This window comes from Nonomuraea sp. NPDC052116 (assembly GCF_040680035.1).
Lineage (GTDB): Bacteria > Actinomycetota > Actinomycetes > Streptosporangiales > Streptosporangiaceae > Nonomuraea > Nonomuraea angiospora_A.
In genome coordinates, this window is sequence record NZ_JBFAWA010000023.1 from 56,097 (window position 1) to 166,580 (window position 110,484).

General features: G+C 71.6%; 112 protein-coding genes, 1 tRNA gene and 2 pseudogenes (2 of these 115 running past the window's edge). 58 read left to right on the forward strand and 57 right to left on the reverse strand.

Annotation, left to right across the window (positions count from 1 at the left end; translation table 11 throughout):
- From AB0L65_RS37285 to AB0L65_RS37295, 3 genes are all read right to left on the reverse strand, one after another.
- Positions 1 to 102 carry the 5' end (the start) of a GNAT family N-acetyltransferase gene (locus AB0L65_RS37285; RefSeq protein WP_364255438.1) on the reverse strand. Its footprint begins 444 nt before the window's first position, so 102 of the gene's 546 nt are visible here — the first part of the coding sequence; the start codon lies at positions 100 to 102; its stop codon lies beyond the left edge, outside the window.
- Positions 99 to 395 carry a hypothetical protein gene (locus AB0L65_RS37290; protein ID WP_364255441.1) on the reverse strand — a complete coding sequence of 99 codons (297 nt, stop codon included), beginning with the start codon at positions 393 to 395 and terminating at the stop codon, positions 99 to 101. The genes AB0L65_RS37285 and AB0L65_RS37290 overlap by 4 nt, the downstream gene beginning before the upstream one ends.
- A gap of 155 nt (positions 396 to 550) precedes the next feature.
- Positions 551 to 624 (reverse strand) — tRNA-Ile (locus tag AB0L65_RS37295).
- A gap of 405 nt (positions 625 to 1,029) precedes the next feature.
- On the opposite strand from AB0L65_RS37295, the gene AB0L65_RS37300 reads away from it, so the two are divergent.
- Entirely contained in the window at positions 1,030 to 1,371 is a 342-nt protein-coding gene (locus tag AB0L65_RS37300) for a histidine phosphatase family protein (RefSeq protein ID WP_364255854.1), read from the forward strand.
- 126 nt (positions 1,372 to 1,497) lie between these two features.
- Here AB0L65_RS37300 and AB0L65_RS37305 read toward each other — a convergent pair whose 3' ends face one another.
- The gene (locus AB0L65_RS37305; RefSeq protein WP_364255444.1) at positions 1,498 to 2,430 is read right to left on the reverse strand and encodes a LysR family transcriptional regulator; all 933 of its coding nucleotides are present in this window, start codon (positions 2,428 to 2,430) and stop codon (positions 1,498 to 1,500) included.
- A gap of 95 nt (positions 2,431 to 2,525) precedes the next feature.
- Here AB0L65_RS37305 and AB0L65_RS37310 point away from each other — a divergent pair, with 95 nt between their 5' ends.
- Entirely contained in the window at positions 2,526 to 2,753 is a 228-nt protein-coding gene (locus AB0L65_RS37310; protein WP_364255447.1) for a DUF6158 family protein, read from the forward strand.
- Positions 2,750 to 2,986 (forward strand): hypothetical protein, encoded by a 237-nt coding sequence (locus tag AB0L65_RS37315; protein WP_364255450.1) that lies wholly within the window; start codon positions 2,750 to 2,752, stop codon positions 2,984 to 2,986. Before AB0L65_RS37310 ends, AB0L65_RS37315 begins: the two co-directional genes overlap by 4 nt.
- A 340-nt stretch (positions 2,987 to 3,326) precedes the next feature.
- Here AB0L65_RS37315 and AB0L65_RS37320 read toward each other — a convergent pair whose 3' ends face one another.
- Genes AB0L65_RS37320 through AB0L65_RS37335 form a run of 4 tightly spaced genes read right to left on the reverse strand, consistent with a single transcriptional unit; the run spans position 3,327 to position 4,994 of the window.
- A complete protein-coding gene (locus tag AB0L65_RS37320; RefSeq protein WP_363963164.1) occupies positions 3,327 to 3,488 on the reverse strand; it encodes a hypothetical protein in 162 nt (53 codons plus the stop codon).
- Entirely contained in the window at positions 3,485 to 4,243 is a 759-nt protein-coding gene (locus AB0L65_RS37325) for a hypothetical protein (protein ID WP_364255453.1), read from the reverse strand. Before AB0L65_RS37325 ends, AB0L65_RS37320 begins: the two co-directional genes overlap by 4 nt.
- Positions 4,222 to 4,398: a hypothetical protein gene (locus AB0L65_RS37330; RefSeq protein WP_364255456.1), complete on the reverse strand. Its 177-nt coding sequence runs from the start codon at positions 4,396 to 4,398 to the stop codon at positions 4,222 to 4,224. The genes AB0L65_RS37325 and AB0L65_RS37330 overlap by 22 nt, the downstream gene beginning before the upstream one ends.
- The gene (locus AB0L65_RS37335) at positions 4,380 to 4,994 is read right to left on the reverse strand and encodes a hypothetical protein (protein ID WP_364255459.1); all 615 of its coding nucleotides are present in this window, start codon (positions 4,992 to 4,994) and stop codon (positions 4,380 to 4,382) included. Before AB0L65_RS37335 ends, AB0L65_RS37330 begins: the two co-directional genes overlap by 19 nt.
- 67 nt (positions 4,995 to 5,061) lie before the next feature.
- On the opposite strand from AB0L65_RS37335, the gene AB0L65_RS37340 reads away from it, so the two are divergent.
- Positions 5,062 to 5,844, forward strand: coding sequence for a putative hydro-lyase (locus AB0L65_RS37340; protein WP_364255462.1), 783 nt, complete (start codon positions 5,062 to 5,064; stop codon positions 5,842 to 5,844).
- 83 nt (positions 5,845 to 5,927) lie between these two features.
- Entirely contained in the window at positions 5,928 to 7,217 is a 1,290-nt protein-coding gene (gene secY, locus AB0L65_RS37345; RefSeq protein ID WP_364255465.1) for a preprotein translocase subunit SecY, read from the forward strand.
- 1 nt (position 7,218) lies between these two features.
- Here the strand turns inward: secY and AB0L65_RS37350 are convergent, their stop codons facing one another.
- The 4 genes from AB0L65_RS37350 to AB0L65_RS37365 all read right to left on the reverse strand — a co-directional run bounded on the left by AB0L65_RS37350 (position 7,219) and on the right by AB0L65_RS37365 (position 10,274).
- A complete protein-coding gene (locus AB0L65_RS37350) occupies positions 7,219 to 7,863 on the reverse strand; it encodes a response regulator transcription factor (RefSeq protein ID WP_364255857.1) in 645 nt (214 codons plus the stop codon).
- Positions 7,864 to 7,967: 104 nt separating this feature from the next.
- The gene (locus AB0L65_RS37355) at positions 7,968 to 8,897 is read right to left on the reverse strand and encodes a histidine kinase (RefSeq protein WP_364255860.1); all 930 of its coding nucleotides are present in this window, start codon (positions 8,895 to 8,897) and stop codon (positions 7,968 to 7,970) included.
- A gap of 44 nt (positions 8,898 to 8,941) precedes the next feature.
- Entirely contained in the window at positions 8,942 to 9,331 is a 390-nt protein-coding gene (locus tag AB0L65_RS37360; protein ID WP_364255468.1) for a PPOX class F420-dependent oxidoreductase, read from the reverse strand.
- Positions 9,332 to 9,365: 34 nt separating this feature from the next.
- The gene (locus AB0L65_RS37365) at positions 9,366 to 10,274 is read right to left on the reverse strand and encodes an aryldialkylphosphatase (RefSeq protein WP_364255471.1); all 909 of its coding nucleotides are present in this window, start codon (positions 10,272 to 10,274) and stop codon (positions 9,366 to 9,368) included.
- Positions 10,275 to 10,424: 150 nt separating this feature from the next.
- Here AB0L65_RS37365 and AB0L65_RS37370 point away from each other — a divergent pair, with 150 nt between their 5' ends.
- On the forward strand, positions 10,425 to 10,880 hold the full coding sequence (locus AB0L65_RS37370) for a TIGR02611 family protein (protein ID WP_364255474.1): 456 nt from the start codon (positions 10,425 to 10,427) through the stop codon (positions 10,878 to 10,880).
- A gap of 54 nt (positions 10,881 to 10,934) precedes the next feature.
- On the forward strand, positions 10,935 to 11,879 hold the full coding sequence (locus tag AB0L65_RS37375) for a hypothetical protein (protein ID WP_364255477.1): 945 nt from the start codon (positions 10,935 to 10,937) through the stop codon (positions 11,877 to 11,879).
- On the opposite strand, the gene AB0L65_RS37380 is transcribed toward AB0L65_RS37375, so the two are convergent.
- Positions 11,874 to 12,194, reverse strand: a complete 321-nt coding sequence (locus AB0L65_RS37380; RefSeq protein ID WP_363963178.1) for a co-chaperone GroES — start codon at positions 12,192 to 12,194, stop codon at positions 11,874 to 11,876. The genes AB0L65_RS37375 and AB0L65_RS37380 overlap by 6 nt on opposite strands.
- A 47-nt stretch (positions 12,195 to 12,241) precedes the next feature.
- On the reverse strand, positions 12,242 to 13,174 hold the full coding sequence (locus tag AB0L65_RS37385) for an endonuclease/exonuclease/phosphatase family protein (protein ID WP_364255480.1): 933 nt from the start codon (positions 13,172 to 13,174) through the stop codon (positions 12,242 to 12,244).
- A gap of 51 nt (positions 13,175 to 13,225) precedes the next feature.
- Between AB0L65_RS37385 and AB0L65_RS37390 the strand changes: the two genes are divergently transcribed.
- A complete protein-coding gene (locus AB0L65_RS37390; RefSeq protein ID WP_364255483.1) occupies positions 13,226 to 14,509 on the forward strand; it encodes an ArgE/DapE family deacylase in 1,284 nt (427 codons plus the stop codon).
- Positions 14,510 to 14,570: 61 nt separating this feature from the next.
- The gene (locus tag AB0L65_RS37395; RefSeq protein ID WP_364255486.1) at positions 14,571 to 15,170 is read left to right on the forward strand and encodes a helix-turn-helix domain-containing protein; all 600 of its coding nucleotides are present in this window, start codon (positions 14,571 to 14,573) and stop codon (positions 15,168 to 15,170) included.
- Between the two features lie 38 nt (positions 15,171 to 15,208).
- On the opposite strand, the gene AB0L65_RS37400 is transcribed toward AB0L65_RS37395, so the two are convergent.
- Genes AB0L65_RS37400 through AB0L65_RS37410 form a run of 3 tightly spaced genes read right to left on the reverse strand, consistent with a single transcriptional unit; the run spans position 15,209 to position 18,092 of the window.
- Positions 15,209 to 16,006, reverse strand: coding sequence for an ABC transporter ATP-binding protein (locus tag AB0L65_RS37400; RefSeq protein ID WP_355206402.1), 798 nt, complete (start codon positions 16,004 to 16,006; stop codon positions 15,209 to 15,211).
- Positions 16,006 to 17,013 (reverse strand): iron chelate uptake ABC transporter family permease subunit, encoded by a 1,008-nt coding sequence (locus AB0L65_RS37405; RefSeq protein WP_364255489.1) that lies wholly within the window; start codon positions 17,011 to 17,013, stop codon positions 16,006 to 16,008. The genes AB0L65_RS37400 and AB0L65_RS37405 overlap by 1 nt, the downstream gene beginning before the upstream one ends.
- Positions 17,010 to 18,092, reverse strand: a complete 1,083-nt coding sequence (locus tag AB0L65_RS37410; RefSeq protein WP_364255492.1) for an iron ABC transporter permease — start codon at positions 18,090 to 18,092, stop codon at positions 17,010 to 17,012. The genes AB0L65_RS37405 and AB0L65_RS37410 overlap by 4 nt, the downstream gene beginning before the upstream one ends.
- Before the next feature lie 85 nt (positions 18,093 to 18,177).
- Between AB0L65_RS37410 and AB0L65_RS37415 the strand changes: the two genes are divergently transcribed.
- Positions 18,178 to 19,191, forward strand: a complete 1,014-nt coding sequence (locus AB0L65_RS37415; RefSeq protein WP_364255495.1) for an ABC transporter substrate-binding protein — start codon at positions 18,178 to 18,180, stop codon at positions 19,189 to 19,191.
- Here AB0L65_RS37415 and AB0L65_RS37420 read toward each other — a convergent pair.
- Entirely contained in the window at positions 19,175 to 21,592 is a 2,418-nt protein-coding gene (locus AB0L65_RS37420; RefSeq protein ID WP_364255498.1) for a helicase-associated domain-containing protein, read from the reverse strand. The genes AB0L65_RS37415 and AB0L65_RS37420 overlap by 17 nt on opposite strands.
- Before the next feature lie 80 nt (positions 21,593 to 21,672).
- A complete protein-coding gene (locus tag AB0L65_RS37425; protein WP_364255501.1) occupies positions 21,673 to 22,167 on the reverse strand; it encodes an ATP-binding protein in 495 nt (164 codons plus the stop codon).
- A gap of 377 nt (positions 22,168 to 22,544) precedes the next feature.
- Here AB0L65_RS37425 and AB0L65_RS37430 point away from each other — a divergent pair, with 377 nt between their 5' ends.
- From AB0L65_RS37430 to AB0L65_RS37455, 6 genes are all read left to right on the forward strand, one after another.
- Complete coding sequence (locus AB0L65_RS37430) at positions 22,545 to 23,366, forward strand: helix-turn-helix transcriptional regulator (protein ID WP_350741585.1); 822 nt, start codon at positions 22,545 to 22,547, stop codon at positions 23,364 to 23,366.
- Entirely contained in the window at positions 23,367 to 23,603 is a 237-nt protein-coding gene (locus AB0L65_RS37435; RefSeq protein ID WP_185072716.1) for a DUF397 domain-containing protein, read from the forward strand.
- A gap of 88 nt (positions 23,604 to 23,691) precedes the next feature.
- A complete protein-coding gene (locus tag AB0L65_RS37440; RefSeq protein ID WP_350741570.1) occupies positions 23,692 to 23,949 on the forward strand; it encodes a hypothetical protein in 258 nt (85 codons plus the stop codon).
- A gap of 43 nt (positions 23,950 to 23,992) precedes the next feature.
- On the forward strand, positions 23,993 to 24,751 hold the full coding sequence (locus AB0L65_RS37445) for a hypothetical protein (RefSeq protein ID WP_350741572.1): 759 nt from the start codon (positions 23,993 to 23,995) through the stop codon (positions 24,749 to 24,751).
- Positions 24,752 to 24,771: 20 nt separating this feature from the next.
- Positions 24,772 to 25,653 (forward strand): maleylpyruvate isomerase family mycothiol-dependent enzyme, encoded by an 882-nt coding sequence (locus tag AB0L65_RS37450; RefSeq protein ID WP_364255504.1) that lies wholly within the window; start codon positions 24,772 to 24,774, stop codon positions 25,651 to 25,653.
- A 106-nt stretch (positions 25,654 to 25,759) separates the two neighbouring features.
- Entirely contained in the window at positions 25,760 to 26,026 is a 267-nt protein-coding gene (locus AB0L65_RS37455) for a sigma factor (protein WP_364255507.1), read from the forward strand.
- 4 nt (positions 26,027 to 26,030) lie between these two features.
- Here the strand turns inward: AB0L65_RS37455 and AB0L65_RS37460 are convergent, their stop codons facing one another.
- The 3 genes from AB0L65_RS37460 to AB0L65_RS37470 are packed head-to-tail and all read right to left on the reverse strand — an operon-like array spanning position 26,031 to position 28,270.
- A complete protein-coding gene (locus tag AB0L65_RS37460) occupies positions 26,031 to 26,615 on the reverse strand; it encodes a histidine phosphatase family protein (RefSeq protein WP_364255510.1) in 585 nt (194 codons plus the stop codon).
- A gap of 38 nt (positions 26,616 to 26,653) precedes the next feature.
- A complete protein-coding gene (locus tag AB0L65_RS37465; protein WP_364255513.1) occupies positions 26,654 to 27,574 on the reverse strand; it encodes a TIGR03621 family F420-dependent LLM class oxidoreductase in 921 nt (306 codons plus the stop codon).
- Positions 27,575 to 27,625: 51 nt separating this feature from the next.
- Entirely contained in the window at positions 27,626 to 28,270 is a 645-nt protein-coding gene (locus AB0L65_RS37470) for a hypothetical protein (RefSeq protein WP_364255515.1), read from the reverse strand.
- A 97-nt stretch (positions 28,271 to 28,367) separates the two neighbouring features.
- On the opposite strand from AB0L65_RS37470, the gene AB0L65_RS37475 reads away from it, so the two are divergent.
- The 10 genes from AB0L65_RS37475 to AB0L65_RS37520 all read left to right on the forward strand — a co-directional run bounded on the left by AB0L65_RS37475 (position 28,368) and on the right by AB0L65_RS37520 (position 37,351).
- Positions 28,368 to 29,150: a phytanoyl-CoA dioxygenase family protein gene (locus tag AB0L65_RS37475; protein ID WP_357729585.1), complete on the forward strand. Its 783-nt coding sequence runs from the start codon at positions 28,368 to 28,370 to the stop codon at positions 29,148 to 29,150.
- Positions 29,143 to 30,099, forward strand: a complete 957-nt coding sequence (locus tag AB0L65_RS37480; protein ID WP_364255518.1) for a phosphotriesterase-related protein — start codon at positions 29,143 to 29,145, stop codon at positions 30,097 to 30,099. Before AB0L65_RS37475 ends, AB0L65_RS37480 begins: the two co-directional genes overlap by 8 nt.
- Positions 30,096 to 31,298: a cytochrome P450 gene (locus AB0L65_RS37485; RefSeq protein ID WP_364255521.1), complete on the forward strand. Its 1,203-nt coding sequence runs from the start codon at positions 30,096 to 30,098 to the stop codon at positions 31,296 to 31,298. The genes AB0L65_RS37480 and AB0L65_RS37485 overlap by 4 nt, the downstream gene beginning before the upstream one ends.
- Positions 31,295 to 32,140, forward strand: a complete 846-nt coding sequence (locus tag AB0L65_RS37490) for an SDR family oxidoreductase (protein WP_364255524.1) — start codon at positions 31,295 to 31,297, stop codon at positions 32,138 to 32,140. Before AB0L65_RS37485 ends, AB0L65_RS37490 begins: the two co-directional genes overlap by 4 nt.
- A 108-nt stretch (positions 32,141 to 32,248) precedes the next feature.
- Complete coding sequence (locus tag AB0L65_RS37495) at positions 32,249 to 33,106, forward strand: Gfo/Idh/MocA family oxidoreductase (RefSeq protein ID WP_364255527.1); 858 nt, start codon at positions 32,249 to 32,251, stop codon at positions 33,104 to 33,106.
- Positions 33,107 to 33,304: 198 nt separating this feature from the next.
- Complete coding sequence (locus AB0L65_RS37500) at positions 33,305 to 34,261, forward strand: ABC transporter substrate-binding protein (protein WP_364255530.1); 957 nt, start codon at positions 33,305 to 33,307, stop codon at positions 34,259 to 34,261.
- Positions 34,262 to 34,263: 2 nt separating this feature from the next.
- Positions 34,264 to 35,298: an iron ABC transporter permease gene (locus AB0L65_RS37505; RefSeq protein ID WP_355206361.1), complete on the forward strand. Its 1,035-nt coding sequence runs from the start codon at positions 34,264 to 34,266 to the stop codon at positions 35,296 to 35,298.
- Entirely contained in the window at positions 35,295 to 36,068 is a 774-nt protein-coding gene (locus AB0L65_RS37510) for an ABC transporter ATP-binding protein (protein WP_364255533.1), read from the forward strand. The genes AB0L65_RS37505 and AB0L65_RS37510 overlap by 4 nt, the downstream gene beginning before the upstream one ends.
- The gene (locus AB0L65_RS37515; RefSeq protein ID WP_364255536.1) at positions 36,065 to 36,703 is read left to right on the forward strand and encodes an adenosylcobinamide amidohydrolase; all 639 of its coding nucleotides are present in this window, start codon (positions 36,065 to 36,067) and stop codon (positions 36,701 to 36,703) included. Before AB0L65_RS37510 ends, AB0L65_RS37515 begins: the two co-directional genes overlap by 4 nt.
- 63 nt (positions 36,704 to 36,766) lie before the next feature.
- The gene (locus tag AB0L65_RS37520) at positions 36,767 to 37,351 is read left to right on the forward strand and encodes a Uma2 family endonuclease (RefSeq protein WP_350728677.1); all 585 of its coding nucleotides are present in this window, start codon (positions 36,767 to 36,769) and stop codon (positions 37,349 to 37,351) included.
- Here AB0L65_RS37520 and AB0L65_RS37525 read toward each other — a convergent pair.
- Positions 37,294 to 38,994 (reverse strand): hydantoinase B/oxoprolinase family protein, encoded by a 1,701-nt coding sequence (locus AB0L65_RS37525; RefSeq protein ID WP_364255539.1) that lies wholly within the window; start codon positions 38,992 to 38,994, stop codon positions 37,294 to 37,296. The genes AB0L65_RS37520 and AB0L65_RS37525 overlap by 58 nt on opposite strands.
- Complete coding sequence (locus AB0L65_RS37530; RefSeq protein ID WP_364255542.1) at positions 38,979 to 41,021, reverse strand: hydantoinase/oxoprolinase family protein; 2,043 nt, start codon at positions 41,019 to 41,021, stop codon at positions 38,979 to 38,981. Before AB0L65_RS37530 ends, AB0L65_RS37525 begins: the two co-directional genes overlap by 16 nt.
- A 103-nt stretch (positions 41,022 to 41,124) precedes the next feature.
- On the opposite strand from AB0L65_RS37530, the gene AB0L65_RS37535 reads away from it, so the two are divergent.
- The 6 genes from AB0L65_RS37535 (at position 41,125) to AB0L65_RS37560 (ending at position 48,901) form a co-directional block, all read left to right on the forward strand.
- A complete protein-coding gene (locus tag AB0L65_RS37535) occupies positions 41,125 to 42,603 on the forward strand; it encodes a zinc ribbon domain-containing protein (protein WP_364255545.1) in 1,479 nt (492 codons plus the stop codon).
- A complete protein-coding gene (locus AB0L65_RS37540; RefSeq protein WP_364255548.1) occupies positions 42,603 to 44,342 on the forward strand; it encodes a serine/threonine-protein kinase in 1,740 nt (579 codons plus the stop codon). Before AB0L65_RS37535 ends, AB0L65_RS37540 begins: the two co-directional genes overlap by 1 nt.
- An 81-nt stretch (positions 44,343 to 44,423) precedes the next feature.
- Entirely contained in the window at positions 44,424 to 45,080 is a 657-nt protein-coding gene (locus tag AB0L65_RS37545; RefSeq protein WP_185072735.1) for a response regulator transcription factor, read from the forward strand.
- A 70-nt stretch (positions 45,081 to 45,150) separates the two neighbouring features.
- The gene (locus AB0L65_RS37550; protein ID WP_364255550.1) at positions 45,151 to 47,229 is read left to right on the forward strand and encodes a DUF6421 family protein; all 2,079 of its coding nucleotides are present in this window, start codon (positions 45,151 to 45,153) and stop codon (positions 47,227 to 47,229) included.
- On the forward strand, positions 47,226 to 47,855 hold the full coding sequence (locus AB0L65_RS37555) for an SDR family NAD(P)-dependent oxidoreductase (protein ID WP_364255553.1): 630 nt from the start codon (positions 47,226 to 47,228) through the stop codon (positions 47,853 to 47,855). Before AB0L65_RS37550 ends, AB0L65_RS37555 begins: the two co-directional genes overlap by 4 nt.
- Positions 47,852 to 48,901, forward strand: coding sequence for a low specificity L-threonine aldolase (locus AB0L65_RS37560; protein ID WP_364255556.1), 1,050 nt, complete (start codon positions 47,852 to 47,854; stop codon positions 48,899 to 48,901). The genes AB0L65_RS37555 and AB0L65_RS37560 overlap by 4 nt, the downstream gene beginning before the upstream one ends.
- A gap of 21 nt (positions 48,902 to 48,922) precedes the next feature.
- On the opposite strand, the gene AB0L65_RS37565 is transcribed toward AB0L65_RS37560, so the two are convergent.
- Together AB0L65_RS37565 and AB0L65_RS37570 are read right to left on the reverse strand one after the other, a co-directional pair.
- On the reverse strand, positions 48,923 to 50,344 hold the full coding sequence (locus AB0L65_RS37565) for an NAD(P)/FAD-dependent oxidoreductase (protein WP_364255559.1): 1,422 nt from the start codon (positions 50,342 to 50,344) through the stop codon (positions 48,923 to 48,925).
- A gap of 8 nt (positions 50,345 to 50,352) precedes the next feature.
- Entirely contained in the window at positions 50,353 to 50,988 is a 636-nt protein-coding gene (locus tag AB0L65_RS37570; protein ID WP_364255562.1) for a DUF305 domain-containing protein, read from the reverse strand.
- Positions 50,989 to 51,116: 128 nt separating this feature from the next.
- Between AB0L65_RS37570 and AB0L65_RS37575 the strand changes: the two genes are divergently transcribed.
- Positions 51,117 to 51,830: a DUF3105 domain-containing protein gene (locus tag AB0L65_RS37575; RefSeq protein ID WP_364255565.1), complete on the forward strand. Its 714-nt coding sequence runs from the start codon at positions 51,117 to 51,119 to the stop codon at positions 51,828 to 51,830.
- A 135-nt stretch (positions 51,831 to 51,965) separates the two neighbouring features.
- On the opposite strand, the gene AB0L65_RS37580 is transcribed toward AB0L65_RS37575, so the two are convergent.
- Both AB0L65_RS37580 and ald read right to left on the reverse strand, forming a co-directional pair.
- A complete protein-coding gene (locus AB0L65_RS37580) occupies positions 51,966 to 52,469 on the reverse strand; it encodes an EF-hand domain-containing protein (RefSeq protein ID WP_350728689.1) in 504 nt (167 codons plus the stop codon).
- Between the two features lie 73 nt (positions 52,470 to 52,542).
- Positions 52,543 to 53,658, reverse strand: coding sequence for an alanine dehydrogenase (ald, locus tag AB0L65_RS37585; protein ID WP_364255568.1), 1,116 nt, complete (start codon positions 53,656 to 53,658; stop codon positions 52,543 to 52,545).
- A gap of 148 nt (positions 53,659 to 53,806) precedes the next feature.
- Between ald and AB0L65_RS37590 the strand changes: the two genes are divergently transcribed.
- Positions 53,807 to 54,778, forward strand: coding sequence for an excalibur calcium-binding domain-containing protein (locus AB0L65_RS37590; protein WP_364255571.1), 972 nt, complete (start codon positions 53,807 to 53,809; stop codon positions 54,776 to 54,778).
- On the opposite strand, the gene AB0L65_RS37595 is transcribed toward AB0L65_RS37590, so the two are convergent.
- The 3 genes from AB0L65_RS37595 to AB0L65_RS37605 form a co-directional block, all read right to left on the reverse strand.
- Entirely contained in the window at positions 54,775 to 56,154 is a 1,380-nt protein-coding gene (locus tag AB0L65_RS37595) for an NCS2 family permease (protein ID WP_364255574.1), read from the reverse strand. The two genes, AB0L65_RS37590 and AB0L65_RS37595, sit on opposite strands and share 4 nt — an antisense overlap.
- A gap of 61 nt (positions 56,155 to 56,215) precedes the next feature.
- Positions 56,216 to 56,449 (reverse strand): EF-hand domain-containing protein, encoded by a 234-nt coding sequence (locus AB0L65_RS37600; protein ID WP_357729518.1) that lies wholly within the window; start codon positions 56,447 to 56,449, stop codon positions 56,216 to 56,218.
- Positions 56,433 to 58,637, reverse strand: coding sequence for a molybdopterin cofactor-binding domain-containing protein (locus tag AB0L65_RS37605; protein WP_364255577.1), 2,205 nt, complete (start codon positions 58,635 to 58,637; stop codon positions 56,433 to 56,435). Before AB0L65_RS37605 ends, AB0L65_RS37600 begins: the two co-directional genes overlap by 17 nt.
- A gap of 95 nt (positions 58,638 to 58,732) precedes the next feature.
- Here AB0L65_RS37605 and AB0L65_RS37610 point away from each other — a divergent pair, with 95 nt between their 5' ends.
- Entirely contained in the window at positions 58,733 to 60,226 is a 1,494-nt protein-coding gene (locus AB0L65_RS37610; protein WP_364255580.1) for a helix-turn-helix domain-containing protein, read from the forward strand.
- On the opposite strand, the gene AB0L65_RS37615 is transcribed toward AB0L65_RS37610, so the two are convergent.
- Positions 60,201 to 63,032 carry a BTAD domain-containing putative transcriptional regulator gene (locus AB0L65_RS37615; RefSeq protein ID WP_364255583.1) on the reverse strand — a complete coding sequence of 944 codons (2,832 nt, stop codon included), beginning with the start codon at positions 63,030 to 63,032 and terminating at the stop codon, positions 60,201 to 60,203. The two genes, AB0L65_RS37610 and AB0L65_RS37615, sit on opposite strands and share 26 nt — an antisense overlap.
- A gap of 496 nt (positions 63,033 to 63,528) precedes the next feature.
- Between AB0L65_RS37615 and AB0L65_RS37620 the strand changes: the two genes are divergently transcribed.
- The 4 genes from AB0L65_RS37620 to AB0L65_RS37635 all read left to right on the forward strand — a co-directional run bounded on the left by AB0L65_RS37620 (position 63,529) and on the right by AB0L65_RS37635 (position 68,054).
- A complete protein-coding gene (locus tag AB0L65_RS37620; RefSeq protein ID WP_364255585.1) occupies positions 63,529 to 64,812 on the forward strand; it encodes a helix-turn-helix transcriptional regulator in 1,284 nt (427 codons plus the stop codon).
- Between the two features lie 44 nt (positions 64,813 to 64,856).
- Positions 64,857 to 65,462, forward strand: coding sequence for a copper resistance CopC family protein (locus AB0L65_RS37625; protein ID WP_364255587.1), 606 nt, complete (start codon positions 64,857 to 64,859; stop codon positions 65,460 to 65,462).
- Positions 65,459 to 67,438 carry a cytochrome c oxidase assembly protein gene (locus AB0L65_RS37630; protein ID WP_364255590.1) on the forward strand — a complete coding sequence of 660 codons (1,980 nt, stop codon included), beginning with the start codon at positions 65,459 to 65,461 and terminating at the stop codon, positions 67,436 to 67,438. Before AB0L65_RS37625 ends, AB0L65_RS37630 begins: the two co-directional genes overlap by 4 nt.
- 226 nt (positions 67,439 to 67,664) lie before the next feature.
- A complete protein-coding gene (locus AB0L65_RS37635; RefSeq protein WP_364255593.1) occupies positions 67,665 to 68,054 on the forward strand; it encodes an ATP-binding protein in 390 nt (129 codons plus the stop codon).
- Positions 68,055 to 68,060: 6 nt separating this feature from the next.
- On the opposite strand, the gene map is transcribed toward AB0L65_RS37635, so the two are convergent.
- On the reverse strand, positions 68,061 to 68,909 hold the full coding sequence (gene map / locus AB0L65_RS37640) for a type I methionyl aminopeptidase (RefSeq protein WP_364255596.1): 849 nt from the start codon (positions 68,907 to 68,909) through the stop codon (positions 68,061 to 68,063).
- Positions 68,910 to 68,914: 5 nt separating this feature from the next.
- Between map and AB0L65_RS37645 the strand changes: the two genes are divergently transcribed.
- Positions 68,915 to 69,118: a hypothetical protein gene (locus AB0L65_RS37645; protein ID WP_350728709.1), complete on the forward strand. Its 204-nt coding sequence runs from the start codon at positions 68,915 to 68,917 to the stop codon at positions 69,116 to 69,118.
- On the opposite strand, the gene AB0L65_RS37650 is transcribed toward AB0L65_RS37645, so the two are convergent.
- Both AB0L65_RS37650 and AB0L65_RS37655 read right to left on the reverse strand, forming a co-directional pair.
- Positions 69,115 to 69,771: a cyclase family protein gene (locus AB0L65_RS37650; protein ID WP_364255599.1), complete on the reverse strand. Its 657-nt coding sequence runs from the start codon at positions 69,769 to 69,771 to the stop codon at positions 69,115 to 69,117. The genes AB0L65_RS37645 and AB0L65_RS37650 overlap by 4 nt on opposite strands.
- Positions 69,768 to 70,019, reverse strand: coding sequence for a hypothetical protein (locus AB0L65_RS37655; RefSeq protein WP_364255602.1), 252 nt, complete (start codon positions 70,017 to 70,019; stop codon positions 69,768 to 69,770). The genes AB0L65_RS37650 and AB0L65_RS37655 overlap by 4 nt, the downstream gene beginning before the upstream one ends.
- Positions 70,020 to 70,092: 73 nt before the next feature.
- Here AB0L65_RS37655 and AB0L65_RS37660 point away from each other — a divergent pair, with 73 nt between their 5' ends.
- Positions 70,093 to 71,073: a LysR family transcriptional regulator gene (locus tag AB0L65_RS37660; RefSeq protein ID WP_364255605.1), complete on the forward strand. Its 981-nt coding sequence runs from the start codon at positions 70,093 to 70,095 to the stop codon at positions 71,071 to 71,073.
- Here the strand turns inward: AB0L65_RS37660 and AB0L65_RS37665 are convergent.
- A complete protein-coding gene (locus AB0L65_RS37665) occupies positions 71,070 to 71,648 on the reverse strand; it encodes a hypothetical protein (protein ID WP_364255608.1) in 579 nt (192 codons plus the stop codon). The two genes, AB0L65_RS37660 and AB0L65_RS37665, sit on opposite strands and share 4 nt — an antisense overlap.
- Before the next feature lie 173 nt (positions 71,649 to 71,821).
- Between AB0L65_RS37665 and AB0L65_RS37670 the strand changes: the two genes are divergently transcribed.
- Both AB0L65_RS37670 and npdG read left to right on the forward strand, forming a co-directional pair.
- The gene (locus tag AB0L65_RS37670) at positions 71,822 to 72,964 is read left to right on the forward strand and encodes a lipase family protein (protein WP_364255611.1); all 1,143 of its coding nucleotides are present in this window, start codon (positions 71,822 to 71,824) and stop codon (positions 72,962 to 72,964) included.
- A gap of 84 nt (positions 72,965 to 73,048) precedes the next feature.
- Complete coding sequence (gene npdG / locus AB0L65_RS37675) at positions 73,049 to 73,702, forward strand: NADPH-dependent F420 reductase (RefSeq protein WP_185072761.1); 654 nt, start codon at positions 73,049 to 73,051, stop codon at positions 73,700 to 73,702.
- A gap of 81 nt (positions 73,703 to 73,783) precedes the next feature.
- Here the strand turns inward: npdG and AB0L65_RS37680 are convergent, their stop codons facing one another.
- From AB0L65_RS37680 to AB0L65_RS37705, 6 genes are read right to left on the reverse strand one after another with little or no spacing between them, the layout of a single operon-like run.
- Positions 73,784 to 74,389 carry a response regulator transcription factor gene (locus AB0L65_RS37680; RefSeq protein ID WP_185072762.1) on the reverse strand — a complete coding sequence of 202 codons (606 nt, stop codon included), beginning with the start codon at positions 74,387 to 74,389 and terminating at the stop codon, positions 73,784 to 73,786.
- Positions 74,386 to 75,471: a sensor histidine kinase gene (locus tag AB0L65_RS37685; protein WP_364255615.1), complete on the reverse strand. Its 1,086-nt coding sequence runs from the start codon at positions 75,469 to 75,471 to the stop codon at positions 74,386 to 74,388. Before AB0L65_RS37685 ends, AB0L65_RS37680 begins: the two co-directional genes overlap by 4 nt.
- A gap of 13 nt (positions 75,472 to 75,484) precedes the next feature.
- Positions 75,485 to 76,198 carry an ABC transporter permease gene (locus AB0L65_RS37690; RefSeq protein ID WP_364255617.1) on the reverse strand — a complete coding sequence of 238 codons (714 nt, stop codon included), beginning with the start codon at positions 76,196 to 76,198 and terminating at the stop codon, positions 75,485 to 75,487.
- Positions 76,195 to 77,073 carry an ABC transporter ATP-binding protein gene (locus AB0L65_RS37695; protein ID WP_364255620.1) on the reverse strand — a complete coding sequence of 293 codons (879 nt, stop codon included), beginning with the start codon at positions 77,071 to 77,073 and terminating at the stop codon, positions 76,195 to 76,197. Before AB0L65_RS37695 ends, AB0L65_RS37690 begins: the two co-directional genes overlap by 4 nt.
- Positions 77,074 to 77,118: 45 nt before the next feature.
- Positions 77,119 to 77,805 carry an alpha/beta hydrolase gene (locus tag AB0L65_RS37700; RefSeq protein ID WP_364255623.1) on the reverse strand — a complete coding sequence of 229 codons (687 nt, stop codon included), beginning with the start codon at positions 77,803 to 77,805 and terminating at the stop codon, positions 77,119 to 77,121.
- A gap of 12 nt (positions 77,806 to 77,817) precedes the next feature.
- Complete coding sequence (locus tag AB0L65_RS37705) at positions 77,818 to 79,242, reverse strand: PLP-dependent aminotransferase family protein (RefSeq protein WP_364255626.1); 1,425 nt, start codon at positions 79,240 to 79,242, stop codon at positions 77,818 to 77,820.
- A gap of 59 nt (positions 79,243 to 79,301) precedes the next feature.
- On the opposite strand from AB0L65_RS37705, the gene AB0L65_RS37710 reads away from it, so the two are divergent.
- Complete coding sequence (locus AB0L65_RS37710; protein WP_364255629.1) at positions 79,302 to 80,489, forward strand: aminotransferase class I/II-fold pyridoxal phosphate-dependent enzyme; 1,188 nt, start codon at positions 79,302 to 79,304, stop codon at positions 80,487 to 80,489.
- A gap of 8 nt (positions 80,490 to 80,497) precedes the next feature.
- Complete coding sequence (locus AB0L65_RS37715; protein ID WP_364255632.1) at positions 80,498 to 81,535, forward strand: pyridoxal-phosphate dependent enzyme; 1,038 nt, start codon at positions 80,498 to 80,500, stop codon at positions 81,533 to 81,535.
- Positions 81,536 to 82,043: 508 nt separating this feature from the next.
- On the opposite strand, the gene panB is transcribed toward AB0L65_RS37715, so the two are convergent.
- Entirely contained in the window at positions 82,044 to 82,874 is an 831-nt protein-coding gene (gene panB / locus AB0L65_RS37720) for a 3-methyl-2-oxobutanoate hydroxymethyltransferase (RefSeq protein WP_364255635.1), read from the reverse strand.
- A gap of 145 nt (positions 82,875 to 83,019) precedes the next feature.
- Between panB and AB0L65_RS37725 the strand changes: the two genes are divergently transcribed.
- The 7 genes and pseudogenes from AB0L65_RS37725 to AB0L65_RS37755 all read left to right on the forward strand — a co-directional run.
- Positions 83,020 to 84,270 (forward strand): MFS transporter, encoded by a 1,251-nt coding sequence (locus AB0L65_RS37725; protein ID WP_364255638.1) that lies wholly within the window; start codon positions 83,020 to 83,022, stop codon positions 84,268 to 84,270.
- 465 nt (positions 84,271 to 84,735) lie between these two features.
- The gene (locus tag AB0L65_RS37730; protein WP_364255641.1) at positions 84,736 to 86,301 is read left to right on the forward strand and encodes an MFS transporter; all 1,566 of its coding nucleotides are present in this window, start codon (positions 84,736 to 84,738) and stop codon (positions 86,299 to 86,301) included.
- A 7-nt stretch (positions 86,302 to 86,308) separates the two neighbouring features.
- Positions 86,309 to 86,911, forward strand: a complete 603-nt coding sequence (locus AB0L65_RS37735; protein ID WP_355206266.1) for a TetR/AcrR family transcriptional regulator — start codon at positions 86,309 to 86,311, stop codon at positions 86,909 to 86,911.
- 533 nt (positions 86,912 to 87,444) lie between these two features.
- The gene (locus AB0L65_RS37740) at positions 87,445 to 89,244 is read left to right on the forward strand and encodes a hypothetical protein (RefSeq protein WP_364255644.1); all 1,800 of its coding nucleotides are present in this window, start codon (positions 87,445 to 87,447) and stop codon (positions 89,242 to 89,244) included.
- Positions 89,241 to 89,630 carry a hypothetical protein gene (locus AB0L65_RS37745; RefSeq protein ID WP_364255647.1) on the forward strand — a complete coding sequence of 130 codons (390 nt, stop codon included), beginning with the start codon at positions 89,241 to 89,243 and terminating at the stop codon, positions 89,628 to 89,630. Before AB0L65_RS37740 ends, AB0L65_RS37745 begins: the two co-directional genes overlap by 4 nt.
- Positions 89,627 to 90,844: a hypothetical protein gene (locus AB0L65_RS37750; RefSeq protein WP_364255650.1), complete on the forward strand. Its 1,218-nt coding sequence runs from the start codon at positions 89,627 to 89,629 to the stop codon at positions 90,842 to 90,844. The genes AB0L65_RS37745 and AB0L65_RS37750 overlap by 4 nt, the downstream gene beginning before the upstream one ends.
- 27 nt (positions 90,845 to 90,871) lie before the next feature.
- Positions 90,872 to 91,468, forward strand: a pseudogene (locus AB0L65_RS37755) (response regulator transcription factor); the annotation flags it as partial.
- Between the two features lie 8 nt (positions 91,469 to 91,476).
- On the opposite strand, the gene AB0L65_RS37760 reads toward AB0L65_RS37755, so the two are convergent.
- Complete coding sequence (locus tag AB0L65_RS37760; RefSeq protein WP_364255653.1) at positions 91,477 to 92,247, reverse strand: protein phosphatase 2C domain-containing protein; 771 nt, start codon at positions 92,245 to 92,247, stop codon at positions 91,477 to 91,479.
- A 72-nt stretch (positions 92,248 to 92,319) separates the two neighbouring features.
- Between AB0L65_RS37760 and AB0L65_RS37765 the strand changes: the two genes are divergently transcribed.
- Positions 92,320 to 93,306: a sigma-70 family RNA polymerase sigma factor gene (locus AB0L65_RS37765; RefSeq protein WP_364255655.1), complete on the forward strand. Its 987-nt coding sequence runs from the start codon at positions 92,320 to 92,322 to the stop codon at positions 93,304 to 93,306.
- A gap of 61 nt (positions 93,307 to 93,367) precedes the next feature.
- Positions 93,368 to 94,168: a nuclear transport factor 2 family protein gene (locus AB0L65_RS37770; protein ID WP_364255658.1), complete on the forward strand. Its 801-nt coding sequence runs from the start codon at positions 93,368 to 93,370 to the stop codon at positions 94,166 to 94,168.
- Here AB0L65_RS37770 and AB0L65_RS37775 read toward each other — a convergent pair.
- Positions 94,165 to 94,527 (reverse strand): MerR family transcriptional regulator, encoded by a 363-nt coding sequence (locus AB0L65_RS37775; protein WP_364255661.1) that lies wholly within the window; start codon positions 94,525 to 94,527, stop codon positions 94,165 to 94,167. The two genes, AB0L65_RS37770 and AB0L65_RS37775, sit on opposite strands and share 4 nt — an antisense overlap.
- A gap of 65 nt (positions 94,528 to 94,592) precedes the next feature.
- Here AB0L65_RS37775 and AB0L65_RS37780 point away from each other — a divergent pair, with 65 nt between their 5' ends.
- Positions 94,593 to 95,234 (forward strand): SDR family NAD(P)-dependent oxidoreductase, encoded by a 642-nt coding sequence (locus AB0L65_RS37780; RefSeq protein ID WP_364255664.1) that lies wholly within the window; start codon positions 94,593 to 94,595, stop codon positions 95,232 to 95,234.
- Here the strand turns inward: AB0L65_RS37780 and AB0L65_RS37785 are convergent.
- The 5 genes from AB0L65_RS37785 to AB0L65_RS37805 form a co-directional block, all read right to left on the reverse strand.
- Positions 95,223 to 95,933, reverse strand: coding sequence for a GNAT family N-acetyltransferase (locus tag AB0L65_RS37785; protein WP_364255666.1), 711 nt, complete (start codon positions 95,931 to 95,933; stop codon positions 95,223 to 95,225). The two genes, AB0L65_RS37780 and AB0L65_RS37785, sit on opposite strands and share 12 nt — an antisense overlap.
- Positions 95,934 to 96,000: 67 nt before the next feature.
- Positions 96,001 to 97,071 (reverse strand): hypothetical protein, encoded by a 1,071-nt coding sequence (locus AB0L65_RS37790; protein WP_364255669.1) that lies wholly within the window; start codon positions 97,069 to 97,071, stop codon positions 96,001 to 96,003.
- Between the two features lie 57 nt (positions 97,072 to 97,128).
- On the reverse strand, positions 97,129 to 97,629 hold the full coding sequence (locus AB0L65_RS37795) for an SRPBCC family protein (RefSeq protein ID WP_364255672.1): 501 nt from the start codon (positions 97,627 to 97,629) through the stop codon (positions 97,129 to 97,131).
- A complete protein-coding gene (locus AB0L65_RS37800) occupies positions 97,626 to 97,991 on the reverse strand; it encodes a metalloregulator ArsR/SmtB family transcription factor (protein WP_364255675.1) in 366 nt (121 codons plus the stop codon). Before AB0L65_RS37800 ends, AB0L65_RS37795 begins: the two co-directional genes overlap by 4 nt.
- Before the next feature lie 21 nt (positions 97,992 to 98,012).
- Positions 98,013 to 99,251 (reverse strand): acyltransferase, encoded by a 1,239-nt coding sequence (locus AB0L65_RS37805; protein WP_364255678.1) that lies wholly within the window; start codon positions 99,249 to 99,251, stop codon positions 98,013 to 98,015.
- Positions 99,252 to 99,280: 29 nt separating this feature from the next.
- Here AB0L65_RS37805 and AB0L65_RS37810 point away from each other — a divergent pair.
- A pseudogene (locus tag AB0L65_RS37810) lies at positions 99,281 to 99,493 on the forward strand (LuxR C-terminal-related transcriptional regulator); the annotation flags it as partial.
- Positions 99,494 to 100,063: 570 nt separating this feature from the next.
- On the opposite strand, the gene AB0L65_RS37815 reads toward AB0L65_RS37810, so the two are convergent.
- From AB0L65_RS37815 to AB0L65_RS37830, 4 genes are all read right to left on the reverse strand, one after another.
- A complete protein-coding gene (locus AB0L65_RS37815; protein ID WP_364255681.1) occupies positions 100,064 to 100,879 on the reverse strand; it encodes a pentapeptide repeat-containing protein in 816 nt (271 codons plus the stop codon).
- A gap of 120 nt (positions 100,880 to 100,999) precedes the next feature.
- Positions 101,000 to 102,772, reverse strand: coding sequence for an NAD+ synthase (locus tag AB0L65_RS37820; protein ID WP_364255684.1), 1,773 nt, complete (start codon positions 102,770 to 102,772; stop codon positions 101,000 to 101,002).
- Between the two features lie 33 nt (positions 102,773 to 102,805).
- A complete protein-coding gene (locus tag AB0L65_RS37825) occupies positions 102,806 to 104,344 on the reverse strand; it encodes a BTAD domain-containing putative transcriptional regulator (protein WP_364255687.1) in 1,539 nt (512 codons plus the stop codon).
- Positions 104,345 to 104,429: 85 nt separating this feature from the next.
- Positions 104,430 to 105,623: an MFS transporter gene (locus AB0L65_RS37830; RefSeq protein ID WP_364255689.1), complete on the reverse strand. Its 1,194-nt coding sequence runs from the start codon at positions 105,621 to 105,623 to the stop codon at positions 104,430 to 104,432.
- A gap of 59 nt (positions 105,624 to 105,682) precedes the next feature.
- On the opposite strand from AB0L65_RS37830, the gene AB0L65_RS37835 reads away from it, so the two are divergent.
- Positions 105,683 to 106,648: a DUF5937 family protein gene (locus AB0L65_RS37835; protein ID WP_364255692.1), complete on the forward strand. Its 966-nt coding sequence runs from the start codon at positions 105,683 to 105,685 to the stop codon at positions 106,646 to 106,648.
- Here the strand turns inward: AB0L65_RS37835 and AB0L65_RS37840 are convergent.
- Entirely contained in the window at positions 106,639 to 107,625 is a 987-nt protein-coding gene (locus AB0L65_RS37840; RefSeq protein WP_364255695.1) for a terpene synthase family protein, read from the reverse strand. The genes AB0L65_RS37835 and AB0L65_RS37840 overlap by 10 nt on opposite strands.
- A 56-nt stretch (positions 107,626 to 107,681) precedes the next feature.
- Complete coding sequence (locus AB0L65_RS37845) at positions 107,682 to 108,227, reverse strand: EF-hand domain-containing protein (RefSeq protein ID WP_364255698.1); 546 nt, start codon at positions 108,225 to 108,227, stop codon at positions 107,682 to 107,684.
- Positions 108,228 to 108,381: 154 nt separating this feature from the next.
- On the opposite strand from AB0L65_RS37845, the gene glnA reads away from it, so the two are divergent.
- Positions 108,382 to 109,743 (forward strand): type I glutamate--ammonia ligase, encoded by a 1,362-nt coding sequence (gene glnA / locus AB0L65_RS37850; RefSeq protein ID WP_350728779.1) that lies wholly within the window; start codon positions 108,382 to 108,384, stop codon positions 109,741 to 109,743.
- Between the two features lie 29 nt (positions 109,744 to 109,772).
- Here the strand turns inward: glnA and AB0L65_RS37855 are convergent, their stop codons facing one another.
- On the reverse strand, positions 109,773 to 110,484 hold the 3' portion of the coding sequence (locus AB0L65_RS37855) for an IS982 family transposase (protein ID WP_364255701.1). 89 nt of this gene lie beyond the right edge of the window; the window shows 712 of its 801 coding nt (coding positions 90-801); its start codon lies beyond the right edge, outside the window; its stop codon occupies positions 109,773 to 109,775.

Genomic DNA, 110,484 nt, shown 5'->3' on the forward strand with positions numbered 1-110,484 from the left:
AAGCCACAACCCGCGGTACTCTTCGGCATCCGACGGCACCCACCGCCGCAATCGCAGCCGCTCGGTCACTAGCTCCGCGGGTAGATCCTCATAGGTACTCATCCGACAAACCTAACCTGGTGCTGGCCAAGGCCGGATGCCGACTGCATGGGGCGGACGTAGAGCTGCTCAACTGCGTCCGCCTTGGTCGATCGTCTATCGAGCCGATCGATCTCTAGCCTGCGCGGAGAACGGGCCGAGAAGAGCGCCGCGAGAAGCAGCGGATCTTTTATCTGCTGGTCACCAGCGGCCTGGCCAGCAAGACGAGCCGACTTGGACAAGGCTTGACCGCCCATCAAAGCAACGCTGACCAGCGACGCCGTCCAGTCCTTCTGGCTTGATCTTCTGATGGTCATCTCTGGGGTCTGAGCTGACGGTGGCGGCCTAAATGATCTACCGCGGTACACGGTCTGTACACAAGAGCAACCACCGAGCAACCAACCATGATCAACAACGAGGTTGGAGGCCGGCGGAAACCGAGAAACCCCAGGTCGAACGCGGTATTGAAGAGTAGGGCGGGTGGGACTTGAACCCACGACCCACGGATTATGAGTCCGATGCTCTGACCGGCTGAGCTACCGCCCCTGGATTAAGTTGTGTGACGTGCGGTGGGACGTCGGAAGACCGCGCCGAGCCCCTGCGCATGCTAAGGCTAGAGCATCGGATGCGGTCGTGGCGTCCGGTCGAACGGGAGACGGGTCTCCGCGGATATCATTCCATGCCCGGCAGTGTTGTTGGAGCCTCGGTCGATCATATTCGGGGTCTTCGCTACCAGCGGAGTCGTAAGGGATTGATGGGGCGGTAGCGTCTGGGCGTGGCCGTGACGCTGGGTTACGAGACTCACTCCATCGCCGTGGACAACGAAACGGGCCTTGCCACCGGGTGGTTGCTGGGTGAGTTGTCTGCGCGGGGCTGGAGCTGGGGGAGTGGCGGACGGCGGTGGATGTCGTTTGCGCCTCCGAGCTGGGGCGGGGCGTGTAGACGGCGGGGATCGCTTTTGCGGGCAGCGGCAAGGAGGTCAGGCTCGATCGGTGGCTCAGGGAGTGCGATTACGGGATCTACAACGGGCGGCCGGTCGATGAGGTGGCGGCGTTGCGGAGTAGGCACATCGATATGCCGTGGCCTGGCGGGCAGAGCTATCGGCAGGTTGTGGCGGAGATGGCGGGGTTTCTGCGGGAGTTGATGGACGAGTGGCAAGGGGGTCTGGTGCTCGTGGTGTCGCATCCCGTCAATCGGTGGGCGCTGCTGAATTTGCTGGATGGGGCTCCGTTGGAGGAGTTGGTTGACGCGCCGTTCGGGTGGCGGTCGGGGTGGGAGTACAGCATCGCCTGAGGTGGGGTGGTGTGCGGGGGAGGGTGGGGTGCCCTCCCCGGGGTGGTGTTTTGGGTTCAAGGGGTGGGGGTGGAGTCCGGGGTGGATGGTCGTCTTCGGGGCGGGGCGCGACTTGCGGAGTGGGGCTTATGGGGCGGTGCCGTAGCTGGGGTTGCGGACCAGCCAGTCGTGGTAGATCGGGCTGCGGCGTACGGCGTCCATGTGGGCCTGTTTGGCCTGTGCCACCACCCAGTCGGCCTTGGGGGCGGTGGGGTGGTGGCCGAGGAGTTGGCGCCAGCGCAGTGGCGCGCCGGCGAACGGCACCATGGTCAGGCCCTGGGCGGCCTGGTGGGTGGCCTGGCAGAGCACGACCGCGCGGCCGACCTGGGCGAGGTGGGTGCAGGTTGACACGTCGGTCTCGTAGATCGTGCCCGGGGTGAACCCCGCCCGCGCGCACGCCGTGGCGAAGCAGTCGGCGAAGCAGCCGTCGCCGGGCGTCACCGCCCACTGTTCGCCGGCGAGGTCGGCGAGCTCCACCTCCTTTTCCTTGGCGGCCGGATGGTCCTCGCCGACCAGGCAGAACACGGGGTCGAGGCTGATCGTCTCCCACATGAGCGCGCCGGTCGGGGTGCCGGAGTCGCCGCAGGCGCCGGTCAGCACGTAGTCGAGGCGGCCGAGTTCGACCATGCTGGTCAGCTCGTGGGCCGACCAGGAGGTGTACGTGCTGACCGCCCCTTCCGCGGCGAGCCGATCGACCAGGCCGCCCAGTATGGGGCCGTTGGTGGCGCCGATGCGGAATCCGGGGGAGGGGGCGGCGGCGAAACGTACGGCTTCCTCCTGCAGTTCCTGCGCCGCGGGAAGCAGTACTCGTGCCCTGGAGAGCACGAGCTCGCCCAGCCTGGTGGGTCGCGCGCCATGCCTGTCGCGCTCGAACAGCGTGCCGCCGAGCACCCGCTCGATGCGCTTGAGCTGGGCGGTCAGGGCCGGCTGGGCCAGCCCGAGCTGGGATGCGGCCTTGCTCACACTTCCCGCGTCCGCGACCGCACGGACGATCCTGAGGTGCCTGAGCTCGAGGTCCATAAGGGGACGGTAAGGCGGCGATCTCTTACAAACAATGCCCATATGTCAGGAAATGTGACAGATATTGTCGAGGGTCTCTGGGGTAGGGGGAGCCCATGACGACGATGGGAATAGATCCGGCGCAGCTCAGCGACGACGATCTGGTCCGCGAGCTGCGGCAACTGCACGTCACCCGGAGCGACACCTTCTTCCACGGGTCGGACGACGCTCTGGCGGTGCACACGTCCCGGATGAACGAACTGGAATCCGAGTACCTTCGCCGCAACCCGGACCGTGAGGTCGACCCGAACCGGCTGAGGGAGGGGGCGAGACAGCGATCATGATCGAGGTCCACGATGTGCAGGCTCTGTCGGACGTCGACGTCTACGTCTACGAGGCGGTGGCGTCCCTGGCGGTGGAGCACGGCATGGCGGTACCGGCCGCGTTGGTGCGGGCGTCCGGGCTGACCGAGGAGCAGGTGCGCGAGAGCCTCAAGCACCTGATCGAGCATGGGTACGTGGTGCCCAGGCAGGGCGGGTACGTCCTTGGGGCTCATACGTTCGAGGTCGAGTACTGAGGGTCTGACGGTCTGAGGGTGCTGAGGCATCGTCGGCCGTCCCCGGCGCGCGTATGAGCGGTCCACCCGGTCCGCCCGTCCACCCGGTGTGCTGATCGCGCGCTGCCTGGACGAGATCTCGGCGATGTGATCGCGGCGCGTAGGGCCTGCGACGAACGGGCGAACCGAGCTGGTCAGAGCCGTCTGGCCCGGACCGGTGCCATGAAAGGTGCCGGTCAGGGCCGACGGGCGGGGCCGCGAAAGGTGCCGGTCAGAGCTGCCGGGCCGGGGCCATGAAAGGTGGCTGCCGGGCCGGGGTCATGAAAGGTGCCGGTCAGGGCCGGGGCCCCGGAGAGGGCGGTCAGAGGCGTCTGGCTCGGGCCCAGGCCACGAACGCGCCGCCGAAGACGGCCATGGCGAGGCCGGTCCACAGGTTGATCGCGCTCCCGAGCGCCCCTGCGACGACGAGGATCACCCCGTACACCAGGAACAACCCGCCGATCACCATCCGGATGTCACTCACAGGATCACCCCGTACATCACAACGGCCAGGACGAGGGCGCCCGTGCCGAGCAGCACCGGCGAGCGGTACCAGCGCGCGTCGCCCGCGAGCGCGTCGTCCTCCAGGTCGGTGGCGTTGAGCCCGTACACGAGCCCGCGCAGCTCCTCGGCGGGCTTGGGCGTGGTGACCAGCGTGACCGCCACGGACACGATCACGTCCACGACGAACGCCAGGCCCGCGCCCCAGAAGCTGGCGTTCAGCTCGGTGCCGAAGTCCACGATCCCGGCCTTGAACGCGATGTACGACGCGAAGGCTGCCAGCGTGCCGGCGAGCAGCCCCCAGAAGCCGGCCCACGGCGTCATCCGCCGCCAGAAGAGCCCGACGATGAACGTCGCGAAGAGCGGCGCGTTGAAGAACGAGAAGAGGGCCTGCAGGTAGTTCATGATGTTGGAGTAGCCGGCCGCGATGAACGCCGTCCCGACGCCCAGCGCCACGCCCGCCACGGTCGCGATCCGGCCCACCCGCACGTAGGAGCCGTCGTCGCGGTCCGGCCGCAGGTGCGACTGCCAGATGTCGTTGGTGAACACCGTGTTGAACCCGCTGATGTTGGCCGCCATCCCCGCCATGAACGAGGCCAGCAGCCCGGTCACCGCGACCCCGAGCACGCCGTTCGGCAGCAGGTCCCGCATGAGCATCGGGATCGCGTTGTTGTACGGCTGCCCCTGCCCCCAGCCGCTGAACAGCACCAGCGCGATCATCCCCGGCAGCACCGCCACCAGCGGGATGAACAGCTTCGGGTACGCGGCAGGCCGCCCTCGCCGAGCGGGCTCTGCCGTACCTTGTCCGCCAGCCCCGAGAAGCCGCCCACCTTGATCAGCCCGAGCACGGTCAGCGGGATCAGCCCGGCGAGGATCACGAAGAACTGCAGCACCTCGTTATAGGCGCGGAGCCCCGCTGCCTCTCGTGGACCGCTGAACGCGGCCCACGATAGATCGCCGAGGAGAGCCCGCCGAGCGTGATGTACGCCAGCACGATCACCGCCGAGACCACCACCGAGACCGGCAGCGGCCAGCCCAGCAGCGCCTCCATGACCAGGGCGAGCGCGTAGAGGTTCACGCCCGCGATGAGGATCTGCGCGACCGCGAACGTGATCGCGTTCAGCAGCTGCGTGGCGCCGTTGAAGCGCTTGCGCAGGAACTCGGGGACGCTGCGGACCTTGGAACGGTAGTAGAAGGGCATCATCACGATGCCGAGGAACACCATGGCGGGCACGGCGCCGATCCAGTAGTAGTGCACGGCCATGGCGCCGTACTGCACGCCGTTGGCCACCATGCCGAGGATCTCGATCGCGCCCAGGTTGGCCGAGACGAACGCGAGCCCGGTGATCCACGCGGGCAGGCCGCGCCCGGCGAGGAAGAAGTCGAGACTGGAGCTGATCCGTTTGCGGGCGGCCAACCCGATGACGAGCACGGTGGCGAAGTAGATGGCGATGAGGACGTAGTCGAGGAGGTTCACGTCGAGACGCACGGCAAGCCCGCTGCCCCGGAAACGCCCGGCATCACGCGGAGCTGTCACGCGGGCGTACTGTCGAGGTGTGGACGTCGCCGATCTCAGCCCGGCGCAGGCGCGGGAGCGCTTCCGCGCCGGTGAGCGCGTGCCCACGGCGGGATGGTGCCTGGGGTGGACGCAGGCCAACCTGATCGCCGTGCCCCGGCGGCTGCGGTACGAGCTGCTGCTGTTCGCCCAGCTCAACCCGCAGGCGTGCCCCATCCTGGACGTGGGGGAGCCGGGCGCCTGGTCCACGCCGTTGTTCCCCGGCGACCTCCGTACCGACCTGCCCGGATACCGGCTCTACCGCGACGGCGAGCCGGTCGCGGACCTCGGTGACGTGGTGGAGCGGTGGCGGGACGACCTGGTGCCGTTCCTCATCGGGTGCAGCTTCACCTTCGAGCGGGCGTTGCTCGCGGCCGGGGTGCCGGTGCGGCACCTGGAGCTGGGGACGAACGTGCCGATGTACGTCACGGACGTCGCCTGCACGGCGGCCGGGAGCCTGTCGGGGCCGCTGGTCGTGTCGATGCGGCCGGTGCCGGACGAGCTGGTGAAGACCGCGATCGAGGTGAGCGGGCAGTATCCGCTGGTGCACGGGGCGCCGGTGCACGTCGGGGACCCCGCGGGGATCGGGATCCACGATCTGGCCCGGCCGGACTTCGGCGATCCGGTCGAGGTGCGGGAGGGGGAGGTGCCGCTGTTCTGGGCGTGCGGGGTGACGCCGCAGGCGGCGGTCATGGCCAGCGGCGTCGAGTACGCGATCGGGCACCTGCCGGGGCACATGGCGATCCTGGACGCCCGCGACGACGACTACCACGTATCTTCCTGACACCCGCGTACGCGGATTTGCGTACGCGGGTGCCTCGTCTCGGCGGACGACCCCGGGCACTGCCCAGGTCAGACTTCTTGACCATGCTGACCGTCTTGACCAGGGCGTTCCGGGTGCCGGAGCTGCGTAAGAAGCTGCTGTTCACGCTGGGACTGATCGCGTTGTTCCGCCTCGGGCAGCTCATGCCCTCCCCGGGGGTGGACGTGGTGGCCGTACGGGAGTGCGTGGGGTCGGCCAGGGGCGGGCTGTTCGACATGGTGCAGATGCTCAGCGGGGGCGCGATGCTGCAGCTGTCGGTGTTCGCGCTGGGCGTCATGCCGTACATCACGGCTAGCATCATCATGCAGCTCTTCGCCGTGACGGTGCCCAGGCTGGAGGCCCTCAGGAAGGAAGGGCAGCGGGGCCAGGCGAAGATCACCCAGTACACGCGGTACCTGACCGTCGGGCTCGCCGTGCTGAACGCCGGGACGATCGTCGCGCTCGCCCGCTCCCGGCAGCTGCTGCCCGGGTGCGCGAAGCCGCTGCTGCGCGACGAGGGACTGCTGCCCGTGGCCGTGATCGTGCTGACCATGGTGGCCGGGGCCTGCGTGGTCATGTGGCTCGGCGAGCTGGTCACGGACCGGGGCATCGGGAACGGCATGTCCATCCTGATGTTCACGCAGGTCGTGGCCGTCTTCCCGGGGTACATGGCGAAGATCTTCGTGATGAGCCCGGTGAGCTTCGTGGTGATGACGGCGGCCGGGCTGTGCCTGGTGGCGGCCGTGGTGTTCGTGGAGCAGGCGCAGCGGCGGATCCCGGTGCAGTACGCGAAGCGGATGGTGGGGCGGCGGATGTACGGCGGCACCAACACCTACATCCCGCTGAAGGTGAACCAGGCGGGGATCGTGCCGGTGATCTTCACCTCCTCGCTGCTGTACCTGCCGACGCTGGTGGCGCCGCTGCTGGGGGACTCGGCGCGGACGTGGGTGGAGCTCAACCTGACCTCGGGGACGCATCCCCTCTACATGAGCGTGTACGTGCTGCTCATCGTCGCCTTCGCCTACTTCTACGTGTCGATCACCTTCAACCCCGTGGAGGTGGCGGACAACATGCGGCGCTACGGGGGATTCGTTCCCGGAATCCGGCCGGGCGGGCCCACGGCGCGATACCTGGAGTACGTGCTCTCCCGGCTGACCGCGCCCGGGGCGCTCTACCTGGGGGTGCTGGCGCTGCTGCCGCTGGTGGCGTTCGCGATCCTCCGGGATCCGGGTACGCAGCAGAACTTCCCGTTCGGCGGGACGAGCGTGCTGATCATGGTCGGGGTCGGGCTGGACACCGTCAAGCAGATCGAGTCCCAGCTCCAGCAGCGCAACTACGAAGGGTTCCTGCGCTGAGTCACACGCTGAGCCCGGCTCGCATGGCGAAGACCACGAGCTGGGCCCGGTCCCTGGCATGCAGCTTGAGCATGGCGCGGCTGACGTGGGTGCGGACGGTGTCGGGGCTGATCACCAGCTCCTTGGCGATCTCCTCGTTCGACCGGCCGGTGGCCACCCACGCCACCAGCTCCCGTTCGCGGGGAGTGAGCGTCTCCAGCCCTTCGACCGGCTCGGTGCCGTGCCGCCCGAACATCCCGATGACCTTCTTCGTGATCGCCGGTGACAGCAGCGCCTCCCCGGCGGCCACCACGCGTACGGCGTTGACCAGCTCCTCCGGGGCGCTGTCCTTGAGCAGGAAGCCGCTGGCGCCGGCCTGGAGGGCGGCGAAGACGTATTCGTCGACGGCGAAGGTCGTCACCACGACGATCCTGGTGGCGCGCAGCTCGGGGTCGTCGGCGATGGCCCGCAGCACGGCCAGGCCGTCCATGCCGGGCATGCGGATGTCGAGCAGCAGGACGTCGGGGCGGGTGCGGCGGATCAGCGCGAGCGCGGCGGCGCCGTCGGCGGCCTCGCCCACGCACTCCATCCCGGGCGCGCGCTCCAGCAGGGCCCGCAGCCCCATCCGCACAACCGCCTGATCGTCGGCGACGGCCACCCTGACCATGCTCTCAGGGGAGGTGGCGCCGTCCGGGACGGTCGCGCCGTCCAAGGGGATCGCGCCGTCCGGGGAGGGCGCCCGGTTTGGGGTGGGTGCGTCGTCCGGGGTGGTCACGCGGAGGTCCGGGGGAACCGGGCGGTCACCTGGAAGCCGCCGCCCTCGCGCGGTCCCGCGGCGAGATGGCCGCCCGCGTCGGTGACCTTGGCGCGCATCCCGGCCAGCCCACGCCCCTCGCCCGCGCCCGTGCGGCCCACGCCCCGATCGGCCACCTCCACCACGAACTCGCCCGGACCCCCGCCCACCCGCACGAGCGCCCTGGTGGGCCCCGCGTGCCGCAGGACGTTGGTCAGCGACTCGCGCACCACCCCGTAGACGGCGGCCTGGAGATGGGCGGGCACGGCGAGGTCCGCGGGCTCGACGTCCACCGGCACGCCCGCCGCCCGCACGCCGTCGATCAGCCCGGCGAGGTCGGCCCCCGGCGGGTCGATGCCGTCGAGCGCCGCCCGCAGCTGGGCGAGCGCCGTCGTGCTGGTCTCCCTGATCGCCCGCAGCGAGGCGCGCGCCTGCTCGGGGTCGTCGTCCAGGGTGACGAGCGCGATCCCGGCCTGCATGGCGATGGCCGCCAGCCCGTGCCCGGCCGCGTCGTGCACCTCGCCGGCGATCCTGGCCCGCTCCGCCGCCAGCAGGTCGGGCCCGGCGCCGTCGGTGGAACGCACCGTGGTGAGCCGGTGGGGCTGGGCGGCGGGGATGCCCCACGCCGCCGGCTCGACGCCGGCGGACGCGGCGGAAAGGGCCGATCCAGTGAAAAGTGGCTCGGCGCGTACGGACTCCGTGGAGAACGGCGGCGGCTCGGCCTCCGCCGCGGCGGCCGCGGCCGCGGCGCGGGCCTGGGCGAGGCCGCTGAACGACCACGGGACGGCCAGCCAGCCCGCCCACGCCAGCATGATCACAACGGGGACGTCGCCGGCCCGGGTCAGGCGTGACAGGGCGGCGAGCGGCCGGCGCAGGCGGCCGGCCCTGTGCGTCTGCTCCGTCACCATCCCCACCCGGCCAAGGTTCGTGTCGCCCCGATCCTAGCGAGCTTTCACAGGTTCCGGGTCTGGCGCGGGCCGTCCAGCCCCCACGAGGTGATCTTCCTCGGGGTGATCCTGATGATCTCTCTCGAGAAGTACGGCACGGGCGGGTCCACGTCGCTCAGCGCCTCCGCCGTGCCCCTGATCTCGATGCCGCGCACCACCCACGGATCGACCGAGGCCAGGTCGTCCACGACGAGGGCGACAGTGCTGCCCTTCCCGACGTTCCTGAACTTCTTGGACGCGCCCATGGCGTGTCCGCCGATGGTGATCGTGCCGGTCCCGGCGTCGACGAAGAAGCCGACCGGGTTGTTCTGCACCTGCCCGTCGGGCGACACCGAGGCCAGCCGGCCGAGGTGCTGCGAGGACAGGTAGTCAAGTTCCGCTGGTGTGAAGGTCATGCAGGCGAGTCTGCAACCTTGACATAGGTTGGGGTCAAGCCATTCCGGCTGTGAGCCAGCGCACCGGGTTCGCGGTGGTGATGAGGCCGATCGTGTCCTCGCCGACGCCCGCCTCGCGCAGGCGCGGCAGCAGCGCGTGGAAGAGGTGCGCGTAGCCCGGCCCGTCGTACTTGCGCAGCTGCGCCACCCGGCTCAGTCCCGTGCTGATCAGCAGGCGTTCCGCGTGGCCGTCCTCGATGAGGCCGAGCGCGATCCTGGCCGCCTGGTCGGGGCCCAGGCCGAGCACGCCCAGGCTCACGTACGCGCCGGCCTCGGCGATCTTCCTGGCCGCGCCCAGGTCGGTGCCCGCGTAGCCGACGGCCACCCGGGAGCCCGGCAGGCCCTGGCCGAGCAGGATCTCCAGGAGCGCGGGGGCGTGCGCGCCGTGCGTGGCGACGGGCAGGCGCGACTTCAGCGAGGCGCGGGCGGCGGCGACCAGGCAGCGCTCCTCGCGCGGCGTCGGCTCGGCGCCCCAGGTGCCGACCTCGCCGATCACGCCGGGGAAGACGCCCATGTCGTCCACGCCGCTGAGGATCTCGTCCATGAGGCGGGCGGTGAGCGTGTCCACGTCCGCGTCGCCGACGTCCGTGAACGGTTCGGCGAACAGGCCGGTCGAGGCGATCACCGGCACCCGGCTGCCGGCCGCCATGCGGGCCAGGGCGGCGGCGTCGCGGCCCATCCCCATGCAGGTCAGGTCGACCACCAGGCCGAGGCCGTCGGCCTGGCGCAGCTCGCGGAGCTCGGCGGTGACGGCCTGCTCCTCGTCGAGCCACCGGTGCGGGTCCGAGTCGATGCCCACGGCCCAGCGCATGTCGGTACGCAGGTGCTCGTGGGGGAGTACGGGGCCGGTGACGGCCGCGGCTCGTACAGGGCCGGTGACGGTGCGAAGCAAGACCTCGGGCATAGCAGACATTAACCGATGTTTGCCGGAAGTAGCCTCTTCTGGCGGTAAATTTTGCCATTCGGAGGGTTTCAGGCCTTGCTAGTCGCCTGCAAGTCGGCACCTAGTGAGGGCCCGTATCCTGGATGGCACACCGACTGCCGGGGGGGAATTGTGCAGGTTCAGAACTCCGACACCGGCGACGCCGACATGCTCAAGGGCGAGGCCGCCGAGCATTCCAGCATGCCCGAGCGCCGTACGGGCCTTCACGGGTGGCTGGACGGGATCAGGTCCACGCGCACGGGCGCGCTCACGCTGAAGATCGTGTTCGGCGTGATCGGGACCGTCATGGTGGTGGCCGGGCTGATCATGGTGCCCTTCCCCGGGCCGGGGTGGGCGGTCGTGTTCGCAGGGCTGGCGGTGCTGGCCGTGGAGTTCCACTGGGCACGCAGGGTGCTGGAGTTCGGCAAGCGCACGCTGCACGCCTGGATGGAGTGGTACAAGCGGCAGGGCTGGCTGGTGCGCGTCGTCGTGCTCGTCGTGACGGTGGCCGCGGCCGCGGTGATCGTCTACTTCGGCCTGCTCACGCTCGGCTTCGACGCGATCGCGTTCGCCCGGGGTCACATATAGATCGGTCCGGTATACCGGCCCGATATTCCGCGCTTTCCTGCCTATTCTGCGGGCGTGATCGCCAAAATCGCCGTCGTGCTGTCCTTAACGCTTTCCGGCCACGCGTCCGCGGGGTTTACGGGTCCCGCCGCCCGGGCGGACCTCGTCCTTCCCGGGACCGCGGGCGTGAAATATCGCGAAACAACGGGTGATCCGGTACGCCTGACCGCCTACGGCCTCGGCACCAAGCGCACCTACCTCAGGTCCACGACCGGGAGCACGTTCACCTGGCAACAGGCGTTGTCCGAAGTGTCCGTCGCGCCCGGCGGCCGGCTGACGGCAGGCGTGCCCAGGGCGTACCGGTCGGGCTACGACTCCCTGATCGTCACCGACCGCACCACGGGCGCCGCCGGCCGGATCCGTACGGTCAAGAAGCCCCTGACGGCTTCCTACGCCTCCTGGTCCCGCGACGGGAAGCGGGTCGCGCTCACGGTCGAGCAGAAGACCGGCGGCACGTGGCGCGTGATCGGCTACACCGTCGTGGACGTGGCCGCCAAGACCGCCCGCACGATCAGGGTCACCGGCCTGAGCGCGAAAGCGGGCTTCTGGTGGAGCCCCGACGGCGACCTCGTCTCCATGTACGGCACCGGCCTGCGCGTCTACCGGGCCCTGGACGGCGCGGTCCTGCGCACCTACGCCGGCGTCGGCCTGCCGACCGGCCCCGAGGACTCGTTCTCGCCGTCGGGCACCCGCCTGACGACCTGGTGCCCGGCACGCTTCAAGGAACAGCTCTGCCTGGTCGACCCGGCCACCGGCAAGATCGCCCAGCGGGTGAACGCCCGGCCGGAGGCGCTGTTCGGCTGGTGGGACGACAGCCACGTCATCGCCGTCGTGGCGCGCGGCACCGCCTACCGGCTGGTGGTGCTGGACCTGACCGGCAAGACGACGCGCGTGCTCGCGGAACTGCCCCGTACGACGTGGGCCGCGGAACTCTGGCTCTCCTTCACCCGAGGGTCATAGATAGAGGCCGGTGCCGTGGTCGGTCTCCTGGGTGGCCACCGCGTGCAGGTCGCGCTCGCGCATCACCAGATAGACCTGCGCGTGCACCTCGACCTCGGACTGGTCTTCCGGGTTGAAGAGCACCTTGTCGCCCACCTTGACCGAGCGCACGTTCGTACCGACGCCGCACACCTCGCCCCAGGCCAGCCGGTTGGCCAGTTTGACCGTCGCGGGGATGACGATCCCGGAGCCGCTGCGCCGCTCCTGTGCCTCCGGCTCCAGCCTGATCATGACCCGGTCGTGCAGCATCTGAATTTCGAACTTGGGCTCAACCACAGCCCAAGTTTACGAGTCAGGACACCCCCGAGACTCCGGAAGCGCGATCACGGCAGCCTGAGCTCGGCGAACACGGGCCGGTGGTCGGTGCCCGGCAGCGGCAGCACCTGGAACTCCCGCACCGCCATCCGCGAGTCCGCCAGCACGTGGTCGATCGCCACGCCCGGCAGGTCCACCCGCGAGCCCTCCTGCGGCCAGGTCGCCACGAATCCCCGCCCCATGACGTCGGCCGCGTCCCGGTAACCGCTCGCCAGCAGGGCGCGTACCGGCAGGTGGTCGAGCGTGGCGTTGAAGTCGCCCGCCAGCACCCGCAGCTCCTTGCCCGCGGGCGGCAGCGCCTCCAGGCCGGACTGCCAGCACGGCTGCCGCCCGATCCGCTTGGGCGCGCACGGGTGCACCGACACGATCTCCACGCGGGCCCCGCCGGGATGCCTGAGCCAGGCCCTGGCCTGCCCGAAGCCGCCGAAGTTGATGGCCTGCCCGGCCGTGAGCGGGTGCCGCGCGTACACGGCCGACCCGCCGACCCCCTCCCGCGGGCGCGTGACGGCGTACGGCAACAGCGCGCGCACCCCCGCCCGGTCCAGCCGCCGCATGGCGTCCGGCGTGAACTCCTGCAACGTCAGCACGTCCGGCCGCAACCTGCTGATCAGCGCCATCAGCTCAGCCGTGTGGGCCCGCCCCACCAGCAGGTTCGCCGCGAGCACCCGCAGCACCGGCCCGTCGGCGTCGGGGTTGCCGTCGGGCAGGGCCCGGGGGAGCACGGCCGGTACCAACGCCAGCACCGTGACGAGCGCGACCGTGCCCGCCGCCCACCGGCGCAGCACGCAGGCCAGCGCCAGGCTCACCACTGCCGCGCACACCGCGTACGGCGTGTACGCCACCACCGGCACCCACGGCCAGTCCGGCTCGAACCCGCTCAACCGCACCGCCGCCCACCCCGCGAACGGCACCACCACGATCCAGCTCACCCATGTCCGCACGCCTTGTATCGCCACAAAGCGCGATTCGGGTTCATGAGTAAGGTGTGCTCCATGCGCGACGTGGAGGCCGGCGTCCTGAACGCCATCGACGAGGTCGAGACCGTGAGCCTGCTGGCCGAGACCGTCGGCGTCCCCAGCGTGACCGGCACCGACGCCGAGTCGGAGCTGCAGCACCGCTTCGCCCGCCTGCTCACCGAGGCCGGCATGGACGTGGACGTCTGGAAACTCGACCTCGCCGGCCTGGCCGCCCGCCCCGGCTTCCCCGGCACCGAGGCGCCCAGGAGCGAGGGCTACGGCGTCGTGGCCGTCACCGAGGGCGAGGGATCGCCGGCGCTGGCTCTCCAGGGCCACGTGGACGTCGTCCCGACCGGTGACCTGGCCAAGTGGGAGGGGCACGACCCGTTCGCCGCCCGGATCGCCGGCGACGTGCTGCACGGCAGGGGCGCCTGCGACATGAAGGCGGGCCTGGTCGCGAACCTGGCCGTCGCGCGGGCGATCAAGAAGGCCGGGATCAGGCTGGCCAGGCCATTGGCCGTGCACTGCGTGATCAGCGAGGAGGACGGCGGGCTCGGCGCGTTCGCCACGCTCGCCCGGGGGCACACGGCGCAGGCCGCGGTCATCACCGAGCCCACCAGCGGCGCGGTCATCACGGCCAACGCGGGCGCGCTGACGTTCCGGCTGGAGATCGCCGGGCGGGCCGCCCACGGGGCCACGCGGCACGAGGGGGTCAGCGCGGTCGAGGCGTTCTGGCCGGTGTTCGAGGCGATCAGGCGGCTGGAGACCGAGCGCAACCGGGACGTTTCCGATCTCTCTCGGCCCGATCTCTCTCGGCCCGGCCTCTTCCGTGGCGACGGAGCGCCGTACCCGATCGAGGTCGGCACCGTGCGCGCGGGCGACTGGGCCAGCACCGTGCCCGACCTGCTGGTCGCCGAGGGCCGGCTCGGGGTGCGGCTGGACGAGGACCCGGCGGCGGCGCGGGCCGCGTTCGAGGAGGCGGTCGCCGACGTCGCCGATCCCTGGCTGCGCGCGAACCCGCCGGTCGTGACGTGGCCCGGCGGCCAGTTCGCCAGCGGCCGGCTGCCCGCCGGGCACGCGCTGCTGGACGAGGTCGGCCGGGCCGTCGCCGACGTCACGGGCGCGCGGCCCGCCGAGGCGGCGGCGCCGTACGGGAGCGACCTGCGGCTGTACGCGGCCGGCGGGATCCCGACCCTGCACTACGGCCCCGGGGACGTGCGGTACGCGCACGCCCCCAGGGAACAGGTCGAGCTGAGGGAGCTGCGCGAGGTCACGCGGGCACTGGCACTGCTCGTTGTGCGCCGCTGCGGAGCACTCTGAGCAGGGTCCCCGGGCTCATCAGCGACGGCGGCGGGCACTGAAATGGACTAGAGTCCGAATCATGTCGGAGTCCCTGGAGCTTCTGGTCGGCCAGCCGGTGAAAGAGCGGGCGGACGCGGCGCGCAACCGGGAGAAGGTGCTGGCCGCGGCCGCCCGGTTGTTCGCTGAGAAGGGGGTGGAGGCGGTCTCGATGGACGCCGTCGCCGCGGAGGCCGGGGTGGGCAAGGGCACGCTCTTCCGGCGCTTCGGTGACAAGTCGGGGCTCGCCGTGGCGCTCCTGGACGATCGCGAACGCGACCTGCAGCAGCGCGTCCTGTCCGGCCCGCCGCCCCTCGGGCCCGGCGCTCCCGCGTCCGAGCGGCTGACCGCCTTCGTGGCCGCCTACCTCGACTATCTCTTCGCCCACCTGGACCTGGTCCGCATGTCGGAGACCGCCAGCCCGGGGGCCCGCTACCGGATCGGGGCCTACCGCTTCTGGCACCGGCACGTGGCGATCCTGCTGGCCGAGTGCCGCCCGGGTTGCGACGCCGACCCGCTGTCCCACACGCTGCTGGCCGCGATGGGCGCGGAGGCGGCCGCGGCCCTGAAGGACGCCTACGGCCCCGCCCGTGCGGCCACGGCCATCACCGCCCTCGCCACCGCCCTCACCACCACCCCCTGACCCCACCGCGCGGCCCGGTCGTCGCAGGGGTGGTGAGGTCAGGCGGAGGTGGAGATACGGCGGCGGGATTCGGGGACGATGAGCGGGGTGCCGGACTGCGGGTCCGGGATGATCTCGCAGCGCAGGTCGAACACCCGATGCACCAGCTCAGGCGTGACGATCTCCGTCGGATCCCCCTCCGCGACGATCTCGCCGGCCCGCATGACGATCAGGTGGGTCGCGTACCGGCAGGCCTGGTTCAGGTCGTGCAGGACGGCCACCATGGTGCGCCCGGCCTCGTGCAGGTCGGCGCAGAGGTCCAGCACCTCGATCTGGTGGGAGATGTCCAGGAACGTGGTCGGCTCGTCCAGCAGCAGGATCGGCGTCTCCTGGGCCAGCGCCATGGCCAGCCACACCCGTTGCCGCTGCCCGCCCGACAGCTCGTCCACGATCCGGTCGGCCAGCTCCGCCACGTCGGTGGCGCGCATGGCCTCGGACACGGCCGCCTCGTCGGCGCGCGACCACTGGCGCATGAGCCGCTGGTGCGGGTAGCGGCCGCGGGCCACCAGGTCGGCCACGGTGATCCCGTCGGGCACGACCGAGCTCTGCGGGAGCAGGCCCAGCCGCCGCGCCACCTCCTTCGACGGCAGCGACGTGATCACGCTCCCGTCCAGGTGGACGGCGCCGGACTTCGGCTTGAGCATCCGGGCCAGGGCGCGCAGCAGGGTGGACTTGCCGCAGGCGTTCGGGCCGATGATCACGGTGAAGGACTCGTCGGGGATCGCCACGCTCAGGTCGGCCGCCACGACCCGCTGGTCGTAGGCGAGCGTGAGATCGGTGCCTGACAGACGGGCCATCAGTGGCGGTCCTTTCGCAGGAGGAATGCGAGGTACGTGCCGCCGATGGCGGCGGTCAGCACGCCGACGGGCAGCTGGGTGGGGGCGAGGACGCGCTGGGCGGCCAGGTCGGCGACGGTCAGCAGGACGGCGCCCATGAGCGCCGAGGCCCCCATCGTCACCCCGGCCGAACGCGTGAGCCGCCGGGCGAGCTGCGGCGCGGCGAGCGCGACGAAGACGACGGGCCCCGCGGCGGCCGTGGCCACCCCGGACAGCAGCACGCCCGCCGTGATCGCCGCCGCGCGCACGACCTCCACCCGGATCCCCATGGCCTTGGCGGCGTCGTCGCCCATCTCGATCATCCGCATCGGGCGCGCCACGAACGCGCACACCGGCAGCAGCACGGCCAGCGCCAGCGCCACGGGGATCGCGTGATCCCAGCCGCGCCCGCTCAGGCTGCCGGTGAGCCAGGCGCCCGCGGTGGCCGCGTCGTTGATGTTCGCCCTGGTCAGCAGGTACGAGTTGACCGCCAGCAGCAGCGCGTTCGCCCCGATGCCGACCAGGACCAGCCGGTAGCCCTGCACGCCGCCGTGGAAGGCCAGCGCGTACACGAGCACGGCCGTGAGCACGCACCCGGCCAGCGCGCCACCGGCGATCGCCATCGCCGAGCCGCCCGCCACGACGGCGACGATGCCGCCCGTCGAGGCGCCGGCGGTGAAGCCGATGAAGTCGGGGCTGCCCAGGGGGTTCCTGGTGAGGCTCTGGAAGATCGCGCCGCTCACCCCGAACGCCGCGCCGACCAGCAGCCCGGTCACCACGCGAGGGGCGCGCAGCTTGTTGACGATCAGCTCGGCGACCGGCGTGCCCTGGCCGAAGAGGGCGGAGACGATGTCGGGCACGGGCACCGTGAACTCGCCCGTCGAGATGGCCGCCACGGTCACCGCGCAGGCGACCACGACGAGGACCGCGCCGACGAGCAGGGCGCGGGGCGCGAGCCGTACGGACCAGGGGCCGACGCGGATGGTCACAGCGCCGCCACCCGCCGGCGCCTGGCCAGCATGATGAAGATCGGCGCGCCGATCACCGCCCACACGATCCCCACCTGCACCTCTCCGGGCCGGGCGATGACCCGGCCCACCACGTCGGCCGCCAGCAGCAGCACCGGCGCGGCCAGCGCCGAGTAAGGGAGCACCCACCGCTGGTCGGGCCCCACCACCGCGCGCACGACGTGCGGCACGATGAGCCCCACGAACCACAGCGGCCCCGCGGCGGCGGTGGCCGCGCCGCACAGCAGCGTGACGGCCACCCCGGTGAGGACCCTGGTACGGTTCACGGCCACGCCGAGCGCCCTGCCCGCGTCGTCGCCGAGGGCGAGCAGGTTGAGCGGCCTGGCCAGCAGCAGCCCGAGCACCAGCCCGGCCACCATGAACGGCGCCAGCCGCACCAGCGTGTCGGCCGTCTGCCCGGCCAGCGACCCGGTCAGCCAGAACCGCATCCGGTCGAACGTCTGCGCGTCCATGCGCAGGATGGCCGAGGCCACCGCCGTGCACACCATGCCGAAGGCCACGCCGGCGAGCGCGAGGCGTACCGGGCTGGAGCCCGAGCGGCCCGCGGAGGCCAGGGCGTAGACGACGGCGGAGGCCAGCGCGGCGCCGCCGAACGCGAACCAGACGTAGACCGCCGGATCGGACAGCCCGAACAGGCCGAGCGCCAGCGTCACGCCGAGCGCGGCCCCCTCGTTGATGCCCAGCAGGCCGGGGTCGGCCAGCGGGTTGCGGGTCAGGCTCTGCATGAGCGCCCCCGCCAGGCCGAGCGTCGCGCCGACGCCGAGGCCCAGCAGCGTACGCGGGACGCGCAGCTCGCGGATGACCGTGTGGTCGTTGGAGCCGTTCGGGGCGAGGAAGGCGTCGATCATCGTCGTGAACGACACGGACCGCGCCCCCAGCGCCACGCTCGCCATCGCCACGAGCGCCAGCACGCCCACCGTGACGACGAGCCCGGTGACGAGCACGAAGGCCCTTGCGGCGGGAGCGGGGCGGCCGGTGGCGGGTGGATCGCCCGTCGTGGCCCCACAGCGCGGCGGGGCCGTGTCTTCAGCCGGGCGCACCCGACCCCCTCTCGTAGCGGTCAAACTTAGGTAAGGCTAATCTAAACGCCCAGTAATCAGGCAAGCCTAACCTTAGGAGATGTACATGTCGGGACCGGTTCTGCCTCGCAGGGGTTTTCTGGCGTCCGCCGCGGGCCTCGCGGCAGCCCTGACACTGGCGGCGTGCGGCGGCGAGCCGGCGGCCCCCGGCGGGTCAGCCGCTCCCACCGCCTCGTCCTCCACCGCACAGAGCTGGACGTTCACCGACGACCGCGGCAAGAAGGCCGAGCAGCCCAAGACCCCGTCCAGGATCGTCGCCCAGGTCGGCGCCGCCGCCGCCCTGTGGGACTTCGGCGTGCGCCCCGTCGCCGTCTTCGGCCCGCACAAGCTCAAGGACGGCTCCAAGGACCCGCAGGTCGGCAACGTCGACATCACCAAGGTCCAGGGCCTGGGCAACGTGTGGGACGAGTTCAACGTCGAGCAGTACATCGCGCTCCAGCCCGACCTCCTGGTCAGCAGCATGTACATCAAGGGCACCCTCTGGTACGTGCCCGAGAAGTCGAAGGACACCATCGAGCAGGTCGCCCCGACCGCGGGCATCATGCTGACCGGCCGCAGCGCCACCCAGGTGATCGGCAAGTACGAGGAGCTGGCCAGGTCACTCGGCGCCGACATGCAGGGCGTGCCCGAGGCCAAGGCCCGCATGGAGGCCGCCACCAAGGAGCTCGCGCAGTTCAAGAACCTCAAGATCCTCATGATGTCCGGCGGCCCCGACGCGATGTGGGTGGTCAACCCGCCGGAGTACCCGGACATCGTGCACCTGATGGACGCGGGCCTCGATGTCGTCAAGCCCGCGAAGGTGGACGAGGGCGGCTTCTTCCAGACGCTGAGCTGGGAGAACGCCGACGAGTACGACGCCGACGTGATCCTCTACGACACCCGCACCCAGTCGCTCAAGCCCGAGGAGATGATGAAGAAGCCCACCTTCGCCAAGCTCCCCGCGGTCAAGGCCGGCCAGCTCTACCCGTGGAACGCCGAGGCGCCCTACAGCTATCAGGGCTACGCGGCCTTCCTCGAAGGGCTGGTGGCCAACCTGAAGAAGGCTAAAGAGCTCCCCTGACCTCGACGATCTCGGCGAGGGGGAACTCAAGGTAGTCGCCCGCCTCCTCGCACCACGCGTCCAGCGCGCCGCCCTTGAGCTCGCCGTGGCTGATCGTGGCGGTCAGCCCGTCGGTGAGCGTGATGCCGGCGCGCACGCCCCGGTCGACCACGAACCCGAGCAGCGACTGCTGGGCCGTCGGCAGCCTGGTGGCCATCCTGCCGATGATCGCCCACGTGCGGCCGTTCCTGTCGTCCGCGGTCCGGCCGGCGGTGACCAGGCGGCGGGCATGCTCGTACGGGTCGGGCGTCGGCTCGGCGAGCATGTAGGGCACCTCCAGCTCCGCGAGGCCGGGGAACTCCGACAGCTCGGCCACCTGGCCGCCCGGCAGCAGGATCAGCTTGCCGTTCGGCGGCTCCTCGGGCCTGGCGCGGTGGATGGTGATCTGGCCGGTGTCGGCGACGGGCACGGGGGAGTAGCCGACCTCGCGCAGCGCGGCCAGCGTGCGGTCGGCCGGCGCGGCGCTCACCAGCACCGTGGGCGCGAGCAGCCGCAGGCCCAGCCGGCCCAGCCGCCGGTGCGCGGCGATCTCGGCCAGCAGCGCGGGGTCGCCGGCCTGGACGACACATCCGACGGTGGTGACGGTGACCTCGCCGTGCCTGCGCGCGGTGTCGCGTACGAGGTATTCGAGCGGCTGCGGGATCGTGCCGACCCCGGCCAGTTCGTCGAGCAGGGCGTCGGCGTCGTAGCCGTGGTCGAGCGCCCGGCGCACGCTCTCGGTCGTGAACCGCCACACCGAGGCCGCGCCCCGCGACTCGCGGTCGGCGGCCCGGTCGAGCAGCGCCGCCAGCTCCGCCGACGGCGGCCCGGTCACGACCGCGGTCAGGTCGGGGCCGAACAGCGCGCTCCTGCGCACGCTGGCCAGCGCCCTGGTGGCCGCCTCGGCCAGCACGGGGTCGTGCTCGACCATGGGCACGGCGTCGTCGTTCTCGTCGCCCGGTCCGGCGATGAGCCCGGCCATCGCCCGGCCGAGGTCGGTGATCGCGTTGTTGGCCAGCAGGCCCAGCAGCGTGGCCTCGTCGAGCACGGCGGGCGCGCAGACCAGCAGCAGCTCCAGGTCGAGCAGCGGCGCGTGCCAGTGGACGTTGGCCACGAGGCTGTCACGGTCGGCGAACGCCGTGCCCGCGGGCAGACCGGACAGGACCGGCAGCACGGCCCTGCGGATCCTGGCGACCGCGCTGCCCGAGGGGTCGTCGCCGAGCACGGTGCCGTACTTGCCGTCGACCTTGCGCAGCGACGAGCGCTCCATGCGCCACCAGGCCGCCAGCAGCACCCGCAGTCGCGCCGAGCCCTCGTCGAGCCGCCACCGGTCGAAGCGCTCGGTGGGGATCATGCCGCCCGACTGCTCGTCCCAGGCCAGCAGCCTGGCCACCGCGCAGACCTCCAGGAGCAGCCGCGTCTCGTCCTCGTCGCAGCCGGTCTCCTTGGCCACCCTGCGCACCTCGCGCACGCCCACGCCGCCGGTCTTGAGCAGGGGCAGCGGGGTCTTGGCGGTGTTGTCGAGCAGGGCCGCGCACCGCTCGACCACGTGCGGCGCGGCCAGCGTCATCAGGTGGTCGACCTCCTCGGGGTCGACCGGGATCGTGGCCACCTCGGGCGCCTCGGGCCGGAAGGCCGGGTGGTAGCCGGGGCCGCGCAGGCAGATCGCCACCTCGCGGGGGATCTCCGCGACGTGCCAGCTCGGGCGGAAGAGCAGGCCGTGGTCGGCGCACCACTTCTCCGGCGTGCCGGGGGTGACGAACCGGCCGCCGTCGACGTTGAGCGCCGGGCCCTGCCAGGCGACCCGGTCGAGCAACGGGATCGTGCCGTCGGGGGCGCCACGCAGCAGCGCGTTGAGGCGTTCGCGGTCGGCGAGCGCCTCGGTGACGCGGGTGATGACGCGGCGCTTGTGGCCGTGGGAGGACAGGCCGAGGTTGCGGGCCAGCGCGTGCAGTGCGTCGTTGCCGATCGACCAGGAGTTGAGGTAGTGGTCCAGCGGCTCGCCCAGGCTGAGCGGGGCGGACCACCAGCGGGCGACGCCCTCCGCGAGATGGATGACGCCGTCCTCGCCCGGCCAGGCCAGCGCGTGGTCGTACAGGTGCTCCAGCCAGGGGGTCACCTCGTCGACCGGCGCGTCCACGAAGCCGGCCAGCCGCTCGGCGGTGGGGCGGGTCATGGCCAGGGCGGCCTCGGCGAGCTGCAGGCAGGGCAGCGGCAGGGCCCGTAGGGTCTCCATCACGGCGAAGCCGTTGCTCAGCCGCTGGGCCAGGGTGTCGAGCCGCCGCGGCCAGGGAGCGGCGATGGCGTCGGGCCTGTTGGCCAGGACACGGCCCAGCCTGTCTTCGTTCAGTTTTCGCAGCCAGCCGAGCAGGTGATCTTCCATCTGTGAGCAACTCTCATGGGGTCGCACGCGGGGACTCACCGTGAGCCATGAGCATCCACGGTAATGCAGATCACCCCCGGTCAGGAGAGGACTGCCCAGACGATCTTCCCGTGAGGTGCAAGTGCGGACCAGCCCCAGCGGAGGCTGAGTGATTCGACGATGTGGAGTCCGAGGCCGCCGGTGTCAAGGGGGCCAGGGTATCGCAGCACCGGCACCGATGAGCCTGGATCGGTGAATGCGCCGGTCACGAGGGGTCCCCGGCGGACGAGGGACATGTGGACGGGGCGCCGGCAGTGGGGCTCGTCCAGATGCAGGCCGTGGCGCAGCGCGTTGGTGGCGAGCTCGGAGACCACCAGCTCCATGTTCTCGATCAGCTCGGTGAGCCCCCATCCCGACAACGTGCCGGTGGTGAAACTGCGGGCCGAGTGGACCGAGGCGGGGCTGGGCGGGAGCACGAACGTGGCGCTCGCGGACGGGCCGGGGACCAGCAGATCGCGGGCCGCCTCCGGCCACCAGCCGACCGGAGGCCACCAATCGAACGTGGTCCACTGGCCGGACGCCGTGGTGGATTGCACGTGATCATTCTGCGACAAACTCTCGTGCAGGTGCAAGAGCGAATGCACGTGCAGACAACCTGTGCAAGCGCTACCGTTGCCCTCAAATGGTCAATATGGGGGAAAGGGGATCTTGTCCGCGGCCCATGATCTTTCGGCCGTGAAGTGACAGACTGTACGTGCATACCCCGCAACATGCGGTGGGCCGCCGACCGCAGCTCACCGTAAGTGCAGACTCCGCTACTCATGGCGGTCCGCTGGGCGCGGCTCACCATGGGTGCATACTCCGCTACTTGCGGTGGACCGCCGAACGCGGCCCACCGCGTCGCAAGGAAACGAACAAGGAGCAGCACGTGTCCATTGATCCGCCCGGTTCTGCTTCGACCGTTCGGCGCATCATGCTGGGGGCGAGTCTCAGGCGCCTGCGTGAGGCCAGCGGGCTCGACCGCGGACAGGCCGGATTCCACATCCGGGCGTCCGAGTCCAAGATCAGCCGGATGGAGCTCGGGCGGGTCGGCTTCAAGACACGTGACGTGGAAGACCTGCTCACCCTGTACGGCGTCGTCGACGATGCCGAGCGCCGTGCCCTGCTGGAGATGGTTCGCGAGGCCAACACCCCCGGGTGGTGGCACAAGTACTCGGCCGAGCTGCCTTCATGGTTCACCACCTACGTGGGCCTGGAGGAGGCCGCCGAGATGATCCGCACCTACGAGGTGCAGTTCGTGCCCGGTTTGTTGCAGACTGCCTCGTATGCGCGATCGGTATTCCAGCTTGGCAACCCCGGTCTGAGTCCGGACAAAATCGAACGCCGCGTGCATATGCGCATGCAGCGTCAGGAGCGCTTCACCCAGAAGGACGGACCCCGCCTGTGGGCCGTCATCGACGAGGCGGCGCTCAAGAGGACCATCGGCGGGCGGGAGGTCATGGCGGAGCAGCTCCAGCATCTGCTGGAAGTGGCTGCCCTTCCCAACATCACCATTCAGGTGATGCCCTTCAGGTTCGGCAAGCACGCCGCTGAAGGGGGCGCGTTCAGCATCTTGCGGTTTCCCGAGTCCGACTTGTCGGACGTTGTCTACGTCGAGCAGCTATGGGGTGCCCTGTACCTGGACAAACGCGAGGACATCGACCCGTACCTCACGGCCATGGAGCAGTTGTGCGTGGAGAGCACCACGCCAGGGGGCACCGTCGAGCTCATCGGCGGTCTTCTCAGAAAGATGTAGATGAACCAGACCTACAACGGCATGCCCGCGGCGAACCTGACGCAGGTCGCCTGGCGCAAGAGCCGCTACAGCAACTCGCAGGGCAACTGCGTGGAGCTCGCCGAGCTTCCTGACGGGGGGATCGCGGTCCGCAACTCGCGCTTCCCCGACGGCCCTGCCCTCATCTATACCCGCGACGAGATCCGGGCCCTGGTGCTCGGGGTTAAGGACGGAGAGTTCGACGGCCTGCTCGTTTAACAGCCTTGTAACCTCCGGCGCGCCCGCTTAACGGGGGCGCGCCGGAGGCTTAACAGCCCGGCCTTCTGTTGCCGCGAGGATCAGGGTCATGCTCGACCAGATGACCCTGTATCCGATCGCCGACGACGTGCTGTTCGCACCGGGCGGCAAGGTCGTGATCCGTACGTATGGAGTGGCGCCCGCCACCACGGGGGCCTCCGTCTCTTACCGGACCTGGGTGACCGGCATCCGCGACCAGCCGCGGTACTGGCACTGGGGCCACTTCGAGGACGCCGCCTCCGGGCACCGCAGGGTCCTGGAGTGGCTCACGGGGCGGGGGCCGCAACCTTCCCAAGCGCTGACCTGATCGCTATCCTCGTGCCAAGCAACCGCTTGGTAGAGGAGGCGTGGTGCGGCGCGCGATCCACCTGATCGAGGAGGTCGACTTCCGGCCGATGAACTCCAGGCGGCCCCTGGAGTACCTCACCTGGCTGACCCGCTACAAGCGCGAGGACGAGAGCCGTGCCGCGCCCTCGCTCACCTCCGGCATGTCCATCAGGTCCCGCGAGATCGACCTGGTGGGCGCCTTCTACGCCGTCGGCATCACCGGCCATCCGCAGTTCAAGGCCGTCACGCTGTGGGACTGCCACGGCGGGTGGGACGGCGGCTGGCGGCAGATGATGGAGATCTACCAGGGCGTCGACGAGCGGCTCTTCCTGTCCGACATCGACGACCTGCGCTTCTCCGCCTTCTCCCGGCCCCTCGGCGCCGTGCCCGGCTGCCCGCCGCTGTCCGAGGCGCCCGCCGCCGAGCTCTACCTCTTCGAGAGCGCCCGGGTGCGCCCGGGGGCCGCGCTCGACTACCTGCACGCCGTGCGCACCGAGCGGGCGCCGCTGCTCGCCGAGCACGGCCACACCCTGGTCGGGCTGTACGAGGTGCTGTTCTGCGACACCGAGGCCGTCACCGTCTGGGCCGTCTCCCTCGACGACCACCTGGCCACCCAGCGCGCCCGCGACGCCGCCCTGGGCCTCGACGACGAGGTCGCGCCCGATTCCCGGCTTCTGGACTGGAGCAAACGGGCTCGCGACTATCTGGAAGGCCCCTGGCGTGAGACGCTTCTGGCACCGTTCCCCGGTTGCCGCCTGGCGCCGGAGGTCCCGCCGGGTTAGCGTCGGCTGCGGAGGTGGCCATGACGGACTCCTACCTCTCCAACGGGCAGAGCCCCGACGAGCACGTCGCCGCGTGCCCCGACTGCCGTGCCGCCATCGCGCTGCTCGACCATCCCGATCCGGCGGCGGAGCCGCCGCCCACGCTGCGCGAGGCGGTGCTGTCCAAGGCGCGCCGCCGCCGCAGCCCGGCCGTGCTGGGCGTGTCGTCCGTGGTGGTCCCGTACGCGGAGCAGGTCGCGCTCATGGACGACCTGCTCGGCGAGCTGAGCGGGCCCCAGTGGGAGGCCCCGATCGCCAGGCACGGCACGGTCAGGGGGCTGGTGGAGCACCTGGCGGCCAACGACGCGACCGTGGCCCGGTTCATGGGCGTGCGCGGCATGAGCGGCCTGCCCGTGCACCGGCGCTGGCGCGAGCAGGCCGGCAGCCTGCTCGAACGGGTCTCCGCCGGCAGCGAGGTGCTGCTCGGCGTCGAGGTCGCGCTGGCGGGGGTCCGGCCGGCCCGCGCGCCGCTGCGCCAGGCCCTGATCCAGCGCACGTTCGAGACGTGGACGCACGCCGACGACATCAGGGCCGCCACCGACCGCTCCCAGGAGCCGCCGCGTCCCGAGCACGTGCACATGATCGCCGAGTTCGGGCTGGCGCTGCTGCCCCGGGCGATGCGGGAGCCGCGCCGCGACGTCTCGGCCACCGTCGTGCTGACCGGGCCGGGCGGCGGCACCTGGACGATCCCGCTGTCGCCCACCTCCGACCACGTCGCCGTGCTGCTGTCGGCCGGCGCGGTGGACTTCTGCCGGCTGCTGGCCAACCGCCGGCCGTCCGACTCCTTCCCGTACGCCGCCGAGGGCGACTCCGCCCTCGCCCGCGACATGATCAGCGCCGCCGCCACGTTGGGGTGTGACTGATGGCGAGGGAGCGCCGTCGCCTGGAGGAGCGGCGGGAGCGAAGCGACCAGAGCGGGGGAAGGCGACGGCATCGAGGGCGACCGAGTTCGCCTCACGGAGTGAGGCCATGAACACAGACATGGAGCTGTGCACGCGGCTGACCGCCGGTGACCTCGACGCGCTGGCCGACGCCTACGACCAGCACGGATCGTACGTGTACGGGGTCGCGGTCAGGGTCACCGGCAGCCAGGCGCACGCCGAGGAGATCACCCAGAACGTGTTCACGGCCCTGTGGGAGCAGCCGCTCTCCTACGACCCCGCGCTGGGGTCGTTACGCGGCTGGCTCGTCAGCCGGGCCCTGCACGAGTCGGCCGTGCGCTCGAAGGTCGGCTGACCCGTCAGCTGATCGGGGCGTTCCAGGTCAGGAGCACGGGCTCGGCGTGCTCGAAGCCGAGCCGCGAGTACGTGCCCGTGTCCAGCTTCAGCAGCCTGCCCTCCTCGGGCCCGAGGCCCAGCCAGCGGGCGGCCAGCACGCGCAGGAAGTGCCCGTGCGCCACCAGCGCCACCTGCCCCCCGGCCTTCCTGGCCCGCTCGATCACCCGGTCGGCGCGGGCGGCGACCTGCTCGGCGCTCTCCCCGGGGTGCTCGGCGTCGCCGGGGATCACGCCGTCCCGCCACAGGTACCAGCCGGGGTGGCTCTCGCGGATCTTCGGCGTGGTGATCCCCTCGTAGCCGCCGTAGTCCCACTCCCACAGGTCCGGGTCCACCTCGTAGCCGGTCAGGCCGGCCAGCTCCGCCGTACGCCGTGCGCGCTGGGCGGGGGAGACCAGCACCAGGTCGAACGACTGCCCCTTGACCAGCGGCGCCAACGCCCTGGCCTGGTCCTCGCCGTGCTCCGTCAAAGGCAGGTCCGTACGTCCGGTGTGCTGACCCGCCTTGCTCCATTCGGTCTCACCGTGCCGGAGCAGCAGCATCTCTTCCATGGAGTCCATCATCCGGTATGCCCGATTCCGGCCGGGCGTCAGGTGGCGAGCTCCTCGACGACGGGGGCGAAGGCGTCCAGGTCGCGCTCATGATGCACCACGAAATACGAAATATCGTGCTCATCCCGCCAATAGCGGAGCTTGTCGATGATGTCGGCGCGGGTCCCGAGCAGGACCTGCGGCGTCTCGCCGAGCGACGAGCTGTCGGCCGCGCTCCACGCCTCCTCCGCCTTCCGCTCGCCCACCTGCACCACGCTCGTCCCCAGCTCCAGCGCGTCGTAGCGCTCGCCCGCGGCCTCGCGCACGATCTCGATCTTCCTCAGGAACGCCGCCGGCCCGCCGTCCCGGTCGTCGGGCCCGCTCCCGTCCGGCCGGACCCGCATCCCGAGGTTCACGACGTCCGCCTCTTCGGCCGCCAGCCGCAGCATGCGCGGCCCGCCCCCGCCGAGCGCGATCGGCGGGCACGGCCTCCGTACGGGCTTGGGCTGCTGGTCGAGCCCGTCGATGCGGTAGTGCTTGCCCTGGAAGCTGAACGGCCCGTCCCCCCAGAGCCCCTTGAGCACGGCCACGGCCTCCCGCAGCCGCTCCACCCGCACCCCCGGCGGCTCCAGCGTCAGCCCGGCCCCGTCGTAGTCGCGCGCCATCCACCCGGTCCCGATTCCGACCTCCAGCCGCCCGCCGGACAGCAGGTCGAGCGTGGCCGCCTCCTTGGCCAGCACGGCCGGATGCCGGAAGTCGTTGGCGAACACCAGCGTGCCGACCCGCAGCCGGGTGGTGGCGCAGGCGGCCGCCGTCAGCGCGGCGATGGGGGCGAACCTGGGGCCGACGAGATGGTCGGGCACGAGGAGCACGTCGTACCCCTGTGCTTCGAGCCGCCGCGCCTTCTCCGCCCAGGCCGCGCCCGACCCGGCCTCCCGCACCACCGCCCCGAACCTGAACCGCCGCACGATGCCTCCCATCACCTTGAGCAAGCGCTTGGGCGACACTGTACGCGCCGACCGGCCGCGCGGTCAGCGGGAGGGGAGAGCGAGGGCGATGCCGGTGGCGGCGGCGGTGAAGACGAGCCAGGCCACGCCGCCCACCGCGCCCGGGAGCCCGGCGATCCAGGCGACCGGGATGAGGAACGGCGCCACGATCATGGCGATGGCCGCCCACTTCGGCGCGGCGCTGCGGAGTGCGGCGACCCCCAGCAGCACGAAGCCGAGCAGGCTCAGGAAGAACGTGAACCCGAGGATCGACGTCGGCATCCCCTCGCTCAGCTCCGTGACGAGCCGGTTCGTGGTGGGCACGTCGAGCCCGGCCTTGGCGGCCGCGTAGATGGTGTCGTCGGAGGTCAGGCCGAAGGGCAGGGCCATGGCGAAGGCCAGGATCATGCCCACCAGCCCCAGCGCGGGCCGCCCCGACCGGGCCACCTTGCTCACCGCGAAGATCGCGGGGATGAGGGTGACGGCGCCGAGGGCGGCGACCCAGCTCCAGAGCGCGTACGCGCCGAGGTCGGCGACGATGGCGCGGATGTACGGCTCGCCCTCGGCCGTGGCGTCGAACGGGCCGAGCAGGAGCGACACGGCGACGGTGAGCGGTGAGATCGCGGCGCAGGCGATCATCGCGCTCCGGGTGAAACCGGCGGTGGAGGAGGTTGTCTCAACTGTGGTCATGCCCCGAGGGTGAGCCCGCGGGGGCGGGGCGTGCATGAGTAGGGGCTACTCAAATCGCGGGTTTACCAAGCGCTTGCTTAGGTGCCAGACTGGGGGCATGGAGATCCCGGTGCGCCAGGTGACGGACGACGAGGCGGCGTTCTTCGGCGAGCACGGCTGGGTGCGGCTCGGCCGGCTGATCGACCCGGGCACCGCCGCGGCCCTGCGCGAACGCGCCACCGGCTTGCTGAACGGCCGGTCCAGGAGCCACGAGACGCTGGTCGACGAGGCGTTCGGGCAGTCGAGGGACATCGCGGCGAGCGACGAGATGTTCGGCGCGCTGACGTCGAGCCCCGAGATGGGGCGCAACGCCGTACGGCTGCTGCGCGGCGTCCGGGCCGTGCGCGTGCAGGTCACCAACCTCCTGGTCAAGGAGGCGGGGGAGCACGGCGCGACCGAGTTCCACCAGGACTTCCCCTGGATGCCGATGGACCGCTCGGCCATGCTGACCGTCTGGCTGGCCCTCGCCGACGTGCCCGCCGACATGGGGTCGCTGCGCTTCTACGACCGTTCGCACCGGTACGGGCTGCTCGGCCGGAGCTTCACCCGCCCGGGGGACGACCAGCTCACCCAGCACCCGTGGCTCAAGGAGCTGGAGCTGTCGCCGCCGCTCGACCTCAAGGCGGGCGACGCCACCGTGCACCACGCCCTGACCGTGCACGGCGCGCCCGCGAACCGCCGCGACAGCCCGCGCCTGTCGTTCACCGTCACGTACTTCGACGCCGACGCCCTCTACACCGGCCTGCCCTACCGGCAGACCGACGGGCTCGGGCTCGAGGTCAACCGGCCGTTCGAGCACGAGAGGTTCCCCGTCGTGAGCCTCGGAGGCCGGGATGCCTGAGACCGTACGGGGGCCGGTGGCGGAGCTCGGAGCGACGCTCATGCACGAGCACGTCTTCGGGCTGAGCCCCGAGATCCTGTGGAGCTGGCCGGACATCCCCGAGGGCTGGGACCTCGAGACGCGGGCGCGCGAGGCGGCGGGCAAGCTCGACGCGCTCAAGGCCGAGGGCATCGACACGATCGTGGACCTGACCGTGGTGGGGCTCGGCAGGTACATCCCCGCCGTCCGGCGCGTGGCCGAGCTGACCGGCGTGAACATCGTGGCCGCCACCGGCCTGTACACCTACGACGCGCTGCCGCCGTACTTCGCCAACCGGGGCCCGGGGTCGCTGTTCGGGGGGCCGGACCGGCTGGCCGAGTTCTTCGTACGGGACATCGTCGAGGGGATCGGGCGGTCCGGCGTCAAGGCGGCCATGCTCAAGTGCGCCTCCGACCACCTGGGGATGACCAAGGGCTGCGAGCGGGTGTTCCGGGCGGTCGCGCAGGCGCACCTGGAGACCGGCACGCCGATCACCACGCACTCCCACAGCGCCTCCAGGGGCGGCCTCGAACAGCAGCGCCTCCTGGGCGAGCTCGGCGTGGACCTGGGCAAGGTGGTCATCGGGCACGCCGGGGACTCCACCGACGTGGCCTACCTGGAAGAGCTGATCGCCAACGGCTCCTACCTCGGCATGGACCGCTTCGGCATCGAGACGATCAGCCCGTTCGAGGACCGCGTGGAGATCGTGGCGAAGCTATGCGAGCGCGGACACGCCGGAAAAATGGTCTTAAGTCACGACTCGTACTGCTTCAACGACCGCTTCGACGCCGACGTCGTACGGCGGCGCCACCCCAACTACCACCTTCTCCACGTCCCCCGCGACGTCGTTCCCGAGCTCCGCAAGAGGGGCGTCACGGACGACCAGGTCCACCAGATGCTCGTCGACAACCCGCGGAGGATCTTCGCATGACCGGTGACATCGAGGACTTCGACGTCGGCGCGGACTGGCACGTCGCCGCCCCGTACGACTTCCTTCGCAGGCTGCGCCGGGAGCGGCCGGTCTTCCGCAGCGAGCACCTCGGCGCGTACGTCCTGACCCGCCACCCCGACGTGCGCGCGGCCTACGGCGACCCGCGGCGCTTCTCCTCCAAGGGCTCGCTCACGATCTCCCGCAGCCTCACCAGCGAGACCAGGGAGAAGCTGGGCGAGCACGGCTCGTTCCTGTCCAGCTTCGTGGCGAACGTGGACCCGCCCGACCACACCCGCCTGCGCCGGTCGGTGTCGAAGGCGTTCACGCCGCGCGCCGTGGCGGCCATGGAGCAGGAGTTCCGGCGGCTCAACGAGGACCTGCTCGACCGCCTGGAGCCGCGCAAGAGCGCCGACTTCGTCGGCGAGATCGGCCACGAACCGTCCATCAAGCTGACCGCCCGCTTCATCGGCGTGCCCGAGGCCGACGAGGCGTTCGTGCAGGCGCACGTCAAGGACTGGTTCCAGCTCTTCCTGTCGCCGCAGCCGCCGGAGCGCCAGCTCGAACTCGCCGGCAGCTTCCTGACCTATCTCGACTACGTGGACCGCCTGGTCGCCTCCCGGGCCAAGGACCCGCAGGACGACTTCACGTCCCTGATGACCTCCCTGATCGGCGCGGAGCTGACCCATCGCGAGGTCGTCGAGCTGATCTCCACGATCCTGCTCGGCGGCAACGACACCGTCCCCAACCAGCTCGGCAACACCGTCCTGCGCCTGCTGCGGGAGGACGCCTGGCCGGTGCCGCCCGACCTGGTCGCGAACGCCGCCGAGGAGTGCATGCGCATCGACGGCGCGTCGCTGGGCTCGTTCCGCTACGCCGTGACCGACATCCCTCTGCACGGCGTGACGATCCCGGCCGGAGCCCTCGTCCTGCTCTCCACCGACTCCGCCGCCCACGACGAGAGCGTCTTCCCCGAGCCCGAGCGCTTCCTGATCGACCGGCCGAACGCCGCCGAGCACATGGTCTTCGGCTACGGCATCCACTTCTGCGTCGGCGCCGCGCTCGGCCGCCTGCAGCTGCGCACCGCGCTCGACGTGCTCAGCCGCCGCCTGCCCGGCCTGCGGCTCGTCCCCGGCGAGCCGGTCGCCCACCGCAGGTCGATCGTCGGCCGCGGCCTGACGTCCCTGGCGGTGGAGTGGTGAGCGGCCGCCCCTCGGGCCGGTTCGTCCCAGGCCGGTTCGACGGGCGGGTCGCGATGGTGACGGGCGCGGGCTCGGGCATCGGCGCGGCCTGCGCGGCGCGCCTGGCCGCCGAGGGAGCCTGCGTCGGCGTCCTGGACCTGCGCGCGGCCGGGGCGAAGTCCACCGCGGCCGGCATCCGCGCCCGCGGCGGCACGGCCATGGCCCTGACCTGCGACGTCTCCGACGAGAAGCAGGTGGAGGAGGCGGTCGCGGCCCTGGTGACGTCGTTCGGCCGGGTGGACGTCCTGCACTCCAACGCCGCCGCGCTCGACGCCGCCGTCTACGGCCGCGACCGGGATCTCGACTCGCTCGACGTCGAGGTCTGGGACCGCACGATGGAGGTCAACCTGCGCGGCGCCATGCTCATGGTCAAGCACACGGTGCCCGCCATGCCGGACGGCGGCGCCATCGTCCTCATGTCGTCGGTGTCCGCCCTGGTCGGGGACGAGGTCCACGCCGCGTACGGGGCCTCGAAGGCGGCCCTGATCGGCTTCACCCGCTACGTGGCCACGATGTACGGCTCCCGCGGCGTCCGCTGCAACGCCGTCGCCCCCGCCCTCGTCCTCACCCAGGCCGCCCAGCGGGCCCTGAGCCAGGGGCAGCTTGCCGACAAGGCCGCCGAACGGCTCCTGCCGTGGCCGTGCACCCCCGACGACGTCGCGAACCTGGTGTGCTTCCTCGCCTCCGACGAGGCCCGCTGCATCACCGGACAGACCCTGACCATCGACTCCGGCACCCTGGCCCACCGCCCGCAGCACGCCGTCCAACGCTGGCGCGACCTGAACGACGGCGGGGCTCACTGACGCCGATGGGCGGGCGCCGCGCGGGGCACCCGCCCATCGAGCCACCGGCCGTCATGCCGGTGGTATGGGAAGATCCTCCCCATACATGCGGTGAACAGGGGAGGTCTCATGGAGCCGGTGGCGGTCGGGCTGATCGGAGCGGGCCCGTGGGCCGAGATGGCGCACGCGCCGATGCTGTCCAAGGGGCCGCACACGCGGCTGGCCGGGGTGTGGGCCCGCCGTCCCGAGGCGGCCGCCCGGCTCGGAGCGCCGGTGTTCGAGCGCGTCGAGGAGCTGTTCGACGCCTGCGAGGCCGTGGCGTTCTGCGTGCCGCCCGCCGTACAGGCCGAGCTCGGCGTCCGCGCCGCCCGCGCGGGCAAGGCGCTGCTGCTGGAGAAGCCGCTCGCGGACACGCTGGACGGCGCGCGGCGCCTGGCCGAGGCCGTCGCGGAGGCGGGCGTCGCCTCCCAACTGGTGCTCACCCTGCGGTACGCCCCCCAGGCCCGCGCCTTCCTGGCCCGGTGCCGCGAGATCCAGCCGTTCGGCGGCCACGCCGCGAACATCTCCGGCACCCTCCTCGGCGACCACCCCTTCGCCACCCCCTGGCGGCTGGAGCGCGGCGTGCTGCTCGACGTCGGCCCGCACGTGATCGACCTGCTGGGCGCCGCGCTCGGCCCGGTGACCGGCGTGCGCGCGCACGGCGACCCGCTCGGCTGGACCGGCCTGCTGCTCGAGCACGAGGGCGGCGCGGTCTCCGAGGCGTCGCTGTGCATGGCCGCGGTCGGCGACCTGCCGCCCTCGACGTTCGCCGTGTACGGCCGCACCGGCAGCGCCGTGCTCCCGCACTTCGACGACGATCCCCTGGACACCATCGCCGAGGAGTTCGCCGGAACCGTGCGGAACGGCGGTGGCCACCCGCTCGACGCCGCCCACGGGCTCAGGCTCCAGGAGATCATCGCCGAGGCGGAGTCCCAACTGGCCCCTTGACGCCGCGGGCATCCGGAGGATTGATAGCGTTTGTCCGATGCGCAGGGTCGCAGCGAAGTCCGGTGCGAGTCCGGCGCTGTCCCGCAACTGTCATAGCCAGGTCGCCTGCCTCTGCGCTGACGTCATCAACCCTCGTGGAAAAGGGTGATCCGTCGCTCAAACGCGGGTCTCTCGGTTCCGACAGTGAAAGGACTACTCGTGAGGCCCCGACGTACGGCCCTCGCGGGCGCGCTGCTGGGAACGCTGATCCTGGCCGGATGCGGCCAGACCGGCACCACAGCCACCCCGTCCGCCGCCCCCAGCGCTTCCCCCGCCCCCGCGTCCTCGGCAGATTTCCCCGTCACCGTCGAGGCGGGCAACGGCAAGGTCACCCTCGCCAAGAAGCCCGAGCGGATCGTCTCCCTCTCGGCCACCCACACCGAGACGCTCTTCGCCATCGGCGCGGGCCCCCAGGTCGTCGCCGTGGACGACCAGTCGAACTACCCGGCCGAGGCCCCCAAGACCGACCTGTCCGGCTTCAAGCCCAACGTCGAGGCCATCGTCGCCCAGAAGCCCGACCTGGTCATCGTCTCCAACGACATCGACCAGATCGTCGCCGAGCTGGGCAAGGTGAACGTGCCCGTCCTGCTCGAACCCGCCGCCACCAAGCTCGACGAGGCGTACGAGGAGATCGCCGAGATCGGCGCGGCCACCGGCAACCAGGCCAAGGCCGACGAGGTCGTCTCCGGCATGAAGACGGCCATGGACAAGCTGGCCGCCGAGGCGCCCAAGGACAAGAAGCTCACCTACTACCACGAGCTCGACCAGACGCCGTACGCGGCGACGTCCCAGACGTTCATCGGCCAGGTCTACGGCCTGTTCGGCCTCACCAACATCGCGGACAAGGCGCCCGACCAGGCGGGCGGCTATCCGAAGCTGTCGGCCGAGTTCGTGGCCCAGGCGGACCCCGACATGATCTTCCTCGGCGACGTCAAGTGCTGCCAGCAGAGCAAGGACACCCTGGCCAAGCGGCCGGGCTGGAAGGGCCTGTCGGCCATCAAGAACGACCAGGTGATCCAGCTCGACGACGACCTGGCCTCCCGCTGGGGGCCGCGCGTCGTCCAGCTCGCCGAGTCCATCGGCGCCGCGGTCGCCAAGGCCGGGGCCAAGAGCTGACCATGGCGGCGCAGGCCGGCCCGTCGAGGGCCAGACCACTCTGGATCGCGTGCGCCCTGGGCGTGCTGGCCGTCTGCATGATCGCCGGGCTGCTGGACGGGGCGGCCGACATCTCGCCCTGGCAGGTGGTGCTCCAGGCCGTGGACTGGCTGCCGTTCGTGCACGTGGACTCCGGGCTCGCGCCGGTCGAGCAGGGGCTGCTGTTCGAGCTGCGGCTGCCGCGGGTGCTGGTGGCCGCGGTGGTCGGAGGGCTGCTGGCCATGGCGGGGGCGGGGTACCAGGGCGTGTTCCGCAACCCGCTCGCCGACCCGTACCTGCTGGGGGCCGCGGCCGGGGCCGGCCTGGCGACGACCGTGGCCATCGTGCTGCTGCCGGAGTCGGGCGCGAGCATCCCCGTCGCGGCCTTCCTCGGGGCCGTGGGCGGGGTGTTCCTCGCGTACACGCTCGGCAACACCGCCGGACGCTCCGGCGGCACCGCGACGCTGGTGCTGGCCGGGGTGGCGGTCACCTCGTTCCTGACCGCGATCCAGACGTTCATCCAGCAGTTCAAGGTCGAGGAGTTGCAGCGCGTCTACTCGTGGATCCTCGGCGACGTCGGCGGCGGGTGGGACCAGTTCTGGCTGGTGCTGCCGTACGCGGCCGTCTCGGCCGTGCTGCTCCTGCTGCACGGGCGGATGCTCGACGTGCTGTCCGTGGGCGACGAGGAGGCCACCAGCCTCGGCGTGCGGGCGGCCAGGGTGCGCCTCACCGTGCTGCTGGCCGCCTCCCTGGCCACCGCGGCGGCCGTGGCGGTGAGCGGGCTGATCGGGTTCGTGGGCATCGTCATCCCGCACATCGTGCGGCGGCTGGCGGGCGGCTCGTACCGGATCGTCCTGCCGCTGTCGCTGATCGGCGGCGGGGCGTTCCTGGTGCTGGCCGACCTCATCGCGCGTACGGTGATCGCGCCCGCCGAGCTGCCGATCGGAGTGGTGACCATGTTCGTGGGGGCGCCGTTCTTCGTCGGTGTCCTGCGCATGACGAGGCGGACGGCGACGTGATCAGCACCCAGGCGCTGTCGGTGCGGCTCGGCGACCGCGAGGTCGTGTCCGACGTCTCGCTCCAGGTGCGCCGCGGCGAGTGGCTGGCGATCATCGGGCCCAACGGGGCGGGCAAGTCCACCCTGCTCAAGGCCGTCATGGGCCTCGTCGCGCACCGGGGCGAGGTCACGCTGGACTCCCGCCCGGCGGCCCGGCTCAAGCCCCGCGAACGTGCCCGCCTGCTGGCCTACGCCCCCCAGACCCCCGCCCTGCCGCCCGACATGACGGTCTTCGACTACGCGCTGCTCGGGCGCACCCCGTACATCCCCTACCTGGGCCGCGAGAGCGCGCACGACCGGGAGGTCACCGCCGGCGTGCTCGAACGGCTCGACCTGACCGCGCTCGCCATGCGGCGCGCGGGGGAGCTGTCCGGCGGCGAGCGCCAGCGCGTGGTGCTGGCCAGGGCGCTCGCCCAGGAGGCGCCCGTCCTGCTGCTGGACGAGCCCACGACGGCCCTGGACCTCGGGCACCAGCAGCAGGTGCTGGAGCTGGTGGACCGGCTGCGGCGGGCGGACGGCCTGACCGTCGTCACCACCCTGCACGACCTGACCGTCGCCGGCCTCTACGCCGACTCCCTGCTCCTGCTGGCCGACGGGCGCGCGGTGGCCTCCGGCAAGCCCGCCCAGGTGCTCACCGAGCCGTTGGTGGGACGGCACTTCGACGCCCATGTCAAGATCGAGCCGGGGCCGGACGGCCGGCCCGTCGTGCACCTGGTCAGGGGAGGGTCATGAAGCTCACATATCGGGTGGAGGACGGGGCGCGGCTGGGAGCGCTGCTGTGGGAGTTCGGGCCGGGCTGGCGGATGATCTCCTCCGCGCTGCTCGGCGGCGGGATCGGCCCGCGCGAGTGGGTGCTGAACGCGCAGGTGGTGGCCGGATATTCACGGATGGACCCGGTCGACCACCTGCTGTCGTTAGGTCCGGCGGGGGACGGCGTCGGCATGCTGACCGCCGCCTCCGTCGACCGCTGCGTCCAGGCCTCGGACGGCGGCGTGGAGGCGTACGCGACCGTCGGCCTCCGCGTCCCGACCTGGGCCGCCGCCCCGGAGGGGAGCGCGGACCCGGAGCTGGCGCCGATGCGGGTGGGGACCATCAACATCGTGACCGTGCTGCCGGTGGCCCTGACGGACGCGGCCCTGGTCAACGCGGTGATGACGGTCACGGAGGCGAAGTCCCAGGCGCTGATCGAGGCGGGTTTCCCCTGCACGGGTACGGCGTCGGACGCGGTCTGCGTGGCCGCGCCGGCGGACGGGCCCGCGGAGCTGTTCGGCGGGCCGCGCTCGGAGTGGGGCGCCCGCGCGGCCCGCGCCGTCCACGCAGCGGTCCGCCATGGCGCCGAGGCGTGGCGACCTCGTGACTTTAAGTGACGAGATTTGGGCAAGTAGCATGTGGGCGAGGGCGAGAATCCCGATACTGGGTGGGTGACCGCAATGGCGACGATCGAACCGGCGGGGCGCACGGCATTTCCCAGTGCGCCGTTCACTGTCGACGACCTGCTCGAGTTCCCCGACGACGGGAATCGTTACGAGCTCTTCAACGGGAGCCTTGTAGTGAGCCCTGCCCCCATGCCCCTGCATCAGCGTGTCATCAACCGGCTGACGCGGATCCTCGAAGACGCAGCGCCTCCAGGACTGGAGGCTTTGTCATATGTGAACGTCAGCCCAGGCCCCAAGGATCTCTACATCCCCGACATTGTCGTCGTGCCTGAGTCGGCGACCGAGTCGGTGGGGCTCAAGTTCGCCCCCAGCAACCTGCTGCTGGTCGGGGAGGTGGTCAGCCCAAGCACTGGGATGTACGACAGGACGCTCAAAGCGGCGGCATACGCAGCGGCGGGCATTCCTCTTTATTGGCGCGTTGAACCTGACGGGCCAGTACTCTACGTCTACGAACTCGAAGGTGACACCTACAAAGAGCCTGTCGCCTACAAGGCAGGGGCCACGGTGACGCTGTCGTCGCCCTATGCCGTCAGCTTCGATCCCGCCGACTTGGTCGGTCGCCGGTTCTCGAACTCGTAATCCTCGGCCGCCCCTTGTGGCGTGACGCGGCCCGCTTCCAGGTCGGCCAGGATCGCCTCGGGGTCGCGTTCGGCCGGTGGGCCGAGGCCGGCGCCGCCCGTCGTCTCCACGATGAACGCCTCCCCGGCCGCGAACCGCACGTTGTTGACCTTGGACGCCAGCCGTTCCACCGTCCCGTCCAGGTGGCGCCTGAAGAAGCCGCCGAGCCGCCCCGGCTGCCCGCCGGCACGGCCAGGGGGCGGGAGGCGGAGGCGGTCGCCGCGGGTGGTGACGTGGCAGTCGGCCAGGAAACGGTAGACCGTGCGCGAGCCCAGCCCGCCGCGGAAGCGGCCGGGGCCGCCCGAGTCCGGGATGGTCTCCACGGACTCGACGATCAGCGGGCAGCGGCTCTCCACCGGTTCCGCCTGCGGGACCGAGTTGCGGCCGATGCCGAAGTGCACGCCCGTGGCGTCCGGGCCGTCCAGGCCCCGGCGGGCGCCCACGCCGCCGAAGTCGTAGGAGAGGTGGATCCAGTACGGCGCCCCGACGGCGGCGATCGAGAACGGCTGCAAGATCCCGCTGGGGGCGATGGCACGCTCGGGGACGGCGTCGGACATAGCCTGGAAGACGGCCTCCATGGCGGCGTAGATCGGGACGTACCGGCCGCCGCACGGGTAGGGGGAGCGGGCGTTGAGCAGGGAGCCCTCGGGGAGGCGTACGTCGATGGCGCGCAGGCAGCCGTCGTTCATGGGGATCGTGGGGTCGAGGAAGCAGCGGACGGCGAAGACGGCGGCGGCGAGGGACTGCGAGGCCGAGGCGTTGATCGCGGCGGGGACCTGCGGGCCGGTGCCCGCGAAGTCCAGCACGGCTCGTTCGTCGCCGAGGGTGACGGCGACCCGGATTTCATGCGATTTTTCGGGATTTATGCCGTCATCGTCGATCGGGTACGTCGCCTCGAACCTGCCCGCCGGCAGCTCGGCCAGCGCCGCGCGGGTCCTGGCCTCGGTGTAGTCCAGGTAGTCGTCGACGCCCGCGCTCAGGCCCTCCGCGCCGTACTCGCCGACCAGGGTCTCCAGCCGGGCGGCGGCCACCGCCGTCCCGGCCACCAGGGCTCGTACATCGCCCATGACCTTGTCGGGGGTACGGCTGTTGGCCCGCAGGATGGCCTCCACGGTCGGATCCAGGCCCTCCTCGGTGGCCAGGCGCACCGGCGGGAGCTGGAGGCCCTCCAGGAAGATGTCCGTCGCGAGCGGGGCCATTCCGCCTGCCGAGAGGCCGCCCAGGTCGGAGACGTGGATCATGGTGGCGGTGAAGTACGCGGGGGCCCGGCCGACGAAGACCGGGCGGTAGAGGAGCAGGTCGTTGGTGTGCACGCCGCCCCGGTAGGCGTCGTTGAGCACGTACACGTCGCCCGGGTTCATCCGGTCCGCGGGGATGTCCTTGAGGAGCTCGGGGAGCGCCACCTTGAGCGCCATGCTGTTCATGAGGGTGGTGGCCATGGACTGGGCGATCAGGCGGGCCCGGGCGTCGAGGACGGCGGCCGAGGCGTCGGAGCCCTCCACGATGAACGTCGAGTACGCGGAGCGGACCACCACGATGCTGGCCTCTTCCGCCGCGACGACGAGCGCGTTCCTGAGCACCTCGGCGGTCAGGAGGTCCGGCATGTCGTGCTCCTGGTGAGGTGGACGGCGCGGGTCCCGGCGAGGGTGGCGGCCCAGCCGGGCGGGACGACGATCGTGGACTCGGCGTCCTCGATGATCGCGGGGCCGTGGAGCGGGCGGTCGGCCATGGTGTCCCTGGTGTGGACGGGGACCTCGGCGTAGCCGCCGCTCTCCGGGAAGTACGCCCGCCTCGCCCGGGGCACGGCCGCTGCCGTCCCGCCCCCGTCTGCCCCGTCCCCGTCTGCCCCGTTCCCGGTGGTGTCGGGGGGTGGTGAGGTGGGGGCGGTGAGGTGGATGCGGTAGCTGACCAGTTCGATCTCGCCCCGTTGCGCGATCCCGTACACCTCCTCGTACCGTGCGAAGAAGCGGGACGCCAGCACCTCCCGGGAGGACGTCCACGCGACGGTCAGGTCGTGGGACTGGCCCTTGAAGCGGACGTCCACCGACCGTGACACCAGCACCCCGGGGTCCGAGAGTGAGACGCCCAGGTCGGCGGCGGCGTCGGTGGCCAGGGAGGTGAAGACCGCGGAGGAGTCGGGGGCGTCCAGGCGGGACAGGACGCGGTCCGTGGAGAGGGCGCCGGTGAGGAGTCCGGCCGCCGAGGCGACGCCGCAGTGCGCGGGCACCACCACCGTCCCGATCCCGAAGCGCTCCGCGACCCGGGCCGCGTGCATGGGCCCGGCGCCGCCGAAGGCGACCAGGGCGAAGCCGCGCGGGTCGATGCCGCGCTGCACCGTCACCACGTGCACCGCCGACGCCATCGAGGCGCTGACGATCTCGTGCACGGCGTACGCGGCCTCCTCCCGGGAGACCCCGAGCGGCGAGGCCAGCCGGTCGAGGGCCTTGGCGGCCAGGTCCGGGGTCAGGGGGAGCGAAGCGGAGGAGAGGTAGCCGAGGACCAGGTTCGCGTCCGTGACCGTGGGTTCGGAGCCGCCCAGGCCGTAACAGGCGGGCCCGGGGGAGGAGCCCGCCGAGTGCGGGCCGACGCGGAGCGCGCCGGCGGCGTCGAGCCAGGCGACGCTGCCCCCGCCCGCCCCCACCTCCGCCAGGTCGATCGCCGGAGTCTTGATGGGCACGCCGGTGCCGGCCCGCCGGCCGCCGAAGCTGCCCTTGCCGCCGACGTGGAACTCGTTCGTGATCTCGGGCGTCCCGCCGCGCACGACGCACGCCTTGGCGGTGGTCCCGCCCATGTCGAACGAGATCACGTCCGGGAACCCGGTCCCGGCCGCCGCCAGCACCCCCGCCGCCGGGCCCGACTCGATCGTGGCCACCGCGCGCCGGGCGGCCAGCTCGGCGGAGATCACGCCGCCGCTCGACTCCATGACGTGGACGGGCGCGCGGATCCCGATCTCGGCCAGCCGCTCCCGGAGCTGCGAAAGGTACGAAGCCATCAATGGGCCGATATATGCGGACATGATGGTGGTGGTGGCGCGCTCGTACTCGCGGATCTCCGGCCAGATCTCCGACGACGTCACCACGTCCGGGATCGATTCCCGCAGGAGCTCGGCGACCTGTCGCTCATGGGCCGGGTTGGCGTACGAGTGCAGCAGGCAGACCGCCGCCGACCTGATGCCGCGGGCCGTGATCGCAGCGGCGGCCCGGCGTACGGAATCGAGGTCCAGCGGCGTCAGCACCGCGCCGCGCGCCGAGACGCGTTCCACCACCTCGAAGCAGTCGTCCGCGGCCACCGGCGGAGGCGGCGGCGAGAAGCGCAGATCGTAGCGGTCCTCCTCGACCCGCGCGTAGCGCCCGAGCGGGACGGCGGCGCGAAAGCCCTGGGTGGTGACAAAAGCCACCCGGACCCCCTTGCGTTCGAGCACCGCGTTGGTGGCCAGCGTCGTCGCGTGGACGACCCGCGTGACCTGCGCGGGGTCGCGGTCGCCGAGCGCGCGCGTAACGCCGGCCACGATGCCCGCGATGGGGTCGTAGTGGGTGCTCAAACATTTGGCCACGGCAATCGCGCCGAACGTGCCTCCAAGGACCACATCGGTGAAGGTGCCACCGACATCTACGCCGATCGTGTAGCCCACCCAGGTACGTTATGCCCCCTAGCAAGCGCTTGTCTACGTGGCGGTCTATTGACTTACAGCATGCGATTGGGACCCTGGTCCTAGACCTGCGTTGGGAGCGGAGATGGCGCGCCTCACAGCTCTTGCCGGTGGCGTCGCGACGGCACTGGTGCTGATCGCGATGCCGGCCGCGGCTCACGAACACCCGAGCGGGATCACCGACCTGGTGACCCCCGCCGTGGTGCGACTGGAAGCCGTGTCTCATGTGGAGATCACCCTGCTCGACCACATCGGCGAGCTCAAACATGTGGAGCGGTCCTACGACATCCCGTTCGCCGCGGGCACGGGGACCGTCGTCAACCCCGACGGCACGATCGTCGCACTCCGGCGCCTGGCCGTGAACCCCAACGACGTCGCGATCTACGCGGCGAACAAGGTCTTCGCCGAGCACCACAAGGTGAAGATCCCCCTCGACTACGAGAAGCACAAGCTCAAGGACGACCTCCTCAACCACCACCTGGCGGAGTGCTACCCGCCGAAGACCGACACCGCCACCTGCATCATCAACGTGACCACCGAGATCACGGCCTATCCCAACGTGTCGCCGCCGACCCCCAACGGCATCAAGGTCAAGTGCATCAAGGCCGGCCCGACGCCCGACAGCCCCGCCGTGCTGGTGCCGGTGACCCCCATGAGCGGAGGCGTCGGCATGCCCACCGCGCCGCTCGCCGACCAGGTGCCCGAGCAGGAGGGCGCGCCCACCAACGTGGCGGGCTTCCTCGGCCGGCCGGGCCCGAAGGTCCTGGAGACCGTCGAGATCGCCCACCTGGGCAAGGGCGGCGCGGGAGGTGCGGGCGGTGACAACGGCAGGCCGTTCGCCGACCCGGAGAAGAAGGTGGACGAGCCGGTCAAGCTGGGCGGCCTGGCCGACCAGGGACTCATCGGCGCCCCCGTGATCGGCGACAAGAACGGCCACGTCATCGGCCTGCTGGTGGGCGGCGGCAAAGAGGGCAGGATGATCGGCGTCAGGGAGATCAACGGCATCCTGGCCGCCGCCAAGGTGGCGCCGCGCAGAGGCGCGATCGACACGGCGTTCGAGGCGGCGCTGACCCGCTATCACACCAAGTACTACACGGAGGCCGCGCCCGGCTTCCAGCGGGTGCTGGAGCTCTATCCGGGCAACGTGGTGGCCGCCAAGCTGCTGAAGACCTCGCTGGAGAAACGGGGCGGGCCGGAGGACCAGGGCACGAAACAGGTGGCGGCCACGACCACCCGGTCGACCCCGCTGTGGCCGTTCATCGTGGCGGCCGGAATCCTTTTCATGGCGGCCGCGGGCGGGGCGTATCTGCTGTGGCGCCGCCGTGCTCCTGAAAAGGTGACAGAGCCGCCAGAACCACCGGGGGCGGCCGCGCCACCGCTCGACGACGGGGCCAGCCAGACCGTGGTCGTACGGCGGTCGCAGGCGTTCCCCATGGTCCCGCAGCAACAACAGCAGGTGATGACCGCGCCGAACCCGGCGATCAAGTACTGCACCTCGTGCGGCATGCGACTCGGGCCCGCGCATCGCTTCTGCGGTTACTGCGGCCACCCCATCGAGACGTGATGCCATTGAACGAAAGATCGCTCATCGGCCAGGAGGTGGCCGGGTACTACATCGAGGACATCGTCGGCAAGGGCGGCATGGCCGTGGTCTACCTTGCGCTCGACCCCAGGTTGAGCCGCCGGGTGGCGCTGAAGATCCTCAATCCGGTGCTCAGCGTCGACGACCGGTTCAGGCAGCGGTTCATCCTGGAGTCCAGAACGGTCGCCAGCATCGAGCACCCCAACATCATCCCGATCTACGAGGCCAACGCGGACGCCGACGGCGTCCTCTACATCGCCATGCGCTACGTCGACGGGCTCGACCTGCGCCGGCTCATCTACGACCGCGGACCCCTGCCGATCGCCCAGGCGAACCAGGTCTTCGCCCAGGTCGCCGCCGCCCTCGACGCCGCGCACGCGCACGACCTGATCCACCGCGACGTCAAACCGGCCAACATCCTGATGGCCGGCGACCACGTCTACCTCACCGACTTCGGCATCACCAAGCACCGCTCGTCGATCTCCGGGCTGACCCAGACCGACCAGTTCATCGGCACGCCCCGCTACATGTCGCCCGAGCAGATCAACAAGGAGCACATCGACGGCCGCGCCGACCAGTACGCGCTGGCCTGCGTGGTCTACGAGGGGCTGTCGGCGCGGCTGCCGTTCCAGCGCGAGAACGACATCGCCCTGCTCTGGGCCCACCTGGCCGAGCAGCCGACGCCGCTGTCGCAGCTCAGGCCCGACCTGCCCGCGCAGATCGACGCCGTGATGATGCGGGCGCTGGCCAAGGCGCCCGAGCAGCGCTACGCGACCTGCACGGAGTTCGTGACCGCGCTGCGTGACGCGATCAGCGGGCACCAGCCCGATCCCATGAACGGCCCCATGAGCGGCCCCACCAGCGGGCCCCACCTCGTGCCCCGCCAGGGTCCCCCCTCCGGGCGGCACCCGGCGCCGTACCCCGCGCCCGTCCCAGGACCCACGACGGGCCCCACGACCGGTCCCCCGACCGGTCCCCCGACCGGCCCTCCGATCGGCCCCGCCTCCGGGCCCACCTCGGGCCCGCGTCCCGCGCCCGTCCTGGGGCCCCCGTTCACGCCGATCGGGTCGGACCGGGCCCCCGCGCCCCCCACGCATCCGACCGCGCCCAGGAAACGCCCGGGACGCGTCCCGATCGTGGCCGCCACGCTGGTCGCCGCCGTCGCGGCCCTCGCGCTCGTCGCCATGATCATCATGAACCACCGCGGCGACACCTGGTCCCGCTACAAGACCAGCGCCGCCGCGCCGCTCACGTTCGAGTACCCGGGCGACTGGACCGTGCGCACCCACCAGGACCTGTTCGCGGTGGTCTCGCCGCACGCCCAGGAGTTCGAGTCCCTGTTCGTGGCCGGCCCCGGCGCGGACTGGTCGGCGATCTCCCAGGTCGTCGAGGACGACCCCGACTCCGCCTCGGGCGTCTACGTCCAGGTCTCCGACACCCTCGACGCCGGCGGCAACTCCGAGCAGATGAAGGCCAAGATGGAGGCCCTGCTGCCCGGCCAGGTCGACGTCGGCAAACCCGTGCCGGACCAGGCCGGCACCAGCCCCGCCACCCGCTTCGACGGCTCCCTGCACGACCCCGCGTCCGGCACCAGGCTGGGCTTCGTCAGCTACGTGATCGACCGCCAGCCCAAGACCATGCTCGTGATGTACTTCTGCGCCAAGGCCACGTGCGACGACGCCACCCAGACCCGCATCCGGCAGAGCGTCCATGTGTCATGACTTGTGACTCACTTGCGTGCGGCTTGGCCTGGGTGTTCAGGCGGTGTTCAAGGTGGGGGCCCGGCGTCTACCCTCCGGCTTGTGGGCATTCGTATAGTCATCGCCGACGATCAGGCGATGGTCAGGGCCGGGCTGCGCATGGTCGTCGACAGCGACCCCGGCATGGAGGTGGTCGGGGAGGCGTCCGACGGGCGTGAGGCCGTCGCCGTGGTCAGGCGTACGCGGCCGGACATCGTGCTCATGGACATCTCGATGCCCCGGCTCGACGGGCTGGCCGCGGCCAAGGAGCTGCTGGACGACCCGTCGCCGCCCAAGGTCATCACGCTGACCACGTTCGACACCGACGAGAACCTCTACGCCGCGCTGCGCGCCGGCACCAGCGGGTTCCTGCTGAAGGTGTCGCCGCCGGAGCAGCTCCTGGAGGCGATCAGGGTGGTGCACGCGGGTGACGCGCTGCTCGACCCGGCCGTGACGAGCCGGGTGATCGCCACGTTCGCGGGCCGGGCCGAGCCGACGCCCTCGCCCCGGCTGGCCGAGCTGACGCCGCGCGAGCTGGAGGTGCTGCGGCTGCTGGCGCGCGGCCTCACCAACGCGGAGATCGCCGGGGAGCTGTACGTGGGGGAGGCCACGGTCAAGACGCACGTGGCGCGGGTGCTGATGAAGCTGTCGCTGCGCGACCGGGCGCAGGCCGTGGTCTTCGCGTACGAGACCGGGGTGGTCCGGCCGGGCGCTGCCTGAGGGTTTGGCGGTACATGGAGCATCATGTGTATATTTTCCGTCAGAAGGCGGTAGACACAGGAGATATTTCATGCAAGCGTTCCCTCGGGTGCTGTTCGACGAGGCTCACAGCGAGTCGTGGACCGTCCGGCGCGAGGTGGCCGAGGCCATCAACCCCGCCCATCCCGACGACAACAGCTACGCCCGCGCGGCCGGGCTGCTCCGGCACCTGGGGCACACGGTCGGCGCCCACACCTCCGGCGCCCACACCTCCGGCGCGCTCACGCCCGAGACGCTCGCCGAGCAGGACGTCCTGGTGATCGCGCACCCGTCGGGAGAGCGGTGGGAACGTACCATCGGGCAGGGCAGCCCCGTCTTCACCGCCGCCGAGCTGGACGCGATCGAGTCCTTCGTCGCCGATGGCGGCGGGCTGGTGGTGCTGGCCGAGGAGGAGCAGGACAAGTACGGCAACAACCTGCGTGAGCTGCTCGGGCGGTTCGGGGTGGGCGTGGCGCACACCACCGTGCGCGACCCGAAGAACGCGCACCGTGACGTGGCCACCTGGGTGCTCGCCGAGCCCGCCACCACCTCCGGCCTGCTCGCCGGGGTCCGCGCGGCCTGCTTCTACCGCACCGGCGTCCTCACGGTCGCGGGAGAGGGCGAGGTGCTGTTCGCGACCTCGCCGACCGCCGACCCGGCGGGCGCGCCGCTGGCCGCCGTCGTCCGGTACGGCAAGGGGCGCGTGGTCGCGTTCGCCGACTCCGACCTCTTCGGCGACGACTCCATCGAGGACTACGACCACCGGCGCCTCTGGGGGAACGTGGTCACCTGGGCCGCCCGCGTCCCGGACGCCGGCGGCGCCGCCGGGTCGCGCGACGAGGCCAAGGCGGCCGGGTTCGCCCGGCTCAAGGCGGCCGTCGAGGAGCTGCGGCCGCTGCAGGTCAAGGATGGCTCGGTGCCGGAGGAGAAGGAGCGGGCGAAGGCGCTGGTGGCCGAGATCGGCGCGCGCCTGGGCGAAATATCGTCATATTTCCCGCATGACGCCGCGTACCTCCAGGCCGTTCAGGGGGACCTGGCGAAGTGGGCCGAGCAGGACCTCGGCGTGCCCGACTTCCTCGACTCGCTCGACCTGTTCCACCCCGACACCCAGCGCGCGGACGGGCTGGAGCACGTCGTGGTCTTCCCCATGTACACCCAGAACGGCAATCCCGCCCGCAACCTGGAGGCCGTCTGGATCCGGACGATCTGGCCGGACTGGCTGGCCGCGCTGGAGGCGGGCGGCTACGACAACCCGATGTTCGTGCCGATCGCCTTCGAGGACTTCACCTCCGGCTACGACACCCACTCCGCCGTGCTCTTCCCCGAGACGGTCGCGGTGCGGCAGGCTCCGGCGCGCTTCACCTGGGGCGGGATCTTCGCCGACCGCGAGGCCGCCAGGTTCAGGCGGGTGTCGCAGGCCGCCGCCGAGACGCTCAAGCTCGACCTGCCGCCGGACGCGGCCAGGCTGCTGGCCTCGCAGCGGCTCGCGCAGGACACGTTCGTGCTCTGGGACCTGGTCCACGACCGCACCCACAGCCACGGGGACCTGCCGTTCGACCCGTTCATGATCAAGCAGCGGATGCCGTACTGGCTGTACTCGCTGGAGGAGCTGCGCTGCGATCTGACCGCGTTCGGCGAGGCCGTCAAGCTGGAGGCCCAGGGCGTGCCGCACGCGCGGTACGTGCAGGTGGCGATCCTGTTCGACCGGCTGTTCAGGTTCCCGATCACCGGGGAGCGGGTGCGGAACTACGACGGGCTCGGCGGGCAGCTGCTCTTCGCGTACCTGCACCGCAACGACATCGTGCGCTGGACGGACAACCGGCTCACGATCGACTGGGAGCGGGTCGCGGACGGGGTCGCCGACCTGCGGGGCGAGGTCGAGAAGCTGTATCGCGACAGCATCGACCGGTCCAAGCTGGCGCACTGGCTGGCGGCGTACGAGCTGGTGGGCGCGTACGTGGCGCCGCATCCCGGCTCCGTGTGGGCCAAGGGGATCCAGGCGCTGCCGGAGGAGCAGAAGGCCAAGGTGGACGCGGTGCTGCCGGACGAGTTCCCCCTGAGCATGTTCTACGAGGCACTGCGCCGTAAGCTGGCCGAAGTGGTCGAATCGACTAAGGGACTTCGCGCATGATCATTCTGGTTACGGGTGCTGGGGGGCCGACAGGGGAGGCCGTTTCCGAATATTTCCGGAAAAATGGCCATACGGTGATCGGGGTCGACAAGGAGGACGTCGACCTGCTGGACCGTACCGCCGTACAGGGCCTGGCCGACTGGATCGAGCGCGATCACGGCCGCGTGGACGGCGTGGTGCACCTGGTCGGCGGCTGGCGCGGCGCCGGCTCGTTCGCCGAGACCAATCTCGACGACTGGGACCTCCTGCACGACCTGTTGATCCGCACGCTCCAGAACGTGTCGCTGGCCTTCGAGCCGCTGCTGCGGGACAGCGACAACGGCCGCTTCGTGATCGTCTCGGCCAAGGCGGCCGAGCGGCCCTCCGCCGGGGGCGCCGCCTACGCGGCGGCCAAGGCGGCGGCGGAGGCGTGGACGCTCTCCCTCGCCGACGCGCTCTCCGGCACCGGCAGCGCGGCCACCATCCTGGTGGTCAAGGCCCTGGTGAATGACGCCATGCGGGCCGAGAAGCCCGCCGCGAAGTTCGCCGGCTTCACCGACGTACACGACCTCGCGGCGGCCATCGGCGGCCTCTACGACCGCCCCGCCGCCGAGGTCAACGGCACCCGATTGGACCTTACTGCGTGACTTCCCGGCACGACCCCCGGCTCAAGGCGTTCGCCAGCGACAACTACGCCGGGGTACACCCCGAGATCCTCCAGGCCATCGCCGCCGCCAACGGCGGCCACCAGACCGCCTACGGCGAGGACGTCTACACCGAGGCCATGGGAGAGGTCTTCAAGCGGCACTTCGGCGAGCAGGCGCAGGCCTGGCCGGTCTTCAACGGCACCGCCGCGAACGTCGTCTCCCTCCGTTCGATGACCGCCCACTGGGAGGCGGTCATCTGCGCGGAAAGCGCCCACATCAACACCGACGAGGGCGGCGCGCCCGAGGTGGCGGGCGGCATCAAGCTGCTCACCGTGCCCACGCCCGACGGCAAGCTCACGCCGGAGCTGATCGACCGGCAGGCGTGGGGGTTCGGCGACGTGCACCGGGCGCAGCCGCGGGTGGTGTCCATCTCCAACACCACCGAACTCGGCACCCTCTACACGGCCGACGAGATCGCGGCGATCTGCTCGCACGCCCATGAGTTGGGGCTGCTCGTCCACCTCGACGGCTCCCGCCTCACCAACGCCGCCGCCGCCCTCGACGTCCCGCTGCGGGCCCTCACGACGGACGTGGGGGTGGACGTGCTCTCCTTCGGCGGCACCAAGATCGGGCTGCTGTACGGCGAGGCCGTCGTCGTCCTCAACCCCGCCGCCGCCAGCGGGGTCGACTACCTCCGCAAGACGTTCATGCAGCTGTCGTCGAAGATGCGCTTCGTGTCGGCGCAGTTCGAGGCGCTGCTGTCGGGCGACCTGTGGCTGCGCAACGCCCGCCAGGCCAACGCCATGGGCCGGCGCCTGGCCGAGGCGGTCAGCGGCATCCCGGGGGTGACGCTCACCCGGCCCGTGGAGGCGAACGCGGTCTTCGCGATCCTGCCCCGGGACGTGACGGAGCGGCTGGCCAAGCGGTTCCGGTTCTACACGTGGAACGAGGCGACGGGGGAGGTGCGGTGGATGTGCGCCTTCGACACGACGGAGTCCGACGTGGACGCCTTCGCCGCCGCCCTCACCGACGAAATGCACCCCTGACCCCTGCGTCGCCGGTGGTCGTCATGGCTTGGCGGGGGTGGTCCGCAGGGCGAGGCGGGCCGCCTGCCAGCCGCCCATCCCGTGTACCGACGGGCCGGGTGGGGTGGAGGCCGAGCACAGGAAGACACCCGGCAGCGGGGTGCGCCACGGCGCCGGGGACCAGACGGGACGGCGGAGGAACTGGACCAGGCTGGTCAGGCCGCCGGTGATGTCGCCCCCCACCAGGTTGGGGTTGGCGGCCTCCATCGCGGCCGGGCCCATCGTGTGGCGGGCCAGGACGCGATCGCGGAAGCCGGGCGCGTACCGCTCGATCTGGGTCTCGATGGCGTCCGTCATGTCCACGGTCGAGCCGGCGGGCACGTGGCAATAGGCCCAGAACGTGTGCCCGCCCCTCGTCGGATCCGCCGCGTACGGCTGGACCGCCAGCACGTACGGCCGGGGCGAGTGCCGGCCGGCGGTCGTCTCCGCCTCGCTCAGCGCGATCTCCTCCAGCGTCCCGCCCAGGTGCACCGTGCCCGCGTCCGCCACCGCCGGGTCCCGCCACGGCACCGGCCCGTCCAGGGCCCAGTCCATCTTGAAGACGCCGGGACCGTACCGGAAGCGGGCCAGCCGCCGCCGGTAGCCCGCCGGGAGGTCCGCCATCGCGAGGAACTGCCGGGGTGAGACGTCCAGCACCACCGTCGGCGCGGACAGCTCCGACAGCCGGCGCACGCGGTGGCCGGTGACCGCCTCCCCGCCCAGCGACCTGAGCTCGGCCACCAGCGCGTCGGCCAGCACCTGCGATCCGCCCCGCACCAGCGGCCAGCCCGCCAGGTGGGCCAGGGACGCCAGCATCAGCCCGTATCCGGCGGTGATGGGCGCGCGCAGGTCCCGTACGGAGTGGGCGGCCATGCCCGCGATGAGCGCCCGCCCCTCCACGGTCCGGAACGCCCGCCGGGCGAACGTCGTGGCGGGCAGGGCCGCCGCGAGCCCGAACCCGGCCGCCTGCGCGAACGTACGCGGCCCCGTGGCCCGCCACGGGCCGAGCGGCTTGAGGAGCAGGTCCACCAGCGGGAGCCCCGCGCGGGCGGCCGCGCCCACGGTCGCCAGCCACGCGCCCGCGTCGCGGCCCAGGCCCTGGGCGGTGCGGTGGGCGTCGCGGTGCACGAGTACGGCGGGACGGTCGTCGAGCGGATGGGCCACGGGCACCGGAGGATGCGCGAACTCCAGACCCGGAAGGTCCAGCGCCCGGAACGCGGGAGACGCCACCGCCATCGCCATCACCGTCGCGCACAGGTCGTGCACCCGCCCCGGCAGCGTCAGCTCCCCGGAGCGCAGCCCGCCGCCGAACCGGTCGGCGGCCTCCAGCAGCAGCACCCTGCGCCCGGCACGGGCCAGCGTGACGGCGGCGACGAGCCCGTTGGGCCCGGAGCCCACCACCACCGCGTCGGCGTCCCCGTCCACGGCCGGCCTTACTGGGGCTTGAGGATCGACGGGTAGGGCTGCGCGCCGCGCTGCTTGAGCAGCTCCGTCATGAGCTTGATCTCGCCGCTCTGCCCCTGGACGATCTTCTGCGCCATGCTGACGACCTCGGCGCGCGTGGACAGCTTGAGCAGCCCCTCGGCCATCTGCACACCCCCCTCGTGGTGGCGGATCATCAACTGCAGGAACAGCACCTCGGCCTGCGTGCCCTGCGCCTCCTTGAGCTGGGTCAGCTCCTGCGGCGTGGCCATGCCGGGCATGGAGCCGGGCGTGGCCCCGTTGGCGGGCGTCGCGGCGCCGCCGTGGCCGTGGCCGGCCATCCAGGCCATCGGCTTCTGGTCGCTCGCCTGGTCGAGGCCCCACTGCTGCAGCCAGCCCAGGAACATGCCGCGCTGGTTGGCCTGGGTGTTGATGATGTCGAAGGCCAGGTTTCTGATCTCCTTGGCCGGGCCCTTGTCCCTGACGATGAACGACATGTCCACGGCCTGGGCGTGGTGCGCGGCCATGTCGCGGGCGAACCCGGCCTCGGCCGAGGTGTCGCCGGGCGTGCCGTCACGGCCGAACAGGAAGAACGCGGCCACGGCGAGCACGAGCACGCCGCAGGCGATCAGGATGGGTTTACTCACGGGCTTTTCCATGGCCCGTCCAGCGTACCCACCGATGGCGTCGTGATCGGACGCTTATAAGCGCCTTATTCTCCGCATACGCCGGGAGGCAATAGGGTGACCGGAGTTGGTACGCCGATGGAGGAACGATGACGAAGGAGAAGGCGCAGGCGAGGCGCGAGCATCTTGCGAAGATGCGGGCCGAGCAGAAGCGCAAACAACGCCGCGCCGCGCTGCTCATGTGGGGGACGGGCGGTCTGATCATCGTGGTGCTCGTCGGCGTGGTCGGCTTCTACCTGGTCAAGCAGGCCAGGGAGACCTCGTTGGACGCCGTGGCCAATTTCAAGTACGAGGCCGGGCAGCACGTGTGGAACGCGGTCACCTACAAGGAGAACCCTCCGGTGGGCGGCCAGCACAACAACTACTGGCAGGCGTGCTCGGTCTACGACAAGCCCATCCACAGTGAGCACGCCGTGCACTCCATGGAGCACGGGGCCGTCTGGATCACCTACCGGCCCGACCTGCCCAAGGCGCAGGTCGACAAGCTGAAGGAAGTGGCGTCGTCCACGGGCCAGCAGGACTACATGCTGGTCAGCCCGTACCCCAACCTGCCCGCGCCGGTGGTCGCGTCGTCGTGGGGGCACCAGCTCAAGCTGAACGACTCCGCCGACCCGAAGCTGGGGGCGTTCATCAAGAAGTTCCAGAACGGTAAGGACACGCCGGAGCCCGGCGCCACGTGCGGCGGCGAGGACGCCATCACGACGACGGCCGACCAGGCCCCGCTGCCGCCGGAGCCGAAGGGCAACCAGCAGCAGCCGCCGATGGAGACCATCTCGCCGACGCCCAGCCAGTCGCAGAAGTAGCCCGCGCGGGGCTGGCGAGCATCGGCCGGAGCCGGGAGCAGCGGTACGCCGGAGGGGCGGGTGGGTGGCCCCTTCAGCGGCGTGGCCGCCCCCTCGTGGGTGTGGGAACTCCGGCCGACGCCCGTGACGGGGCTCTCACACCCCGTCGATGAGGAGGCCCTGGCGGGCGCGGGAGTACTCCTCGAAGGAGATGCGGCCGTCGCCGTCGGCGTCCACCCGGGAGAAGGCCGCGGCGAGGTCGGTGTCCGCGCGGTTCCAGACCGTGCGGAAATCCTCCATGGTGATCCAGCCGTCGCCGTCGCGGTCCGCGACGGCGAAGGTGGCCCGGGTGATCGGCGCGAGCACGGCTTCGAGAGCGCCCGTGCGTACCAGCGACTCGAAGGACGTGACGTACTCCTCCTTGCTGATCCGCCCGTCGCGGTCGGTGTCGAGGGCCCGGGCGTGGGTGTCCCAGGCGTTGAGGAACGCGTTGACGACCGCCTCCGCCTCGGGCGAGTCCGCGCGCACGCCGGTCTGCTCCAGCCGCCGCTGGGCCAGCGACAGGTAGTCGTATCGGGTCAGGAAGCCGTCGCCGTCGGCGTCCAAGTCCTTGAAGTTGCGCTCCGCGCTCTCGCGGAAGCTGCTCTTCTGCGCCATCATGACTCCGATCAGTTACGCTAAGTAGCCTAGCGCTACTTAGCGTAACTCGCACCGGATGTGATGGACAGAAGGCTCACGAAAGAGCGTGTTCGACGGGCGTCCACTCCAGACCGTGCGCCTCGGCCACCGGCCGGCTGGTCAGGTGGCCGTCGTAGGTGCTCAGGCCCAGCGCGAGCGCCGGGTCCTCGCGCATGGCCCGCTTCCAGCCCAGGTCGGCGATGGCCAGCGCGTACGGCAGCGTCACGTTCGTCAGCGCGAACGTCGAGGTGTGCGGCACCGCGCCGGGCATGTTGGCCACGCAGTAGAAGATCGAGTCGTGCACCCGGTACGTGGGCCGCTCGTGCGTGGTCGGCCGGGAGTCCTCGAAGCAGCCGCCCTGGTCGATCGCGATGTCCACCAGCACCGAGCCCGGCTTCATCCGGCTCACCAGGTCGTTGCTCACCAGCGTCGGCGCCTTGGCGCCGGGCACCAGCACCGCGCCGATGACCAGGTCGGCCTCCGTCACCGCCTGCTCGATCTCCAAGGTGTTGGAGGCGACGGTCTGGCAGTGGCCCTGGTAGATCAGGTCGGCCTGGCGCAGCTTGTCGATGTTGTTGTCGAGCAGCAGCACCTCGGCCTGCATGCCGAGGGCGATGGCGGCGGCGTTCATGCCGGACACGCCGGCTCCGATGACCACGACCTCCGCCGCGCGCACGCCGGAGACGCCTCCCATCAGCACGCCCCTGCCGCCTCCCGAGCGCATCAGGTGGTACGCCCCCACCTGCGGCGCCAGCCTGCCCGCCACCTCGGACATGGGCGCGAGCAGCGGCAGCGCCCGGTCGGCCGTCTGGACGGTCTCGTAGGCGACGGCGGTGCTGCCGGAGTCGAGCAGGGCCTGCGTGCAGGGCCTGGACGCGGCCAGGTGCAGGTACGTGAACAGCACCTGCCCCTTGTGCAGCCGGTGGTACTCCTCCGGCACCGGCTCCTTCACCTTCATGATCATGTCGGCGGCCGCCCAGACCTCGTCGGCGTCCGGGACCATGACGGCCCCCGCCGCGGCGAAGTCGTCGTCGGGGATCGCGGAGCCGACGCCCGCCCCCTGTTCCACGAAGACCCGATGCCCGTGGCGCACGAACTCGTGCACTCCGGCCGGGGTAAGGGCCACCCGATATTCGCTGTTCTTGAGCTCCTGCGGAACACCGACTTTCATGGCCGAACTCTTCTCGCTCTTGTGCGCTTACGCCTCCATTCTTCCTCTCTCCCCCGAATAGGTGAGGATTATCGGGCTGATTACCCCGGTGCCGCCGTACCTCGATAGGCTCACCGGCAGTCCGAACGTCAGGATGGGATCGCCATAGATGGACAAGCCGGAAGAGCCGCCACCCGCGGACCCCGGGGAGCCGAAGGCCAGCAAGGCCACCACCATCTTGCTGATCGTCTCACTCGTGCTCGTCGTGCTGGTCGCGGGAGTGGTCGGCTCGATCGCCGTCCTGATGACCAAAAATCCCGACACGCCGCTCCTGGGTGCCGCGCCGATGCAGCAGCTGGCCGTGCCCATCCACTTCGCCCCCGTACGGGAGGCCAAGGCCGCGCCGTGCCCCGGCGCGGAGGCCGTGCTCGACCAGGAGCAGAAGAACTGCTACCTCCTGGAGGACGGCGTCACCGTCGACGCCGTGCAGCGGATCGAGCCGGTGCGCGAGAAGGACGGCCAATACTCCGTGCGCATCGCGATCGCCCCGCGCTTCAAGGAGCGCCTGGTGCAGCTCATCGACGAGCTGGTGCCCGACCAGCGGCAGGTGGCCATCGTGCTGGCCCCCGCGCAGCCTGACGCGCCCAAGGTCGTGCTGGCGGCGCCCGTCGTCACCCAGTACATGGACGGCGACAGCATGAGCATCTCGGGCTTCGAGAAGGAGGAGGCCGACGCGCTGGTGACCCGCCTGCTGGGCACCACGCCGGGAGCGTCCACGCAGCCCACGGACCCCGCCTCGCAGCCGCAGCAGCCCGGCGGCACCCCGCCGCAGAACAACCAGACCCCTCCCAGCCAGCAGAACAACCCTCCGGGCCAGCAGAACAACCCTCCGGGCCAGCAGAACAACCCTCCGGGCCAGCAGAACACCACCCCCGGCACCGCCACCACCCCGGGCACCAACCCCGCCGCCACGAGCCCGGCGTCGGGCCCGCGGCGCACCCCCGACAAGCGCTACGCCGGCTGCAAGGAGGCCGTGGCCGCCGGGGACGGCCCCTACTACAAGGGCACCCACGAGGAATACTCCTGGTACGTGGACGTCGACGGCAACGGCGTGGCCTGCAACAGCGGCGACATGCGCTAACCGAACAGCTCCTCCAGCCCGTCGATCGCGAAGTAGGCGACGAAGATCAGCGAGACGATCCAGAGCAGCCACGGGATCTCGGAGAAGCGCCCTCTGGCGGCCTTGACGAGGGTGTAGGCGATCACGCCGGCGCCCACCCCGTTCGTGATCGAATAGGTGAACGGCATGAACGCGATCGTCAGGAACGCCGGGATGGCCACGTCCAGCTCGTCCCAGGGCACGTTCCTGCTCTGCGTCATCATCAGCGCCCCGACCAGCACCAGCGCGGGCGCGGCAGCGGCGGCGGGCACCACCGAGGCCAGCGGCGTGAACAGCAGCGTCAGCCCCAGCAGCGCCCCGGTCGCCACGCTGGCCAGACCGGTCCGCGCGCCCTCGCCGACGCCTGCGGCGGACTCGACGAAGACGGTGTTCGCCGAGGAGCTCACCGAGCCGCCGATCATGCCCGCCACGCCGTCCACGGTCAGGATGCGGCCCAGCCGGGGCACCTGGCCCCGCTCGTCCACCATCCCGGCCTCGTCGCTCACGCCGATGATCGTGCCCATCGCGTCGAAGAACCCCGACAGCACCAGCGTGAACAGCACCACGGCCGCCGTCAGCGCCCCCGCCCTGCCGAACCCGCCGAACAGGTCGAAAGAGCCCACCAGCCCGAAGTCCGGCGCCGCGACCAGGCGCTCCGGCACGTGCGGCGTGACCACGCCCCACGACCGGGGCGGGATCTTGGCGACCGAGTTGACCAGGATGGCCAGGGCCGCCGTCACGACGATGCTGATCAGGATCGCGGCCGGGGTCCTGCGGACGAACAGGACGATCATCAGGAGCAGCCCGAAGCAGAACACGACGACCGGCCAGCCGACGAGGTGGCCCGTGGCGCCGAGCTGCACGGGCGTGCCGGTGCCCCGCGTCACGAACCCGGAGTCCACCAGCCCGATCAGGGCGATGAACAGCCCGATGCCCACGCTGATGGCGTGTTTGAGCGCGAGCGGGATGGCGTTCATGATCAGCGTGCGCAGGCCCGTCACGGCCAGCACGATGATGACGAAGCCCTCCAGCACCACCAGGCCCATGGCCTGGGCCCACGTCATGTGCGGGGCGGCCTGGTAGGCGACCACCGCGTTGAGGCCGAGCCCGGCGGCCAGGCCGAAGGGCGCGTTGCCGACGAAGGCCATCAGCAGCGTGGAGACGGCCGCGGCGAGCGCGGTGGAGGTGGTGAGCTGGGCGATGGAGAGCCGGGCGCCCGTGACGTCCGTGGCGCCGGCCAGGATGATCGGGTTGAGCAGGATGATGTAGGCCATGGCCACGAACGTGGTGACCCCGCCACGCACCTCGCGGCCGACGGTCGTCCCCCGCCCGGTGAGCTCGAAGAAACGGTCGAGCACCCGCCATCCCCCTTCACATGATCAAGGGGGATGGCGCATAGCTACCCGGCGGATGAGGAGATCACGCCTTCTCGTGGCGCCCGTGACCCACGAGCCCCATGAACTCCTCCAGCCCGATCGTCCCGTCGCCGTCGTTGTCGGCCGACTTGATGAACGCCTCGATCTCGCTCTCGGACGCGCCCTGCCCGCCCAGCGCCTCGTTGGCCCGGCGGATCTCGTCGGCCGTCAGCAGGCCGTCGCCGTCGGTGTCGAAGCGCCTGAACTCCGCCTCGGCCGCTTCACGAGCGCTTGCCATCGGATACCCCCATTGTCGATCCGTCATCAAACAACGCGATATCTTCTGGCCTAATCGGAACCCGAGTCAACCGCAGCCCGGTCGCGGCCCGCACAGCGGCGGCGACGGCGGGGGTGGAGGAGAGTGTCGGGGGCTCGCCCGCGCCGCGCAACCCGTACGGCGCCGCCGGATCCGCATTTTCCAGGATCTTCATCTGCATCGGCGGCATGTCGAGGATCGTGGGGATGAGGTAGTCCGTGAACGACGGGTTCAGCACCCGGCCGTCACGGACCTGGATCTCCTCCATGAGCGCCAGTCCGAGCCCCTGCGCGGACCCGCCCTGGATCTGGCCCTCGAGGGCCTGCGGGTTCAGGATACGGCCCACGTCCTGGACGGCCGCCAGCTCGACCACCTTGACCAGGCCCAGCTCCACGTCCACGTCCACGACGGCCCGGTGCACGCACAGGGCGAGCTGGGTGTGCGAGTCGCCCTGCCCGGTGATCGGGTCCATCGGGTACGTGGGGCGGTGCCGGTACTCGCGCGTCTCCTCGATCGGCCCGAACTTCTCCAGCGCCTCCTCCGGCGGCAGCCCGTTGAAGCGCTTGCGCACCGCCTCGCAGGCTGCCTGCACCGCCCCGCCCGTGACGTACGACTGGCGCGAGGCCGACGACGAGCCGGCCGAGCCGACGGAGGTGTCGGCGGTGGCCACGGTCACGTTCGCGATGCCCAGCTCGGTGCGGGCGATCTGGGCCTGGATCGTCACCAGGCCCTGGCCCACCTCGGCGGCGGCGGTGTGCACGGTGACGTGCGGCTCGCCGCCCACCAGCTCGGCGCGGACCCTGGCCGTGGAGTAGTCGTCGAAGCCCTCGGAGAAGCAGATGTTCTTGATGCCGACGCCGTAGCCGATGCCGCGGCGCACCGACTCGCCGTGCGTGGTCTGGGACACGCCCCCGGGCATCGACCGCAGGTCGTCAAGGGGTTCCGACGGTAGCGGCATCGCCTCCAGGTCCCGCAGCATCTCCGCGAGCGGGGCCGGGGAGTCGATCACCTGGCCGGTGATGAGGTGGGAGCCCTGGGAGACGGCGTTGCGCACGCGGATCTCCACGGGCGACAGGCCGCACGCCTCGGCCAGCCGGTCCATCTGCGACTCGTACGCGTAGCACGCCTGGACCGCGCCGAAGCCGCGCATCGCGCCGCACGGCGGGTTGTTGGTGTAGACGCCGGTGGCGTCTATCTGCACGTTCTCCACCTCGTACGGCCCCACACCCAGCGACGCGGCGTTGCCGACCACGGCGGGGGAGGAGGAGCAGTACGCGCCGCCGTCCAGCAGGATGTCGGCCTTGACGTAGACCAGCTTGCCGTCGCGGGTCGCGCCGTGCTCGTAGCGCATCCGGGCCGGGTGGCGGTGCACGTGGCCGAAGAACGACTCCTCCCGGCCGTACACGATCTTCACGGGCCGGTTCAGCCGCAGCGCCAGCATGCAGGCGTGCACCTGCATCGACAGGTCCTCGCGGGCGCCGAACGCCCCGCCGACGCCGGACAGCGTCAGGCGCACCTTGTCGGGGGGCAGGCCGAGGCAGGGGGCGAGCTGGTCGCGGTCCACGTGCAGCCACTGGGTGGCGATGTAGAGGTCGACGCCGCCGTCCTCGGCCGGGACCGCCAGGCCGGACTCGGGGCCGAGGAAGGCCTGGTCCTGCATGCCGACCTCGTACTCGCCGGTGACCACGACCTCGGCCTCGAACGTGCCGCCCCGCCGCACCGGCTGGTGCCGCACGAAACGCCGGGACCGGCGGGGGTCGGTCACGGCCTCGCGCACCTCGTACTCGACCACGATGGCCGCCGCCGCCCTGCGCGCGGTCTCGGGGTGGTCGGCGGCCACCACCGCCACCGGCTCGCCCTGGAAGCGGACCTGGTCGATCGCCAGCACCGGCTGGTCCTTGTGGTCGAGCCCGTAGAACTTCTCGCCCGGCACGTCCTCGTGCGTCAGCACGGTCAGCACGCCCGGGATCTTGAGCGCGGGCCCCACGTCGATCGACCGGATCCAGGCCGACGGGTGCGGGCTGCGCAGCGTCGCGCCCCACACCATGCCGTCCAGCCACAGGTCGGAGGCGTAGGCGAACTCGCCGGTCACCTTCAGCGTCGCGTCGGGCCGCCGCGCGCTCTCACCGACCCCCGCGCCGTGCAGGGTCGTGTACGCGGTCTCCGTCATCTTCCGAGTAGAGCACCGCCGCCGCGCCGGATCCTATGCGCGTCGCGTGAAATCCCGGTCAGCGGTTGGCCTCGGCGCCTTGTATATTCCTCCAAGTGCGCATCTCTGACCTGCTGGCCATCGACGAACTGCGCCTGACCCTGCTCGCCGGCGACCCCTCGCGCGAGTTCGGCACCGTGCACATCACCGACCTGCCCGAGCCGGGGCGCTACCTGAGCGGCGGCGAGCTGGTGCTGTCGGGGCTGATGTGGTGGCACGAGCCGGGAGACTCGGCCAGGTTCGTGGCGGCGCTGGTGGAGGCCGGGGTCGCCGCGCTGGGCGCCGGGCAGGCGTGGCTGGGCCACGTGCCGGCCGACCTGGTGGCCGCGTGCGAGGCCGCCGGTCTGCCACTGGTCGAGGTGCCGACGGAGGTGTCGTTCCGGACGCTGGCGGAGCTGGTCGTGCCGCGGCTGGCCGGCGACGTGCGCGACGCGCTCGGCCGCCACCGCAGGCTGGTCGCGGCCATCGCCGAGGGAGCCGACCTGCGCGAGCTGTTCGCGCTGACCGCCGCCGAGCTGGGCGTCACCGGGGCCGTGCTGTCCGCGTCGGGTGAGGTGATCGTGGGCGCGGCCAGGGATCCCGTACGGCTGGCGAGGGCGTACCTGACGGCGCCGCGGCTGCCCGCGCGCGTCGGCGACCACACGATCTTCGCGGTCGGGCGCGGCCACCGGGCCGCGGGCTGGGCGCTGGCCTGCGACGGCGACCTGATGGGCCGCGCTGACCTGGGCTACGAGCTGGCGTCCTGCGTCGGCCTCGAACGCAACCGCATGGAGGAGGGCCGCCGGGTCGAGCGCCGCCTGACCGAGCAGCTCATCGTGGCCGCGCTGGCCGAGTCCGACGCGGCCGAGCTGAACGCCAGGCTGCGGACCTGCGGGATCGACGCGGCGGAGCCGTACGCCGTGGTCAACGCCACCGCACCCAGGCAGGGCGCCACCCGCGGGCCCGACCCCGCCACGCTCGGCGGGCAGGTCGTGGAGGAGCTGCTCGGCCGCGAGGTCGTGGCGGCGGCGGGCGCGGACGGCGCGATCGCCGTGGTGCCACTGCGCGAGCGCACCACGGCGGAGCTGGCCGACCGGCTGCGCGCCGGGGCGGAGGTGCTGGCCGCCCTGCCCGACACCCGCCTGTGCGTCGGCGTCAGCGGCGCGCTGACCGGCGCCGGCGCCGTCAAGGGCGGCGTGGAGGAGGCCGGGCACGCCAGGCGCCTGGCCGAGGCCCGCGCCGGGGGAGTGGTCACCAGCGACGAGATCTACACGCACGCGCTGCTGCTGGCCACGGTGCCGGGAGACGTGCGCCGCTCGTTCACGGCGCGGCTGCTGTCGCCGCTGCTCGACTACGACCGGCGGCACCAGTCCGAGCTGGTGCGCACGCTCGGGATCTTCCTCGACTGCGCCGGCTCGTGGAACGCCTGCGCGGAGCGGCTCCACGTCCACGTGAACACGGTCCGTTACCGGATCCGCAGGATCGAGGAGCTGACCGGGAGGAATCTGGCGACGATGGCCGACCGGGTCGACTTCTTCCTGGCGCTCAGGGACACGGGCCCGCCTCGATAGCCCTCCGCGCCTCGTCCACGGCCGCCCGCTCCTCCCTCAGCCGCTGCTCCCAGCGGGCGTGGCCGAGCCCGCCGCCGCCGGCCAGGGCCTCGTCGACGTAGGACAGGGCCCGGCCGGGATCCTGGAGCATCCGGTAGGCCCGCGACAGCCCGATCAGGCAACGCACCTTCCCGATCCGGTAACCGCTCGCCTCGAAGAGCTCGCGCGTCCTGAGAAGGTGTGGCAGGGCCTGCTCCGGGTCGTCCAGGCCGAGGTAGGTCTCGCCGAGCGCGAGCCGGCTGTTCGCCTCGTGGGTGGCGTCGCCCGCCTCCTCGGACTCGGCCAGCGCCTGGTGCAGCGCCTGGCGCGCCATTTCCGGACGTCCCATGCCCAGGTGGGAGTGCCCGATCATCAGCAGCGCGTACCGGACCCCGACTCTCGCGCCGATGCTCTTGGCTAGGGCGAGCTGGCGCTCCGCCCAGGGCAGCATCTCCTCGTAACGTTCGCCCGAGTTGTAGGCGTTGGCCACGTTGCCCAGCGCGCGCATCTCGCCGAAGGCGTCGCCGATCCGCCGGGCGAGCTCCAGCGAGGACAGCTGGTGGGCGACGGCCTCGTCCGTGTGTCCCGTCATGCGCAGGGCGTTGGCGATGTGGCCGTGCGCGACCAGGGCGCCGGCCTCGTCACCGAGGCGCTCGCTCACCCGTAGCGCCAGCGTGTTCAGCTCCTTCATCTCCGCCATGTGGTAGGCCCGCTCCTGGGGCCAGATGAGGCCGAACGTGAGGTTGACGCCGAGCCGGGCGATCGTGTCGTCGGGGGAGCTCATGGCCTGCACGGCCGCGGCCGACAGGACGGCCTCCTCCTCGCGCAGCCACGCCTTCGCCTCCTGCGCGGTGCGGACCTCGTGCGGGACCGCGTCGAGCGGGGCCGCCGGCTGCGTCCGGTGCGGGTCGCTGACGTGGCTGGCCAGGCGCGTGGAGGCGGCGTAGTACGACAGCGCGCGGATCAGCGGCCAGTGCCGGTCGGCGGGACGCAGCTCGCCGGCGAAGAGGCGGACGAGGTCGTGCAGCTGGTAGCGGCCGGGGGCGGCGCGATCGAGCAGGTGGGCGTCCACCAGCCGCTCCAGAGCCGCTTCCGCCTCGCCGGATGTGACGCCGGCCAGCGCCCCCGCGACCTCCGCGGTCATCTCGGGCACGTGCAGGAGCCCCAGCAGCGACAGCATGCGCGCGGCCAGCCGGTTCACGGGGCGCGAGCCGCGTTCGAGCGCGGTGTGGCTGGCGGCCAGGCTGGAGCGGACCGCCAGGTCGCCGGCCGCGAGCTCGTGCAGCCGGGTCCGCTCGTCGCTCAGCCGGGAGGCCAGCGCGGAGACGCTCCAGTCGGGGCGACCGGCCAGGCGCGCCCCGGCGATGCGCAAGGCCAGCGGGAGACCGTCGCACAGGCGGACGAGCCTGGCCGTCTCGCCCGCGTCGGCCGAGATCCGGCTCGCGCCGGCCAGGTTGGCCAGCATCGTGGCCGACTCCGCCGGCGACATCCTGGCGAGCTCCAGCTGGACGGCGTCCTCGCCCCAGCTCATGGTCTCCCGGCTGGTCACGAGCAGCGTGTTGCCGAGCGAGGCCGACAGCAGCGGCCGGATCTGCGCGAGGTCGGCGGCGTCGTCCAGCACGACCAGCACCCGCCGGTCGTGCAGGCGGCTGCGCCACGCGGCCGCCGCCTCGTCCAGGTCGGTGGGCACGAAGGTGGGCGGCACGCCGAGCGCGCGCAGGAACCGCCCGAGCAGGTCGAGCGGGGTGAGCGCGGGCAGCTCGGGCGTGGCCCCCCGGCAGTTGACGTAGAGCTGGCCGCCGGGGAAGCGGTCCATGGCCAGGTGGGCGACGTGGGCGGCGAGCGCCGACTTGCCGACGCCCGGCGGCCCGGTGATGATCAGCAAGGGGCTCGGCGAGGTCGCGAGCCGCTCCTTCAGCCGCGCGATCTCCGCGGACCTGCCCACGAACTCCGCCAGCGGCCTGGGTAACTGATGCGGGGTCTCGTGAGGTGTCGGCGCGCTCGGGTCGGGTGCCGCATCGGCCCGCAGCACCATCTCGTGGCACCGGCGCAATCCCTCGCCGGGCGACAGGCCGAGCTCCTCGGCGAGCAGGACCCTGCCTTCCTCATAGACCGTCAGGGCCTCGGCCGGGCTGCCCGAGCGGAACAGGGCCGTCATGAGCAGCTCGCGGACCCGCTCGCGCAGCGGGTTGCGGTGGGTGAGGTGGCGCAGCTCCTCGACGATGTCCCGGTGGCGGCCCAGGCGCAGCAGGCTCTCCGCGCGCAGTTCCAGGGCGGCGAGCCGGAGCTGCTCCAGGCGCTCGCGCTCCGTCTCCGCGAACGGGCCGGACAGCCCGCTCAGCGCGGTGCCGCGCCACATCGCCAGGGCCTCGTCGAGCAGGCGCACGGCCTGGGGATCGTCACCGGCGCGCCGGACCCGCCTGGCCTCCTTGACGCTCTCGGCGAACAGCAGCGCGTCCACCTGGGCGGGCTCCACCCGTAAGACGTAGCCGGCCGGGGTCCCCGCCAGCACCCGCGACGGCTCGCGCCGCCCGCGACCGGGCTCGAAGGCGCGGCGCAGCCCGGCGATGTAGGTGTAGACGCTCTGCTCGGCATTGCGCGGGGCGTCCTCGCCCCAGATGCCGGCGATCATGTGGCTCATGGGAATGGGCCGGGCCACGGCGGCGGCCAGGATCGCGAGGGTGGTCTGCTGCCTGGCAGGTCCGAGATCGACATGCTCTGCGGCCGTTCCGCGGTGGAGCTCCGCGGTCACCGCCCCCAGCAGGCGAATGAAGATCCCCTCGCCCACACGACCTCCTTGACTCGCCCTCGAACCGTGTCAACAGGGCAGCGTAATCAAGATCGTCGTTCCGTGAGGGCTTGCGGGACCGCTGTAGATCGAATGTAGACGTGGCCGATAAATTGCAGAACAATCCGTGCCCGCCGGACAGCAGGCCACATGACCTGACTGACCGGCGACTCAGGCAAGGTCGCCCGGACGGCAGATGGCGGGGCCAAGAGGCCCCTCACCGGCCGGGCCACGGTACGACGGGGCACGGAGTGCGGTTGCGTGCCCGGTGTGCCGCCTTGCCTCGCCTGACGATTGCTGCTCAGCAGCAGTACACGTCCGATTGTCCAGAGGACAGGGAAGACGTTGCGGCACTTGTGGCCGTAGCATTACCTCCAACGGTTACCGCGGCAGTGATCACGGCAACCAGGACGGACAGGACAATGCGCATGCGCACGGGGGTTCTCCCTAGCCTATGTGAGTTGCTTGGACTTCATCTTCTCAGGGAGAGGCTGCTGTGACCACATCTGACCTAGTCGGTCTCCGTATCAAGACGGTTCGGCGGCAACGCGGCTTGTCGCAGGCCCAGCTGGCGCACCCCGAACTGTCGGACAGCTACGTCTCGTTGATCGAGAGCGGAAAGCGTACCCCCACCCCCGCGGTCTTGGAGCTGCTGGCCCAGAAGCTGGACTGCTCGCTGTCCTATCTGATCAACGGCGTCACCGCCGAACAGATGGAGGACATCGAGCTCGCCCTCGGCTACGCGCGGCTGGCGCTCGAGAACGGCGAAGTCGCCGAGGCCCGCACGCGCTTCGAGGAACTGCTGGGCAACAGCAACCTGACAGGTCTTACCTCACTTCGTCAAGAAGCCGAATTCGGTCTGGCCCTCGCCACCGAGGCCGGGGGTGATCTCGACCGGGCGATCTCGATCATGCTCAAGCTCCGTGAGGAGGAGCTCCCCGCCGAGCAGAACATCGAGGTGGCCATCGCGCTGTGCCGCGCCTACCGGGAGCGCGAGCGGCTGAGCGAGGCCGTCGAGGTGGGCGAGCAGATCCTCGGCGGCAAGTCCCGGCAGGGCTGGACGGACCTGCTGGTCGAGCTGGGCGCCACGCTGCTGGCGGCCTATCTGGAGCGCGGCGACATGCTGCGCGCCAGGCAGTTCGCGGCCGAGCTGCTCAACGCGGCCGACGCGCTGGGCACGCCGCGCTCCATCGTCGCGGCCAACTGGAACGCCTCCATCGTCGCCCGCGCCACCGGGCACAACAGCGAGGCGGTGGCCTTCGCCGAGCGGGCCCTGGCCGTGCAGGTGGAGCACGGGCAGCCGCGCAACACCGCGAGGATGCGGCTGCAGTTCGCGCGGACGCGGCTCAGGACCGGCGCGCAGGACCCCGCGGTCGTCCGCGACGCGCTGCGCACGGTGGTCGCGGAGTTCGAGCAGACCTCGACCAGCACGATCGACCAGGCCATGCTCTACATGGAGCTGGCCAGCGCCGAATACATGACCGGAGACCTCGACCAGGCCGCCGAGCACGCCGTGATCAGCAGAAACCTGCTCCCCGAGTTCGGCCACGTGCTGGGCGCGGAGGCCAACCTGCTGCTCGGCCGGGTCTGCGGCGCGGTCGGCCGGGTCGACGAGGGGCGCCGGCACGCGGCCGCCGTCAAGGGCTGGCTCACGCCGCTGCCCGACTCCCGCCGCTCGGCCCGCACCTGGTACGCCGCCGCCGAGACCATGGAGTTGCTCGGCGAGACGGACGAGGCGGTGGAGGCCTACCAGCGGGCGCTGGCCTGCGCGGGGCTATAGCGAGGTCCGGACCGGGCGGTGGCGTCGGTAGCCTTGGGGGTGCCATGAAGAGATCCCCGCTTGCGGCCCTCGCCGCGACTGCCGCCGCCCTGCTCGTCCTCGTGTTCGGCATGGCGGCTCCCGCGCTGGCGCACGACGCGCTCAAGAGCAGCTCCCCGGCCAAGGACGCCGAGGTCAAGAGCCTCGACGAGGTGCGGCTGGAGTTCACCGCGGGCGTGCGCCTGCCGTTCGTCATCGTACGCGGCCCCGGCGGCGCCGAGCTGCAGAGCGGCAAGCCCGAGGCCGACGGCAAGGTGGTGACCCAGGCGGTCAAGGAGCCGCTGCCCGACGGGAAGTACACGATCGCCTACCGGGTCGTGTCGTCCGACGGGCATCCGATCGAGGGTGAGATCCCGTTCAAGGTGAAGGGGGCGGAGACACCGTCCCCCAGCCCGAGCGCCGCGAGCCCCAGCGACTCCGCCGTCGCGGCACCGGCGAGCTCCGCCCCCGCGACGCAGGCCGCGCCACCGCCCGCACAGACGTCGCCCGCCACGGATCAGGCCTCGGCCAGTCAGCCGGTGGGCTTCCCCGTCTGGCTCGTCATCGTGATCGGCGCGCTCGTCGGCATCGGCATCGGTTTCCTGCTCAGCGCGCGGAAGAAGAAGCCATGAGCAAGGCTGCGCGGCTCGCGCTCGGCGGGGCGGCCGCCGCGGTCGTCGCCCTGGTCATCGGCATGATCGCCGGCGGCAGGGCGTTCCCCAGGATCATCCCGGGCCTGCCCGACTCCGGCGCGGTCGTCCGGTGGGGGCTGCCGCTGTCCAAGCTGCTCATGGACGTGGCCGGCGTGACCACCGTGGGCCTGCTGCTCATGGCCGCCGCGCTGCTGCCCAACGACAAGGGCGTGCTCGGCAGGACCGCCGGCCAATACGTCAAGGCCGGCTCGTGGGCGGCCCTCGCCTGGGCCGGCTCGGCCTTCGTGGCCATCGTGTTCAGCACCGCCGAGTCCATCGGCAGGACCGTTCCCCAGATCCTCGACCGCACCTTCCTCACCAGCTACGCCACCCAGACCACGCAGGGCGTGGCGCTCACGCTCGTGGTGCTGTTCGGGGTGGCGATCGCGCTGTTCTCCCGCGGCGCCATCACCGCGGGGGCCGCGGCGGGCCTGCTGGTCTTCGCGCTGGTGACGCTGCTGCCCGCGCCGCTCACCGGCCACACCTCCTCCTCGCCCAACCACGACCTCGCCACGTCGGCGGTCTCGCTCCACCTGCTCGCCCTCGCCCTGTGGGTGGGCGGGCTCGCCGTGCTGGCCCTTCACGCGGTCCGCAAGCAGCCGCAGCTCGAGGTGGCCGCGCGCCGGTTCTCCGACATGGCCGTGTGGTGCTACGCCGGGGTGGGGCTGTCCGGCGTGTTCAGCCTGATCGCGCGGCTGGGCGCGGTGTCCGACCTGTGGACCACCCAGTACGGCCTGCTCGCCGTGGTCAAGATCGTGGCCTTCGTGCTGCTCGGCTACGTCGGCTACTGGCACCGCCAGCGCACGCTGGCCGACCTCGACAAGGGCAGGCCGCGCGCGTTCACCCGGCTGGCCGGCGGCGAGATGCTGCTCATGCTGGCCACCATCGGCGTGGCCGTGGCGCTGTCGCGCACGCCGCCGCCCGACTTCAGCGTCCCCGCCGACCGGGCCTTCGAGCTGCTCGGCTTCCCCCTTCCCGCCGAGATCACGCTCGGCAACGTGTTCACCATGTGGTGGTTCGACCTGTTCTTCGCCACGGTCGCCGCCGTGCTGGCCGGGCTCTACGGGTTCGGCGTGCGGCGGCTGCGCAAGCGCGGCGACAAGTGGTCGTGGGGGCGCACGGCCTCCTGGTACGTCGGGGTCGCGCTGCTGGTGTTCGCCACGCAGAGCGGGCTGGCCCGCTACGCCAAGGTCATGTTCGACATCCACATGATCGAGCACATGACGCTCTCCATGGTCGTGCCGATCTTCCTCGTCATGGGCGGGCCCGTCACGCTGGCCCTGCGCGCGCTCAAGCCCGCCACCCGGCGGGGCGACAGGGGGCCGCGGGAGTGGATCACGACGATTTTGCACAGCCGGTTCACCAAGGTCGTCACGCATCCCGCCATCGCCACGGCCATCTTCATCGCCTCGACGTACGCGCTGTACTTCACGCCGCTCTTCGAGTCGGCCATGGAGGAGCACCTCGGGCACATCTGGATGACCCTCCACTTCCTGCTCAGCGGGTGCCTGTTCTTCTGGGTGATCGTCGGGGTCGATCCCGCGCCCAACCGGCTCCCGTACGTCGGGCGGCTGCTCATGCTCTTCGTCACCATGCCGTTCCACGCGTTCTTCGGGGTCGCGTTGATGATGATGGGCACGGTGATCGCCTCCGGCTGGTACGAGCAGCTGGGCCGCACCTGGGGCGCCACGCTGCTGCAGACGCAGCAGGACGGCGGGGCCATCGCCTGGGGCTTCGGCGAGATCCCGACGCTCATCGTGCTGCTGGCCATCGCCATCCAGTGGTATCAGGACGACGAACGGCAGGCGCGGCGCACCGACCGCAAGGCCGACCGCTCGGGCGGCTCAGGGGATTCGGAACTCGACTCCTACAACGCCTATCTCGCCCGTCTCAACCGCGCGGACAAAGGTGAATGACAAGGTTTCCGGCGAGTAGCCGTTCGGCCATGGCCTTCTATCCTCCCACTACAAGTCTCTGTACCGCCAGGTAGCCTGTCTCCCAGGGGAGACGGGCATAACCCCATGACCAGCGTGCGTAGGCCTTGAGGGGGGACGCGCACCGCCAGGTGAGGGCGCCGGAGTGGGGACCGGCGTGAGCCCGGTGTGCCCAGGAAGGCGAGAGCCATTGTCGGAAGAGACACGGATGCGCGGGGGGCAGAGCCTGGCCGAGGCTCTTGAGAGCTGTCTGGCCGAATGGTCCGAGCGCACGGGGATCGCCGTCGAGACCTGGGCGCTGCCGGCCACCGACGTGTCGTCGCGGGTCTCCAGGGCCGTCATGGCCACGATCGACGAGGCCCTGTCCAACGTCGAGCTGCACAGCCGGGCCCGGACCGTGTCCATCGCCGTGACGGTCTCCAAGAGCGGGCTGCGCATGACGGTCAGCGACAACGGCCAGGGCTTTCACCTCGCGAGGGCGGGGAGCGGGATCGCCAGGATGCGGGCCGCCTTCACCGAGCTCGGCGGGAGCCTGTCGGTCAACAGCGTGCTCGGCGAGGGCACGACCGTGACCGGAGTGGTGCCCCGGCGCGGCTGACGGGGGTCAGGAGAGCGTGAGGATCTCGCTGCCCGTCTCGGTGACCACGATCGTGTGCTCGAACTGGGCCGTGCGCTTGTGGTCCTTGGTCACGGCCGTCCACTTGTCCGGCCAGATGTCGTACTCGATGGTGCCCAGCGTCAGCATGGGCTCGATCGTGAACGTCATCCCCGGCACCAGCTCCACCCGCAGCGACGGGTCGTCGTAGTGGGGAACCATGAGCCCGGAGTGGAAGCTCGTGCCGATCCCGTGGCCGGTGAAGTCGCGGACGACGCCGTAGCCGAAGCGCTTGGCGTACGCCTCGATGACCCGGCCCACCACGTTGAGCTGCCGCCCCGGCGCGACCGCCCTGATGGCGCGCATCGTGGCCTCGCGCGTGCGCTCCACCAGCAACCGTGACTCCTCGTCGACCTCGCCCACCAGGTAGGTGGCGTCGGTGTCGCCGTGGACGCCGCCGATGTAGGCGGTGATGTCGACGTTGACGATGTCGCCGTCCTGGAGCACGGTGTCGTCGGGGATGCCGTGGCAGATGACCTCGTTGATCGACGTGCACAGCGACTTGGGGTAGCCCTTGTAGCCGAGCGTGCTCGGGTAGGCGCCGTGGTCGATGAGGAACTCGTGGCCGACCCGGTCGAGCTCGTCGGTCGTGACACCGGGCCGGATGTGCTTGGCGACCTCGTCGAGCGCCTGGGCGGCGATCCGGCCGGCCACCCGCATGCGCTCGATGATCTCGGGGCTCTTCACGTCGGATTCGCCGGTCTTGGGACGCTTCTTGCCGACGTACTCCGGCCGCTCGATGTGGGCGGGGACCTTTCGCATGGGCGAAACTCGCCCGGGCTGGAGCAGTGTCGTCATGAAACATGAGTCTACGGGGCAGAATTGACCCCGTGAGCGAAGGCCAGTGGTGGTTCTGTCTCAAGCACATGCGGGTCGAGCCCGAGAAGGGCTGCCCCAACAAGGACCGGATGGGTCCCTACACCTCCGAGCAGGAGGCGGCCGGGGCGCTGCAGCGCGCCGCCGACCGCAACAAGGCCTGGGACGAGGCGGAGAATGACGACGACTAGGGCACGACCGCGTACGCCCTGACCGGGAAGGTTCCCATGCCCGCGACCATCGGGGGCGCGGCGTGGAACCGGAAGCCGTCCCCGCTTCCGGCCGGGGGCAGCGCGGCCAGGCCCGTCAGGTGCTCCACCAGCGGGATGCCCGCCTTCAGCAGGATCGTGTGGGCGGGGCGCTCGCCATGCGGCGGGGTGTCGTCGATGTTGAGCGAGTCGATGCCCACCAGCGCCGCCCCCTGGTCGGCCAGCCACTGCGCCGATTCGGGCGCGAGGTAGGGATGGCCGTGCAGGTAGGCGTCGGTGCCGAAGTGGCGGTCCCAGCCGGTGTGGATCAGCACGGCCCGTCCCCGTACGTCCAGGTCCTCGGCGATCACCACCTCGCGGCCCGCGCCGGCCCGCACCACGAGGCCGGGCAGGTCGGCCAGCTTGCTCACCGGCACCTGTGACAGGTCGGGCCCGTCGGGATAGCGGTGGTACGGGGTGTCGAGGTAGGTGCCGGTGTTGGCGGCGAGCGCGATCGTGGCGATGTGGAACTCCGTGCCCGGCGCGTAGACCTTGCGCGAGTCCTCCCGGCTCAGGTGCACCCCCAGCTTCGGGCCGGGAATGCCGGGATAAGTGATCATTCCGTCAACGATGCGGTGGCTGAGTTCGACGATCATGCGGACGCTCCTACACGTGCGAGCTTGATCAGGGCGAGGACGCCGATGCCCGCCCAGATCAGGTTGAGGCCGGCCGACGGCCAGGCGGCGCTGTAGGCGCTGTTGGCCATGAGCCCGAGCGAGCCGGCGAGGTTCATGAGCTGGTACGCCGCGCCGTCGCCCGGCAACCGGGACTGCGTGACCAGGATGTACCCGGCCAGCAGTAGGGCGGCGCCGATCCAGCCGACGGCGGCGAAGAGGAGGTCCATGGCCGTCATTGTCGGGACTGACAGTCGTAAAGTACAAATAAAGAATGCTAAAGGTGCGCGTAAGCTGACCTGCATGGACATCGATCCACGGCGGCTGCGGATCCTGCACGAGGTCGCCCGCCGCGGCGGCGTCATGCGGGCCGCCGAAGCGCTCTTTCTGACCCCCTCGGCCGTCTCCCAGCAGCTCGCCCAGCTCGAACGCGAGGTCGGCCTGGCCCTCATCGACCGCTCCCAGCGCAGCGTCTCCCTCACCCCGGCCGGGCGCGTGCTCGCCGGTTACGCCGAGCGGGTGGAGGAGGAGCTGCTGGAGGCCAGGCGCGAGCTCACCCGGTTCACCGAGCGCCTGGCCGGGCCGGTGCGCATCGCCGCCTTCCCCACGGTCATCACGCACGTGCTGGTGCCGGCCATGCGGGACCTGGCCGCGCGCCACCCCAAGATCACCCCGGTCCTCCACGAGGTCTTCGGCCCGCCCGCGCTGCAGGAGTTGCGCATGGGCGCGGTGGACGTGCTCATCACCGAGCAGGACATGGGCCTGCCCGGGCTGTCGCAGCCGTCACTGAGCGCGCGGCTGCTCTACGTGGACGAATACCGCATCGTGCTGCCGCCCGACCAGCCGGATCCGGGGTCGGTCGCCGAGCTGCTGCGGCTGCCCTGGGTGGCCAGCGAGCCGAACCAGGCGTGCGGGCAGGCGCTGGCGCGGCTGGCGGGGCTGCACGGGTTCGAGCCGCGCAAGGTGCACGTCATCACGGAGTTCGGGCCCACGCTGTCGCTGGTGGCGGCCGGGCACGGGGTGGCGATCGTGCCCGCGCTGGCCCTGCTGGACGTGCCGGAGGGCGAGGTGCGGGTGAGCGAGGTGCGTGACGTGGGCGCGCGCCGGCTGGACGCGGTCACGCGGGTGAGCCGTACCCGGTCGGGGGAGCCCGATCCCGTGCAGGCCGTGGTGATCGGCGCGATCGAGGAGGCCACGGCGGCGCTGGAGACGTCCCTGAGCGGACGCCTGCACAGTGCCCCCAGTGCCGCCGACGCCTCCGAGCCGGAGCGGTCGAGTCCCTAGTCGGCCTGTTGGGGGCCGCTGACCTTGTCCAGCAGGCGGGCCAGGCGCTCGCGCAGGCCGGGGCGGCGTTCGGGCTCTCCGGCCGCCGTGCTCACCAGGTGCTGCGCCCCGTCGAAGGTCACCAGCCCGTCCCGCGGCACCTCGATGCAGTCGTGCGCCAGCCCGGCCAGCTCCCGGTCGCCGCCCTCGATGGCCAGGATGGTCGCTCCTGTACGCCGGGCGTCGTCCACGCGTTCGAGCAGCGGCACCGGCGCCTCCCGCTCGGCCAGCACGAACAGCGTCTCCCCCCGGGCCGCGCGCTCCAGGCGTTCGATGCCGACGCGCAGGTGGGCGGGCGCGTCGGCGGGCGGCGCCCAGCGCACCAGCGTGGGCGTGAGCTGCGCCAGCCCGGAGAACCTGGCCTCGTCGGCGAGGTGCGCGGTCAGGTGCCAGGGCTCCTCGTCGGGGGTGCCCACCAGCAGCAGGCCGCCGGGCGAGCGGGTGGCCCGCAGGGCGACGCCCAGCTCGCGGGCGCGTTCGAGCCAGCCGGTCTCGGCCAGGAGCTCACGCAGCAGTGCCACCGATCCTGAGTCCATTTCCCCATGGTGCCTGACGTCGCACGCGCGGGGTGGCTGATTCGGGAGTGATGTGTTGACACGAGGTGCGTTTCCCCGTCATTTCGGGCCTTGACAGGAGGTTACTCCCGGGTAACGATCGGCTCGCGGCGCCGCCGTCCCAAGTATGTGGTCCTCACGGAGAGGGGCGGTACATGTCCTTACGTGTCCGCGTCAGCATGTCCATGGTCCTGTTATTGATCATGTCCCTCATCACGACCCCGGCCCGCGCGGCGGCGCCGGGAGACGTGGTCTCCGCCCAGCCCACCACCGTCTACCTCCTGCCGGGCAAGCTCCTGGAGGTTCCGGTCAACGCTTGGCACCTCCTGTACAACTCCACGTCCGCCACCGGCTCGATCAACACCGTGTCGGGGACGCTGCTCGTGCCCAAGAGCGGCTACCCGCTCGGCGCGCGCCCCATCGTCGGGTACGCCGTCGGCACCCACGGGCTCGGCGACCAGTGCGCCCCCTCGCTCAGCATGAGCCAGGGCCGGGAGGCGGAGCTCGCGCTGGTGAGCCTGTTCCTGCTCAAGGGGTACGCGGTGGCCATGACGGACTACGAGGGGCTCGGCACGCCCGGGCCGCACACGTACATGGCCGGGATCTCGCAGGGGCACGCCGTGCTCGACTCGATCAGGGCGGCCACCCGCGTGTCCGGGGCCGGGCTGTCGAACCGGGCGCCCGTCGCCGTCATGGGCTACTCCCAGGGCGGGGCGTCGGCCGGGTGGGCGGCGCAACTGCAGCCCTCGTACGCGCCCGAGCTGCGGTTGAAGGGCGTCGCGGCCGGCGGTGTGCCCGCCGACCTGCACGCGGTCGCGGACCATCTGGACGGCGGGTCCGACTTCGGCCTGGCGGCGGCGGCCGGGGTCGGGCTGGACGCGGCCTACCCCGAGCTGAACCTTCAGACGGACCTCAACGACCGCGGGCGCGCCCTGCTCGCCGACGCGGCCGACGACTGCGTGGGCGACCTCGGCAAGCTGTCCGGGCTGAGCTTCTCCGACCTGAGCCCGATCGACCTGCTCAACCAGCCGAAGTGGCTGGCCAGGCTCGGGGAGAACCGCCTGGGCGCCACGGCTCCGCGGGTGCCGATGTTCCTGTACCACGCGCGGGGGGACCAGATCATCCCGCTGTCCGTGGGCTCGACGCTGCGGTCCGAGTACTGCCGGGCCGGGGTGAACGTCCGGTGGACCGCGCTGCCCGCGCCGGACCACGTCACGGGAGCCGTCGAAGGAGGGCCGCTGGCCATCGAGTGGCTGGCCCTGCGGATCCTCGGGCTGCCCGCGATCGGCAACTGCTAGCCCGTACGCCGGCCGGGCCCGCACGACCGGGCCCGGCCCACCCGGTGGCGGGTACCGGGCGGCCGAGCTGGCATGATCGGGCGTATGACAGATGTGAGCGGGCTTTCCATCGGCATCCTCGGCGGCACCGGTGACCAGGGGAAAGGGCTGGCGCGAAGGTTCGCGCTGGCGGGGCACCGCGTGCTGATCGGCTCGCGTAGCGAGCAGCGCGCCCAGGACGCGGCCGGTGACATCGGGGCGGGTGCGAGCGGGGGCGCGAACGCCGCCGTCGCCGCCGAGGCCGACATCGTGATCGTGGCGGTGCCGTACGAGGGGCACAAGGCGCTGCTGGAGTCCCTGCGGGCCGAGCTGGCCGGGAAGATCGTCGTCGACTGCGTGAACCCGCTCGGGTTCGACAAGCAGGGCGCCTACGCGCTGCCGGTGGAGGAGGGCAGCGCGGCGCAGCAGGCGGCGGCGGTGCTGACCGAGAGCCGGGTGGTGGCCGCCTTCCACCACGTGTCGGCGGTCCTGCTGATGGACCCGGCCGTGGAGAAGGTGGACCTCGACGTGCTGGTGCTCGGCGACGACCGTGAGGCCACCGACACGGTGCAGGCGCTGGCCGAGGTCATCCCGGGCGTGCGCGGCGTGTACGGGGGGCGGCTGCGCAACTCCCACCAGATCGAGGCGCTCACCGCCAACATCATCTCCGTCAACCGCCGCTACAAGGCCCACGCCGGGCTGCGCATCACCGACATCTGACCCGCCACCGCACCACCCATCGGCGGTGCCGGTGCCCCTTTCACGAAGGGACCTCAGCCCCGGTCGGTGGGATGGGGTGCGTCACAGCCAGCCCGCGTCCTCCGCGATGCGGATGGCGTCGATCTTGTTGCGGGCTCCCGTCTTCGTGATCGCCCCCGTCAGGTAGTTGCGCACGGTGCCGGGGGAGAGGTGGAGGCGGGAGGCGATCTCCTCGGCCGAGGCGCCCCGGGCGGCCTCCCTGAGGACGGTGGACTCGCGCGGCGTGAGCGGGCTCTCGCCGTACTGCATGGCCGAGGACACCAGCTCGGAGTCCAGCACGCGCAGCCCGGCGGCGGTACGCCTGATGGCGTCCGCCAGCCGGTCGCCCGGGGCGTCCTTGACCAGGAACGCCTCGATGCCCACGGCCAGAGCCCGGCGTACGTGGCCCGGCTGCCCCATGGCCGTGAGCACCAGGACGCGGCACGACGGGAGGCGCTCCAGCAGCGTGGCGGCGGCGGTGATGCCGTCCACCACCGGCAGGTCGATGTCCACGACCGCGACGTCGGGCCGCACCCGCAGGGCCTCCGGCACGATCTCGTCGCCCCGGGTCACCTCCGCGACCACCTCGATGTCCCGCTCCAGGCGGAGGAGGGCGGTGAGCGCGGCGCGGATCATGTGCATGTCCTCGGCCAGCAGCACCTTGATCACGCCGCGACCTCCATCGCCAGGAGGAAGCCGCCGGCGCCGGTCCGGACCGCGGTGCACGAGCCGCCCGCCTGGGCCGCGCGTTCCGCCAGCCCCGTGAGCCCCCCTCCGTCGGGGCCGGGCTCGGCGAGGACGCCGTCGTTGGCCACCTCCAGCCGGACCGTGCCGCCGTTCAAGGACGTGGTGATCGTGCAGGTCGTGGCGCGGCTGTGGCGCAGGACGTTGGTGACGGCCTCGCGTACGGCCCACGCCAGCGCCTCCTCCGAGCGGCCCGGCAGCGTCACGTCCGCCAGGTGCGCCTGCACGCCGACCCCTGACGACTCCAGCAGCGCCACCGCCCGGTTCACCTCGCCGGCCAGCGACAGGGCCCGGTAACCCCTGGCGACGTGACGTACGTCCTGGGCCGCCTCCCTGGCCACCTGCACCAGCTCGCCCACCTCCGTCCGGGCGGCGGCCGGATCGCGCTCCATGAGCCGGGAGGCCAGGTCACCCTTGAGCGCGATCGCGGTCAGGCTGCGCCCGAGGCCGTCGTGCAGGTCGCGGGAGATGCGCAGGCGCTCCTTGAGCACGGCCGCGTCCGCCAGCTCGGCCCTGGCCTGTTCCAGGTCGGCCGCCACCCGAGTGAACCGCACCAGCGCATAGACCATGGCGCCCGTCGTCGGCACGGTGACCACGTAGAAGAGGGTGACGATGGAGGCGCTCATGCCCGACCACAGCACGGTGCCCTCGTACAGCATCATCAGCACCACCAGCGCCCCGCCCCGGCCCAGCGGCAGGAACACCAGCAGCGTCCCGGCCAGCATCGGCGCCGTCACCCCCGACATGCCGCCGGGCAGCAGGAAGTCGGGCAGGTACGTGACGACCGCCTGCAACACGATCGTGAGCGGGTACGCGGGCGGGCGCTCGCCGCGCAGGCCGGCCCGCATGTTCAGGTAGTGCGTGCAGATCACGGCGATCGTGGCGACCGCGGCCGCGGCGCCGTAGCCCGGGCCGTGCAGGAAGTAGGTGAGCGCGAGCAGCGAGTAGGCGGCCGATACGGCGGTGATGAGGCCGGTCGCGAGCCGTCTGGCCGAGGAGGAGACCACGGGCTGATTATCCTTACGATCGGCGCGGTTCCCAGCGGAACCACAGCCGGAGGGCGACGAGCCCGACGACCGTCCAGGCGGCCAGGACCAGGGCGGCCACGGCCAGGTCGCCGGTCTTGACGGCGTTCACGACGGCGCTGGTGGGCAGCAGGTCCAGGGCCGGTCGCAGCCACGAGGGCAGCGGGATCGGGCCCATCGCGCCCGCGGAGACCGCCGCCACCAGGAAGACGGGCATGGTGAACGCGGCGGCCAGCTCGGCGCGTGGGATGGCCGCCGTGTACGCGGCGCCGAGCAGCGACAGCACCGCCGACCCCGCCACCGTGATCGCGGCGAACCCCAGCGGGTCGTCCGGGAACGGCACGCCGGCCACCACCCGCACGGCCACCGTGCACAGCGCGATCATGGCCACGGTCTGCGTGGCCGTGCTGGCGATCTGGCCGAGCAGGATCTGCCCGTCCGTCAGCCGGCTCGCCCGCAGGCGCTTGAGCACGAGCTGGTCGCGGCGGGTGGCCAGGGCGACGGCGACGTTCATGAACGCGGTGATCGCCAGCAGCAGCGAGATCGCGCTCTGGAAGATCGCGGTGGCGGCCGAGGGGTCCAGCACGTTCCTCATGAGCAGCGGCATCCCCACGGCCAGCCCGACCGGGGTCACCACGGAGGCGAACAGCATGGACTTGTCCCGCCAGAACAGGCGCGTGCCGAGGCGGTAGGTGGCGGTCAGGCTCATCGGGCGCGCTCCAGGAAGAGGTCTTCGAGGGTGGCGGTGCGGACCTCCAGGCCCGACAGGCGCAGGCCGCGCCCGGCCGCCCAGGTCAGCAGCGTCTGCGCGGCCAGGTCGGGGTCGTCGGCGCGGCAGACGGCCGTCTCACCCTCCATGGTGACCGGCAGGGGCAGATCGGCCGGGTCGATGTGCGCGGGCAGCCGGAACGCCACCCGCCCCGACCTGGCGGCCAGTGTCTCGGCCATGTCCCCGGACGCGACGATCTCGCCGGCGTCCAGGATGGCCATGGCCGTGGCCAGGCGCTGCGCCTCCTCCAGGTAGTGCGTGGTCAGCAGGATCGTGGTGCCCTGCCTGGCCAGGTCGCGGACGACGGTCCAGGTGTTCCTGCGGGCCTCGGGGTCCATGCCGGTGGTCGGCTCGTCGAGGAACAGCACGTCGGGGCGGCCCAGCAGGGCCAGCGCCAGGTCGAGCCGGCGCTTCTCGCCGCCGGACAGCTGGCGCACCTTGGTGCCCCGCCTGCCCGCCAGCCCGGCCAGCTCCAGCACCTCGTCGCGGGGACGGGGCGCGGCGGTGAAGTCGCGCCAGGTGTCGACGGTCTGGGCCACCGTCAGGTCAGGGAAGAAGCCGGCCTCCTGCAGCATGATCCCGGTGCGCTGCCTGACGGCCGAGCGGTCGGTGTACGGGTCGAGGCCGAGCACGCGCACGGTCCCGCCGTCGGCCCGCTGGAAGCCCGCCAGCACCTCGACCGCGGTGGTCTTGCCCGCGCCGTTCCTGCCGAGGAGCGCGAAGATCTGCCCCTGCGCCACCTCGAACGAGATGCCCTTCACCGCCTCGAACCCCTGGTGGCTCTTCCTGAGCCCGGTCACTTCGATCGCTGTCATGCGTACGAGTGTTTCCGGGGCGATCACGGGGCGACAGTGAAGAATTCACGACTTGCGCGAGAGCTTGAGCAGCGCGTCCGTGACCCCCTCGGGGTCGACGAGCTGGTGCAGGTGCTGGCCGGGCACGCGGACCACGGGCCAGCCCCGCCGCCCGGCCTCCTCGGCGACCTCCTCGTACGGCGGGCCGAACCACAGGCACGAGCACCTGACCTCGTCCCACCCGGCGGGCACGGGGATGGGCTGGGTGTAGTAGTCGAGCGGCAGCCGCGGCTGCTCCGCCGCCACCTTGATGCGCACGGCGGGGTCGGGCAGCATGGCCACCACGTCCTCCTCGTCCCACCAGTCGGTCCAGCGCGGCAGCACGCCGTCGGGCCCGGCCAGGTCGTGCAGGAACGGCAGGAAGCTCTCCTCCGCGACCTTGATCAGCCCTTCGCGCGGCGGGATGTGCGCGTCGGCGAAGACGCACGCCACCACCCGCTCGCCCAGCCCTTCCTTGATCAGCGGCAGGAAGAACCCGGCGTTGCTGTGCGCGGCCAGCACGACGGGCGTGTCAGGGGTGACCGCGCGCACCGCCTCGACCACCCGTGGCCAGTACGGCGCGCCGCCCGTCGCCACGCCGGTCAGGTCGGGCACCACGGCCGTGTGTCCGCGGCGTTCCAGCGACTCGGCCACGGGAACCCAGGTCGAGGGCCCGACGGAAGGGCTGTGCACGAGTACGAAGGTCGTCTGCATAGGCCCACCCTGTCAGACCACGAGGGTGTGCCGGGACACCGGGCGATCGGTGCCGTCGAAGAACGCCCAGGCCACGGCCAGGTTGTTCACCGCTCGCGAAAGCTCGTCCTCGGGGAACAGGAAGTGCAGGCGCATGCGGTCGGCGTGCCCGCCCAACGGGTCGAACGATCTGCCCGGCGGCACCGCGACCCCGTGCCTGAGCGCCACCTGGGCGAAGGAGTCCACGTCGCCGTGCGGGATCCGTACCCAGATGGTCTGGCCGCCGAGCGCGGGCTCGAACTCCCACGACGGCAGCCGTTCGCGCAGCTCCGCGCACAGGTGGTCGTGGCGCCGGCGCAACGTGCGCACGCGCGCCGCCCGTACCTCCTCCAGGCGGCGCAGCAGCGCGACGGCGGCCAGCTGGCTGAAGACCTCGCCCCCGAGGTCGAGCACGGCCCGCAGCCTGGCCAGCCGCGACACCAGCGGCGCCGCCGCGCGGATCCACCCGACCCGCAGCCCGCCCCAGACGAGCTTGCTCAGCGAGCCGACGGTGATGAGGTGCTCCCCCCGCTCGAACGACGCCAGCGGCGGCGGCGTCTCGCCCGTGAAGCAGAGCTCGGCGCACACCTCGTCGTCGATCAGCGGCACGTCGTGCTCGGCGGCCAGCGCGGCCAGCCGCCGGCGGGCCGGGGTGTCCATGACCGCGCCGTCCGGGTTGCGGCTGGTGGGGACGAAGTAGGCCAGCGCGGGGCGTTCACGCAGGTCCTCCGCCGTCCCGGGCCGGACGACGGCGGCGGCGTGCCGGAACACCTCCAGCGCCCCCGGGTACGTCGGCGCCTCGGTCAGCACGGTGTCGCCGGGGGCCACCAGCAGCCCGGTGAGCAGGGTGAGCGCCTGCTGGGCGCCCGTCGTCACCATGATCTCCTCGGCCGTCGTCGGCACGCCGCGGCCGGTGTAGTAGGCGGCCAGCGCGGCACGCAGGGCCGGGTTGCCCGCGGGCTGGTAGCCCAGGTCGCGGGTGCCGGCCAGCCGCGCGCCCGCCTCCTCGTACGCCTCGAACATCGCGGCCGGCATGTCGTCCGGCGCGGCGCACGTCAGGAGCTGCACGCCGTCCGGCGGGTGCAGGATGTGGAGCAGGAGCGGATTGGCCGGCACGCCGTCGGCGGCCCGCGTCGCGGGCAGCTCGAGCGCGGCCACCCGGGTGCCGCTGCCCTGGCGGCGCACCACGCGGCCCTCCTGCTGCAGCAGGTCGTACGCGGCGACCACGGTGCCCCGGCCCACCGCGAGCCGCTTGGCCAGCACCCGGTCCGGCGGGAGCGCCCTGTCGGGCGGCAGCACGCCGTCGTCGATGAGCGCCCGCAGCCGGGCCGCGAGCAGCAGGTAGAGCGGGCCGCGGCCCGACGCCCAGCGGCCCAGGAGATCGACGAGGTCGCCGTCGGCGAGATTGGCCCCATTCATGGACCAATTCTGCCGGATTGGCTCTGATGCCGGACCGTTTCGCGGGCGATCCTTGACGCATGACCGATTCTCATCCCTCTGAGCTCCGCCCCGAGACGCGCACCGTCCACGTGCCGCAGCCCGTCATCGAGGGCAGCCGGCCGATCACCGTGCCGATCTACCAGACCTCCGGATTCGTCTTCGACGACCCCGCCGTGATGGCCGACGCGATGGGGCGGGCCGACGGGCCGTTCGTGTACGGGCGCTACACCAACCCCACCGTCCGCTCCCTGGAGGAGGCCGTCTCCGGGCTGGAGGGCGGGGTGGGGGCCGTCGCCACGGGCTCGGGCATGGGCGCGATCAACACCGTCCTGCTCGGCCTGCTCAAGCCCGGTGACCACCTCATCGCGCAGAAGTCCCTGTACGGCGGGACCGCCGCCATGATCAACGACCTGGTGGGCAGGTTCGGGATCACGGTGACGTACGTGCCCGAGAACGACCCCGCCGCCCTGCGCGCCGCCGTCCGCCCGGAGACCCGGCTCGTCTACCTGGAGACGATCAGCAACCCGATGACGCTGGTCGCCGACCTGCCGGGGATGTGCGCGGCGGCCCGCGAGCTGGGGATCGTGTCCGTGGTGGACAACACGTTCGCCACGGCCCTGCTCTGCCGGCCCATCGAGCACGGGGCGGACATCGTCGTACACTCCACCACCAAATACCTGTCCGGGCACACCGACGTGGTGGGCGGGCTCGCCGTCTTCGCCTCCACCGAGCTCTACGAGAAGGTCTGGCACTTCGCGATCGAACTGGGCGCCTCCGCCGACCCCTTCGCCGCCTGGCTGTCGCTGCGGGGGCTGCAGACCCTCGCCCTGCGCATGGAACGCCACTGCTCCAACGCCCGCCTCCTCGTCACCCGCCTGGCCTCCCACCCCGCCGTCACCGCCGTGCACTGGCCGGGCCTGGCCACGCATCCCTCCCACGATCTGGCCGGGAAGCTGCTGTCCGACTTCGGCGGGGTGCTCTCGTTCGACCTCGCCGGCGGGCGGGCGGCGGGGGAGAGGTTCATGAGCTCCGTACGCCTCATGCTGCTCGCCCCGTCGCTGGGCGGCGTGGAGACGCTCGTCATGCATCCGGCGACGACGTCCCACCGCTCGCTCAGCGCCGGGGAGCTGGCCAGGCACGGGATCGGCGAGGGCACCGTACGCATCGCCGTGGGCATCGAGCACCCCGAGGACCTGTGGGCCGACGTGGCGCAGGCGCTGGCATAGTGGCCTGTGTGGATTACTCGGATGTGCTGGCGGCGGCCAGCCGTATCGACGGGCTCGTGCTACGTACGCCGGTGCTGGAGGTCTCGCCCGGCGTCTTCTTCAAGCTGGAGCTGTTGCAGCACTCGGGGTCGTTCAAGGTCCGCGGGGCCTTCAACCGGATGCTGTCGGCGGGCGAGCTGCCGCCCAGCGGGGTGATCGCCGCCAGCGGCGGCAACCACGGGCTGGCCGTCGCCTACGCGGCGCGGGTCCTGGGGGTGCGGGCGGAGATCTTCGTGCCCGAGGTGACGAGCCCGGTGAAGGTCGCCGGGCTCGAGGCGCTGGGGGCCCACATCACGCAGACCGGGGCCATCTACTCGGAGGCCGCCGAGGCCGCCGCCAAGCGGGCCGCGGAGACGGGGGCGTTGGCGGTGCACGCGTACGACCAGGCTGAGGTGGTGGCGGGGCAGGGGACCACGGGGCTGGAGATCGTCGAGCAGACGGGTGGCGTGGACACGGTGGTGGTCGCCGTTGGCGGGGGCGGCTTCGCCGCCGGCATCACCCTGGGCACCTCCGGCCCGACCCCTTCGCCGGGCCACACGCCCGCAACCCCACCCACCCCGACACCCGGCTCCGCTGTGACGCCCAGCTCTCCTGCGACGCCCGGCTCTGCTGTGACGCCCAGCTCCGCTGTGACGCCCGGCGCCGGGCCGCGGATCATCGCGGTCGAGCCCGAGCGGATCCCGACCCTCCGCGAGGCGCTGCGCGCGGGACACCCGGTGCCCGTGGAGGTGAGCGGGGTGGCCGCCGACGCGCTGGGCGCCACCAAGATCGGCACCATCGCGTTCGAGGTCCTGTCCTCACCCCGGGTGGAGAGTGTGCTGGTGACCGACGAGGCGATCGTGGAGGCCCGGCGTACCCTCTGGGCCCGTCACCGGGTGGCGGCCGAGCCCGCGGGCGCGACGGCGTACGCCGCACTGCTGTCGGGCGCGTACACGCCGGCTCCGGGGGAGCGGGTGGCCGTGGTGCTGTGCGGCTCCAACACCGACCCCGGCACCCTCACCCCCTGACTACCTCCCCATCTCATGCCCGGCGACGGACGCGGCGTCGCCTGATCCCCAGCGTCGGGCGCGGCGTCGCCTCCCGCCGCGCCCGGGCTTCTCGCCGCCAGGCCCCGAGCCCTGTCGCCCGACGTGTGTGCCCCGCAGCGCGGATCTGGACCCACGGCCCAGAATCCGCGCGCACGGAACAGCAGCCCCGGCCCGACCCCGAAGTCCGGTCTCCAACGCCCTCGACGCCCGGGCCGGACGCCCGACCTGGCATACCTGGCCTGGACGCCCGCCGCCAACACCTGGCCCTGGACGGGCGAGCCGGAACATCCGGTCCTGGACGCCCGCCCTCAACGTTCGCCGCCAACGCCTGGCCCTGGACGCCCGGCCGGACTACCCCGCCTTGGACGCCTGGTCCAACGGTCACCGTCACGTGGTGGTCGCGGCATCAGGCAGCCATGCCGTCGCAGGTGGCCGTACCGTCGTAAGGGGTCGTACCGCCGCGTAGGGGGCGTGTCGTCGGCCGCCGTCAGTTGTACGTGTGCTCAGCAGCCGGGAAAGCGCCCGCAGTCACGTCGGCGGCGAAGGCGCGGACGGCGCGGTCCATCTCGGCGGCCAGGTCGGCGTAGCGCTTGACGAACCGGGCGGGACGCGGCGTGAGCCCCATCAGGTCCTGCCACACCAGAACCTGCGCGTCCGTCCCGGCGCCCGCGCCGATGCCGATGGTGGGGATCGTCAGCGACGCCGTCACCCGCTCCGCCAGATCCGCCGGCACGCATTCGAGCACCACCGAGAACGCCCCCGCCCGTTCCAGGTCCTTGGCGTCCGCCATGAGCTCGTCGCCCGATTGGCCGCGCCCCTGAACGCGGTAGCCGCCCAGGACGTTCACCGACTGCGGGGTCAGCCCGAGGTGGGCCATGACCGGGACCCCGGCCGAGACCAGCGCCTCCACCTGCGGGACGACCCGGCGGCCGCCCTCCAGCTTGACGGCGTGCGCCCCGGCGTCCTTCATGAACCGCGCGGCCGACTCCAGCGCCTGCTGAGGCGAGGACTGGTACGACCCGAACGGCAGATCCGCGACCACCAGCGCCCGGGACGAGCCGCGCACCACGGCCGCCGTCAGGGGCAGGAGGTCGTCGACCGTGACGGGCAGCGTGGAGTCGTACCCGTAGACGACCATGGCCGCCGAGTCGCCCACCAGCAGAACGGGGATGCCCGCGTCGTCGAAGACCCTGGACGTCATCGCGTCGTAGGCGGTGACCATGGGCCACCGCTCTCCGCGCTCCTTGGCGGCGGTGAGGTCGCGAACGGTGACCCGGCGCCCGGAGACGCCCCCGTACAGCGTGGTTGAAGAGGACATGTGTGAACCCTCCAGAAACGTCTCGAGGCGCCCCAGTGGCGTCCCCGGACTCCTTCCGATGATGGCACGCGCTGTCACGTGCCGAAAAACCTGTGGCGAAACTGTCGGTGCCTCTTGCGAGAATCAGCGCGGAGGTTGAAACGACATGGCTCTCGCCCCTTACCGACGACTGGTCAAGATCCCGGGCGTTCCCGCGTTGCTGCTGATGGGGCTGCTGGCGCGGGTTCCGTCCACGGCCATGGGGATGACCCTCACCCTGCACGTGGCCATGGCGCTCGACCTGGGATACGGCAAGGCGGGGCTGGTCACCATGGCCAACACCATCGGCATGGCGATCGGCTCGCCGTTGTCGGGGAGGTTCGTCGACAAACACGGGTTACGTCCTGTGGTCATGGTCACGACCGTGGCGCAGGCGGTGTTCTGGGCGTGCGCGTGGGCGCTGCCGTTCCCGGCCCTGATCGGGACGGCGGCGGTGGCGGGGCTGCTGGCGTTGCCGGTGTTCAGCGTGACCAGGCAGTGCCTGGCCGCCATGGTGCCGGTCTCCCAGCGGCGCAGCGCGTTCGCGCTCGACTCCATGCTGGTCGAGCTGGCGTACATGGCCGGTCCCGCTCTCGCGGTGGCCGGGCTGACGATGCTGGACAGCAGGGTGACGATGATTATCATCGGGGTCGCCACGGCGGCGGCGGGCCTGGGCATGTTCATGCTCAATCCGCCCACCCGATCGCCCGACGAGCTAGAGGCGCAATCGATCAAGGTGTCCAGGCGGCAGTGGCTGACGCCCGGGTTCGTGGCGTTGCTCGGGACGGCGGCGGCGGCCACGTTCGTGCTCACGGCCACCGAGCTGTCCCTGATCGCGACCATGAACAACGCCGGCCAGACCCAGTGGGTCGGCCTCGCCGTCGCCATCTGGTGCGTCTACTCCCTGATCGGCGGCTTCGTGTACGGCGGGCTGTCGCGTGGCTTCTCACCCTTGGTGCTCATCGCGTTCATGGGCCTGCTCACGATCCCGGTCAGCCTGGTGAGCAGCTGGCAATGGCTGGTCGTGATGCTCCTCCCGGCAGGCCTCCTCTGCGCGCCGGCACTGTCGGCCACGGTCGACGTGCTCTCCCGGTGGGTGCCCGCCACGGCGCGAGGCGAGGCGATGGGCTTCCACGGTACGGCCCTGCTGATCGGCGGCGCGAGCTCGGCCCCCATCGCGGGCGCCGTGATCGACGCAAGCGGGCCGACGTGGGCGTTCGTGCTCGCGGGCCTGGTGGGGGTGGCTATGGTGCTCGCCGCCGCCCCCTTCTGGCCCCGCCGCCCCGCCGGCCCCCTCCCAACCTCCACCCAGCCCCAGTCGGATTCGCCCCCTTCGACCCTCACCGAGCCCACTCCAGCACCAGCCGAGGCCCCTTGAGCCGGTGACCAGCAGGGCCCCGGCGATCGGCGGCTTCTTAAGCCGACGGCCGGTGGTCCTCCGACCGGTGCGCGTGGGGCAAGTGGTCGTCGGCGGCCCGCGAGTCGGCCTGAGAACACGACAGCCAGTTGCCTCACGCGCCCGCCGGCACCGAGTCGGGTGCGCCATCGCGTCGGACGGCGGCCGTCCGGGGGCCGCGCGGTGGTGTGGGGGATGGGTGCATGGTGTTGCGGTGCGGGACGGCGTATGGGCCGCGGGCTGTGACAGCGGTGGTCGGCTTGGGGTTGAGGCCGATCCCGAAAGCGGTGTGGCTTGGGGGTTGAGGCGACCGCGGTCAGCACCTCGGCTCGGGAGCGTTGGCGAGAGTTAACCCAGGGTTTACGAAACGGGACCGTTGCGTATCGGAATAGCTTGCGATACGGTGTCGTTGCGAAACTCGTACGTATCGAAATTGGGGGGCTCTTCGTGAGAGACGTAGTAGTGGACCCGAACGCGGGCCATCCACGCCGATGGGGGATCCTCGGCGTGCTGGTGTTCAGCCTGCTGGCCGTCGTGCTGGACAACACCATCCTCAACGTGGCGATGAAGACCATCGCCGACAAGACGGTCGGTTTGGGGGCGACGCAGAGTGAGCTGGAGTGGGCGATCAACTCCTACACGCTGGTGTTCGCCGGGTTGCTGTTCACGTTCGGGGTGATCGGCGACCGAACAGGGCGCAAGCGGATGTTGTTCATCGGCATGGCGCTGTTCGGACTGGCCTCGCTCGCCAGCGCCTACTCGCAGGATCCGATGCAGTTGATCCTGGCGAGGGCGGCGATGGGCATCGGCGGGGCGGCGATCATGCCGGCCACCCTGGCGATCATCTCCAACGTCTTCCCGCCCGGTGAGCGGGGCAAGGCGATCGGTGTGTGGGCCGGCGGCGTGGGGCTCGCCGTGGCGATCGGGCCCATCACGGGCGGTCTGCTGATCCAGCACTACTGGTGGGGTTCGGTCTTCCTGATCAACGTGCCGATCGTGATCGTCGCCATGATCCTCATCGCGACCTTCGTGCCGGAGTCGCGTGACCCGAAGCCGTCCAAGCTGGACCCGGTCGGTGTGCTGCTGTCGATCATCGGGTTGGTGGCCGTGGTGTACGGCATCATCCGCGGCGGCGGCCTCGGCACCGTCTTCAGCGCGGAGGTCCTGGTGCCGACGCTGTTCGGGCTGGTGGTGCTGGGTGCGTTCGTGTGGTGGGAACGGCGCATCGACCACCCCATCTTCGACGTCCGCAACTTCGGCAACGTCCGCTTCAGCTCGGCCATCGGCATGATGGGCATCGTCTTCTTCGCGATGATGGGCGGGATGTTCTTCCTGACCTTCTACCTGCAGACCGTGCTGGGCTTCTCGCCGGTGCAGGCGGGGGCGCTGATGATCCCGTTCGCCGCCGCGCAGCTCATCTTCGCGCCGCTCAGCCAGCGGGTGAACGAGCGGTTCGGCGCCAAGCTGTCGGCCACCGTGAGCATGATCGTGGTGACGGCGGCCCTGGCCAGCTACGCGCTCATGGACCAGGACACGCCGATCGTGCTGATCGAGGTCATCTTCTTCGTCCAGGGTGCCGCGATGGCGAACATCATGCCGCCCGCGACCACCGCCATCATGGAGTCGCTGCCCAGGGAGAAGGCCGGCGTCGGCTCGGCCATGAGCAACACCGTCCGCCAGGTGGCGGGTGCGCTCGGCGTGGCCGTGCTCGGCTCGGTGCTGTCGTCCAACTACCGCGGCGAGATCACGCCCTCGCTGGCCGGCCTGCCCGCCGACGTCCAGCACACTGCGGGCGAGTCGATCGTGCAGACGATGGGCGTCGCCCAGGCGCTCGGCGAGAGGGGCCAGGCGCTGATCAAGCCCGCGTTCGCCGCGTTCGTCGACGGCATGCACGTGACGGCGCTGGTGTCCGCGGTGATCGCGCTGGTCGGCGTCGCGGTGGTGGCAAAGTGGATGCCGGGCAAGACGCGCCCGGCCACGCAGGCGGAACAGAAGGAACCGGCTGTAGTGTGAGGCAGCGATGACGATCCAGGAATCAGGGACTGCCCGTCCGGCGGGGCGTCCGCGTAGCGAGAAGGCCGAGAAGGCGATCATCGAGGCCACCCTCGATCTGATCGGCGAGGGCATGGGCGTCTCCGATCTGTCCATCGAGGCCATCGCGTCGAGGGCGGGTGTCGGCAAGACGACGATCTATCGGCGCTGGTCCAACAAGGAGGACCTGGTCGTCGACGCCCTCGCCACGCTCAAGGCCCCGGTGCCGTCGCTCACCGGCACATCGGTGCGTGACGACCTGATCTCCCTGCTCGACGCGATGCGCAGCGAGTCGGGCGTGGCCCGCAACCGCTGCGTGATGAAGATCGCTATGAGCGAGGCCGATCGGTATCCGCAGTTGATGGACCGGTTCATGAAGCGGGCCATCGAGCCTCGGAGGCAGGCGATGCGCGCGGTGATCGAGCGCGGCATCGCCAACGGCGAGCTCCGCGCCGACCTGGACGTCTCGATGGGCATGGCCGTTCTCACCGGCACCATGCTCTGGTTCACCAAGTGGGGTCCGGCCGGTGACCTCGACGTGGATCTCGCCGAACGCGTCGTGGACGTGGCGCTGGCGGGAATGGCCCCCTGACGGCAGACGGCGGCCACCTGCGCATGTCCCGGGCCTGTGCCGTGTCCTTCGGATGATGGCGTGAGTGCCGTTTTCGGAGGCATGGGACCTCGGGGCGATGACTCCCGGCGGGGGCGTGTTAGCGCCGCCCCCGCCGGGCTTTGCCTCATGTGGGTTTGTGGCAACGGGGTCCGTAGGTGATCGTTTTGGCCTAGGCAGAACGTGAGCATTGTTCTAATCTCGCGGCCATGCCCCCCATGCGAAAAATCGCGACAATCGTCGTGCTCACGTCAGGTCTGCTGTTATCCGGCGGCACCGCTTTCGCCCATGAGGAGCGTCCGGTGACGCTGCCTGATGGTACGGGGGCGGTGCCGGTGCTGCGGTCCGGGGAGCCGGATCTGCTGGTGTGCAAGACGGATAAAGCCGACTTTGAGCGTCGAATCGCGAAATTTCCGGAGGATCTCAAAGCCCGCAACCTCGACCTTTTCGCGAAATGTCAGCAAAAAGGGGTTAGACACCTCCAAGAAGCCGTCGACCAGGTCGACCGCCCCGGAATGACGATCGCCATTCTCCCCGGACTCTACCGCGAGGAACCCAGCCAGCCCGCCCCCACCGGCGCCTGCGCCCAGCTCACCGCCCGTTGGTCCACGTGGGGCTACCAGATCCTCTCCTTCGAACAGCAGCGGCAGTGCCCCCACAACCAGAACCTCGTCGCCATCCTCGGCAAGAAGGACCTGCAGATCGAGGGCACCGGAGCCGATCCGCTCGACGTCGTGATCGACGCGGAGTACCGCAAGCTCAACGCCGTCCGCGCCGACCGTACCGACGGCATCTACTTCCGGAACTTCACCGCCCAGCGCACCACGTTCAACTCCCTGTACGTGCTCGAAACCGACGGTTTCGTCATCGACCGCGTCCTCACCCGCTGGAACGACGAGTACGGCTTCCTCACCTTCGCCAGCGACCACGGCCTCTACACCGACTGCGAGGCGTACGGGAACGGCGACGGCGGCCTCTACCCGGGCAGCGCCTCCAACCTCAACGACGGGCGCGGCCACGACGTCCCCAGGTACGCCATCGAGATCCGCCGCTGCAAGAGCCACGACAACGCGCTCGGCTACTCGGGCACCGCCGGCGACTCGATGTGGGTGCACGACAACGAGTTCTACGACAACATGGTCGGCGCCACGATGGACAGCCTCTGGCCCTCGCACCCCGGACTGCCGCAGAACCACGCCAAGTTCGAGAACAACAAGATCTACGACAACAACCGCGACTACTACCGCTACACCCGCGACGGCACCTGTGCCAAACCCCCGGCCGAACGCGGCTACGAGCGGGGCGTGGTGTGCTCACAGGTGGGCGTGCCCCCGGGGACGGGCATCCTGGTCGCGGGCGGCAACTACAACGTCTTCAGGAACAACCGCGTCTGGGGCCACCGGCGGGCGGCCTTCCACCTGTTCGGGGTGCCCGCGTTCATCAGGGGCGAGAACGACCTGGCCAAGCAGGCCGACACCTCCGACTACAACCGCTACGAGGGCAACGTGTTCGGCGTGAGCCCGACGGGCGAGCGGCGGCCGAACGGGCTGGACGTGTGGTGGGACGGGCAGGGCACCGGCAACTGCTGGCAGGGGGACACGGGCGCGTCGTCGCCCGCCGTCCTGCCGGTCTGCGCCGCCACGGCGCCCGCGCTGTCGGGCGGCGCGAACCGCCTGCTGGCCGAGCCCGTGAAGCTGATCAAGCTGTACCTGTGCGCGGACTTCAGCGCCTCGCAGGCCCGCCTGCCGGCCGGGTGCGACTGGTTCGGCGCGTCGGGGCCCGGCAAGGTGGAGACGCAGCTCGCCCTCGGCGGCTCGGCGGTGCTCGGGCTGCTGCTGGGGCTGTTCTGGTGGCGTTCGCGGCGGGGCGCGCGGCGGCACGGCGGCGACGGCCGGTCGGGGAATGGCGTGGCGCCAGCGGTGACGGCGATCGTCCGGCGCCGGCATCGGCTGGTCGTGGCCGGGAGCGTCGCCGGGGCCGCCGGGCTCGTGCTCGACGTGGTGGCGGCGGCCGTGGACAGCACGTCGCAGGCCGGGGCCGCGCTGCTGCTCATGGGGGCGTGGTGGCTCTGCCTGGGTGCGGCCCTGCGGGGCAGGCGGCCGGCGTTCGGCCTGTTCACGATCGTGGTGGGGCTGCTGGCCTGTGCCGACGCCTTCGACCGGTTGGTGTACCTGATCCCCCTCGTCCCGCTGGGGCCGGGGTGGATCCGGGGACTGCTGACCGGGCTCTGGGTGCTCTGCGCGGTCGTGGTGCTGGCGCCGCGGCGCAGGGGCACCGCGCGGGAGACGCCCGCCGAGGCCGAGGTGAGCGCGTGAGCGGGTTCGTCCGCATGGCCGGGTGCGTGCTGGCGGGCTGGCTCGTCACGGCGTGCGGGCCGCTGTCGGAGACCCACCACAATCCGGGCAACAGCCACGAGGTGGCCACGGCGGCGCCGAGCGGGCAGACGGACGCCGTGATCACCGTCGCCCGCGGCCAGGTGAGCCCGCCGCCGGGCTGGCTGGAGGTGGCCAAGGGACGGCAGGTCAGCATCACGGTGACCAGCGACGTGGCCGACGAGCTGCACGTTCACGGCTACGACATCGAGGCCGAGCTGCGGCCGGGGGTGCCCGCGACCGTGCGCTTCACGGCCGGCCTGACCGGGGTGTTCGAGGTGGAGACCCACAGGAGCAAGCTGGTCCTCACGCAACTGGCGGTGCGGTGACGGCGGGGGTCCTCGCGCACGGGATCGGTACGCGCAGCGACCTGCCGATCCCGCTCTTCTACGCCTACGCGGGTGCTTTCGCGGCGCTCGTCGTCTCGTTCCTGGCGCTCGGGCTGCTCTGGGCCGACTCCCGCTTCCGCGGCGACCGGGCGGGCCTGGTGATCCCGTTGCGCCTGCCGGGCCGCCCGGCGCGCGTGCTGACCCTCCTCGCCGCCGTCTACACGATCGGCCTGCTCGTGGCGGGTCCCGCGGACGGGAATGCGGGGCCGTACCTGGTGTATGTGCTCTTCTGGGTGGGTCTGGTCCCGGCATCGCTGCTGCTCGGCCCGGTGTGGCGGGCGCTGAGCCCGTTCCGGCTGCTGCCCGACCGGCCCCGGCGCCCGCTCCCGCGCCGGCTCGGCTACTGGCCCGCCGCCGCGGGCCTGCTCGCGTTCACCTGGACGGAGCTGGTCGCCCCCGAGCCCGCGGCGCCGTTCACGCTGCTGACCTTCTGCGCCCTGTACGCGGCCATCCAGCTCGCGGGCACCCTCGGGTACGGCCACGCCTGGCTGGAACGCGGCGACCCGTTCGAGGTGTACTCGACCCTCATCGGCCACCTGTCACCCCTCGGCAGAAAGGCGAACGGCGACCGCGTCCTGCGCAGCCCGTTCGACGGCCTCGACGCCATCCAGCCCGCCCCAGGCCTCGTCGCCACCGTCTGCGTCCTGCTCGGCGGCACCGCGTACGACGGCTTCTCCGGCACCCCCGCCTGGGTGAACGCCCTCCAGTCAGGCCCGCTCGGCCGCACCGGGCTGGGCACGCTCGGCCTGCTGGTCGCCGTCGCGGGGGTGGCCCTCCTGTACGCCGCCTGCCTCGGCGCGGCCGGACTGATCGGCGGCACCAGGGGGCTGACCGCCCGCTTCGCCCACTCGCTGGTGCCGATCGCCACCGGTTATCTCATCGCCCACTACTTCTCCCTCCTGGTCATCGAGGGCCGGCACGGCCTTCTCCTGGCGCTCGGCGTGGCCGCCCAGCCCGACCCGAACGCCGTCGAACCCGCCACGATCGCCGTCGTCCAGGTGCTGGCCATCGTGGTCGGCCACGTGGTGGGGGTGGTGGCCGCCCACGACCGCTCCGTCCGCCTCCTGCCGCCCGGCCGCGCGGTCGCGGGTCAGATCCCGCTGTTCGTCCTCATGGTCTGCTACACGATCGGCGGCCTGACACTGCTGCTCTGAGCGGAACGGGCCCGACTTCCGGCGGAGGTGGTGGGGGAGGCGGGCGACGGCGCGCAGGCGGTCTCGATGACCCGGGCGCTGCGCCCGGACGTGGTGCTGATGGACGTGCGCATGCCGGTGCTCGACGGCATCGAGGCGACCAGGCGCATCGTCGGCTCGGGGTCCGCGTCGCGGGTGCTGGTCCTGACCACGTTCGACCTCGACGAGTACGTCTACGCCGCCCTGCGGGCCGGGGCCAGCGGCTTCCTCCTCAAGGACGTGCCCCCGGCGGACCTGCTCACGGGCGTACGCGCGGTCGCCGCCGGGGACGCCATGGTGTCGCCCGCCGTCACCCGCCGCCTCATCGACGCCTTCGCCGCCCACCTGCCGGACCCGGACACCGGCCGCACGGCGGCCGACGAGCTGCTGCACCGGCTCACCGAGCGGGAGCGGGACGTGCTGATGGAGGTGGCGCGGGGCCGCTCCAACGTGGAGATCGCCCAGGCTCTGACGGTCTCGGAGGCGACGGTCAAAAGCCATGTCGGCCGCATTCTCGCCAAACTCGATCTGCGTGATCGCGTGCAGATCGTGGTGCTGGCGTACGAGACGGGAATCGTCCGGCGCGGCGACGGTGGAGTGCCCTGATCACGTGTCTACGCCGTGACCGCGAGGAGCACCGCGGTGACGTTGTCGTGCCCTCCCGCGTCCAACGCCTGCCCGACCAGCGCCCGCGCGTCCGCCAGCAGCTCGCCGTGGGGACGCAGGGAGTCCAGGCCGGGCAGGTGCCGCCACAGGCCGTCGGTGCACAGCAGCAGGCGGCCCGGCCCCGGGGGACGGTAGCTGCGGATACGCGGATCCGGGTCGCCGGCGTCGGCGCCCAGCCAGGCGGAGAGCGCTTCGTGCGCGCCCGTGTCGTCCTCGGTCAGCGCCATCCCGGCACCCTCGTCCGGCAGCCAGTACGCGCGGCTGTCGCCGATCCAGCAGGCCCAGATCCCGCCCTGGCCGGCGACGCCCGCGACGTACGTGCAGGCCGGCGCGGCGTGCGCCGATTCGGCCAGGGCGGCGACCGCCCGGCCCGCGCGGGTCGCGGCGTCGGCGAGCGCGGTTTCCGGCAGCGCGCCCGCCCGCAGCCGCGCCGCCAGGGTGGCCGCGCCCGTGTCGGCCGCGATGCGGGCGGCGCGCTCGGAGCGGGGCGACATGGACACCCCATCGCACACCACACCGATCGTCCACGTGCCGTCCCCGGTCAGCGCCATCGCGTCGGCGTTGACGCCGCGCCGCAGCCCACGGTCGCTGACCCCCGCCCCGCCGCCGGTCGTGATCTCCAGGTGTGAGCGGAAGGCCGGTTGGGCCTGGCCGCAGTCCCAGCAGTGGCCGTCCGGGGTCACGGTGCCGCCGCCGCAGAGGGCGCAGTGTGTCGTCATCTCCCCTCAATCGTGGCAGAGCGTGGCGATCCGGGCGCGGTAGCTTGGGCGCACCGGGAGGGGGACAAAGCGATGGCGGGTGAGGCGACGGCGGCGGAGCTGCTGGCCGCGGCGCGGGGTGGGGACGACCTGGCGTTCGGGCGGCTGGTCGGGCCGCTGCGGGACGAGCTGCGGGCCCACTGCTACCGGATGCTGGGGTCCGTCCACGATGCCGAGGACGCCGTGCAGGACACGCTGGACCGGGCGTGGCGGAACCTGGCGCGGTTCGAGGACCGCGGGTCGATCAGACCGTGGTTGTACAGGATCGCGACGAACCGAGCGCTGACGCTCATCGAAAGCCGGGGCCGCCGCGAGCTGCCCGCCGACCTCGACCCGGCCGGTGGCGAGGTGGCGTGGCTGGAGCCGTACCCGGACAGCCTGATGGCCTGGACGGCGGGACTCGGACCCGAGGCGCGGGCGGTGGCCAGGGAGAGCGTGGAGCTGGCGTTCGTGGCGGCGCTGCAGCACCTGTCGGCCGTGCAGCGGGCCGTGCTGCTGCTGCGCGACGTCCTCGGGTACGCCGCGCGCGAGGTCGCCGACCTGCTGGACACCACGGTCGCGGCGGTCAACAGCGCTCTCCAGCGGGCCAGGAAGAACCTCGCCGAGCTGCTTCCCCCGAGCACCCAGCGGCAGACCCTCGGCGAACTGGGCGAGGCGGGGAGCCGGGAGCTGGCCCGCAGGTACGCGGCCGCCTGGGAGGCCGGGGACGTGGACGCCATCGTGGCCATGCTGGCCGAGGACGCGAAGTACTCGATGCCGCCGCTGGCGGCCTGGTTCGAGGGGCGCGACGGCATCCGCGGGTTCCTGCTCGGCGGACCGCTCCAGGAGCGCTGGCGGATGCTGCCCGCGCGGGCCAACGGGCAGCTGGCGTTCGGCACGTACATGTGGGACGAGAAGCGGGCGGCCTACCTCCCGGCCGGGCTGGACCTGCTGGTGGTGCGGGGCGGTCAGGTGGCGGAGGTGGTGTCGTTCCTGGAGGCCGATTTCGCCGGTTTCGGCCTTCCCGAGGAAGTGCGATGAGTTTCGGGATCCGCCCGGGTTGTACGTCCGGAACGAAGGTATCGACCCGGAAGGACCCCCCATGTCCACGAACGAAGACCAGATCCGCGACCTCGTCCTGCGCTGGGCCGAGGCGGTGCACCGCGGCGACCTGGAGACGGTCCTCGCGGACCACGCGGCGGACATCGTGATGTTCGACGTGCCGGAGGACGTTCGCGGCATCGAGGCGTACGAGAAGGCCTGGCCGCCGTTCTTCGAGTGGCAGGCGCAGGGGGCGGCGTTCGAGATCGAGTCGCTGGACGTCGTCGCCGGTGACGGCGTCGCCTTCGCGTACGCGCTGCTGCGGTGCGGCATGCCCGCCGACGACCGGCGGCTGCGGCTGACGCTCGGCCTGCGCGAGGAGGGCGGCCGGTGGGTCGTCGCGCACGAGCACCACTCGTTCCCGATCGCCGACGACGGGGCGGCCGTGCGGGAGGTGCGCGGGGTGCACGAGCGGTGGTACGCGGGCACCGCGGCCAAGGACCTGGACGGCATGATGGCCGCCGTCGCCGACGACGTCGTGTCGTACGAGCACGACGCGCCCCTCGAGTACGTGGGCGCCGAGGCGGTGCGGGAGGTCTGCGCGCGCGGCCTCGACGAGGGACCCGACGTCCGCTTCGACATGCCGGAGCTGAAGGTCATGGCCAGGGAGGACCTCGCGGTCGCGTGGGGGCTGAACCGGGTGCGCGTGGGCGGGGGCGCTGAGACGTGGTCGCGGGGGACGCGGGTGTTCGAGCGGCGCGACGGCTCCTGGGTGATGATCCACCAGCACGTCTCCTACCCGAACGACCCGGCCACGGGCGAGGCGCGGACCGACCTGTGCCCCGGCCCTGCCCGGCGCTAGGCGGGCGGCCGGACGGTGGCGAGCATGGTGTCGAGGGCGCGCTGGGATGTCTGCAGCCGCTCGATCGTCCCGGCGATGCGTTCGCGCTCTTTCCGCAGGTTGTTCACCATGCCCGGGCACGCGGTCGGCACCATCGCGTCGCCGTCGTCGTGGACGCAGGGCAGCAGGAGGGCGATGACGGTCGTCGGGAGTCCGGCGGCGAGCATCGTACGGATGTGGCGCACCGACGCCACGTCCGGCTCGCCGTACTCGCGGTAGCCGTTGGGCAGCCGCACCGGCCGCAGCAGCCCCTGCTCCTCGTAGTAGCGCAGCAGCCGCCTGCTCACCCCGGTGCGGTGGGCCAGCTCTCCGATCTTCATATGCTCCTTGACCTTCACATCGATGTGACGCCTTAGCTTCCGATCACAACAACGGAAAGGAGCCGATGATGCCTGGAGTTGTGATCATCGGAGCGGGGCCGGGGATCGGCCGGTCCGTCGCCCGCCGGTTCGCGCGGGAGGGGCTGCCGGTCGCGCTCGTCTCGCGTACCGGCACGACGCTCGACCTGGACGGGGTGCTCGCGTACAAGGCCGACAGCGCCGACGAGGACCAGCTCAGAGCGGCCCTCGACGCGGCCGCCGCCGAGCTGGGCACGCCGGACGCCGTGGTCTACAACGCCGCGATCATCCGGCCGGACGCGCCGGGCGAGGCGAGCGTGCGGGCCCAGCTGGACGCCTGGGCCGTGAACGTGGTGGGGGCGCTCGTCGCGGCAGCGCACGTGGCGCCCGCGATGGCCCGGCGCGGCAGCGGGTCGTTCCTCATCACCGGGGGGATGCCTGAGCCCAAGGCCCAGTACGTCAGCCTGTCGCTCGGCAAGGCGGGTGTGCGGACGCTGGTGGCGCTGCTCGACCAGGAGTACGGGCCCTCGGGGGTGCACATGGCCAGCGTCACCGTGGCCGGACCGGTCGCGCCCGGCACGGCCTTCGACCCCGACGACATCGCCGAACACTACTGGCGCCTGCACACCCAGCCTCGGGAACTGCGGGAACGGGAAGTCCTCCACGACGGCACGGCATCACGTCCGTGAGGCGGTCGACCCGCGGGGTGTGAGTTTCCAGAGCCAGCCGATCGCGTCGAGCCCGAGCCGTCCGGCCACCCGCTGGGAGGAGTGGTTGTCGGCACTGGTGCTGTAGAACAGGCGGACGCCCGGCAGCAGGCCTGCCCACGCGGCGGTGGTCGCCGCCGCGTACCCGCGGCCCCGGAAGGCGGGCGAGGTCCAGGTGCCCGCCTCGGCCCCCTCGGGGGTCAGCCGGGCGCTGTGGCAGATCGCGGCCACCTGTCCGTCCTCGACGATCATCGCCCAGGGCGCGCCCGCGCCGCCGGCGAGGAGCTCGTCCCACTCCCCGGGCTCCCAGTCCGCGGGGCGCGGCGGGCGCAGGCGTGCGGCGTGCGACGGGTCGTCCGACCTGATGACCTCGGCGGGCGCCTCGAACCTGAGCGGCGGCCGCACCAGATAGCACGGCCCTCCGGACACCGCCCGCCCGCCGCCCAGCAGGGCGTCGCACCGCGCCAGGACGTCAGGCGGGTGGCCTGGGGACGACGGGACGCCCTGGGAGACGAGGTCGAGAAGCTGCGTGGCGACCGGGTCGGGCACGTCGGCGCGGACCGCGGCGGTCATGCCGTCGGCCGCCACGCCGATCACCAGCTCCTCCGGCCCCGGCAGGCGGCCTCGGCCGTCGAGATGCCAGATGACGCCGAGCTCGACGCGAAGCAGGTCGACGCTCATGACTCCTCCGGCCCTGGCAGGCGGCCTCGGCCGTCGAGGCGCCAGATGACAGCGAGCAGGTCGACGGTCATGACTCCACCAGTGTGAACGCGGCGCTGGCCGCCACCCTGCCGTTGACGATCACGTCGAGCTCCCGGGTGCCCGGCGGCTCGTCGCGGGTGGTGACCGGGCGGAAGGAATGGCTCTTGCGCACGGTGAACGTCGTTCCCGACCCCTCCGCCTCCCGCAGGCCCAGGTGGAACACCCGGCGCGAGCCCGCCCGCCGGATCGCGTACTTGAGCAGCACAGGACCCGGCGCGCCCGCCGTGACCGTGACGGCGAAGGCCAGCCTGCCGCCGACGGCCACCGTGTCGGAATCGAGGGCCAGCAGGTCGACCGCGCCGCTGCCCGGGGTGGCGCCCATCAGCGCCAGCGCCTCGGGATGGCCGGAGCGCAGCAGCCCGCGTACGGCGTGCCGCAGCACCTGCTCCACGTGCGAGCCGCCGTCGGAACGCCATCGGGCCAGCAGCTCCAGCGCCACCTCCGGATGGTCCTTGGCCAGGTCGTTGACGTGGTTGGCGACCGAGCGGCGGACATATTCGCTCGGGTCGTCGCGCAGCCGGTCGAGCAGGGGCAGGGTCGGCCCCGGCGCCATCAGCCAGCGCACCCGGGCGCCCCACGGCAGCCGCGGGCGCGACCCCTCCGAGGCCAGGCGGCGCAGATGCTCGTCGGGGGACTCCGCCCAGCCGTACATGATCTTGAGCGCGTCGTCGCGGTAACGCTCCAGGTAGGGCCGTACGGCGAACTCGCCCGTCGCGTACGGCGTGAGCACGGCCAGCGTGCCCATCCCCGCCTCCAGGTGGTCGAGCCCCTGGACGGCCGTGTGATCGGTGGCCGGCCAGCCGCTCCACATGTCCAGCGCGACCCGTGAGGCGCACTCGCGTACGACCTCGGCGGCCTGCGGGTAGGGCAGCGGCAGCGCGTCGTGCAGGGCCGCGGCGACATGCCGGACGCGGTCCTTGAGCTCGAACCCGTCCAGCCCGGTCAGGGCGCGCGCGGTGAAAGCGGCCCGTGGGAACGGCGCCCAGGCGGCGGCCAGCCCGTCGGCCAGCACGGATATGGACTCGGCGTTGATCATGTCCTTGAGCGGTTGAGGCACGCGCCCACTGTGCCAGCCGCCACCGACAATCCGTCAGCCCTGCCGGGAGACATTGCCTCAGCCCTCCTGGGACAACCCCAGGAAGTAGGACCGCATCGAGGGATAGTAGTCGTCGAAGTCCGGCGTGGGGGAGCCGTCGCGGGAGGCCACAAGCATGTCGAGGTAGTACTCCCAGCCGGGGCCGACCTCGCCGATCGCGTCCTCGGTGTCGAGATGGTGGACGAACCGCAGCTCCGTCGTGCCGTCGCGCTCCTCCAGCAGCAGCTCGACCCGCCAGGCCCCGAACTCGTCCAGCGCGGACAGGGCCAGCCGCCTCGGCGGTTCGCATGCCTCGATGCGCATCTCGGACCAGGGGGCCTGCTCCTCGTACACCAGCTGCACCTTGATCGTCTGGCCGGGCGCGCCGTGACCCTCCCACGGGCCGAACCAGCGGGCGGTGCGGTCGGGTTCGGTGATGCTGGCCCACACGTCCTCGGCGGGCGCGCGGAACGTCCGGCTGAGTACGAGGTCGCTCCCCTCGCTCGTCCCGAACAACCGGCCGGTGGGGATACGGTTCATGCCGACTCTTCCTCTCTGCTGCTCTTGGTCCTGGTGGTCGGGCGGCGCTCGCGGCGGGTCCGGTAGACCTCGGTCTCCAGCGCGTCCAGGCGGTGCTCCCACCCGGAGGGCCGGCCGAACTGGGCGAGCCAGGTGATGAGCTCGTCGAACGGCTCGGGTTCGAGCGCGTAGAAGCGCTGCCTGCCGATCAGCTCCGCGCGAACCAGCCCACTCTCCCTGAGCACCCGCAGGTGCCTGCTCACGGCGGGCCGGCTGATGGCGAACCGCTCGGAGACCTCTCCGGCGGACAGCCGCCCGTCCCTGAGCATCTCCAGGATCCGCCGCCGCACCGGGTCCGCGATCGCCCCTGCCACCTCGTCCACGGTGAAAGCGTAACCTACTGGTTACGCGTTTGCCAAGCGCGCCCTCCTGGATGGCGCCCGCTCGCGCGCGTGGAACGCGACCCAGCACACCGCCAGCGCCAGCCCGAACACCGGCACCCAGCCCAGCCGGGCCAGCACCCACTCCGGTCCGTCGGGCACCGTGTGCAGGCCGGGGAGGGCTTCGCCCGCGAGCAGCCCGAGCGCGGTGACCAGGATCATCGCGCTCTGGTGCCACAGGAAGATCGTCATCGCGGACAGGTTCACCAGCGCCACCGCCGCCCACACGGCCGGCCGCCGCAGCGCCCGGCGCAGCGGGCCGAGCAGGAGCAGGGCCGCCCCGCACTGGGCCAGGCCGAAGGAGACGGCCGCGAGCGTGGGCGGGTCGAGGTTGGAGACGGCGGCGCCGGGCACCCCGACCATGGCCGCCGGATACCCGGCCCCGACCACCAGCCCCACCGCTCCCACCGCCCCGCCGACCAACAACACCCACCCGGCGGTACGACTCCGCAGCGCCCCGCGTGCCCAGGCCGCACCCAGGCAGTACGGCACCAGCCAGCCGGCCACGACGTTCACGGAGCCGAGCGACTCGCTCAGCCCGTGGGACTCCAGCCACCCGGCCAGGGCGCTGACGGCGCCGACCCACGAGGACCCGCCCACGCCGTACCGGACCAGATCGATGACCGCGACGGTCACCAGCGGCCACATCGGGTGCAACCGGGCCACCAGGGGAGTCGCCGCCGTCAGCACCGCGAACACCACCAGGAACCACATCGGCGACAGCACCAGCTTGACCAGCCTGGCCACGGTCACGGTGTCGGCTCCGGCGGCCAGCATCCCGGCCACCGTCACGCTCCAGACCGCCAGCACGACGCCGACCGGCCGGAACAGCCGCGCCAGCCGGGCACCCAGCCACTGCCGGTACGTCCCGGCCGCCGCGCCCCGGCTCCTCGCCGCCGCGTACCCGCCCACGAGGAAGAACACCGCCAGCGTCTGGAACAGCCAGGTCGCGGGGGCCAGCTGCGGCATGTACCGCAGCGGGCTGGCCACCCGTATCGCGCCGCTGTCGAGCACCAGCGCCGTCACCAGCCAGTGCCCGAGCACGACACCACCGATGGCCACTGCCCGGAGAGCGTCGATGGCGCGGTCACGATCGGGCGGGGTAGCACGCTCGACCCGCCGCACGAGGTCACGCAACGGCGCGAGTACGCGGCGCCGCCCGGTCGCGGCGGCGCGGCCGACCCGCGATGCGAGGTTGCGCACCGGCTCGCCGGCGCGGCGCTGCTCGGTCCCTCGACGGCATCACCGATCGGGAACGCGAGGTGCTGACCCTCATCGCTCGTGGGCTGTCCAACACGGAGATCGCCACCGACCTGGTTCTGAGCGTTGCCACGATCAAGGCGTACGTGACGAGGTTGCTGACCAAGCTGCATGCCCGTGACCGCGTTCAGCTCGTCATCATCGCCTACGAGGCGGGCCTGGTGTCAGCGTCCCGCGACGGATAGGTCGCTTTGCGACGAGGAGCCTCTCGCCGGGTGGCGTCGTTTCCGGCAGGCGTCTGGCGAGAGGCTTTCCCTCGCGTGGGGGAGGTCTGTCGGAGGGGGCGGTTGGATCTGCCGGGAGAGGTCTGCTGGAGGGGGTCGTCGGGGGCGGTCGGCCAAGAGGTAGCTGGAGGGTGGTCGGGCGAGAGGTAGCTGGAGGGTGGTCGGGCGAGAGGTAGCTGGAGGGTGGTCGGGCGAGGGGGGCTGCCGGAGCGATGGGCAGGGGCATCGCACCGTTAAGGCCGGACCGGACACCTGCGGGCGGGAGGGACTCCAGGCGGGAGGACCCCCGTCCCCGCATCCCCGGACCCGCATCCCCGGACCTCGGAGGACGGCCCCGGACCCCGGACCCCGGACCCCGGACCCCGGACCACGGGTTCCGGACCGCGGAGCACGGGCCCAGGACCACGGACCACGGACCGCGGGCCCCGGACGCGAGCCGTGTTGTCCGGGTGCGGCGTGAGCGCGGGTGACCAGGATGCTCGACACCGTTCGGAGTGTTCGGCTGGGCGGTGTGTGGCTCAGGCTCAGCTCTCAGGACGGAAGGCCGAGTGCGCCTTCCAGGTGGGCCTTGCGGGAGGTTGTGCCGTCCAGTTGGGCGCCGGTGAAGTCGGCCTGGCGGAGGTCGGCGCCGGTGAAGTCGGCTGCGCGGAGGTCTGCGCCGGTGAAGCGGGCTTGCGGAAGGGCTGCGTTCTTGAAGTGGGCTGTACGGAGGTCCGCGTTGGTGAAGCGGGCCTGGGACAGGGTGGCGTCCGTGAAGTCGATGCCGCGCAGGTCCGTGCCGGACAGGTCGTTGGCGCGGAGGGTGACGCCGTCCGCGGCCACGGGGCCGGTGGAGACGGGGCCGCGGTCGGACGTGCGGTCGCGGCGGCCGAGCACGGTCAGGGCGGCCTCGACGGTCAGGTGCGGGCGGGGGGTCGCCTGGCCGCGGGCCCGGTCCTGCAGGTACGCGGCGATGCTCAGGGTCGCCTTCCAGGCGAAGGACGGCGCCTCGTGGGCGATGTCCTCCAGCTCGTAGAGGCCCTGGACCCGGGCGCTGGAGTCGCTGGACCTGAGGTCCTTCAATGCCTGGTCGTAGCGCGCCTGAAACTGCTTCTGGGTCTCGAGCGAGACGGTCTGGGAGCTGAAGTAGAACGTGCCGACCAGGCCGGCCAGGGAGAGCGCGGCGGTGACGAGGGAGCCGACCTGCAGGAGCATCGTCCGGGTGGCGGTCACCGCCTCGGCCCGCTGGTCCGGCGCAAGCGCTTTGACGTCCGCGGTCATCCGGCGGGTGACGGGGCCGAGCAGCGCCCCGACGGCCACGGCCGAGCCGGCGACCACCACCCCGAGCACGATCATCAGAAATGTCATGGTGCGCCTCTTCCGCTGATAAGGCCCGGCGTCCGAAGGATCGGCCGGGCCATATTAGCGGTGCGTTAATGACTCTTTCTTGGGTTGATCGTGGTGTTGGGATAAGAGCCTTACGGCCGATTAATCGGTGGTTTCGCGCCATCTGTTGGTGATGGGGAGGCGGCGGTCGCGGCCGAAGTTCTTCGGGGTGATCTTGGGGCCGGGCGGATACTGGCGACGCTTGTACTCGGCCAAGTCGACCAGCCTGATGATCCTCGTGACCAGCTCCGGATCGTGGCCCGCCGCGATGAGCTCCGTCGAGCCCATGTCCTTCTCGACGTAATCGTCCAGCAGGCGGTCGAGGATTTCGTACGGCGGAAGGGAATCCGTGTCGCGCTGGTCGGGGCGGAGCTCGGCGCTCGGCTCCTTGGTGATGGAATTTTCGGGAATGGGGGTTTTCGCGTCGAGCAGGAATTGCGGCAGCGAATTGGCGTTGCGCCACCTCGACAGTTCCCAGACCATCGTCTTCGGGACGTCCTTGATGGGGGCGAAGCCGCCGGCCGAGTCGCCGTAGAGGGTCGAGTAGCCCGTCGCCAGCTCGCTCTTGTTGCCGGTCGTCAGGACCAGGTGGCCGTGCTGGTTCGACAGGCCCATGAGGATCATGCCGCGTACCCGCGCCTGGAGGTTCTCGGCCGCCAGGCCCGAGAGCTCGATCTCCTTCTCGAAGGCGTCGACGATGTCGGCGATCGGGGCGATCCGGGAGTTGACGCCCTGCCTGCGGACGAGTTCCTCGGCGTCGGCCAGGGAGTGGTCGGAGGAGTAGCGCGACGGCATGAGGACCACGTTGACGCGCGAGGGGCCGATGGCGTCGGAGGCGATGGTGGCGGTCAGGGCCGAGTCGATGCCGCCGGACAGGCCCAGGATGACCGACTGGAAGCCGTTCTTGGCCACGTAGTCCCGCACCGCCAGGACCAGGGCCGCGTACACCTCGCCGTGCAGGTCGAGGTGCTCCGCGATCGCCGCGGGAGCCGGTTCGTACGGCTCCACGGGGTCCGAGGAGAGCACCAGGCGCTCGACGGTGATGGTGGAGCCGTCGCCCGCGTCGTACGGGAAGAAGCCCGGCTCGGCGTCCGAGACCGGCAGCTCCAGATCGACGGTCAGCAGCTCCTCCCGGAACTGGCCCGCCCGCGCCACCAGCTCGCCCGAGGCGTCCACCACGATCGAGTCGCCGTCGAAGACCAGCTCGTCCTGGCCGCCGACCTGGTTGACGTAGACGAGGGCGCAGCCCGCCTCGCGGGCCCGGCGCGCGCAGAGCTCGAGCCGTACGTCGTCCTTCTCCTTCTCGTACGGCGAGGCGTTCGGCGAGATCAGCAGCCCGGCGCCCGCCTGGCCCACGACGGACACGGGCCCGCCCTCCTGCCAGAGGTCCTCGCACACCGCGATCGCCACGTCCACGCCGTGCAGCCGGAAGATCGGCAGCCGGTCGCCGCGCACGAAGTAGCGGTATTCGTCGAACACCCCGTAGTTGGGCAGGTGGTGCTTGGCCGTACGGGTCACCACCTGGCCCTTGTGGAGCACCGCGGCCGCGTCCAGCGGGGCGCCCTTCGGCTGGCCGACCCGGGGCGCCAGTCCGGCGCGGTCGACGTAGCCGACCACCACCGGCAGGTCGCCCAGGCCCTCCCGCTCCAGCCTGCGCGCCACCTCCTCCAGGGTCCGGATGCTGGCGTCCACGAAGGACGTACGCAGCACCAGGTCCTCCACGGGATAGCCGGTGAGGAACATCTCGGTGAAGACGACGAGGTGGGCTCCACGATCGGCGGCGTCGCGGGTCCACGCGATCAGCCGCTCGGCGTTGCCGTCAAGGTCGCCGACGGACGGGTTCATCTGGGCCAGGGCGATACGCAGTTGTGCCACGTCGCCAAGCCTAGTACGGCGCGATTTTTATCGTCAAAGCGACGAAAAGGAAGTCTTTTCTCCGGGTGTCACAAAACCTGACTCATACGCGGCCATAACCAGCTGTGCGCGGTCGAACAGCCCGAGATGCTCCAAGAGCGACTTGACCATGATGGCCACCTCCTCCTCGGACAAGGAGAGCGTCTGGCCGATCTGGCGGTTCGTCAGGCCGCGGGCGACGAGTTTCAGTACGTCGAGCTGGGAGTCGGCGAGACCGGCCAGCGCCGGGGGAGAGGCCGGGTCGACGCGTCCCGCGAACCCCGCGATCAGCCGGGTCGTGATCGTCGGGTCGATGAGCGCGTCCCCGGCGGACGCGGCCCTGATCGCGGCCAGGAACTGCTCGGGAGCCGACGTTTTCAGGATGAATCCACTCACTCCAGCACGCAGTGCCGCATAAAGGTTCTCGTCGCTGCCGAACGTGGTCATCATGATCACCTTCGGCGGCCGGTTTTCGGACAGGATGCGGCGGGCGGCGGCCAGGCCGTCCAGATGGGGCATCTGGATGTCGAGCAGCACCACGTCGGGGCCGGTCTCGGCCACGAGCGCGATCGCCTCCTCGCCGTTGGTCGCCTCGCCGACCATCGTCACCCCGGGCTCGGCGTCCAGCATCGCCCGCACGCCCGCCCGTACGAGTGCCTGGTCGTCGGCCACCACGACCCGCAACGGCGCGGTGTCGGAAACGGCGGCGGGCACACCGGCGGGCACACCGGCGGACACACCGGCGGGCACAGCGGCGGACACAGCGGCGGGCGCCTCCACCGGAGGCTGCGATAGCTCCTCGGGGGCCGGGGACTCCAGGCGCTGGGCGAGCATGTCGGCCTCCAGGCGCTGCAGCCCTGCCGACAGGTCGAGGCCCAGTTCGTCCCGCCACACCGAGCGCGCCCTGCGCAGCGCCGCCAGCGCGTCGCCCTGGCGTCCGAGCCCGTACAGGCCCGTGGCGAGCAGCCGCCAGGCCTCCTCCCGCAGCGGGTACGCCGACGCGTGCGCCTCCAGGTCGGCCACCAGCGACGTGGCCCGGCCCAGTGCGAGGCCGGCCCCGGCCCGGCGCTCGACGGCGATCAGGCGCAGCTCCTCCAGCCTGCCCGCCTCCGTCGCGGCCCAGCTCAGCTCGCCGAACTCGGCCAGCGCGGGCCCCCGCCACAGCCCCAGCGCCGTGTCCATGGCCGCCCACACCCGGCCCGGGTCGCCTTCCGACTTCACCAGGGCCTCGAACCGCCACGCGTCCACCTGCTCGGTCGCGGCCCGTAAGGCGTATCCGGGTGGTGCGGAGACCAGGACGCGGGCCTCCTCGCGGGGTGCGCGATCGGGTTCGAGGGCGCGGCGCAGGCGGGAGACGTACCCCTGGATGGTGGACAGGGCCTGTGCGGGCGGCGCGCCCGGCCAGAGCTCGTCGATGAGGGTGTTCACGGGTACGGCGCGGCCGCCGGCGACGAGCAGGCGCGCGAGCACCGCCCGCTGCCGCTGGCCGCCGAGATCGAGAGGGGCGCCGTCGGCCCAGGCCTGGAACGGTCCCAGCGCGGTGAATGTCAGCATGTCAGGCGTAACTTTAGAGGGAGACGGTTCTTGGGTATATGGCGAATTCTCCCAAGGTACGCGTCTCCCGTGCCCCGAAACGCCGTCAGCGGCGTCTGATCGCGGGTCCGAGCAGAAGCATGCCCGCCGCCGACAGCACCCCCACCCCGCCGATCGTGAACCACAGAGCCTGGGAGCCGATCTCCAGCAGCGGCCCGCCGATCAGCGGCGCCAGCACCGCCGCCAGCGACCACGAGAACCCGAACAGCCCCGAATACCGCCCCCGCAGCTCGGCCGGCGCCAGCGTGGCCACGACCGCGCCCGGGATGCCCGCCGTGATGACCTCGCCCGCCGTCCACACCACGATCGTCACCACCAGCCCGAAGGTGGTCTCGACGAACGCCGTCATCGCGAACCCGAGCGCCATCACCGACAGCCCCAGCGCGAACATGCGGGCGGGGTCCCGGCGCCCCAGCCACCCCGACACCAGGGGCTGCACGATGACGATCAGGATCCCGTTCAGGGCCATGGCCACCCCGAACTCCCCGGCCGACAGCCCCACGACCTTCGTCATCGCCACCGGCAGCATGGTGAACGTCTGCGAGTAGACCAGCGCGTTCCCCAGCGCCACCAGCGTGAACCCGATCATCACCCGGTCCCGCAGCACCACGCCGAACCCGCCCGCGGACTCCCGCGCCGCCGGCTTGGTCTCGGGGACGGCCCGCCACACCAGCACGGCGAAGACCACGCTGGACAGCGCGTCGATCCAGAACAGCCAGAGGAACCCGAGGCTCGCCAGCCAGCCCCCGGCCGTCACGCCGACCGCGTACCCGAGGTTGATCCCCCAGAACAGCAGCCCGTACGCCCGGGGCCGCTCCTCGGGCGAGACCAGGTCCGCGACGAGGGCGGACGAGGCGGGCCGGTAGATGTCCATCACCAGGCCGAGCACGAGCATCGAGGCCACGACCGCCGGCAGCGAGGTGCTGTAGCCGAGCGCCAGCATGGTCGCGGCCGTGGCCAGCATCCCGCCCGACAGCGTGGCGCGGCGCCCGATCCGGTCGGTGAGCACCCCCGCGACCAGCTGCGACAGCAGCGAGCCCACCCCGAACACGCCCATCACCAGGCCCGCCGCCGCCACCGACAGGCCGCGGCTCTGCGTCAGGTAGACGCCGGTGAAGGGCATGACCATGGTGCCCAGGCGGTTCACCACCGTGCCGCCCCAAAGGGCCCAGAACGCGCGGGGCAGCCCGCCGATCTGGGACCGGATAAACGACCTTCGCTCAAGAGTTGTGCTCGACACGCGACAAAGCCTCATATGCCGGGTTTGTGGGGGCGAACGATTTAGTGCAGGCTAAAAGCATGCCGATCGAGTGGGTGCTGAAGCCGGAGGACGTGGCCCGGATCCGGTTCGCGTTCTCGCCGATGTGGGAACTGGTCGCCAGCCTGCGTACCCTCCAGGGGCCGTCCAGGCAGTCGATCCACCTGCCCTGGCTCAAGGCCGTACGCCCCCGCCTGGCGGCGCTGGACCTGGCCGAGCTGTTCGCGCTCGTGCCAGCGACCGGCTACATGGCCGACTTCATCACGCCGCCGCCCGACACGCCGATGCCGGAGTTCGCCGCCGAGCTGGAGCGGGTCAGGAGCGCGGATCCCGGGCAGGCCCGCGAGGAGGCGGCGAAGATCGTGGGGACCGACCGTGCCGTGCTGGAGCGGTTCATGGCCGACCCCGAGGCCGGCGTGGCCAGGGTCGCCGCCACGCTGGCGGCGTACTGGGAGGCGTGCTTCGCGGAGTTCTGGCCCCGCGTGTACGGGCTGCTCGAACGCGACGTGCTGCGCCGGTCACGGCAGCTCGCCCAGGGCGGGGCGCGCGAGCTGTTCGCCGCGCTCGATCCGGCCGTGGTGTGGACGGGGGAGCGGCTGCTCATCGACCGGCCCTGGTGCGAGGCGGGCGGCCTGCACGGCGACGGGCTGGTGCTGGTGCCCAGCGCGTTCTGGGGACCGGCCGCCGTGGCGGTGATGACAGCGCCGTACCAGTCGATGCTGGTCTATCCCGTGCTCGGCGTCGGCACGCTGTGGGAGCAGGGCCCGCCGCCCGCGCCCGGCGCGCTCGCCGCGCTGATCGGCAGGAGCCGGGCGCAGATCCTGCTCGCCCTGGCCGAGCCCGCCACGACCTCGGCCCTGGCCGCGCGCATGGCGCTCACGCCCGGCGCGGTCAGCCAGCACCTCGGGGTGCTCAGCGGCGGCGGGCTCACGGTGGGGATGCGGGTCGGCAAACAGGTCGTCTACCGCCGCACCCCCACGGGCGACACGCTGGCGGGTCACGCGTAGCGCTTGGACTCCAGCAGCCAGTCGAGGTGGGCGCGCGGCGCCGCCAGGTACGCGCAGGCGACCTTGCTGACGTCCCTCGCCTCCTTCGGCGCCAGATCATCCAGCGGCAGCCGCCTGGCGGCCTTGTGCATGTCCTGGCAGCGCGCGGCGATCCGGTCGAGCACCCAGGCCGTCGCCTCCCGCTCGCCCAGCCCGAGCTGGCGCATCGCGAGCACCACGAAGTTGTGCACGTCGCCGCGCTCCTTCGGTTTGGAGGCCACGTCGTTGCACCACGCCGTGACGTCGCTGCACGCGCTCACCAGCTGCTGCCACGGCTCGCACTCGTGCACCCACACGGGCACCTCGACCCGCAGGCACGGCTCGACCAGGTCATAGAGGTACGGCCCCACGGTGCCCCTGCGCAGCGCCGGATATTCCTCCAGCGTCGGCATCCGGCCCGCCGCCCGGTTGTCGGCCTCGGTACGGCACGCGTCGTGCTGGCGCCGCAACCCGACCGCGAACCTGGCCCGCCACCTGTCGCTCATCCGCGCGCTCGTCACCCGCCACAGGTCCGCGAACGCCGCCTCCAGCGGATGCCGGGCCGCGCCACTGAGCATGCCGTCGAAGATGTCCAGCGGGCAGGAGCCCTCGTCCAGCTCGTCGTCCAGGTGGAACAGCCACGTCAGCCACTGCGCGAACAGCGCCGCCGCGGCCGCGTCGAACTCGGCGAACGCCCGGCCCGCCATGCGGTGGTAGCCCACGCCGGGGGCGGCCCGCAGCCCGGTCCTCCTGGCCCAGTCGATGACCGCGGCCTCGATCGCGTACACGGCCGGGTGCATCCGGCACGGGGCCGCCATCGCGGGCACCCGCTCGGTGAGCGGCAGCAGCGCCATCGCGGCCGAGCCGCCCCTGCGCGGCAGCGGCAGCACCGAGGTCAGGGCCGAACGCAGCGCGGTACGCACCGTCGCGAACACGGTGGTGCCCCCGGTGGTGTTCACAGTGCTCTTCTCAGTGCTCTTCGCAGCGGTCTTCACGCCGGTCCTCACGCCCGCCCTCACAGCGGGCCGAAGAGCCAGTTGCCGGCGGCGTTGGGGTCGGCGCCGCGGTAGTAGTCGGAGGCGGCCAGGACCAGCTCGTCCACGGTGAGCGTGCCCCTGCCCGCGCGGTCGAGGTGGTCGAAGGCCACGTCGACGTCGTCGTACGCCACGCCGAACGCGCTCAGCATCGTGCGGAAGTCGCCCGGGCCGATCTCCCCGTCGCCGTCGCCGTCGCACAGTTCGGCGACCGCCACCGTCGCGGGCCTGAACACCGCGTCGTACTGGTCGCCCGTGACGAACGCCGCCACCATCCCGGCCCGGAAGTCCGGGCGCGCGATCCCGAAGTCGATGTCGCGCTCGAGCGCCTTCGACAGCGCCGACCAGATCTCGTCGAAGCCGTCGACGAGGCTGGCCCCGGTGACCGAGGTGGGGGACTCCCCGAAGCCCACCAGGATGCGGGCGCCCAGACCCAGCAGGTCCTCCCGCTCGACGACGCCGTTGCCACTCGCGTCTATGTGGTCGAATGCCCGATCTAGCTTGTGATTGAGCAGGTCGATAGCCACCAATGCCTCCCCCGAGACTGACTGCGTGATCACAGTAAGCTCGGGGCGGGGCCTTTGTCAGCGAGGCTCGCACCGGCGCCCCCCGTAACGTGTGCGAAACACGGGCACGGCATGCTGGTAGCTGTACCAGTACTGACAGATATGAGGGGACGCTGTGGACCGCCAGCAGGAGTTCGTGCTCCGCACGCTTGAGGAACGCGACATCCGGTTCATCCGGCTGTGGTTCACTGACGTGCTCGGTTTCCTCAAGTCAGTGGCCATCGCCCCGGCCGAGCTGGAAGGCGCGTTCGCCGAGGGCATAGGTTTCGACGGCTCGGCCATCGAGGGTTTCGCGCGTGTCTACGAGTCCGACATGCTCGCCAAGCCCGACCCGGCCACGTTCCAGATCCTGCCCTGGCGCAGCGAGACGCCGGGCGCGGGCCGCATCTTCTGCGACATCCTGATGCCGGACGGCTCGCCGTCGCACGCCGACCCGCGCTGGGTGCTCAAGCGCACGCTCGCCAAGTGCGCCGACATGGGCTTCACCTTCTACACCCACCCGGAGATCGAGTTCTTCCTGCTGAAGAACCGCCCGGAGGGCAGCGAGCGGCCCGAGCCGATCGACTCCGGCGGCTACTTCGACCACACTCCGCACAGCGCGGGCCACGACTTCAGGCGCCAGGCGGTGCTGATGCTGGAGTCGATGGGCATCTCGGTGGAGTTCAGCCACCACGAGGGAGCCCCCGGCCAGCAGGAGATCGACCTGCGCTACGCCGACGCGCTGACCACGGCCGACAACATCATGACCTTCCGCCTGGTCATGAAGGAGGTCGCCCTGGAGCAGGGCATCTGGGCCTCCTTCATGCCCAAGCCGTTCACCGAGCACCCCGGCTCCGGCATGCACACCCACATGTCGCTGTTCGAGGGCGACCGCAACGCCTTCTACGAGGCCGGGTCCGAATACCGGCTGTCCAAGATCGGCCGCTCGTTCATCGCCGGGCTGCTCAAGCACGCCGCCGAGATCACCGCCATCACCAACCAGTGGGTCAACTCCTACAAGCGGCTCTGGGGCGGCGCCGAGGCCATCGCGGGTCAGGGCGGCGAGGCGCCCTCCTACGTGTGCTGGGGCCACAACAACCGCTCCGCCCTGGTCCGGGTGCCGATGTACAAGCCGCACAAGGGCGGCTCGACGCGCATCGAGTTCAGGTCGCTCGACTCGGCGTGCAACCCGTACCTCGCCTTCGCGCTGATCCTGGCCGCGGGCCTGAAGGGCATCGAGGAGAGCTACGAGCTGCCCGCCGCCGCCGAGGACAACGTGTGGACGCTGACCAGCGCCGAGCGGCGGGCCCTCGGCATCCAGCCGCTGCCCGGCTCCCTCAACGACGCGATCGCGGTGATGGAGCAGAGCGAGCTGGTGGCCGAGACGCTCGGGGAGCACGTCTTCGACTTCTTCCTGCGCAACAAGCGCGCGGAGTGGCGCGAATACCGGCGGCACGTCACCGAGTTCGAGCTCGGCCGCTACCTGCCGGTGCTCTAGATGGATGAGTCCAAGGGGTCTGGCGTGGATCAGTGGTCGTAGCGGGTGAGTGACCTCTTGATCGGTTGGCCGGTGTAGTCGTTGTGCCAGATGGCCGCGGTAAGGGCCAGGACCTTGACGAAGATCCGGACGGTGACGCCGGCTGGGGTGCGTCCCCCGTGTCGTTCGAGGTCAAGCTGGCCCTTGAAGGTCTGGTTGATCGACTCGATGGTCTGGCGCAACGGCTTGAACAGGTGCGCGCCGGCTCGTTCGGCCTCGCCGTCGCGGGCAGGGCGCAGCAGCCTCACCCCGCCCTCGGCCAGTTCCCGCTCGAAGACGCGGCCGTAGAACTGCCGGTCGGCGATGAGAGTTGGGTGCGGGTGCTCGGCCAGCACCCGAGGTGCGGTGGCCAGCATGCCCAGCAGCACCTCGCGCTCATCGGCCTTGGCGCCGCTCAGCGCGAACAGCACCGGCAACCCGCCCAGGGTGCATACCAGGTGCAGGCGCAGCCCCCAGAAATACCGGGAGTGACTGGCGCAGTAGCCGTATTCGGCCCATCCGGCCAGCGCGCTGCGCCGTGCGGTCTCCACCGAGCGGCCGCACTCGACCGGCGTGGAGTCGGCCACCCACACCTCATCGCTCCACAGCGAGGTGTCGCAGGCCAGGACCCGGATGACGGCTATGACCAGCCCGATCGACTTGCGCAGTCGCTTGCCGTAGCCCGACTGCTGAGGCAGGCAGGGGAACATGCCGCGCAGTTCG

Excerpts from the sequence above, each read along its gene's own strand:
- AB0L65_RS37290 (WP_364255441.1), bottom strand. The coding sequence starts at position 395 with ATGACCATCAGAAGATCAAGCCAGAAGGACTGGACGGCGTCGCTGGTC.
- AB0L65_RS37305 (WP_364255444.1), bottom strand. The coding sequence starts at position 2,430 with ATGGACCTCGAGCTCAGGCACCTCAGGATCGTCCGTGCGGTCGCGGAC.
- AB0L65_RS37310 (WP_364255447.1), top strand. The coding sequence starts at position 2,526 with ATGACGACGATGGGAATAGATCCGGCGCAGCTCAGCGACGACGATCTG.
- AB0L65_RS37315 (WP_364255450.1), top strand. The coding sequence starts at position 2,750 with ATGATCGAGGTCCACGATGTGCAGGCTCTGTCGGACGTCGACGTCTAC.
- secY (WP_364255465.1), top strand. The coding sequence starts at position 5,928 with ATGCTGACCGTCTTGACCAGGGCGTTCCGGGTGCCGGAGCTGCGTAAG.
- AB0L65_RS37350 (WP_364255857.1), bottom strand. The coding sequence starts at position 7,863 with ATGGTCAGGGTGGCCGTCGCCGACGATCAGGCGGTTGTGCGGATGGGG.
- AB0L65_RS37355 (WP_364255860.1), bottom strand. The coding sequence starts at position 8,897 with ATGGTGACGGAGCAGACGCACAGGGCCGGCCGCCTGCGCCGGCCGCTC.
- AB0L65_RS37360 (WP_364255468.1), bottom strand. The coding sequence starts at position 9,331 with ATGACCTTCACACCAGCGGAACTTGACTACCTGTCCTCGCAGCACCTC.
- AB0L65_RS37365 (WP_364255471.1), bottom strand. The coding sequence starts at position 10,274 with ATGCCCGAGGTCTTGCTTCGCACCGTCACCGGCCCTGTACGAGCCGCG.
- AB0L65_RS37390 (WP_364255483.1), top strand. The coding sequence starts at position 13,226 with ATGCGCGACGTGGAGGCCGGCGTCCTGAACGCCATCGACGAGGTCGAG.
- AB0L65_RS37395 (WP_364255486.1), top strand. The coding sequence starts at position 14,571 with ATGTCGGAGTCCCTGGAGCTTCTGGTCGGCCAGCCGGTGAAAGAGCGG.
- AB0L65_RS37400 (WP_355206402.1), bottom strand. The coding sequence starts at position 16,006 with ATGGCCCGTCTGTCAGGCACCGATCTCACGCTCGCCTACGACCAGCGG.
- AB0L65_RS37415 (WP_364255495.1), top strand. The coding sequence starts at position 18,178 with ATGTCGGGACCGGTTCTGCCTCGCAGGGGTTTTCTGGCGTCCGCCGCG.
- AB0L65_RS37420 (WP_364255498.1), bottom strand. The coding sequence starts at position 21,592 with ATGGAAGATCACCTGCTCGGCTGGCTGCGAAAACTGAACGAAGACAGG.
- AB0L65_RS37430 (WP_350741585.1), top strand. The coding sequence starts at position 22,545 with ATGCTGGGGGCGAGTCTCAGGCGCCTGCGTGAGGCCAGCGGGCTCGAC.
- AB0L65_RS37435 (WP_185072716.1), top strand. The coding sequence starts at position 23,367 with ATGAACCAGACCTACAACGGCATGCCCGCGGCGAACCTGACGCAGGTC.
- AB0L65_RS37440 (WP_350741570.1), top strand. The coding sequence starts at position 23,692 with ATGCTCGACCAGATGACCCTGTATCCGATCGCCGACGACGTGCTGTTC.
- AB0L65_RS37450 (WP_364255504.1), top strand. The coding sequence starts at position 24,772 with ATGACGGACTCCTACCTCTCCAACGGGCAGAGCCCCGACGAGCACGTC.
- AB0L65_RS37455 (WP_364255507.1), top strand. The coding sequence starts at position 25,760 with ATGAACACAGACATGGAGCTGTGCACGCGGCTGACCGCCGGTGACCTC.
- AB0L65_RS37460 (WP_364255510.1), bottom strand. The coding sequence starts at position 26,615 with ATGGAAGAGATGCTGCTGCTCCGGCACGGTGAGACCGAATGGAGCAAG.
- AB0L65_RS37465 (WP_364255513.1), bottom strand. The coding sequence starts at position 27,574 with ATGGGAGGCATCGTGCGGCGGTTCAGGTTCGGGGCGGTGGTGCGGGAG.
- AB0L65_RS37470 (WP_364255515.1), bottom strand. The coding sequence starts at position 28,270 with ATGACCACAGTTGAGACAACCTCCTCCACCGCCGGTTTCACCCGGAGC.
- AB0L65_RS37475 (WP_357729585.1), top strand. The coding sequence starts at position 28,368 with ATGGAGATCCCGGTGCGCCAGGTGACGGACGACGAGGCGGCGTTCTTC.
- AB0L65_RS37480 (WP_364255518.1), top strand. The coding sequence starts at position 29,143 with ATGCCTGAGACCGTACGGGGGCCGGTGGCGGAGCTCGGAGCGACGCTC.
- AB0L65_RS37485 (WP_364255521.1), top strand. The coding sequence starts at position 30,096 with ATGACCGGTGACATCGAGGACTTCGACGTCGGCGCGGACTGGCACGTC.
- AB0L65_RS37495 (WP_364255527.1), top strand. The coding sequence starts at position 32,249 with ATGGAGCCGGTGGCGGTCGGGCTGATCGGAGCGGGCCCGTGGGCCGAG.
- AB0L65_RS37505 (WP_355206361.1), top strand. The coding sequence starts at position 34,264 with ATGGCGGCGCAGGCCGGCCCGTCGAGGGCCAGACCACTCTGGATCGCG.
- AB0L65_RS37515 (WP_364255536.1), top strand. The coding sequence starts at position 36,065 with ATGAAGCTCACATATCGGGTGGAGGACGGGGCGCGGCTGGGAGCGCTG.
- AB0L65_RS37520 (WP_350728677.1), top strand. The coding sequence starts at position 36,767 with ATGGCGACGATCGAACCGGCGGGGCGCACGGCATTTCCCAGTGCGCCG.
- AB0L65_RS37525 (WP_364255539.1), bottom strand. The coding sequence starts at position 38,994 with ATGCCGGACCTCCTGACCGCCGAGGTGCTCAGGAACGCGCTCGTCGTC.
- AB0L65_RS37535 (WP_364255545.1), top strand. The coding sequence starts at position 41,125 with ATGGCGCGCCTCACAGCTCTTGCCGGTGGCGTCGCGACGGCACTGGTG.
- AB0L65_RS37540 (WP_364255548.1), top strand. The coding sequence starts at position 42,603 with ATGCCATTGAACGAAAGATCGCTCATCGGCCAGGAGGTGGCCGGGTAC.
- AB0L65_RS37550 (WP_364255550.1), top strand. The coding sequence starts at position 45,151 with ATGCAAGCGTTCCCTCGGGTGCTGTTCGACGAGGCTCACAGCGAGTCG.
- AB0L65_RS37555 (WP_364255553.1), top strand. The coding sequence starts at position 47,226 with ATGATCATTCTGGTTACGGGTGCTGGGGGGCCGACAGGGGAGGCCGTT.
- AB0L65_RS37575 (WP_364255565.1), top strand. The coding sequence starts at position 51,117 with ATGACGAAGGAGAAGGCGCAGGCGAGGCGCGAGCATCTTGCGAAGATG.
- AB0L65_RS37580 (WP_350728689.1), bottom strand. The coding sequence starts at position 52,469 with ATGATGGCGCAGAAGAGCAGCTTCCGCGAGAGCGCGGAGCGCAACTTC.
- ald (WP_364255568.1), bottom strand. The coding sequence starts at position 53,658 with ATGAAAGTCGGTGTTCCGCAGGAGCTCAAGAACAGCGAATATCGGGTG.
- AB0L65_RS37590 (WP_364255571.1), top strand. The coding sequence starts at position 53,807 with ATGGACAAGCCGGAAGAGCCGCCACCCGCGGACCCCGGGGAGCCGAAG.
- AB0L65_RS37600 (WP_357729518.1), bottom strand. The coding sequence starts at position 56,449 with ATGGCAAGCGCTCGTGAAGCGGCCGAGGCGGAGTTCAGGCGCTTCGAC.
- AB0L65_RS37605 (WP_364255577.1), bottom strand. The coding sequence starts at position 58,637 with ATGACGGAGACCGCGTACACGACCCTGCACGGCGCGGGGGTCGGTGAG.
- AB0L65_RS37625 (WP_364255587.1), top strand. The coding sequence starts at position 64,857 with ATGAAGAGATCCCCGCTTGCGGCCCTCGCCGCGACTGCCGCCGCCCTG.
- AB0L65_RS37630 (WP_364255590.1), top strand. The coding sequence starts at position 65,459 with ATGAGCAAGGCTGCGCGGCTCGCGCTCGGCGGGGCGGCCGCCGCGGTC.
- AB0L65_RS37635 (WP_364255593.1), top strand. The coding sequence starts at position 67,665 with ATGCGCGGGGGGCAGAGCCTGGCCGAGGCTCTTGAGAGCTGTCTGGCC.
- map (WP_364255596.1), bottom strand. The coding sequence starts at position 68,909 with ATGACGACACTGCTCCAGCCCGGGCGAGTTTCGCCCATGCGAAAGGTC.
- AB0L65_RS37645 (WP_350728709.1), top strand. The coding sequence starts at position 68,915 with ATGAGTCTACGGGGCAGAATTGACCCCGTGAGCGAAGGCCAGTGGTGG.
- AB0L65_RS37650 (WP_364255599.1), bottom strand. The coding sequence starts at position 69,771 with ATGATCGTCGAACTCAGCCACCGCATCGTTGACGGAATGATCACTTAT.
- AB0L65_RS37655 (WP_364255602.1), bottom strand. The coding sequence starts at position 70,019 with ATGGACCTCCTCTTCGCCGCCGTCGGCTGGATCGGCGCCGCCCTACTG.
- AB0L65_RS37660 (WP_364255605.1), top strand. The coding sequence starts at position 70,093 with ATGGACATCGATCCACGGCGGCTGCGGATCCTGCACGAGGTCGCCCGC.
- AB0L65_RS37665 (WP_364255608.1), bottom strand. The coding sequence starts at position 71,648 with ATGGACTCAGGATCGGTGGCACTGCTGCGTGAGCTCCTGGCCGAGACC.
- AB0L65_RS37670 (WP_364255611.1), top strand. The coding sequence starts at position 71,822 with ATGTCCTTACGTGTCCGCGTCAGCATGTCCATGGTCCTGTTATTGATC.
- npdG (WP_185072761.1), top strand. The coding sequence starts at position 73,049 with ATGACAGATGTGAGCGGGCTTTCCATCGGCATCCTCGGCGGCACCGGT.
- AB0L65_RS37690 (WP_364255617.1), bottom strand. The coding sequence starts at position 76,198 with ATGAGCCTGACCGCCACCTACCGCCTCGGCACGCGCCTGTTCTGGCGG.
- AB0L65_RS37695 (WP_364255620.1), bottom strand. The coding sequence starts at position 77,073 with ATGACAGCGATCGAAGTGACCGGGCTCAGGAAGAGCCACCAGGGGTTC.
- AB0L65_RS37700 (WP_364255623.1), bottom strand. The coding sequence starts at position 77,805 with ATGCAGACGACCTTCGTACTCGTGCACAGCCCTTCCGTCGGGCCCTCG.
- AB0L65_RS37705 (WP_364255626.1), bottom strand. The coding sequence starts at position 79,242 with ATGAATGGGGCCAATCTCGCCGACGGCGACCTCGTCGATCTCCTGGGC.
- AB0L65_RS37710 (WP_364255629.1), top strand. The coding sequence starts at position 79,302 with ATGACCGATTCTCATCCCTCTGAGCTCCGCCCCGAGACGCGCACCGTC.
- panB (WP_364255635.1), bottom strand. The coding sequence starts at position 82,874 with ATGTCCTCTTCAACCACGCTGTACGGGGGCGTCTCCGGGCGCCGGGTC.
- AB0L65_RS37725 (WP_364255638.1), top strand. The coding sequence starts at position 83,020 with ATGGCTCTCGCCCCTTACCGACGACTGGTCAAGATCCCGGGCGTTCCC.
- AB0L65_RS37735 (WP_355206266.1), top strand. The coding sequence starts at position 86,309 with ATGACGATCCAGGAATCAGGGACTGCCCGTCCGGCGGGGCGTCCGCGT.
- AB0L65_RS37740 (WP_364255644.1), top strand. The coding sequence starts at position 87,445 with ATGACGATCGCCATTCTCCCCGGACTCTACCGCGAGGAACCCAGCCAG.
- AB0L65_RS37760 (WP_364255653.1), bottom strand. The coding sequence starts at position 92,247 with ATGACGACACACTGCGCCCTCTGCGGCGGCGGCACCGTGACCCCGGAC.
- AB0L65_RS37765 (WP_364255655.1), top strand. The coding sequence starts at position 92,320 with ATGGCGGGTGAGGCGACGGCGGCGGAGCTGCTGGCCGCGGCGCGGGGT.
- AB0L65_RS37770 (WP_364255658.1), top strand. The coding sequence starts at position 93,368 with ATGTCCACGAACGAAGACCAGATCCGCGACCTCGTCCTGCGCTGGGCC.
- AB0L65_RS37775 (WP_364255661.1), bottom strand. The coding sequence starts at position 94,527 with ATGAAGATCGGAGAGCTGGCCCACCGCACCGGGGTGAGCAGGCGGCTG.
- AB0L65_RS37780 (WP_364255664.1), top strand. The coding sequence starts at position 94,593 with ATGATGCCTGGAGTTGTGATCATCGGAGCGGGGCCGGGGATCGGCCGG.
- AB0L65_RS37785 (WP_364255666.1), bottom strand. The coding sequence starts at position 95,933 with ATGAGCGTCGACCTGCTTCGCGTCGAGCTCGGCGTCATCTGGCATCTC.
- AB0L65_RS37795 (WP_364255672.1), bottom strand. The coding sequence starts at position 97,629 with ATGAACCGTATCCCCACCGGCCGGTTGTTCGGGACGAGCGAGGGGAGC.
- AB0L65_RS37815 (WP_364255681.1), bottom strand. The coding sequence starts at position 100,879 with ATGACATTTCTGATGATCGTGCTCGGGGTGGTGGTCGCCGGCTCGGCC.
- AB0L65_RS37825 (WP_364255687.1), bottom strand. The coding sequence starts at position 104,344 with ATGCTGACATTCACCGCGCTGGGACCGTTCCAGGCCTGGGCCGACGGC.
- AB0L65_RS37835 (WP_364255692.1), top strand. The coding sequence starts at position 105,683 with ATGCCGATCGAGTGGGTGCTGAAGCCGGAGGACGTGGCCCGGATCCGG.